99 protein-coding genes, 1 tRNA gene and 12 pseudogenes (1 of these 112 only partly in view) are annotated in these 115,343 nt (G+C 59.3%); 66 read left to right on the forward strand and 46 right to left on the reverse strand.

All coding sequences use genetic code 11. The features are described from left to right. Both JFV26_RS03390 and JFV26_RS03395 read left to right on the forward strand, forming a co-directional pair. A pseudogene (locus tag JFV26_RS03390) lies at positions 1-1,364 on the forward strand (bifunctional diguanylate cyclase/phosphodiesterase) (it extends 2,381 nt beyond the left edge of the window). Between the two features lie 15 nt (positions 1,365-1,379). After that, positions 1,380-1,456 (forward strand) — tRNA-Ile (locus JFV26_RS03395). Positions 1,457-1,507: 51 nt separating this feature from the next. Here the strand turns inward: JFV26_RS03395 and JFV26_RS03400 are convergent. Together JFV26_RS03400 and JFV26_RS03405 are read right to left on the reverse strand one after the other, a co-directional pair. Beyond that, complete coding sequence (locus tag JFV26_RS03400; RefSeq protein WP_201189728.1) at positions 1,508-2,569, reverse strand: phage integrase; 1,062 nt, start codon at positions 2,567-2,569, stop codon at positions 1,508-1,510. A gap of 3 nt (positions 2,570-2,572) precedes the next feature. Next, complete coding sequence (locus JFV26_RS03405) at positions 2,573-2,809, reverse strand: helix-turn-helix domain-containing protein (protein ID WP_201189730.1); 237 nt, start codon at positions 2,807-2,809, stop codon at positions 2,573-2,575. 56 nt (positions 2,810-2,865) lie between these two features. On the opposite strand from JFV26_RS03405, the gene JFV26_RS03410 reads away from it, so the two are divergent. The 9 genes from JFV26_RS03410 to JFV26_RS03445 all read left to right on the forward strand — a co-directional run bounded on the left by JFV26_RS03410 (position 2,866) and on the right by JFV26_RS03445 (position 8,618). Further along, positions 2,866-3,135: a hypothetical protein gene (locus JFV26_RS03410; protein ID WP_242487729.1), complete on the forward strand. Its 270-nt coding sequence runs from the start codon at positions 2,866-2,868 to the stop codon at positions 3,133-3,135. An 11-nt stretch (positions 3,136-3,146) separates the two neighbouring features. After that, on the forward strand, positions 3,147-4,052 hold the full coding sequence (locus tag JFV26_RS33295) for a toprim domain-containing protein (protein ID WP_242487730.1): 906 nt from the start codon (positions 3,147-3,149) through the stop codon (positions 4,050-4,052). A gap of 19 nt (positions 4,053-4,071) precedes the next feature. Then, a complete protein-coding gene (locus JFV26_RS03415; protein WP_242487731.1) occupies positions 4,072-5,925 on the forward strand; it encodes a hypothetical protein in 1,854 nt (617 codons plus the stop codon). Between the two features lie 367 nt (positions 5,926-6,292). Next, on the forward strand, positions 6,293-6,586 hold the full coding sequence (locus JFV26_RS03420) for a hypothetical protein (protein WP_201189732.1): 294 nt from the start codon (positions 6,293-6,295) through the stop codon (positions 6,584-6,586). Between the two features lie 12 nt (positions 6,587-6,598). Continuing rightward, on the forward strand, positions 6,599-6,850 hold the full coding sequence (locus tag JFV26_RS03425) for a hypothetical protein (protein WP_201189734.1): 252 nt from the start codon (positions 6,599-6,601) through the stop codon (positions 6,848-6,850). A gap of 62 nt (positions 6,851-6,912) precedes the next feature. Then, a complete protein-coding gene (locus JFV26_RS03430) occupies positions 6,913-7,191 on the forward strand; it encodes a hypothetical protein (protein ID WP_201189735.1) in 279 nt (92 codons plus the stop codon). Beyond that, on the forward strand, positions 7,184-7,618 hold the full coding sequence (locus JFV26_RS03435; protein WP_201189737.1) for a DUF2528 family protein: 435 nt from the start codon (positions 7,184-7,186) through the stop codon (positions 7,616-7,618). Before JFV26_RS03430 ends, JFV26_RS03435 begins: the two co-directional genes overlap by 8 nt. Then, on the forward strand, positions 7,611-7,877 hold the full coding sequence (locus tag JFV26_RS03440; RefSeq protein ID WP_201189739.1) for an Arc family DNA-binding protein: 267 nt from the start codon (positions 7,611-7,613) through the stop codon (positions 7,875-7,877). The genes JFV26_RS03435 and JFV26_RS03440 overlap by 8 nt, the downstream gene beginning before the upstream one ends. A gap of 528 nt (positions 7,878-8,405) precedes the next feature. Beyond that, positions 8,406-8,618 carry a hypothetical protein gene (locus tag JFV26_RS03445; protein ID WP_201190688.1) on the forward strand — a complete coding sequence of 71 codons (213 nt, stop codon included), beginning with the start codon at positions 8,406-8,408 and terminating at the stop codon, positions 8,616-8,618. On the opposite strand, the gene JFV26_RS03450 is transcribed toward JFV26_RS03445, so the two are convergent. From JFV26_RS03450 to JFV26_RS03455, 3 genes are all read right to left on the reverse strand, one after another. Continuing rightward, entirely contained in the window at positions 8,591-8,848 is a 258-nt protein-coding gene (locus JFV26_RS03450; protein WP_201189741.1) for an ogr/Delta-like zinc finger family protein, read from the reverse strand. The two genes, JFV26_RS03445 and JFV26_RS03450, sit on opposite strands and share 28 nt — an antisense overlap. Positions 8,849-8,925: 77 nt before the next feature. Then, on the reverse strand, positions 8,926-9,792 hold the full coding sequence (locus JFV26_RS33300) for a phage portal protein (RefSeq protein ID WP_342215426.1): 867 nt from the start codon (positions 9,790-9,792) through the stop codon (positions 8,926-8,928). Next, positions 9,704-11,749 carry a terminase large subunit domain-containing protein gene (locus JFV26_RS03455; RefSeq protein ID WP_201189743.1) on the reverse strand — a complete coding sequence of 682 codons (2,046 nt, stop codon included), beginning with the start codon at positions 11,747-11,749 and terminating at the stop codon, positions 9,704-9,706. Before JFV26_RS03455 ends, JFV26_RS33300 begins: the two co-directional genes overlap by 89 nt. 162 nt (positions 11,750-11,911) lie before the next feature. On the opposite strand from JFV26_RS03455, the gene JFV26_RS03460 reads away from it, so the two are divergent. From JFV26_RS03460 to JFV26_RS03570, 25 genes and pseudogenes are all read left to right on the forward strand, one after another. Beyond that, entirely contained in the window at positions 11,912-12,838 is a 927-nt protein-coding gene (locus tag JFV26_RS03460; protein WP_201189745.1) for a GPO family capsid scaffolding protein, read from the forward strand. Further along, complete coding sequence (locus JFV26_RS03465) at positions 12,839-13,858, forward strand: phage major capsid protein, P2 family (protein ID WP_201189747.1); 1,020 nt, start codon at positions 12,839-12,841, stop codon at positions 13,856-13,858. Continuing rightward, positions 13,858-14,574: a phage terminase small subunit gene (gpM, locus tag JFV26_RS03470; protein ID WP_201189749.1), complete on the forward strand. Its 717-nt coding sequence runs from the start codon at positions 13,858-13,860 to the stop codon at positions 14,572-14,574. Before JFV26_RS03465 ends, gpM begins: the two co-directional genes overlap by 1 nt. Before the next feature lie 96 nt (positions 14,575-14,670). Beyond that, entirely contained in the window at positions 14,671-15,132 is a 462-nt protein-coding gene (locus JFV26_RS03475) for a head completion/stabilization protein (protein WP_201189751.1), read from the forward strand. After that, positions 15,129-15,611 carry a hypothetical protein gene (locus JFV26_RS03480; RefSeq protein ID WP_201189753.1) on the forward strand — a complete coding sequence of 161 codons (483 nt, stop codon included), beginning with the start codon at positions 15,129-15,131 and terminating at the stop codon, positions 15,609-15,611. The genes JFV26_RS03475 and JFV26_RS03480 overlap by 4 nt, the downstream gene beginning before the upstream one ends. Beyond that, a complete protein-coding gene (locus JFV26_RS03485; protein WP_201189755.1) occupies positions 15,608-16,051 on the forward strand; it encodes a phage tail protein in 444 nt (147 codons plus the stop codon). The genes JFV26_RS03480 and JFV26_RS03485 overlap by 4 nt, the downstream gene beginning before the upstream one ends. Next, positions 16,041-16,721: a phage virion morphogenesis protein gene (locus JFV26_RS03490; protein ID WP_201189757.1), complete on the forward strand. Its 681-nt coding sequence runs from the start codon at positions 16,041-16,043 to the stop codon at positions 16,719-16,721. Before JFV26_RS03485 ends, JFV26_RS03490 begins: the two co-directional genes overlap by 11 nt. 11 nt (positions 16,722-16,732) lie before the next feature. Then, positions 16,733-17,859: pseudogene (locus JFV26_RS03495) on the forward strand (DUF2586 domain-containing protein). A gap of 6 nt (positions 17,860-17,865) precedes the next feature. Further along, positions 17,866-18,315, forward strand: coding sequence for a phage protein (locus tag JFV26_RS03500; RefSeq protein ID WP_179447828.1), 450 nt, complete (start codon positions 17,866-17,868; stop codon positions 18,313-18,315). 208 nt (positions 18,316-18,523) lie between these two features. After that, positions 18,524-18,853 (forward strand): hypothetical protein, encoded by a 330-nt coding sequence (locus tag JFV26_RS03505; protein WP_242487733.1) that lies wholly within the window; start codon positions 18,524-18,526, stop codon positions 18,851-18,853. Next, on the forward strand, positions 18,850-19,317 hold the full coding sequence (locus JFV26_RS03510) for a lysozyme (protein WP_201189759.1): 468 nt from the start codon (positions 18,850-18,852) through the stop codon (positions 19,315-19,317). The genes JFV26_RS03505 and JFV26_RS03510 overlap by 4 nt, the downstream gene beginning before the upstream one ends. After that, complete coding sequence (locus JFV26_RS03515; RefSeq protein WP_201189761.1) at positions 19,317-19,772, forward strand: lysis system i-spanin subunit Rz; 456 nt, start codon at positions 19,317-19,319, stop codon at positions 19,770-19,772. The genes JFV26_RS03510 and JFV26_RS03515 overlap by 1 nt, the downstream gene beginning before the upstream one ends. Before the next feature lie 38 nt (positions 19,773-19,810). After that, on the forward strand, positions 19,811-20,098 hold the full coding sequence (locus JFV26_RS03520) for a putative phage tail assembly chaperone (RefSeq protein ID WP_201189763.1): 288 nt from the start codon (positions 19,811-19,813) through the stop codon (positions 20,096-20,098). A 20-nt stretch (positions 20,099-20,118) separates the two neighbouring features. Further along, on the forward strand, positions 20,119-20,262 hold the full coding sequence (locus tag JFV26_RS34675) for a DUF6890 family protein (RefSeq protein WP_446739899.1): 144 nt from the start codon (positions 20,119-20,121) through the stop codon (positions 20,260-20,262). Positions 20,263-20,268: 6 nt separating this feature from the next. Then, positions 20,269-22,536 (forward strand): phage tail tape measure protein, encoded by a 2,268-nt coding sequence (locus JFV26_RS03525; RefSeq protein WP_242487734.1) that lies wholly within the window; start codon positions 20,269-20,271, stop codon positions 22,534-22,536. After that, positions 22,533-22,664, forward strand: a complete 132-nt coding sequence (locus JFV26_RS34080; RefSeq protein ID WP_274610321.1) for a hypothetical protein — start codon at positions 22,533-22,535, stop codon at positions 22,662-22,664. Before JFV26_RS03525 ends, JFV26_RS34080 begins: the two co-directional genes overlap by 4 nt. Further along, positions 22,661-22,978 (forward strand): DUF2590 family protein, encoded by a 318-nt coding sequence (locus JFV26_RS03530; RefSeq protein ID WP_201189765.1) that lies wholly within the window; start codon positions 22,661-22,663, stop codon positions 22,976-22,978. Before JFV26_RS34080 ends, JFV26_RS03530 begins: the two co-directional genes overlap by 4 nt. Further along, positions 22,975-24,146, forward strand: a pseudogene (locus tag JFV26_RS03535) (baseplate J/gp47 family protein). The gene JFV26_RS03530 and the pseudogene JFV26_RS03535 overlap by 4 nt, the downstream one beginning before the upstream one ends. Beyond that, a complete protein-coding gene (locus tag JFV26_RS03540; RefSeq protein WP_201189767.1) occupies positions 24,143-24,667 on the forward strand; it encodes a phage tail protein in 525 nt (174 codons plus the stop codon). Before JFV26_RS03535 ends, JFV26_RS03540 begins: the two are co-directional and overlap by 4 nt. Positions 24,668-24,675: 8 nt before the next feature. Further along, positions 24,676-27,018, forward strand: a complete 2,343-nt coding sequence (locus JFV26_RS03545) for a phage tail-collar fiber domain-containing protein (protein WP_201189768.1) — start codon at positions 24,676-24,678, stop codon at positions 27,016-27,018. Next, positions 27,015-27,524, forward strand: a complete 510-nt coding sequence (locus JFV26_RS03550; RefSeq protein WP_207203837.1) for a hypothetical protein — start codon at positions 27,015-27,017, stop codon at positions 27,522-27,524. Before JFV26_RS03545 ends, JFV26_RS03550 begins: the two co-directional genes overlap by 4 nt. Beyond that, positions 27,514-28,442 (forward strand): annotated as a pseudogene (locus JFV26_RS03555) (hypothetical protein). Before JFV26_RS03550 ends, JFV26_RS03555 begins: the two are co-directional and overlap by 11 nt. After that, positions 28,439-28,984, forward strand: coding sequence for a baseplate complex protein (locus JFV26_RS03560; protein WP_201189770.1), 546 nt, complete (start codon positions 28,439-28,441; stop codon positions 28,982-28,984). Before JFV26_RS03555 ends, JFV26_RS03560 begins: the two are co-directional and overlap by 4 nt. After that, positions 28,981-29,685 carry a hypothetical protein gene (locus tag JFV26_RS03565; protein ID WP_201189772.1) on the forward strand — a complete coding sequence of 235 codons (705 nt, stop codon included), beginning with the start codon at positions 28,981-28,983 and terminating at the stop codon, positions 29,683-29,685. Before JFV26_RS03560 ends, JFV26_RS03565 begins: the two co-directional genes overlap by 4 nt. Further along, positions 29,658-30,629, forward strand: a complete 972-nt coding sequence (locus tag JFV26_RS03570) for a hypothetical protein (protein WP_201189774.1) — start codon at positions 29,658-29,660, stop codon at positions 30,627-30,629. Before JFV26_RS03565 ends, JFV26_RS03570 begins: the two co-directional genes overlap by 28 nt. 7 nt (positions 30,630-30,636) lie before the next feature. On the opposite strand, the gene JFV26_RS03575 is transcribed toward JFV26_RS03570, so the two are convergent. From JFV26_RS03575 to JFV26_RS03585, 3 genes are all read right to left on the reverse strand, one after another. Next, on the reverse strand, positions 30,637-31,659 hold the full coding sequence (locus JFV26_RS03575) for an acyltransferase family protein (RefSeq protein ID WP_342215424.1): 1,023 nt from the start codon (positions 31,657-31,659) through the stop codon (positions 30,637-30,639). Positions 31,660-31,785: 126 nt separating this feature from the next. After that, positions 31,786-32,043: a helix-turn-helix domain-containing protein gene (locus JFV26_RS03580; protein ID WP_201189776.1), complete on the reverse strand. Its 258-nt coding sequence runs from the start codon at positions 32,041-32,043 to the stop codon at positions 31,786-31,788. 34 nt (positions 32,044-32,077) lie between these two features. Next, entirely contained in the window at positions 32,078-32,392 is a 315-nt protein-coding gene (locus JFV26_RS03585) for a hypothetical protein (protein ID WP_201189778.1), read from the reverse strand. Here JFV26_RS03585 and JFV26_RS03590 point away from each other — a divergent pair. Then, complete coding sequence (locus JFV26_RS03590; RefSeq protein WP_201189780.1) at positions 32,382-32,723, forward strand: hypothetical protein; 342 nt, start codon at positions 32,382-32,384, stop codon at positions 32,721-32,723. The two genes, JFV26_RS03585 and JFV26_RS03590, sit on opposite strands and share 11 nt — an antisense overlap. Before the next feature lie 299 nt (positions 32,724-33,022). After that, complete coding sequence (locus JFV26_RS03595) at positions 33,023-33,691, forward strand: hypothetical protein (RefSeq protein ID WP_201189782.1); 669 nt, start codon at positions 33,023-33,025, stop codon at positions 33,689-33,691. 68 nt (positions 33,692-33,759) lie between these two features. Here JFV26_RS03595 and JFV26_RS03600 read toward each other — a convergent pair whose 3' ends face one another. Next, positions 33,760-36,114, reverse strand: coding sequence for a glucose/quinate/shikimate family membrane-bound PQQ-dependent dehydrogenase (locus JFV26_RS03600; protein WP_201189783.1), 2,355 nt, complete (start codon positions 36,112-36,114; stop codon positions 33,760-33,762). A gap of 183 nt (positions 36,115-36,297) precedes the next feature. On the opposite strand from JFV26_RS03600, the gene JFV26_RS03605 reads away from it, so the two are divergent. The 10 genes and pseudogenes from JFV26_RS03605 (at position 36,298) to JFV26_RS03650 (ending at position 47,279) form a co-directional block, all read left to right on the forward strand. Beyond that, the gene (locus tag JFV26_RS03605; protein WP_008067391.1) at positions 36,298-36,759 is read left to right on the forward strand and encodes an Lrp/AsnC family transcriptional regulator; all 462 of its coding nucleotides are present in this window, start codon (positions 36,298-36,300) and stop codon (positions 36,757-36,759) included. A gap of 222 nt (positions 36,760-36,981) precedes the next feature. Next, a complete protein-coding gene (locus JFV26_RS03610) occupies positions 36,982-38,664 on the forward strand; it encodes a flavin monoamine oxidase family protein (protein ID WP_201189785.1) in 1,683 nt (560 codons plus the stop codon). Between the two features lie 12 nt (positions 38,665-38,676). Continuing rightward, a complete protein-coding gene (locus JFV26_RS03615; protein ID WP_201189787.1) occupies positions 38,677-39,471 on the forward strand; it encodes a carbon-nitrogen hydrolase family protein in 795 nt (264 codons plus the stop codon). 48 nt (positions 39,472-39,519) lie between these two features. Beyond that, positions 39,520-41,952, forward strand: a complete 2,433-nt coding sequence (gene pqqF, locus JFV26_RS03620) for a pyrroloquinoline quinone biosynthesis protein PqqF (RefSeq protein ID WP_201189789.1) — start codon at positions 39,520-39,522, stop codon at positions 41,950-41,952. 157 nt (positions 41,953-42,109) lie between these two features. Continuing rightward, entirely contained in the window at positions 42,110-42,184 is a 75-nt protein-coding gene (pqqA, locus tag JFV26_RS03625; RefSeq protein ID WP_009045898.1) for a pyrroloquinoline quinone precursor peptide PqqA, read from the forward strand. 280 nt (positions 42,185-42,464) lie between these two features. Next, positions 42,465-43,168: pseudogene (gene pqqB, locus JFV26_RS03630) on the forward strand (pyrroloquinoline quinone biosynthesis protein PqqB). A 142-nt stretch (positions 43,169-43,310) separates the two neighbouring features. After that, positions 43,311-44,063 (forward strand): pyrroloquinoline-quinone synthase PqqC, encoded by a 753-nt coding sequence (gene pqqC / locus JFV26_RS03635; protein ID WP_201189791.1) that lies wholly within the window; start codon positions 43,311-43,313, stop codon positions 44,061-44,063. Beyond that, positions 44,060-44,335 carry a pyrroloquinoline quinone biosynthesis peptide chaperone PqqD gene (pqqD, locus tag JFV26_RS03640; RefSeq protein WP_201189793.1) on the forward strand — a complete coding sequence of 92 codons (276 nt, stop codon included), beginning with the start codon at positions 44,060-44,062 and terminating at the stop codon, positions 44,333-44,335. Before pqqC ends, pqqD begins: the two co-directional genes overlap by 4 nt. Positions 44,336-44,339: 4 nt before the next feature. Further along, a pseudogene (gene pqqE, locus JFV26_RS03645) lies at positions 44,340-45,481 on the forward strand (pyrroloquinoline quinone biosynthesis protein PqqE). Further along, positions 45,447-47,279, forward strand: a complete 1,833-nt coding sequence (locus JFV26_RS03650; protein ID WP_201189795.1) for a S9 family peptidase — start codon at positions 45,447-45,449, stop codon at positions 47,277-47,279. Before pqqE ends, JFV26_RS03650 begins: the two are co-directional and overlap by 35 nt. A gap of 119 nt (positions 47,280-47,398) precedes the next feature. Here the strand turns inward: JFV26_RS03650 and JFV26_RS03655 are convergent, their stop codons facing one another. Both JFV26_RS03655 and JFV26_RS03660 read right to left on the reverse strand, forming a co-directional pair. Beyond that, positions 47,399-47,557, reverse strand: a complete 159-nt coding sequence (locus tag JFV26_RS03655) for a YqaE/Pmp3 family membrane protein (protein ID WP_007904205.1) — start codon at positions 47,555-47,557, stop codon at positions 47,399-47,401. Positions 47,558-47,764: 207 nt separating this feature from the next. Continuing rightward, a complete protein-coding gene (locus tag JFV26_RS03660; RefSeq protein ID WP_201189797.1) occupies positions 47,765-49,048 on the reverse strand; it encodes an aspartate aminotransferase family protein in 1,284 nt (427 codons plus the stop codon). A gap of 169 nt (positions 49,049-49,217) precedes the next feature. Between JFV26_RS03660 and JFV26_RS03665 the strand changes: the two genes are divergently transcribed. Beyond that, the gene (locus JFV26_RS03665) at positions 49,218-50,147 is read left to right on the forward strand and encodes a LysR family transcriptional regulator (RefSeq protein WP_201189799.1); all 930 of its coding nucleotides are present in this window, start codon (positions 49,218-49,220) and stop codon (positions 50,145-50,147) included. A gap of 227 nt (positions 50,148-50,374) precedes the next feature. Here JFV26_RS03665 and JFV26_RS03670 read toward each other — a convergent pair whose 3' ends face one another. The 10 genes and pseudogenes from JFV26_RS03670 to bioB form a co-directional block, all read right to left on the reverse strand. Then, on the reverse strand, positions 50,375-52,153 hold the full coding sequence (locus JFV26_RS03670) for an acyl-CoA dehydrogenase C-terminal domain-containing protein (RefSeq protein ID WP_201189801.1): 1,779 nt from the start codon (positions 52,151-52,153) through the stop codon (positions 50,375-50,377). 254 nt (positions 52,154-52,407) lie between these two features. Then, positions 52,408-52,575, reverse strand: a pseudogene (locus tag JFV26_RS03675) (acyl-CoA dehydrogenase C-terminal domain-containing protein); the annotation flags it as partial. Between the two features lie 31 nt (positions 52,576-52,606). After that, positions 52,607-53,896 (reverse strand): GGDEF domain-containing protein, encoded by a 1,290-nt coding sequence (locus JFV26_RS03680; RefSeq protein ID WP_201189808.1) that lies wholly within the window; start codon positions 53,894-53,896, stop codon positions 52,607-52,609. Positions 53,897-54,160: 264 nt separating this feature from the next. Continuing rightward, positions 54,161-55,966, reverse strand: coding sequence for a phenylacyl-CoA dehydrogenase (locus tag JFV26_RS03685; RefSeq protein ID WP_201189810.1), 1,806 nt, complete (start codon positions 55,964-55,966; stop codon positions 54,161-54,163). Positions 55,967-56,243: 277 nt separating this feature from the next. Beyond that, the gene (locus JFV26_RS03690) at positions 56,244-56,540 is read right to left on the reverse strand and encodes a pyrroloquinoline quinone biosynthesis protein PqqE (RefSeq protein ID WP_201189811.1); all 297 of its coding nucleotides are present in this window, start codon (positions 56,538-56,540) and stop codon (positions 56,244-56,246) included. A 109-nt stretch (positions 56,541-56,649) separates the two neighbouring features. Beyond that, complete coding sequence (gene bioD / locus JFV26_RS03695; RefSeq protein ID WP_201189813.1) at positions 56,650-57,330, reverse strand: dethiobiotin synthase; 681 nt, start codon at positions 57,328-57,330, stop codon at positions 56,650-56,652. Next, positions 57,327-58,139, reverse strand: a complete 813-nt coding sequence (bioC, locus tag JFV26_RS03700) for a malonyl-ACP O-methyltransferase BioC (protein WP_201189815.1) — start codon at positions 58,137-58,139, stop codon at positions 57,327-57,329. Before bioC ends, bioD begins: the two co-directional genes overlap by 4 nt. Continuing rightward, a complete protein-coding gene (locus JFV26_RS03705; protein WP_201189816.1) occupies positions 58,132-58,863 on the reverse strand; it encodes an alpha/beta fold hydrolase in 732 nt (243 codons plus the stop codon). Before JFV26_RS03705 ends, bioC begins: the two co-directional genes overlap by 8 nt. Beyond that, complete coding sequence (bioF, locus tag JFV26_RS03710) at positions 58,856-60,034, reverse strand: 8-amino-7-oxononanoate synthase (protein WP_201189818.1); 1,179 nt, start codon at positions 60,032-60,034, stop codon at positions 58,856-58,858. The genes JFV26_RS03705 and bioF overlap by 8 nt, the downstream gene beginning before the upstream one ends. A 126-nt stretch (positions 60,035-60,160) precedes the next feature. Beyond that, positions 60,161-61,216: a biotin synthase BioB gene (gene bioB, locus JFV26_RS03715; RefSeq protein ID WP_201189820.1), complete on the reverse strand. Its 1,056-nt coding sequence runs from the start codon at positions 61,214-61,216 to the stop codon at positions 60,161-60,163. 92 nt (positions 61,217-61,308) lie between these two features. Here bioB and JFV26_RS03720 point away from each other — a divergent pair, with 92 nt between their 5' ends. From JFV26_RS03720 to rarD, 5 genes and pseudogenes are all read left to right on the forward strand, one after another. After that, positions 61,309-62,049: a ComF family protein gene (locus JFV26_RS03720; protein WP_201189821.1), complete on the forward strand. Its 741-nt coding sequence runs from the start codon at positions 61,309-61,311 to the stop codon at positions 62,047-62,049. A gap of 184 nt (positions 62,050-62,233) precedes the next feature. Continuing rightward, the gene (locus tag JFV26_RS03725) at positions 62,234-62,998 is read left to right on the forward strand and encodes a TOBE domain-containing protein (protein ID WP_201190665.1); all 765 of its coding nucleotides are present in this window, start codon (positions 62,234-62,236) and stop codon (positions 62,996-62,998) included. Between the two features lie 58 nt (positions 62,999-63,056). Next, positions 63,057-64,956 (forward strand): annotated as a pseudogene (locus tag JFV26_RS03730) (PhoX family protein). A 181-nt stretch (positions 64,957-65,137) separates the two neighbouring features. After that, positions 65,138-66,111 (forward strand): annotated as a pseudogene (locus JFV26_RS03735) (serine/threonine protein kinase). A 163-nt stretch (positions 66,112-66,274) separates the two neighbouring features. Beyond that, positions 66,275-67,162: an EamA family transporter RarD gene (gene rarD, locus JFV26_RS03740; protein ID WP_201189823.1), complete on the forward strand. Its 888-nt coding sequence runs from the start codon at positions 66,275-66,277 to the stop codon at positions 67,160-67,162. A gap of 214 nt (positions 67,163-67,376) precedes the next feature. On the opposite strand, the gene JFV26_RS03745 is transcribed toward rarD, so the two are convergent. Then, a complete protein-coding gene (locus tag JFV26_RS03745) occupies positions 67,377-67,895 on the reverse strand; it encodes a glycine cleavage system protein R (protein ID WP_201189825.1) in 519 nt (172 codons plus the stop codon). Between the two features lie 571 nt (positions 67,896-68,466). Between JFV26_RS03745 and JFV26_RS03750 the strand changes: the two genes are divergently transcribed. Continuing rightward, positions 68,467-70,656 carry a malate synthase G gene (locus JFV26_RS03750; protein WP_201189827.1) on the forward strand — a complete coding sequence of 730 codons (2,190 nt, stop codon included), beginning with the start codon at positions 68,467-68,469 and terminating at the stop codon, positions 70,654-70,656. A 152-nt stretch (positions 70,657-70,808) separates the two neighbouring features. On the opposite strand, the gene JFV26_RS03755 is transcribed toward JFV26_RS03750, so the two are convergent. Next, entirely contained in the window at positions 70,809-71,255 is a 447-nt protein-coding gene (locus tag JFV26_RS03755) for a response regulator (protein ID WP_201189829.1), read from the reverse strand. Positions 71,256-71,515: 260 nt separating this feature from the next. Between JFV26_RS03755 and JFV26_RS03760 the strand changes: the two are divergent. The 3 genes and pseudogenes from JFV26_RS03760 to JFV26_RS03770 all read left to right on the forward strand — a co-directional run bounded on the left by JFV26_RS03760 (position 71,516) and on the right by JFV26_RS03770 (position 75,021). Continuing rightward, positions 71,516-73,447: pseudogene (locus JFV26_RS03760) on the forward strand (putative nucleotidyltransferase substrate binding domain-containing protein). Next, positions 73,444-74,151 carry a 3'-5' exonuclease gene (locus tag JFV26_RS03765; RefSeq protein WP_201189831.1) on the forward strand — a complete coding sequence of 236 codons (708 nt, stop codon included), beginning with the start codon at positions 73,444-73,446 and terminating at the stop codon, positions 74,149-74,151. The pseudogene JFV26_RS03760 and the gene JFV26_RS03765 overlap by 4 nt, the downstream one beginning before the upstream one ends. A gap of 240 nt (positions 74,152-74,391) precedes the next feature. Continuing rightward, positions 74,392-75,021, forward strand: coding sequence for a glutathione S-transferase (locus tag JFV26_RS03770; RefSeq protein WP_201189832.1), 630 nt, complete (start codon positions 74,392-74,394; stop codon positions 75,019-75,021). Positions 75,022-75,210: 189 nt separating this feature from the next. On the opposite strand, the gene creD is transcribed toward JFV26_RS03770, so the two are convergent. After that, positions 75,211-76,581 carry a cell envelope integrity protein CreD gene (gene creD, locus JFV26_RS03775; RefSeq protein ID WP_201189839.1) on the reverse strand — a complete coding sequence of 457 codons (1,371 nt, stop codon included), beginning with the start codon at positions 76,579-76,581 and terminating at the stop codon, positions 75,211-75,213. A 235-nt stretch (positions 76,582-76,816) separates the two neighbouring features. Between creD and JFV26_RS03780 the strand changes: the two genes are divergently transcribed. After that, positions 76,817-77,827 carry an acyltransferase family protein gene (locus JFV26_RS03780; protein WP_201189841.1) on the forward strand — a complete coding sequence of 337 codons (1,011 nt, stop codon included), beginning with the start codon at positions 76,817-76,819 and terminating at the stop codon, positions 77,825-77,827. Positions 77,828-77,840: 13 nt separating this feature from the next. Here JFV26_RS03780 and creC read toward each other — a convergent pair whose 3' ends face one another. Genes creC through rloA2 form a run of 3 tightly spaced genes read right to left on the reverse strand, consistent with a single transcriptional unit; the run spans position 77,841 to position 80,505 of the window. Next, positions 77,841-79,259 carry a two-component system sensor histidine kinase CreC gene (gene creC, locus JFV26_RS03785; RefSeq protein WP_201189843.1) on the reverse strand — a complete coding sequence of 473 codons (1,419 nt, stop codon included), beginning with the start codon at positions 79,257-79,259 and terminating at the stop codon, positions 77,841-77,843. After that, positions 79,259-79,939 (reverse strand): two-component system response regulator CreB, encoded by a 681-nt coding sequence (gene creB / locus JFV26_RS03790; RefSeq protein ID WP_201189845.1) that lies wholly within the window; start codon positions 79,937-79,939, stop codon positions 79,259-79,261. The genes creC and creB overlap by 1 nt, the downstream gene beginning before the upstream one ends. A gap of 59 nt (positions 79,940-79,998) precedes the next feature. Beyond that, positions 79,999-80,505 (reverse strand): retropepsin-like aspartic peptidase RloA2, encoded by a 507-nt coding sequence (rloA2, locus tag JFV26_RS03795; RefSeq protein WP_201189851.1) that lies wholly within the window; start codon positions 80,503-80,505, stop codon positions 79,999-80,001. A 259-nt stretch (positions 80,506-80,764) separates the two neighbouring features. Here rloA2 and JFV26_RS03800 point away from each other — a divergent pair, with 259 nt between their 5' ends. Next, positions 80,765-81,652, forward strand: coding sequence for an acyltransferase (locus JFV26_RS03800; RefSeq protein WP_201189853.1), 888 nt, complete (start codon positions 80,765-80,767; stop codon positions 81,650-81,652). 1 nt (position 81,653) lies between these two features. Here the strand turns inward: JFV26_RS03800 and JFV26_RS03805 are convergent, their stop codons facing one another. Continuing rightward, entirely contained in the window at positions 81,654-82,205 is a 552-nt protein-coding gene (locus JFV26_RS03805; RefSeq protein ID WP_201189855.1) for a DUF2780 domain-containing protein, read from the reverse strand. A gap of 309 nt (positions 82,206-82,514) precedes the next feature. Here JFV26_RS03805 and JFV26_RS03810 point away from each other — a divergent pair, with 309 nt between their 5' ends. From JFV26_RS03810 to JFV26_RS03820, 3 genes are read left to right on the forward strand one after another with little or no spacing between them, the layout of a single operon-like run. Beyond that, positions 82,515-83,108, forward strand: coding sequence for a fasciclin domain-containing protein (locus tag JFV26_RS03810; protein ID WP_201189857.1), 594 nt, complete (start codon positions 82,515-82,517; stop codon positions 83,106-83,108). A gap of 55 nt (positions 83,109-83,163) precedes the next feature. Next, positions 83,164-83,808: a sigma-70 family RNA polymerase sigma factor gene (locus JFV26_RS03815; RefSeq protein ID WP_201189859.1), complete on the forward strand. Its 645-nt coding sequence runs from the start codon at positions 83,164-83,166 to the stop codon at positions 83,806-83,808. Beyond that, a complete protein-coding gene (locus JFV26_RS03820) occupies positions 83,805-84,479 on the forward strand; it encodes an anti-sigma factor (RefSeq protein ID WP_201189861.1) in 675 nt (224 codons plus the stop codon). Before JFV26_RS03815 ends, JFV26_RS03820 begins: the two co-directional genes overlap by 4 nt. Positions 84,480-84,620: 141 nt before the next feature. Here the strand turns inward: JFV26_RS03820 and fdhA are convergent. From fdhA to JFV26_RS03860, 8 genes and pseudogenes are all read right to left on the reverse strand, one after another. Beyond that, a pseudogene (fdhA, locus tag JFV26_RS03825) lies at positions 84,621-85,819 on the reverse strand (formaldehyde dehydrogenase, glutathione-independent). Between the two features lie 207 nt (positions 85,820-86,026). Next, on the reverse strand, positions 86,027-86,884 hold the full coding sequence (gene purU / locus JFV26_RS03830) for a formyltetrahydrofolate deformylase (RefSeq protein ID WP_201189863.1): 858 nt from the start codon (positions 86,882-86,884) through the stop codon (positions 86,027-86,029). 168 nt (positions 86,885-87,052) lie between these two features. After that, entirely contained in the window at positions 87,053-87,685 is a 633-nt protein-coding gene (locus JFV26_RS03835) for a sarcosine oxidase subunit gamma (RefSeq protein ID WP_201189865.1), read from the reverse strand. A gap of 168 nt (positions 87,686-87,853) precedes the next feature. Next, a complete protein-coding gene (locus JFV26_RS03840; protein WP_201189867.1) occupies positions 87,854-90,871 on the reverse strand; it encodes a sarcosine oxidase subunit alpha in 3,018 nt (1,005 codons plus the stop codon). After that, positions 90,868-91,197, reverse strand: coding sequence for a sarcosine oxidase subunit delta (locus JFV26_RS03845; protein ID WP_054044205.1), 330 nt, complete (start codon positions 91,195-91,197; stop codon positions 90,868-90,870). The genes JFV26_RS03840 and JFV26_RS03845 overlap by 4 nt, the downstream gene beginning before the upstream one ends. A gap of 14 nt (positions 91,198-91,211) precedes the next feature. Beyond that, the gene (locus tag JFV26_RS03850; protein ID WP_201190667.1) at positions 91,212-92,462 is read right to left on the reverse strand and encodes a sarcosine oxidase subunit beta; all 1,251 of its coding nucleotides are present in this window, start codon (positions 92,460-92,462) and stop codon (positions 91,212-91,214) included. A gap of 23 nt (positions 92,463-92,485) precedes the next feature. Then, on the reverse strand, positions 92,486-93,739 hold the full coding sequence (gene glyA / locus JFV26_RS03855; RefSeq protein WP_201189869.1) for a serine hydroxymethyltransferase: 1,254 nt from the start codon (positions 93,737-93,739) through the stop codon (positions 92,486-92,488). Between the two features lie 383 nt (positions 93,740-94,122). Further along, entirely contained in the window at positions 94,123-94,839 is a 717-nt protein-coding gene (locus JFV26_RS03860) for a TraX family protein (protein ID WP_201189871.1), read from the reverse strand. A 131-nt stretch (positions 94,840-94,970) separates the two neighbouring features. On the opposite strand from JFV26_RS03860, the gene JFV26_RS03865 reads away from it, so the two are divergent. Then, positions 94,971-96,011 (forward strand): threonine aldolase family protein, encoded by a 1,041-nt coding sequence (locus tag JFV26_RS03865; RefSeq protein ID WP_201189873.1) that lies wholly within the window; start codon positions 94,971-94,973, stop codon positions 96,009-96,011. A gap of 197 nt (positions 96,012-96,208) precedes the next feature. Next, positions 96,209-97,033, forward strand: coding sequence for an SDR family oxidoreductase (locus JFV26_RS03870; protein WP_201189875.1), 825 nt, complete (start codon positions 96,209-96,211; stop codon positions 97,031-97,033). Between the two features lie 142 nt (positions 97,034-97,175). On the opposite strand, the gene gbcB is transcribed toward JFV26_RS03870, so the two are convergent. After that, positions 97,176-98,276, reverse strand: a complete 1,101-nt coding sequence (gbcB, locus tag JFV26_RS03875; protein WP_201189876.1) for a glycine-betaine demethylase subunit GbcB — start codon at positions 98,274-98,276, stop codon at positions 97,176-97,178. Between the two features lie 284 nt (positions 98,277-98,560). Here gbcB and gbcA point away from each other — a divergent pair, with 284 nt between their 5' ends. After that, positions 98,561-99,856, forward strand: a complete 1,296-nt coding sequence (gene gbcA, locus JFV26_RS03880; RefSeq protein WP_201189877.1) for a glycine-betaine demethylase subunit GbcA — start codon at positions 98,561-98,563, stop codon at positions 99,854-99,856. A gap of 125 nt (positions 99,857-99,981) precedes the next feature. Here the strand turns inward: gbcA and JFV26_RS03885 are convergent, their stop codons facing one another. The 9 genes and pseudogenes from JFV26_RS03885 to JFV26_RS03925 form a co-directional block, all read right to left on the reverse strand. After that, on the reverse strand, positions 99,982-101,232 hold the full coding sequence (locus JFV26_RS03885) for a metallophosphoesterase family protein (RefSeq protein WP_201189878.1): 1,251 nt from the start codon (positions 101,230-101,232) through the stop codon (positions 99,982-99,984). 27 nt (positions 101,233-101,259) lie between these two features. Next, positions 101,260-103,118: pseudogene (locus tag JFV26_RS03890) on the reverse strand (c-type cytochrome). A gap of 141 nt (positions 103,119-103,259) precedes the next feature. Beyond that, positions 103,260-106,712 carry a GMC family oxidoreductase N-terminal domain-containing protein gene (locus JFV26_RS03895; RefSeq protein ID WP_201189880.1) on the reverse strand — a complete coding sequence of 1,151 codons (3,453 nt, stop codon included), beginning with the start codon at positions 106,710-106,712 and terminating at the stop codon, positions 103,260-103,262. Between the two features lie 1,141 nt (positions 106,713-107,853). Then, on the reverse strand, positions 107,854-108,420 hold the full coding sequence (locus JFV26_RS03900) for a GNAT family N-acetyltransferase (protein ID WP_201189882.1): 567 nt from the start codon (positions 108,418-108,420) through the stop codon (positions 107,854-107,856). 167 nt (positions 108,421-108,587) lie between these two features. After that, positions 108,588-109,358 carry an electron transfer flavoprotein subunit beta gene (etfB, locus tag JFV26_RS03905; RefSeq protein WP_201189884.1) on the reverse strand — a complete coding sequence of 257 codons (771 nt, stop codon included), beginning with the start codon at positions 109,356-109,358 and terminating at the stop codon, positions 108,588-108,590. Between the two features lie 15 nt (positions 109,359-109,373). Beyond that, positions 109,374-110,594, reverse strand: coding sequence for an electron transfer flavoprotein subunit alpha (gene etfA / locus JFV26_RS03910; protein WP_201189886.1), 1,221 nt, complete (start codon positions 110,592-110,594; stop codon positions 109,374-109,376). After that, positions 110,594-112,543 carry a dimethylglycine demethylation protein DgcB gene (gene dgcB, locus JFV26_RS03915; RefSeq protein WP_201189888.1) on the reverse strand — a complete coding sequence of 650 codons (1,950 nt, stop codon included), beginning with the start codon at positions 112,541-112,543 and terminating at the stop codon, positions 110,594-110,596. Before dgcB ends, etfA begins: the two co-directional genes overlap by 1 nt. A gap of 139 nt (positions 112,544-112,682) precedes the next feature. Beyond that, entirely contained in the window at positions 112,683-114,743 is a 2,061-nt protein-coding gene (dgcA, locus tag JFV26_RS03920; protein WP_201189890.1) for a dimethylglycine demethylation protein DgcA, read from the reverse strand. A 15-nt stretch (positions 114,744-114,758) separates the two neighbouring features. Further along, a complete protein-coding gene (locus tag JFV26_RS03925; RefSeq protein WP_201189892.1) occupies positions 114,759-115,289 on the reverse strand; it encodes a DUF5943 domain-containing protein in 531 nt (176 codons plus the stop codon). Between the last annotated feature and the right edge of the window lie 54 nt (positions 115,290-115,343).

Below are 115,343 nucleotides of genomic sequence, written 5' to 3' on the forward strand. Positions count from 1 at the left end.
CCAGCCTCAAGCACGCCCAGGCCAAACTCGATTACCAGGCCCACCACGATCCGCTCACCGGCCTGCCAAACCGCACGCTGTTCGAAAGCCGATTGCTGACGGCGCTCAACAACCAGCAGGAAAACGGCGGACAGGGTGCTGTGTTGTTCCTCGACCTGGACCGCTTCAAGCACATCAATGACAGCCTCGGCCACCCGGTCGGCGACCTGCTGCTCAAAGGCATCGCCGTGCGTCTCAAGGAGCAACTCAGGGACATCGACACCGTGGCGCGCCTCGGCGGTGACGAGTTCATCATCCTGCTGCCCGGCCTGCAGCAAGCCAGCGACGCCGACCACATCGCCACCAAACTGCTCAACTGCTTCGCCGCACCGTTCCAGGCCGGCGAGCACGAGTTCTTCATCAGCGCCAGCATCGGCACCAGCCTGTACCCCAAGGACGGTTGCGACGTCGCCACGCTGGTGAAGAACGCCGACGCAGCGATGTATCGCTCCAAGGCCAAGGGCCGCAACCGGGTCGAAAGCTACACCCGCGACCTCACTGCCCAGGCCAGCGAACGGGTTGCGCTGGAACACGAATTGCGCCGCGCCATCGAGCGCAATGAGCTGCACCTCTACTACCAACCGAAGATCAGCCTCGACGACCATCGACTGGTCGGCGCCGAAGCGCTCATTCGCTGGCGTCACCCAACCTTCGGCGACGTACCTCCCGAGCACTTCATTCCCCTGGCCGAAGAAAACGGCATGATCCTGCAGATCGGCGATTGGGTCCTCGAAACAGCGTGCCGACAGATGTTCGAGTGGAGTCAACTCTACGAAAGCCCAGGCCCGCTGTCGGTCAACCTCGCCGGCGCGCAACTGCGCCAGCCAAATTTGCTCGGGCGCATCGAGCAACTGCTCAAGGACAACCGGCTCAAACCCGGTTTTCTGCAACTGGAAATTACCGAAAACTTCATCATGAGCCAGGCCGAAGAGGCGTTGTCGGTGCTGCACCAACTCAAACGCCTGGGTGTCCAACTGGCGATCGACGACTTCGGCACCGGCTATTCATCCCTGAGCTACCTCAAGCGCTTGCCGCTGGACATCCTCAAGATCGACCAGTCCTTTGTCCGCGGCCTGCCTGACGATCCCCACGATGCGGCGATTGTGCGCGCCATCATCGCGCTCGGCCGCAGCATGCAATTCACCATCATCGCCGAGGGTGTCGAAACCCAGGCACAGCAAGAATTCCTCGCCTTTGAGGGCTGCGAACAGATCCAGGGCTACATCGTCAGCCTGCCATTACCGCCGGAAGAATTCGCTGCAACGTTTCTTCGAGTTACCGTATCGGATTTTTCGGATAGCACAGCCGAGAAACCGTCGCTATAATCCGCGGCCTACTGAGGGCCTATAGCTCAGTTGGTTAGAGCAGGGGACTCATAATCCCTTGGTCGTAGGTTCGAGTCCTACTGGGCCCACCATACTCAAAGCCGCGCACTGCGCGGCTTTCGTACATCTGGCGGTTATGAATTTTAGGGCTCGGAGACTTTCAAAACAGAGGAAGTGTCCAATAAGTGTCCAACCCGCTTTGCCAAAGGGTTCAGATTGACCACCTCGGCCAGGTGCCCAGGACTGAAGTGGGCGTACTTCTGAGTCATAGCCAGGGAGGAATGACCTAACACTTTTTGCAAGGTGATGATGTCTCCCCCGTTCATCATGTAATGACTTGCGAAGGTGTGACGTAACACGTGAGTGAGCTGCCCTGCCGGCAGATCCAACGCCGCTGCATCCACAGCACGCCTGAATGTTTCGTAGCAGGGCGTAAATGGGAGTGCCTTTTGCAGGCGCTTTTCCAGCTCCTTGGAGATCGGAACAGTTCGGTTCTTGCTCGACTTGGTTTTGCTGTAGTGAATACGCTGTTGTCGCACCTGGCGTAACTGTAAGCCCTCCGCCTCACCCCATCGCGCCCCGGTTGATAAACAAACCTCAGCGACCAGTAGCGCGTCGTCGTCCAAGGCCCGCAGGCAATCCAGCAGTAGATCCATCTGGTCATTGACCAAGTAGGCCATTTCCGTTTCGTCAAACCGCAGCCCACGAACATTGGCGAGCGGATTAGGCTCGCGCCACTCCTCTAGCCGCTCCAGCTCGTTGAACACAGCCCGTAGATAGGCCAGCTCATGATTGAGCATATTCGCGCTTGTAGGCTTACCTGGCTTGCCTTCCTTCGTATAACGGGAGTGCTTACCCTCGGCACGCTCGGCACGATACTGGGCAAAGTGAGAGGCGTTGAAGTGGGATGCTTTCGGGTTCCCCATCCGTTCAGCCATTGACAGCAGAAGGTCTTTGCGTTGTTCACCAGTTTTGAGGGTCTGGCCATGCAATGTGTGCCAGCGCTCGATCAGATCGGAAAGCCTGCGTGAATCCGCCTTAACCTTCTTTTCGAACTCCCCTTTCACCCCCTCACCCAGGATTCGACGCTCGAAATAAAGCGCCTCTCCCTTTGTGCGGAAAACCTTACGAATACGCCCACCCTCACTGCCCTCCGGACGGCAGTCGACCTTGTAGCGGCCATCCGCTAACAGTTTGATAGACATGGGTTATTCCGGGCTAATCTGACCAGACTCCGGCGCTACGTCACCGGTGACCAACCATAGGGCGTATTTCTTGAAACGTGGGTGATTAGCAATTTTCAAAAGTGCTGGGGCTCCGACCTCAATAAATCCTGCCTCGTATTTCCTGAATGTACTTTCACTGAAGCCCAGGGCCGCGCAGAACTCTTTCTGCGTCAATCGCTCAGCTTTTCGAATCAATTTGAATTTCGCGGCAAAGTCCATCAAACCCTCTTGACTTGTTCCTTACAAGGAATGAATATGTTCCCCGCAAGGAACATATGTCCCATATTTCCCATAGGGTATCCATCGAGGGTAGCAGAATGAAGATCTGTATAGACACGCCATACGTAACCGTCGCCGAGTTTGTTCGGCGCTCCGGACAGTCCGACTCAGCAATTCGAAAAGCAGTAGATCAGGGAATCTACCTTGCTCTCCCGCCGCCGCCAGGTTCGAAAGCAATCATGATCAATATGGTGCACCTCGCCATGGAGGCTGCTGAGCAAGCTGAACGAGTTCGTGGTGGAAAAACCGAAGCCGGTGACGAGTAAGGGGCCGGCATATGCAATTCGAAGACATCTACCGTCTGGAAGTGATCGACGCCCTGGAAAAGGATCTCGATCTAGACTTCAAAGACATCAAAGGCCCCAAGTACCTGCAGCAAGGTATTTGCCCGGGATGCGGCGAGCGAACGCTGTACATCGCTCGTAAGCAGCCGTATCAGCTCAAGTGCAACCGCCTCAATCAATGCCAGTTCGAAGAGAAAACCCGCGAACGCTACAGCTACCTGTTCGAAAACCTCAGTGAGCGATTCCCCAAGACCGAGCTAAATCCAAACGCCACGGCCGATGCCTACCTGCAGCGCAACCGAGGCTTTGATATCAGCAAGATGAAAGGCTGGTACGAACAGGGCCGCCGCAAAATGGACGATGGTCAATGGGCCGATACCGTCCGTTTTCCGCTCTGTGATGGCTACTGGGAACGGATCATCGACGCAACCATGGTCGCAGCCAACAAGGGCGACAAGGCTGGCATCAAGTACAAAATGAGCTACAAGTCCGGCGGCTGGATGCCACCCGCTATGGCTATCGAAGCAGGCGATAGCGTGTACATCGTCGAGGGTATCTTTCACGCCGTTGCTTTGTACCTGGCTGGCTACAAGGTGATTGCATCTATCTCGGCCAACAACTTCCCTTGGGATGTGATCGAAGCCAACAAGGGCAAGAAGGTGCGCTGGATCATCGCCTTGGACGATGACAAAGCTGGCCACCTGATGATTCCCAAGTATCGCCGCCAGTTACACACCATGGATGAGGTCGCTTGGGTAGCCCTGTCTGGACCCGATCGTGATTGGGACGACGTGTACCGCGACGGCCAACTGGACGACGCGTTCATGCAGGAAGCCAGCCACCTGGGCCGACTGTTCGTTGCCCCTAACCCGGCCAAAAAGCCTTCTTGCTTCATTTGAAAAGACCCCTGAGTTTTTCTTGCTGGAGTTTGGCAACCGCTTATTTACCGCAAAGGTGAACTCCGATGAGTTGAACAAGGAGGCCAACAAGGACAAGGACCAGGAAGGTGGAGGCGTACCGAAAACCCGGGAAGAACTGTTCGACAAGTATTGCGATATACGGCAGGTGGCCAACTGTGTCCCGCACTTCGAATACATCCAACGTGATGCGCTCAGTGGCGATCAGCAGTTTTTCTTCCAGTTCAACTTCCCGAACCCGGCTCAGAACTGCAAAGAGCCACTGGCACCCAACTCCATCGGTGACCCCCGCAGCTTTTCAAAATCCCTTCTGGAGCGCACGCCGGGTGGCAACTTCGAAGGGGGAGAAAAGGTGTTGGCCATGTTACGCAGCAAGTGGCTGGAAAACGCCCTGACGGTTCGCGCTCTGCCGTTTGTGGGTTATGACGCGACCAGCAAGACCTATTGCTATCAAACGTTCGGTTATCACAAAGGCCGCGAGTACATGGCCAACAGTCACGGCTATTTGGAAGTCGGGAAAACCGGGCTGAAAACATCACTCAGCAGCCTGGCCCTGACACGCGGGCCGGACTTTGATCCTCACTGGTTTTCAGACTTCGTTGAAGTCAACAGCCTGAATGGCTTGGCGGCCCTGTCATGGTGGACGGCGACCCTGTTCACCCAACAGATCCGTAGCAAACAAGAGTCGTGGCTTTTTTTAGAGCTGACAGGGGATGCCGGTGCTGGCAAGTCCAGTTTGCTGCGATTCCTCTGGCGCCTGTTCGGCCGGGCCAATTACGAGGGTATGAAACCTAACGCCACCGGGGCCAGCGCCATCGGTTTGACCCGGGCCTTGTCGCAGGTCAGCAACCTCCCGGTAGTTCTGATCGAGTCAGACAGCACAATTGTCGACGCCCAAGGCCGTGAGACCACCAGTCAATACAACTGGGAAGACTGGAAAATGCTCTATGACCATAACGCCAACATCCGCACCGTGGGCGTCAAGTCATCGAGCAATGACACCGACAGCCTGATCTTTCTTGCCGCCCTTTGCATATCTCAAAACGCCAGCGTGAAAGGCTCTGAGGCCATCCTGACGCGAATTGCCCACATGCATTGCACACGTGCAGGGCATACACCGGCTCGCAAGGTCATAGCCACTCGTTTGAACGCCCTCCCGGTCGAAGAACTTGCAGGCTATTTGCGCCGGTGCCTGGAGCAAGAAGCGAGCTGGCTGGAACATTACTTTGCAGCCTTCGCCGAGTACGAGGCAAAGCTACAAATGAACCAAGCCATTCAGCATCAGCGGATCGTGCAATGCCATGCGCAACTGATGGCGGCCGCCAAGGCCACTCAGGCGCTGTTCCCCGAATGGAGTGACCAACTCCTGGATCAACTCTTTAAGCACGTAGAGAACCGCGCCATTGATCGGCAGCAACGTGTCAGCAGCGAGGACCCAACGGCCGCCAGGTTCTGGCAGATCTATCACTACCTGAATGAAAAGGTGATCACGATCACTGACCAGGACGGGGTTCGGGAGGTCACTCAGGAGACGCTGAATCACAGCTCCGATCGCACCCTGATTGCAATCAACATCGAGCACTTCCACAACGCTTGTCGGCTCGCTGGCCAGGAAGTCATCCACGCCACCCAACTTCAACGTGCACTGCCGAAAAGCAGCTCACACACCTACGTTGAGACTCGCAAAGTTCGGTCGGTGATTGAGAAGCGCCCGCTCAACTGCTGGATCTTCCGCAAGGGGGGAAAGAGTGATGAACGTCGGAGAGATGAAAGTCCGTGTGAAGGCCGGTACAGGGCGTTTTGCTGGAATGCGCGTGTTGCCAACAATATGCCGGAACATCCGGAACATTATTAATATCTATAAAAATATCTATATAAAACATATAGATAAACAACATACCACCATCACTACTAGCCGGAACACGCTGGAACACACCGGAACATTCTTTACGGCTCTGTTCCAGAAATGTTCCGGCAACCCAGTTTTCCGGAACATCGCTACAGGCCTTGTAATTCAAGGTCTCCAGTCAATCAGAGAAAAAAGCTGTTCCGGTATGTTCCGGCTCCAGGGACACAACCGTAGAACCGCCAAAACCCAAGCCGGCCGGGGCTTACAGCCAGCCTCATTTTTATTGTTCCGGATGTTCCGGCGAACTCGTGGGCACACACATCTTTTTAGCGCAGACGCCTGACCGTCATTCCCACCAAGAAGGAGAAACACCATGCAAGTACAAATCATCAGCGGCGAGCGCTGCACAGGCAAAACTACCAAATTGAAGGCCATCCAAACCGACTTAAAAAACCACGGCATACAGGTGCCAATTTTCGTAGGTGAGAGCTGCACCACGCCGTTCTTTCTTAACCAGATCGCCAGCCAGGCCATGGCAGGCGCCAAGCACTTCCTGGCCGACGACTGCACCCAGTTTCAGATCAAGGCAGTCATGGAACTGAGGGCTCAGGGCTTGCACTCCGGCATTCCCTCTGACTTCGTCCTGCACCTGGTACGCCAAGCCTGAGAGGGGACACCCATGATCATTCGCTACAGCTCTAACGCCCTAGCCGGCCAACTGCTATTGCCAGGCAGTTACGTAGACATGTGTACACCCGAAGACTTGGCCGAATTGGCAGCCTCCGCACACTGGCAGGACCACCCCGAAGACACACCAACCCTCATCACCGTTGTGCATATGCAGGACGTTGACGGTCAGGACTTGGGGTTATTTGAAGTGCGCTGTGAACAGCGCCCGGTGTTCACGGCCAGTCAGTTGCGACAGGCCTGAAAGAGACGGTGTCGAGGAGTTCGCACCTCCCCGACACCAACCACTACAAGAGGAGCAACACCATGCAAGCACAGCACCCAAGCAGCAGCAAACACAAGGCTATCACACCACCAGGACAAGTCAGCAGCACCTTTAAACCCTCTCGCCGGTTGCTGGCCACTGCCGTGATCGGCGCAGCCCTGATCAGTTACCTGGTGCACAAAACACCAGACGCTCGCCAGCGTCTTGAAACCCTGGCCGACATTGCCCAAATCCTGGGCGATTTGTCCGAGCCCGATGCCGCTGTGGTCGCCCAGTTACTCGCGAAGCCCGCAACCTTTACGGAGTCCCAACATGTCTGAACAAGCCAATGTAAAACGCTACAAGGTCAAAGAGGTTTGGAAAGACTACGAAGTAACTCTTGAAGTCGATCACAACATACTGACTGTTGAGCGGGCCACCATGATCAACGGGTTTTGGTCTGACTATAAATACCGGATGTCTTCTGAGAATGGTGACGTAGTAAGGGCCGTGGTTCGATACTTCGGCCAAACCATGATCAATATGATGCTTAGTGAAGGTGGATCTTCTTTCAGTGAGAACACTGGAAAGCGGAGCCTTTTCGACTGCCCCGCCCCGATTTGGACCAAGGATTTGCACGACGAAGAAGGCTGGGGAGGAAGCGTTGAAGGTAGCCCATATGGATGGTGCGGTATTTGCGTAATAGCAGCAGATGTCGAGTGCCCTGCTTTTGATGATGTCGAGCTAGCGGAGGTGACCAATGGCTAACTCTCATCATCAGGATAAGTTTGTAATTCGGTTGCCAGATGGATTACGTCCATCTATTAGCGCCCAAGCAAAAACCAATCACCGAAGTATGAACAATGAAATCGTTCATAGACTTGAACGCTCGCTAGACCTTGAAATCCTTTATGACAACCAAGTTAAGTTAAATGCGCTTTTGCTACGACACATCGAAAAACTTCAAAATCCACTCATAACTGTCGGACCAATAGAAATCAGACAATCACTTGAAGAGGGACAATAATGTTTATCGACGGCAGAATGATCGCTATCAGCGATGAAGAGTATGAGAGCACACGTCTACAATTAGACTTACCCTCTGATTTTGTCCTGATAGAAGCAACGAGTTTCCTCCACCACGACACCGGGAACGGCCACGTAACAATCCCGCTCCCCAAGGATTATATTGTAGCCGCATTTGAAGGTCGAAACGGTCGCAGACTCTACGGAGTGGTTTTAATTAAAGACCTGAGCAGAGTACAAGCTTCGGCTTAGCTGCCAGAAAAACAATCTTACAATAAATACTCGGGGCGCGCAGGCGCCCTTTTTTATTCCCCCCACCTACCAGTGCCTTGCAGTTCACTCAATTAAAAAATGCAATAGGATATTTCCGTAATTTATTCATGGATCGTCTAAAGCGATAAAAACAGAACAAAAAAATATGTTTCACTGTTTTGAATGTACTTGACAACCCCCTAAAAAATAACTTGACCCGACAATTTTAAAACCAATAAGCTCTGCCAAGTCGAGCCAAAAAAACATGGAGTTGCAAATGAAAAGCACCGAAGCCCTTACCGAACTAATCGATGATATAGAGAAACTCGGCCACAAATTTTTTCTTATGATAAATATAGCAACATCGGAGCAGATTTTATCCGAACGGGCTCGCAGGGGTTTTTTAGAGTACGGGATAGAAACAATTCAGAACTTCAATGACATTGAAGTGAGACTCAAAAGCTATCGCAAAAACTGTGCGCCGAGTTGATCAAACAGATCCCGTTGTTCGGCCCTCGGCATTTCTCGCAGTCGGTCGAACAATAGGCGATCAACCATTTTTGCCGAAGGGCTTAGTGTGTGGTCAAAGGCTAAAGTGGCGACCCAAGTGTGGCCACAACTCACATCTAAACACTGGCAGTATAGCGTTACAAAGTCGGGCGAATGTGCCTTGCTGTCACGAACCCGCCCCTTATGCCCGCATTTACATGTAACCCGCATATCTCCCTCCCCAGGGTTCCTTATGAGGCACTATTCTGCCACAAGATGTAGTGCCTTTGCCCGTCATGGTCACCACATCATGTGGTTATCACCACCTTTTCCGGCTCTCGCCATGCAAACCGCCGATCCTCTCGCAACGTGTCGTTGAGCTGGTTAAACAGCTGACAGATCGGATGTATCTCGTTGCTGGTGTAGACCCGGTCGATCTTTTCAATATCGCCAAAACCGGCGCTGTTCTCCGGGATGATTCCCGCCAGCGCGGGGTTCATGCGCCAGGCCGCAATCACGTCGTTACGGGTGATGTTCTTCACTTTCTCCAGCTCGTCCTTGGCTTGAAAGTCTCCCACGGGAATGATCTGAATCGCCTTCTCGCTGCCGTTCGGGATGTTGACGAACATCGAGCGGAAGTTACCCACCCCCTTACTGGCACTTATTTGGGTGCGCAGTTCGTCTTCGTCTTCCTCGGTCAAGTTCGCGTCATTGGTATAGAAGATGTACCCCGCGTGGGCACCGTTGCTGTAGTAACGCCGGCGGAACAGGGTCGCGGCCTCGTTGAGCAATAGCGCCTGCAGGCCGCCCAGGTAGTCGGGGACGCCATAGATGTTTTGTTCCACGTCGTAGTTCAATACGTGCTCAATCTCGTCCTCGTCGAACTCCACTTCCTTTCCGTCCTGCAGCAGCATCACAAACCCGCCGTCTACCTTTACCCGCATGTTGATTGAGGGAAGGTGTTCCATCTCCAGGATCTGCCCGAACAGGTTCGGTTTGCGAAAGAAATACGCCTCACCAAACACCATGAAGTCCAGGGCTGCACGGCTCATGGTCGCGGTGGTGCAGCCTACTGATGGTATGAGCTCACGCAACAGCAGGTTGCGTTTGAAGCCTGGAATGGCGCCGTGATGAGCGTTGGCGCGCAGCAGCTTGGCCAGGCCCTGACGGGACACCGGCGGCGTGTAGATCCGGCCGTCGTGGCTGGCAAACACGCCCAGGTACTGCCCGATATTTTCCGTCAGCACTTGCTCCGGCGCCCCGAAGGAAAACGCCCTCATGGCTTGCCGCTCGGGTTGTTTGGGTTGCTGCTTTCTTTTTCGCTGTGGCATGGCTACCTGATCCGCTGAGGGTGTAACGGCTGCGCCGCTGTTTGTTGGTGTTGAGGGGTTCGTTGGTCAGCGCGTGCATGACCGCCCAGGCAACGTCGGCGTGACCTGTGGCGTCGGTACGGGACGCGCTGTAGGTGATCTGGCCGCTGGCCGTAGCGCCGCGCTTGATCGTCAGGAACGCCTGGGCGATATCGTTCCAACCGGCGTCCCATTCGATGCGGCTACCCTGGATCGTGTCCTGGGCCTTGAGTACCAGGGCGTTTTTCGTTTCCAGGCTGTAGTGGATCGAGGTCGCCCGTGGATAGAAGTCGCGCACCAGATCGAACACGCCATAGCCCACACCGGTGGTATCAATACCGATGTGTTGCACGTTGAAGCGCTCAGTCAGCTTTTTGACCTGGGCGGCCTGGTAGGTGAACGAGTGCCCGCGCCAGCTGTGCTTTTCCAGAATCCGGAACTTGGCGCCAGGCTCCAGCGGCGGCGCGACCACCACACAGGTGGCGTCGTCGCGTGTCCGGCTTGGGTCATAGCCTAACCACACCGGGCTGTTGCCATAGGGCCTGTCGTCGTCAGGGTTGAAGTCAGTCCACAGATCCAGGTCGGAATAGCAGCGCTCCAGGTCCGCCAGGCTGAACACGCTTTGCGTACTGTCGATGAACTTGCAATGGAACAGCTGCTGGAACTTGTCTTCGTCGTACTCCAGCTGCAGCTGTTCCAGGTCGAACAAATCACAGCCACCGGCAATGGCATCGGTGATGGTGATCACCTTGCGCCACTGGCCGTCCGGACAGAGCGCACCGGCCGCGATCTGCTTCTCACTGGGCCATGGAGCCTTCGCGGCCTTGCGCTTGCTGTTGCGGAACGTCTCGCCGGTCCAGAACGGATAGGCCTGGTGGGTGACAGCACTGGGCGTTGAAAAGTAGGTCTTGCGCCACTTTTTGTGGGTGCCCATGGCGCTGGCAACGGTGCTCAGTTTTTCGAAGTCACGTATCCAGAAATATTCGTCGATATAGACGTGACCATGGTGCCCCTGGGCCGTGCTGCTGTTGGTACTGAGAAAGCGCAGCTCGGCGCCGTTGCTCAGGACGATAGGGTTGCCTGTCAGCTCAAGGCCAAACCACTGCTGGGCAAACTGGATGATGTAGCTGCGGAAAATCTCGGACTGCGATCGGCTGGCAGATAGGAACATCTGGTTGTCACCGGTCAGCACAGCATCCATGAAGGCTTCGCCGGCGAAGTAGTACGTCAGCCCCACCTGGCGACTTTTGAGGATGTTCCGGATGCGACGGGTCAGCGGGTTCTGTTTGGCCTCAAACAACTCCTTTTGATAGCCGTACATCTTGCTGATGAACTTATCCAGGAAGTCGACTTCGGTCAGGCCTGAAACGTCGTTCTTGACCTTCTTTTCCCGTTTCTTACCGCCTTTGTCGCCTCGGTTGCGGCGCTCTCCACGTTGGTCCTGGCGCGGTTCCTGGTGGTCCGTTGGCATATCCGCCGCCGGCGCCGGCACCGGTTTAACCGACTGTTTCAACAGCCGATCGCGGACAGTGGTTAGGCGGTCGAGTTCGTCCAGGTCGCCCTTGGACAGCGTGGTGGTTTTCTCCAGGATCAGGGTGATCCGCCGGCTGACTGCCGTCAGCGGTTCTTCATCCGACAGCATCTCGTCCCAGCCGCCTTTGGCGATCCAGTAATAGATGATGCGGATGTTGGGCAGCTTGAGGTGTGCCTGTATTTCACGCGGCTTGCAGCGGCGCAAATAGAGGCGTTTGGCAGTTTCGCGGAGTTCGGGGGCGTATGGCATGGCCGCAGTCTATGCGGCGAAAACACCCGAAACGCGGGGTTAAAATCGGCGTTCGGCGTAGAACGTAAATCTACGAACAGAGCGGAAGCAAAGCGTTTGTTTGAGGGGCATACGCTCCCTATCGTGGCGACTCAAATCACCGATTGAGCGCAGTTAACGCCCATGCCCCGTTCCCTTGTTTCGTTCTGGAAACGTGTCGCCACCAGCGGCATGACCGCCGATGGTCGCGAGATCCTGGCCCAGGACCTGCGCGATATCGCGGAGACCTACAAAGCGTCTTTCTATACCGCGGTTATCTGGTGTGACCACGAACGCTGGCCGGGCTCACACGGCACCGTATATGCCGTGCGCTTGGTCGAGGAAGGCGACGATCTGCAGCCTGGCGAATTGGCCCTGGAAGCCCAACTGAAGCCCAACGACCAGTTGCTGTACCTGAATGATCGCGGCCAGAAGCTGTTTTCCAGCATCGAAATCACCCCGAACTTTCGGGGCACCGGTAAAGCGTATCTGACCGGACTGGGCGTCACCGACGAACCCGCTAGCGTCGGCACCCAGGAACTGTACTTTTCGAACCGCTCCAACAAGACCGCCTATTACGCCGCCTCGGTAGCTATCGGCTCGTTCCGTGACACCCAGTCCCAGGGTGATATCGGCCGGCTCGCTGCCATGTTTGCGGGCTTGTTCAAGCGCTTCGGTCTCGAAGACTCCCCAGCAACCCCGCAAACCCCAACAGAGAGCAAACCCCCAATGGATGAAGCTACAGCCAAAGCGCTGGCGGCACTGGTCGAACAGTTGTTGCTCGTCACAGCCGGCATTCAAACCCTGATCGAGCCAGCGACTACCGACGTTGAGCTGGAGCAGGAACCCATCGACAACGTAGAGGATTCCGTTCAGGACATTCTCGACACAGCTGAGAAAGAAGGTGCGTTTTCCCGTCGCCGCAAGACCGGGTCCAGCACCACCACGGCGCTGGAAAAAGCGGTGGCGGCCCTGGACAAGAAATTCTCTGCACTGCTGGACGCACCAAAGGGCCGGGTGATTCCGCGCACCACTGGCGCGAGTCACAGCCAAAAGCGGAGAGTCGTGTAAATGGGCTCTCTTAGCAGTCACGCTCAGGAACAGTTCGCCCTCCTGCAGGACGACATGGCCGAGTCGTACAACGTCCAGGATGCATCTCGCCAGTTCGCTGTCGAGCCGAGCATTGCCCAGGAACTGAACGACAAAATCACCGAGAAATCCGACTTTCTCAGTCGCATCAACGTGGTGCCGGTCAGCGAAATCAAAGGCCAAAAGGTGATGATCGGCGTAACTGGCCCCGTGTCCAGCCGCACCAACACCAAGACCACCGATCGCGAAGCCAAAGACTTTAGCGACCTGACCGGTCTGGACTATGAGCTGTTCCACACCGAATCCGACGTGGGCCTGTCGTTCGCCAAAATCGACAGCTGGGCCAAGTTCCCAGACTTTGCCGATCGCTACAGCGCGGCGGTGCAACGTCAGATCGCTCTGGATCGCATCATGATCGGCTGGCATGGCACCCACGCGGCACCACAGACCGACATCACCGCAAACCCAATGCTGCAGGACGTGAACAAGGGCTGGTTGCAAATTGCCCGTGATCAGATCCCGGCGCAGGTTCTCAAGGAAGGCAAAACCGCCGGCAAGATCACCCTCGGCGCCGGCGGCGACTACGCCAACCTTGACGCCCTGGTGCACGACGTCAAGCAGATGATTGATCCGGTGTTTCGTGATGCCGGCGACCTGATCGCCATCATCGGTAGCGACCTGCTGGCCAGCGACAAGGGCAAGCTGTACGCCAAGCAAGGCGACACCCCGACCGAGAAAGAGCGCATCGAAGGTGCCCAGGTGATCGCAACTTATGGCGGCCTGCCGTCCTTCGTGATCCCGCACTTTCCAGCCACCGGCGTGGTGGTCACCAGTTGGGACAACCTGTCGCTGTACTTCCAGGACAGCAGCTGGCGCCGTCACCTGATCGAGAACCCGAAGCGCTCCCGCGTCGAGGATTACAACGGCCGCAATGAAGGCTACGTGATCGAGCAACTGGAGAAATTCGCGGCAATCGAAGCCGGCAACCTGGAGCTGATCTGATGAGCATCGCCTTAGCCCACAAGCGGCGTGTTCTCGCACAAGGCCCAACGGCTGAGGCGACAGTCACGCACTACAGCTCCACCACCGCCCTGTCCAGCCCTGCGAATGCCCAAAAGCATTTGAAGCTGATGGAAGCCGCACTGGCCCAGGACCTGGAACGCCTGAGCGGTATCAAGAGCCTGGACACCCGTCAGCAGCTCAAGCGGGACGAGCTGCTGCCCAAGTACATGGACTATGTAGAGCGCTACCGCGATTCAGGACTGAACCACCCGAACCCGGTGTTAACCCAGGTCGTGGTCTGGCTGTTCGATACCGTCCAGTTCGAACTTGGCCTGGAAGTGGCGCAATTCGCCATGGCTCAAGACCAGCAGATGCCGCCGCGCTTCAAACGGCGCGACGTGCAGACCTTCGTCGCAGACGCGGTGATCGACTGGGCCGAAGCTGAATACAAAGCCAAGCGCAGCCCCGAGCCCTACGTCAGTGACCTGCTGCCCTTCGTGGATGGCGAGTGGGACCTGTTCGAAGGCATCACAGCGCGCTACCACAAGATGATTGGGCTTCAGGCCATCGACGTCCAGGACTGGGCCAAGGCCATCAATCACTTTGAACGCGCCGTGGAGCTGTACCCGGAAATCGGCGTAGGGACGCGCCTGAACAGTGCCCGCAAGGCCCTGGAAAAACAGCAAAAAGAACAGGCCGATCAGGCCACCGAATAACCGACTACTCCCCTGCGGGGAACTGTGGAAGTGAGTCGACCATTTATGGCCCGCCCCACTGCAAACAGTCTCCCCGCCCTATTCGAGTGCCCAGCAATGAGCTTTTCAGGTCGCCCCACCACCTTTGTGGAACGCCAGATTGAGAACGACGGCTTTTGGCCGGACCTCTCTCTGTCTGAATTCCAGAAGGAATATCGCCTGCCGGCGGAGTACCTGGTGGAGTTGCTGAGCGCTGACATAACCCTGGCCATGATTGAGGTCAATCGTGATCTGGCCAAGTGCAAAGCCAAGTGGCAGGCCGCTGGCATCACCAACGTAGAGAACGCAGATTCGACGCTGCTGCCTGAGCGTGCCTTCAAGGTGACGCTGTACAAACGCGCCGTGTATGGCCGCACCAAGGCCAATTCGCTGCCCCAGTTCGCCACCGTCACCCGCAGGGAAAGTGCTGAAAACACCGGCAAGGAAGCCCCAGAGCGCCGCGAAACCTTTCTGGAGTTCAGCCAGCAAGCCGTCCGCGCCTTGCAAGGCCGTGGCCGCATTACGGCGGTGTTGCTATGAGCAAGCCCGTGAAAATCGCGTACCTAGAAATCTCTCCACGGATGACGGGGAAAACCACTCGCCTTTGCGCGCTAGCCAATGACCTTTCCGCCAATGGGCAGACCGTCATTTACGTCTGTATCCCCAACCTGGCACCGGGCCTACGCAAAAACATGCCCAGAGTCACCGTTTTGGAGGACGGCCAACCGGTGCCTGACGGTGTCGACGTGGCAAAAGCCATCTGGCTTTACGACGAGTTCGACCGCCTGACCTCAACGGTCATTCGTGAAGGCGCCCATTACGCAACGACCGCCGCTCGTCTTCGGCAAGCAGGGGCGCCGGCTCCCGGTGACATCCTCATGGCCTTGATAAAGGCTAATGGCAATCGCCATGAACGTCACTTACTGCCCGCTTTCCTGTGGGAGTTCATCTGCGATCACCGCCCAACCATGTCTGCCGAACAATTCCGCATGAACATGCTTGGGGAGTTCCTGTCGTGATCAAGCTCCGCGCCCTCACCACGTACCTGGTCGAACGCCGCCTGGTCGAATCTGAGCAGCTCGACAGCTGGACCAACCAAGTCAATCTGCAACTGATCTGGAAACCCGATGTCGGCGGCTTGCGCATGGGTGATATGCGCTACAGCGCCACGATCGCCCTGGAGCGTTTCGCCGATCACCCGGGGCGCCTCATGGCGCTGGTGGGTAGCTGGCTTGAAACCAATGACCAGGACCGCGACGAACTCCCGGCACCGCAATTCGATATCGCCATGCTCGACAACGATCTGGCCGACGTAGATATCACCCTGGAATTCAACGAGCCGCAGTACCTGGCCGAAGATCCAGACGGTGAGATCGAGGCGTTCGGCAAGACCTGGGCGTTCGTGCCGTTCGATCTGTGGACCGCTGAACATGGCGAGGTGACCAGCAGTGGCCGCTAGTCCGCTCGACCTCGATGTCAGGGGACTGCTCAACGTCGACGCCCAACTGGCGTTGCTTGAACTTTCGCCCCAGTTACGCCGGCGACTGCTGAATAACGTCACCAAGCGCGTTCGGACCATGAGCCGCAAGCGGGTGCGCGAGCAGACAAACGTCGACGGCTCGCCATTCGCCCCGCGTAAGACACCGGTCAAGGGCAAAAAGAAGATGGAAGCCGGCCTGGCCAAGCTGCTGCAGGTCACCCGCGTCAGTTCGGATGAAGCGGAGCTGGGCTGGAAAAACGCCCTGACCCGCTGGGTTGCCTCCCAACAGCACAACGGCGTCAGCGAGCGGCGTACCGCTGCACAGATGAGGCGCTGGAACAAAGTCCCGCCGGGTATCGCCTGCACCGACAAACAAGCCAAGCGCCTGCGCCGGCTGGGATTCCGCACCCGGCAGAAGGGCAAAAAGAGTCTGACCAGGCCGTCAGTCGCGTGGATTCAAGAACACGTGAACTACGCCAAAGCCGGTTTGCTGATCCGTATTTTGAACGACGAACGAATCGAGTCCGCAGGCGCGCAAAGCTGGGACATCCCCCTGCCAAAACGTCAGTTCCTCGGCGTAGAGACCGGTAACGAAACCCGCGAGCTGGTTAACCAGGTCTTTCAACAAATCCTTAATTCACCCCGCTAACGAGGCACAACATGGCACTTGGCAAAGTCAGCGTTAACAATCTCAATCTGGGCCAAGGCGCCGTCACTGAGATCGAACGCTATTTCCTGTTCATTGGTCCTGGTCCGAAAACCAGCCCAAAAAACATCGGCAAACTGATCCCGCTCAACACTGACAGCGATCTGGATGCCGCCCTGGGCGTTGGTGCCAGTGACCTGAAAACCCAGATCACTGCAGCACGCTTGAACGGCGGTGACCGGTGGGCGTGTCTGGCGGCGCCGATCCTCGCCGATAGTGACTGGCGCACGGCGCTGGAGGCCTGCCAGCAACAGGGCTTCTCCGTCGAGGCGGCAGTTATCACCCAGCCCGTGACCAAAGGCGACGAGCTGGCCGCCATGCACGACGCGGCCATTTCGGTAAACAACGTCTACGGGCGCCGCATCTTCGTCACGGCCGCAACCGCTGGCATTACGCAGCTGCAATCCTGGTCGGAATATCTGGTGGAGCAGAAGGCAATCACCGACGGCCTGGCCGCTCCCCGAGTGCTGGTGGTTCCGCAGCTCCACGGCAATGACCTGGGCGTGTTGGCCGGTCGCCTGGCAAACGCTGCCGTGAGCATCGCAGACAGCCCCATGCGTGTGGCCACCGGTGCCGTCCTGGGCCTGGGCAGCGTGCCGGTGGACAAGGACAGTATCCCGCTGCCGTCCTCGATCCGCGCCGAACTGGATAAAGCGCGCTTTTCCGTCTCGCAGACCTACCCCGACTACCGGGCGTGTACTGGGGCGACGGCAACATGCTGGACACCCCCGCGAGCGACTACCAGGTAATCGAATACCTGCGCCTGGCGGACAAAGCTGCACGCCTGGTACGTCCCCTGCTGATCCGCCGTGTGGCCGATCGCCGCTTGAACAGCACCCCCAACAGCATGGCCGTGAACGTCAACGCGCTGATGGCCCCGCTGCGTCAGATGGCCAAGTCGGTGAAGTTCGCCGGCCAGGTGTTCCCGGGCGAGATCGAATCGCCGAAAGACGGCGACATCGTGCTGACCTGGAAGAGCAAAACCGCCGTCGAGGCGTACATAAAGCTCAAGCCCCACAACTGCCCGAAAGACCTCACGGCGAACATCGCCCTGGACCTTTCCAACGACGATTCGGAGTAACCCCCCATGTCACGTATTGGCGGCAAGAACTTTGACGTGAACCTGGGTGATCTGCAGGTACACGTTGAAAACTGCACCCTGGACATCACCGACAACAGCAAAACCGCACAGACCCGGGGCGTACCTGACGGCTACGTCGACGGCGACGTGGCGGCCGCTGGCGACCTGGAGCTGGACTCCACCAACTTCAATCTGTTGATCGAAGCGGCCCGCAGCGCCGGCAGCTTTCGCAAGCTGGAAGCCTTCGACGTTGTGTTCTTTGCCAAGGCTGGCGACGAGGAACTGCGCATTGAGGCCTTCGGCTGCAAATTGAAGGTCTCCAGCCTTCTGGCCATCGACCCCAAGGGCGGCGAGAAGACCAAGCACAAGGTGCCGTTTGAAGTCACCAGTCCGGACTTTATCCGTATCAACGGCGTGCCGTACCTGGATGCCTCTGAGATTGAGGGCATTAGCTGATGGGCGATTGGCTTGACGACGCCAAGGCGATCGAAGAGCAGGAGCGCGAGCGGTCGATTCAGGCCCTGCGCGCCCGCCCACGCCCCTCGGGGCCGAGCCGCAGCCATTGCCTTGACTGTGATAGCGCGATCCCAGCAATGCGACAGGCCCACGGCGGGATTGTCCGCTGTACACCGTGCGAGACCACTTTCGAGAAAGGAAACCGCCGATGACCAACAGTCTACGGCCAAACCGCAGTGACGCACGTTCAGAGTCCGGCCGTCTGGCCGGCTTGGAGCAAAGCATGGCAGTCATACAACACCGCCTGACCCACATGGAAAACCGGCATGAGTCGGTGCCGATCCGGGTCACCAAACTGGAACAACAGTTTGAACACATGTCTGGCCAGCTGTCGGAACTCAACAAGGGCCAACAGAAGCTGACCAGTGTGGTATCCGGCATAGGCAACAAGATCACCTGGGCGCTTGCCGTCGCCAGCACGCTGTGGGCCATTTTGCAGATGTTCGGCCCGGTGCTATTGCGGGTGCTGCTGCCATGAATCTGCGCCAGAAGATCGCCATCGGCGCACTGACTGGCAGCCTGGGCATGACCGGCGCCCTGGTGACCTGGTTTGAAGGTCGCTCCCTGGTCGCCTACGCGGACCCGGTGGGCATCCCGACCATCTGCGACGGCATCACCCTGGGCGTGTCCCTGGGCAACGTGGCCACGCCTGCCCAGTGCGACAAGTTGCTGGAACGGGAACTGAGTATCGCCCTGGCGGCGGTGGATCGACAGGTACGCGTCCCGTTACCCGAAACCCGCCGCGCCGCCCTTGGTTCCTTTGTTTACAACATCGGGGAAAGCCAGTTCGCCCGCTCCACGCTGCTGCGCAAGTTGAATGCCGGCAACGCCCTGGGCGCCTGTGCCGAGCTGAGCCGCTGGATCTATGCCGGCGGCAAACGCCTGGCCGGTCTGGTCAAGCGCCGAGCGGCCGAGCGCGAATTATGCGAGGTGGGTTTGTGATGCTGCGTGACGCCTTGTTTCCGGTGTTGGTGTGTCTGGTTGCCTGGATCGGTTTCGACATCCTGGTTGGCCAACGCGACATCGCCCGTGCAGAGCGCGACAGCGCCCAGCTTGAAGTGAACGGCCTACGTGAAGCGGCCCGCATCAGCGGCCAGATGTTGGCCGACCGTGACGCTATCGACCTTCAACGCACCCAGGAACTGAACCATGACCTCACCAAAAACCGTGGCTTGCGCCGCGATGTTGACGACGGCGTTAAGCGGTTGCCAGTCAAAGCCACCTGCAGCGCCCCCACCTCCGTCAAGGCCAGCGCCGGCGGCCTGGCTGATGCTGGACCCGCCGAACTCGCAGCAGACGCTCGATCGGATTATTTCACCCTCAGAGATCAGCTTGCCCTCAGTAAGCAAATGATCCTGGGCCTTCAAGACCATGTGCGCCGGATTTGCCTGCGCTGAATCACCCCACTTTCAACCCATGAACGGAGCAACACCCCATGACCGATAAACGCGATATCACCCTGGAAGTAGGCGAAAAGGAATTCACCTTTGAGCTGACCCCGCAGGACGTCACCAAGTACTTCAACGCCGTGAACCAGAACAACAAAGTGGCGCCGGCGAACAACCTGTTGGTGAGCACCGTTAAGCAAGAAGAGCGCGCCACCCTCAAGTCTTTGTTGGGCAATCCGGTGTTGGTCATGCAACTGGCCGGTGCACTCCTGGAAGAGTACGGCCCGGACGTTGAAATCACCGTAAAAAAGCCCTCGACCACGCCGAACGACTGACGGAAAACGGACTTGGCCAACTGGTAGCCCTGGCCAATCGCTGGCTACCAGGTGCAGAGCCCACCTCCGAGGTGATGGGCACGGCCAAGTGGCTGGAGGACGAACACTGGCGACGGATGGAAATCGCCATTGCTAACGGCATCGCCCACGCACTGAACGGATAAACACCCATGGCAGACCGCAGCGCCCGCCTGGCCTTCATTTTGAGCCTGACCGATAAGGTCACCGCCCCGTTGGGCAAGGTGAAAATGGGCTTTTCTGACCTGGCTGAACAGAGCCAGAAGAACATCACCCAGATGGGCATCGGCCTGGGCGGGTTGGTGGGCGCTGGTATGGCCATTTCCGGCGCCCTGGAACCCGCGCTGGAGATGAATCGCGCCCTGGGCGAAGTCCGTTCGTTGAACGTGGCAGAAGATGCGTTGAACGCGCTGAATCGCAAGTCCCTGGCGTTCTCGGTTGCTTACGGCGAGAACGCCAGGGACTTTGTGGCCTCGGCGTATCACATTGAAGGGGCTATAAAGGGGCTGGTTGGCAATCAGCTGGCTACCTTCACCAATGCCAGTAACCTCTTGGCCAAGGCCACCAAGTCCGATGCGGACACCATGGGCACCTACGTCGGCACGATGTACAACCTGTTCAAAGGCCAGGCCGACGCCATGGGGAAAGGCCAATGGGTGGAAACCTTGGCGGGCCAGACAGCCACGGCCGTCCAGCTGTTTCGCACCAGTGGCGAGCAGATCGGGGAAGCCTTCAAGGCCGCCGGCGGCCTGGCCAGCACTGCAGGTGTGAGCCTGGCGGAACAAATGGCTGTCCTGGGCACACTGGGCAGCACCATGGACGGCGGCGAGGCTGGCGGCCTGTACAAGTCGTTTTTCGAGAACGTCAGCGGGGCATCAGAAAAACTCGGTATGTCCTTTGTCGACCAGCAGGGCAAGTTGTTGCCCATGATGGCCATCCTGGACAAGCTCAAGGGCAAGTTTGGCGATCTGTCGATTGAGGCCAACGGCAAGCAGCTGCGCGATGCCTTCGGCGGTGAAGCGGCGCGGCTGATCACCACTTTGCTGGGCGATACCGATCGCTTGAAGAACGGCATGGACCAGTTGGGTAACGTGCGCGGACTGGAAAACGCCAAGAAGATGGCCATGGACATGGTTGACCCGTGGCAACAGTTCGCCTCCGCTGTGCAGGCGCTGCGCATCGCGTTTGGTCAATCCCTAATGCCGATCCTGCAACCACTCATGGCCAAGCTGACGGGCGTGGCCACCACCTTGACGCGCTGGTCCCAGCTATTCCCGAACATCACCCGCGTGATCAGCATCACCATGTTGACGGTGTTCGGCATTGTGGCGGCGCTGTCGTTGCTCACACTGACGGTGGGCGTGTCGAAAATGGTCTGGCTGGGCCTGGTCACCGTGTGGAAAGTTCTAACAATGGTCGGCCTTCGCAGTATCGCCATGTTCCTTTACCACACGGTGATGACCGTGGCGTTTGTCGCGGGCCTGGTGCTGATGGTCGCGTGGATGGGGCTCGTTAAAGGCGCGATGCTGCTGTGGCAAGGGGCGATCTGGCTGGTCAACACGGCCTTACTGGCCAACCCGGTGACCTGGATCGTCCTGGGTATTGTCGCCTTGGTCGCGGTCGTGGCGGCAGCGATCGTCTACTGGGACGAGTGGACCAGCGCCCTGATGAACACCGAGGCGTTCAAGTGGGTCAGTGCCCAACTGACAGCACTGTCTGACTGGTTTGGTTCGATGGGCGGCTGGTCAGGCATGGCAAGCGCCGCATGGGACGCCATCGTCACCATCTTTAAACAGGCCATCAATGGCTTGATCGAGATGCTGAACAAGATCCCCGGTGTGCAAATCGACGCGGCTTTTGGCGACATGCCGGCAGCGCCAGACTTGCCCACCATCACCGCCCCGAGTGTCGAGGCACCGTTGCTGCCGCAACTGGTCAGCGGCCCCCAGCAGCCGATCCAGGCGCCGCCCCTGGTACTGGCTGCTACGTCCAAGGCACCAGCACCGGCTATGCCAACGCTCAATACCTTGCAACCACCAGCCCAAGCCCCGGCCCTGGTGTTGGCCGCAGCGCCGAAGGTTCCGGCGCCGGTCATGCCAACGCCTGCAGCTTTGCAGCCCCCAGCCCAACCGCCGGCCCTGGTAACTGCTCCGGTACCGAAAGCACCAAAGCCGATCGCTCAGCCCATGACGTTCCCGGAACTGCCGCGCAGGGTGCCGGCACTGGTGGCAATGCCAGCAGTGAAAACGCCGGCGCCGATCGGGCCGCAGCTCACCGTCTCGCAACCCATGCAACTGCCACGCCTGGTAACGGCCCCGGACCCGACCGAAAAGGCCGAGCAAAGCCAGCAACGCATCAATGGATCTGTGGCCAGCCTGTCACCTAAACGGCCCGACGCTGTGCCCGGGGCGGCCTGTTGAGCAGCATCCAGAACAACAACCAAACCCAGAACAAGGGCACGCACGTGGAGAACATCAACATTCAAACCAGCAAACCGATGAACCCGCTGGAACTGGAAAGCATGATGGCCATGGCGGTGGGCGGATGAGCGAGTACATCGACCTGCTGATCATCGACAACGACCTGGTACTGGACCCCTCCCGTCAGCCGTTGCTGATCGAGGACCGGGCCAGCATCGCCCAGGACATTGCGCACATGATCCGTGAAAGCGGCTTGCTGGTGACGCTGGTAGCCGAACGCAGCAAGTTGCGTCAACGCGACTGCATCCAGCAACTGGAACTGCTGGTAGAGGCCGACGAACGCCTGGTACCCGGCACTGCACTGATTAACCAGGTGCAATCCGGCCAGTACCTGGTCACGGCTAAAACTCTGAAGTTCGGTGACATCGAGGTGACGTTGTGAGCGACGTGGATTTTAAACAGGCGCTTGCAGACGCCGGCATTCCGACCACCGAGGACGGCTTGCGCAAGGCCTGGGAAAAGGAAGTAGCCGACCAGGGCAGCAAGCTAAGCAACACCAGCGCCTATTCGCCGTTCTGGCGGTTGATCACCGCCCTGGTGACCAAGCCTGTGTTGTGGCTGATCAGCTTTATCAGTGACACAGTGCTGCCCAACTTCTTTGTGAAAACCGCTCGTGACAAGTGGCTGGACATGCTGGCCTGGGCGGTCAACACCGGGCGTAAAGGTGCGACCAAGGCCAAGGGCGTCTTGCTGTTTACGCGGAATGTCGCTGGCGGCGTGCTGGACCTACCCGCCGGCGTCCTGGTGCAATCTGCAGCGATCAACGGCCGTATCTATCAGTTGGTCACTACCCAGGCGGTCACCTTTGCTGACGGTCTGATGCAGTTGGAAGTCCCGGTAGAGGCGCAGGAAGTCGGCAGCGGCTACAACCTGGCCCCGGGTTACTACGCGATTCTCCCGGTCCCGATTGCCGGCATTGCCCAGGTGGTGAACCCTGATGGCTGGCTGATCGCACCAGGTGCAGATCCTGAGCCAGACGATCAGCTGCGTTTGCGAGTGCGTAACCAGTTCTCGGCGGTCAACCAATGGCATACCGACGCGGTATACCGCGCCATGATTTCCGCCTTCCCTGGCGTGCGTCCGGACGGCGTGTATTTCCTGCACGGCGCGCCCGGGGCCCAGGCAGTGCCAATGCCTATGTGCTGTTTGACGCAGACGTGCCGGCGGCGACTTACCTGGAGCAAATCAACAGTCATATCCGTGACCAGGGCAACCATGGCCACGGTGATGATCTGTTGGTGATGGTGATGCCGGAAACCCAGCACACGGTGAGTCTGACCCTGTGGCCACGTCCGCTGTTGACCGCAGATCAGCGGGCCAAGCTGCAGGCGGAAGTAGCTCTGTTCATTCGTGCAGCCTTCCGCGAAAGCGGCACCGGCGACTATCAGCCGACGCTGACTTATCCACAGTCGCGATTCTCGTTTAGCCGCCTGGGGGAAGAACTACACCAGCAGTTCGCCGGCATCGAATCGCTGCACTTCAATAACGTCGACATCGTGTCAGAGCTGAACATTCCCAGGATTAAAAGCCTGCAGGTGGTGTTGTCATGATCAAGCTCAAATTGCCGTTCTGGTTGGATGGGGTCGAACTGACCAAGCTCAAAGCTGCCAGCCAAAGGTGGTGGGAGACAGTCGAGGGTTGGTTGCAATGGCCATTGCTGCAGATGGATGCGGACACCTGCCACCTGACCATCCTCGATCTGCTGGCCTGGCAGCGGGACATCACCCGCTTCAAGGACGAGCCTGAAAGTCTGTACCGCTTGCGGGTCAAGTTCGCCTTTATCAACGCGGTCGACGCGGGCAGCGTGTCAGGGCTCAAACGCATCCTGGAGCGCCTGGGCGTGGGGTACGTCGAGATAAACGAGCGCTTGCCCGATCGTGACTGGGACGTGGTGCTGTTGCGCCTCTCCGACTCCCAGCTGTCGCAAAACCCGGAGCTGATGCGCGTGCTGATTCAGCAGTACGGCCGCACCTGTCGGCGTTACGACTTCGTGACCATCACCCCCGTATCACTGCGCATCGTCGCGGTGGACTTTAACGACGATCAGCAAACGCTGGTCGCCAGCCTGTAGGAGCCCCCATGGGAGCCAGCATTACCCTTGCAGGTGAAAGCCTGATCGCGCAGAAACTTGGCGCACAACAGTCACTGATCGTCACCCGCTTTGTCCTGGCCAACGTGCCCGGGCTTGACCCCAACAAAGCGGTGGACCGGGCAACGGGCAAGCCGGCGATCGCGCAAATCGTTGGCACCTTTGACGTGACCCAGAAGGGCTTCGTGAACCCGAACCAGGTGGTTTACAGCCTGATGATCGGTAGCGATATCGGGGACTTCGACTTTAACTGGATCGGTCTCGAAACCAGCGAAAACGTGCTGCTGGCCGTGGCTTACCTGCCGGTGCAGCAAAAGCGCCGGAACATTCCGCCCCTGCAGCTGGGCAACAACGTCACTCGCAACTTCCTGGTGGTGTTCGACGGCGCCCAGGCGCTGACCGGGATCAAGATCGATGCCAGCACCTGGCAGCATGACTTCACTGTGCGCCTGGCTGGCATCGATGAGCGCGAACGCCTGAGCAACCGCGATGTTTACGGGCGGGCCTGCTTCCAAGGCAGTGCGTTGGAGCTGGAGAAAGTAGGCAGCGCGTATCAGCTGAAACCAGGGATCGCTTATGTGGAAGGGATTCGCCTGGAGCGCAAAAGCGCGCAGCCGGTCGCAGTCCCATCAATCCCGAACAAGGCCTGGCTGGATGTCGTCCTGCAACGTGAACTGAGCGACGTTATCGGGGCGTTCCAGGTGGTGTTCGGTGACGGAAAAGTGGACTACACCGACAGTGCTGGGGCCAGGCATTACCTGGTGCCGCTTGCGGACTTGCCCAGCACAAGCGTAATCACCGACCTGCGTGCCGTGGAGCCGATCGCCAGTGAGCTGATCAAGCACCTGGCAGCTCGCACCGGTGACTATCCGAATTTGCGTGCCCGGGGAACAAAAAAGGAAGACGTTGGCCTCGATCAGATCCCCAACGCGATTAGCGATGATGCCAACAGCAACAAAAGCGACGTGCTGGCCACCACCAAAATGGTCAATGCGGTCCGCACGCTGCTGAACAGTGCAATCAAGGCGATCGTGGATGGCACCACGGCCGCCGGCAAGGCCACGCAGTTGGTAACCGCTCGCACCTTTAGGTTTCGCGGCGCGGCAACCGGTAACGCCACCTTCGACGGCACTGCAGATCCGGACATCGTGCTGACCCTGGCTGACAGCGGTGTCGCCGCTGGGGGGTATACGAAAGTCACCGTCAACGTGAAAGGTTTGGTAACGGCAGGCAGCAACCCCACCACGCTGGGCGGCTACGGCATTACTGATGCGTACACAAGAACGGATGCCTACAACGCTTTTGTGAAACAAGGCGGTGGGATCGGCCAGTCCAGCAATAGGGTCTATATCGGCTGGTCTCCTGCCGGTCTAAAGGCTACTGTTGACGAATTAGACTTGGGACGGATCTGGAGTGAAAACAACTACAACCCTGACAGTAAAGCAGATAAAGCAACCACGCTTAGGGGTTATGGCATAACTGATGCGTACACCATTGATCAAACTAACCAACAGATCAATTACAGGGTAATTCGCGACGGGATCACGTACGCAGGTTTCGCAAGCAATGACGTGACCCTCCCTTACTTTCGACGAGAGTCAGATGGGCAAGTTCATTACCTTCAGACAAGATTGGGTTTCACACCCATACAACAAGGCACTGGGATCGGTCAATTAGCAAACACAGTCAAGATAGGTTGGGCAGGCAACGGCGGACTTAAGTTAACCGTGGACTCATCTGACCTGGGAAATTTTTGGTATTCAGGCAACTTTGACCCCGACAAAAAAGCTAATTGGGGTAACTCACTAGCGGCATATGGTATTACCAATGCCTACACCATGGATCAAACCAACCAACAACTATTGCTCAGGGTAGTGGGAGATCGTGTTTCTGACGTTGGGTTTGCCAGTGGCAACCCTACTGCCCCTTACTTTCGTCATAAAGATAATGGGCAAGTTTACTACCTACAGCCGCAGCTTGGGTTTACCCCTGTTGAGCAAGGTGGAGGTAGCAACCAATCAACAAATAAAATTCGATACGGCTGGGACGCACAAGGGAGGGGGATGCGTATTCAGGTCGACTCAACTGATATGGGCATTCAGTGGGGCGAACAAACATTTTACCGGCCCGACAGTAATAATTTTATGCCGGTCGGAGTAACCGGCACAACAGTGCAACTTCCAGCTGGCGGTTCTTGGTGCTATTCGCTTATGCACTACTTTGCTGATGGTAGGGGTGTGACAGGAAGGAGTGGGCACGCACCAGGTGGCACTGTAATTTCATTCGGCGGCGGAACCACGATATATGGCTTCGCATGGAGATACGCACCGTGACCAAAGAACCTGATACTGAAAAATCTACACAAGAGACACCAACACCACCAAGCGAACCGTCAAGTCCGGCGACCGCTAACGTAATAGTGAGCTTCAGTGACGTAGCCGTAAAAAAAGACGGAACGTATGTTGTTACTGTCGCGGGCAATCGTTGTCATGTGACCAAAGGTTACAACGCGCCGCTTTATAAGGCTGTTCGGGTTTACTTGAAGGCGGGTGGTGATTTTACGGAGTATGCAGAAGACATCATTGTCGAGTCAGATCCTTTAATGCTCGCCCGGCTGTGGGTTGAAATGAACTTACAAAAATCTGAAAGCATCGTCTCTCAGTACCGAGACGCACGCGACCTGGGCGAAGATCCTCCCATTACGCCCGACCAGTTCACCGCCTTACTGATGTGGCGCAAAGCGGTTCGCGAGTGGCCGAAGGAAAAAGATTATCCAGCAGAGTCTGGCCAGCCAAGTGTCCCTGACTGGCTAAAACCGGTGCTACAAAATGACGACTAGCTGGCCACCGGTGGCGATGCGTTGGCCTGAGCAGGCCACCCAATGGATGGAACAACTGTCTGCCGCCCACACTCTGGCCAGCAGCGAACAGGCCAGCACCGCCAAGCGCCTGGCCGACCTCAACGGCAAAACCTCCACCAACCCGGGTCCAGTAGGAGGTGCTGCCCAGGGCGCGATCACCGCCGGCCGTGCCGCGCTTGCCAATCAGATGGGCGAGGCGCCGGCATGCCTGGTGGTGACACCGTTCCAAAGCGGTATTGGCCAGGGCCGTGGCTACCAGCGTTTCCTGTCCGCACCCAACTTGCTGCAGCAGCTCGCCGGCAAACTGGTGGACGTGAGCGACACCGGCCGGCCTGACGGTCCCCAGTTCGCCCTATGCCTGATGTTCCTGGCCACTCGGTTCGATCAGTTGGCCGAGAGCCTGGCGCGCTTCAATGCTTTGTTGCCGATGCCCGACCTGGTACGAGCAGAGCGCCGAGCGCGGCACCTGTCAAAGCTGGAAACGGAAAAGTGGGAGATTCCCAACGCCGGCGCCTTGCCTCGGTGGCAATTGCTGCCCCTGGAGCGTTGTACGGTGGTCAAGGCAGCCCAACAATCCATGGCCGGCCAGCTTTCCGTCCTGGAGAGCTACGCCGCCGATAGCTCGCCCATGGCGGATCTGTCAGCCATGGCCACGCGTAAAGCTGCTCAACAAAAGAGCCGCGACCAGGTGCTGGCCGACCTGAAAGCGTCACTTGCCGGCGGAAGTCCAGATAGCAGCATGCGCGCGCGCCTGATCGGCCCCGGCAACGCTACCGAGCTGCGCCGTGCGCTGTTGGAAGGTGACGCCCCGGGCATGAGTGGGTTTTGTGTGCCGGCGCGCTGCTGGTGGGATCTGAACAAGGTCTGAGCTTTGTACGCGAGCTGGTGGGCCTATGACGCTGTTACTCGATGGGCAAGAGGTACGCGGTAAGAACCTCAAGGTCACCGGCAATCTGCGCATTGAAAGTGACGATTTGTCAGGCCAAACCAGCAACACCGACAAGGGCCACAAGGGCTTTAAGCCCAAGACCCTGACCGTCACCCTGATGATTCCTTTTGTTGACCAGGTGCAACTACGCGACCTGATGCGCCTGGTGGAAGCGACCGCCGGCGGTGGCCAGCTCAAGACATATCGGATCGTCAACGACACGGCGGCGGCCTTCGGTATTCGCCAGGTGACGTTCACCGAAGGCGTGAGCGCCCGGGAAGACGACAACCTGCGCGGCTGGCTGATCCAGTTCACGCTGTCTGAAAAACTATCTAACCCTGAAAAAGTGGAAGGGCGGCGATCGGGTAACGCAGTGAAAGCGCAATCTGGCCCCGGTGGGGCAGTCGGCGGTACCGGTGGCGACTCCACCGACGCGCCGGAGGAACTGACCGGGTTTGAAGCTACGCTGAAAAAAGTCGATACCTGGCTGGGTGGGGAGGCCAAACCATGAAACTACACAAGGTATTGACCATTAACGGCGCCCCCTACGTCCTGGTGAAAAACGAAGTCCGACTGGATACGAAAAGCCCCGGCCGGGCCTCATTCACCATTCAGGCCAAGGCCCCGGTGAAAGGCCTGGTGACGCTCGATATCGGCTACAACGACAGCACGCTGCAGCGTCACTTTATCGGCTACGTTGAACGCTGCAGTACGTCCAGCAGCGTCCAGCAGGTCGTGTTCTGCCGCGAGCTGGCCGCGATCCTGGCCAACCCGTTGCCGCTGAACCTGCGTCACGTCGACCTGCGTGCCGTCCTGGTCGAGATCGGGCAGCACACCGGGTTGCGCTTCCGTGTGCCGGAGCAAGCCTATGCCGGTGTGAAGGCGCCATTTTTCTACAGCCTGGCTGCCGGCTATCAAGCCATGGACAGCCTAGCCCGGGTTTTCAACATCCCCGACTTCATCTGGCAACAACAGGGTGACGGCGAAGTGTTCGTGGGCAGTTGGGCCGATAGCTTCTTTGGCGTCCGCTCGCCGCTGCAACTGCCGGTCGAGCTGTTCGACGACTACCAGGGCAACCAAAGCGCGATGATTGCAGCCCTTCCCGGGTTGCGACCAGGTGCAACGATCAACCACGGCGAGCGCATCACCAGTGTGGCCCTCGTCGACAACCAGATGGCCATCCGATGGACGACGCAATACGCCGCAGCGTAGAACGACAATTTCCCGAACTCACTGGCGGATACCACCTGCCGCGCTTTGCCCGAGTTATCGCTGTGGCCGATGCCCCGGCCGGCGCCGGGATCTGCGACGACTTCCGCCCGCGCTATGCGGTCGACATCGAGATCATGGGACCGGACGGCGAGCCAGATCCGAAACTGCCAGTCCTTGCCGGCGTGCCGTTGCCGCTGCCCACCGGTGGCGAGGAAATGGGCATTTACGCTTTCCCCGAGGAAGGCACCCAAGTTGTGGTGTGTTTTGCCTATGGCCTGCCACACAAGCCCTATATCCAAACGATCCTGCCCCACGGCCTGAGCATGCCCAGCGTGCCGAAAGGTGACCAGGTGTGGCAACACAGCGAAGCCTGCCAACAACGTGTCGACGCCGACGGTAACTGGCTACGCCAGACTGACGGCAAGATTCTGGACAAGGCTATCGAACGGGAAGTGGAAGCCATGGGTAACACTGAGCGCTTCCAGAACCACACCAGAAGCGTCGACGATCATTCAACCGAGTCAGTGGGTGGAATCAAGAAGATCGAGGCGCTGGGCGCGCTCAAGCTGTTGTCGGGTGGATCAGCGAGCCTAGCGGCGGTGGACGATCTGCACCTGGCCACCGGACGGGACTTGAACCTTGTAGTGGGGCAAAAGTACAACGCCACGGTGGGGGGAGACATGCAGGAAATGATTCAAGGGCTACGTAAGAGCGTGGCGGCAGTCAGTCAGCGGCTGACTGCTCCCAAGACCTGGTTGGGCTCGGAAGGTGTCAACGTGCTGCAGGTGTTGTGCGACTTGATCGACCTGGTGGACCTGATGAATGCCCAAATTGCTGTACATGCTCACGTACCAGGCCAACCACCCAGTAATGCGGCGGTATTCACTCAAGCCTCCGCAACTGCCAAGCAACAAGCCGTGAAGTTGAAACCCATCACGGCCTGATGCTGGGTTACGCAACAGTCGCGGCACTGACCCGGCTACGGGTCTTTCGATGCACGTAATTCAACGCGGGTTTTTCAATCAATAGCCACGATATCGTGGCTAGAACAACGACAACTGCAATGGTTGCCAGCATTGAGGCGTAGAAGCCCAGGCTGGTGGTGTTGATCATGAGCTGCTGAACCGGGAAGGCGTAGAGATACATTCCATAGGACACATCAAATCGAGATTGAATAATCCGGTCCTTACAGAGCGTCCCGACTGACAGGACCAAGAGGCTGACGCCGATGGTCGCAAGCACCATAACGAACGGGGTATTAAGCGAAACCAGCACAAGCGCCGCCGACAGTACCCCGGCCAGTAGTTTTGCTTTCGCACTGCTGAATGCACTCCGATAAAAATACAACGAAGCCCCCACGAAGAAAGCGATTCCAACCGTTGAGTACACTAAAAACTTCGGTGCCATTGGGTGTACCGACTTGGTGCAGAGGTAGGCCGTTACACAAAAGGCAAGCGTCATGAGCAAAGGCATAGCCGCTTTACGTAGGACCATCAGCGCCAGTGCAAGCGCGACGTAGAAACCGAACTCAATCTTTAACGTCCACAAACTGCCGTTAAACGAATCCTTGAAAATAAAGTCGCTAGTGATGTCCCCTATGTCTGCGCGACCAAAAGCTGACACCTTCAAAAAGTCGGTTAACGCCTCTAGGCTGAATGCAAAACCGAAGCCGCCTTGCTTGCTGAACGCAGTGCCGAGGATGTAAACCATCACGAATGCACATGCGATCAACGCAGGGAAAATTCTCGCTATTCGCTTCGCCATATAATTGGAAAAGCTCGGAGTGTTTAAAAAGCTCTGAGTAATCAGGAAACCAGAAATGGCGAAGAAGGCCAGTACAGCAATCGCCCCTAATGAGTTGTAGCCTTGCAGCACAGGTTCTTGTTGGCCGGAAAGAGCGTAATGGTGGCTGACCAATACAGCCAATGCCGCTATGTGCCTTATCAGGTCGAATGAGTTGTCGCGATTAATCACGCACGGCTCCGTTTGTCATAAGCATCCATTAGAAATCTGTGCATGGTGGCTCGCCGCTTGGCGGGCCTATAACGTCCCCAGCGGCTACCTCAGCCGTCGACAACCTTGGCGGCTGTGGTTTTTACCCTAGCGCTGCTCAAGAGCCGCCAACACATGCCCTGGGTCATTGTGTATGGCACGCAGCAGTGCCCGTGCAGGGCCTTCTGGCTCCCGTCGACCTTGCTCCCAGTTCTGTAGCGTTCCCACAGCAACATCAATCGCTTTGGCAAAGCGCGCCTGAGAAAGCCCTGTGGCCTTGCGGATCATTTTGACCTTCACCGCGTCCACATGGAACTCACGGGATGGCGGACGTTCACCACGGTCAATTTCGTCCATCTGGGTCATGCTTTCGACCAGACGGTTGAATAGATTTTTTCCATCATTTCCACCCTCTGTTTAATTCTGCCAGTACTTTCTTTTCCGCTAGGGACAGATCGTCTTTGATCCCTTTACGGTAGATCAGGATCAACCGGATCTGGTAAGCCGCTGATAGGTGGAAATAGATCACCCGAACCCCACCGCTCTTACCTTTCCCGTTAGCGCTCCAGCGGACTTTCCTCAGTCCATTGGTGCCTTGGATCACATCACCAGCCGTTGGGTTTTCGGCTAGATATTCTTGAAATTCGCGATAGCTTTCATCGCTCAGAAGCTCGCCCAGGTCTTCCGTGAATATGGGGGACTCAATGAATATCATCTCTATGCGCTATCCGTCATTGGCGTATATTCAGATTAATCGCTCGGCTCCTGCCGCGCAACATCCAGACGATCTATTTTTTCAACCCTTGAAAGCGGCAAAAACCTCGGCCGACAAAAAAATCTTCATGAAAAAGCACTTATCCCCCTCCCGCCGACGGGCTTTGCGTTCCTTTTTTGTGCAAACCCACAGGGTGGTGCAATCAGGGCGCCAGGCCACGCCGGCCCTGGGGCTTCACGGGGTAACGGTGATTGCACGATGTGAAAGGTTTTGCAAAGAAGTGCAACGGCCGAGTCAGAAAGTGTCCAAAAAGTGTCCAAAACTTTTATGACCCCGTGGGAAATATGGGGCCACAGACCAATAAAAATGGCAGTTTCTAGAGTTTTCCTAATAGACATTGGTACTTTTTTTGGGCTCATAATCCCTTGGTCGTAGGTTCGAGTCCTACTGGGCCCACCAAACAAAAAGCCGCGTATATACGCGGCTTTTTCGTGCCTGGGGTTCTGGTTTTGTTTTGCGCACCACATTACGCAGCCGTCACTACTGGCCAACCCCTATCAACTTTGGGTATGGTCGCGCTTCGTCGTCGAAGGACCTGTTCGACGTAACTAAGACAAAAGGAATTTGCAGATGAAGAGCGCCATTTTCACTAGCCTGCTTACCGCGCTGGTTACCGCAGGCATTCCTGCAATGGCCCAGGCAAAGGCGAGCGTCGCTGAGGTTTTCAACGGGGACATGCTTGGCACTGATTTGCGTTACTTCGAATCCGTCGCCGGTATTGCGCGGGAAACCGCAGGTGACCAGCACACCTACAAGGTCGAAGGGTGTGAGATCACGGCGACAGCGGGCGGCGGCACGATCAGCGCTTTACGCATGGAACTTTCGCCTAAATGCCCGGCCGACTTGAAATCATTCATCGGTGACTCGTTCGCGCCCCCGGCGAGCAAACCGCTGACCTTTGGTAACTTTCAGGAAGCCGCCGGTGATATCAGTTTCTACGCCGACTGCCTGACCATGTGTGGCAATGCGGCCGACCCTTCGGTTTATGCCTTGTGGGATGGACCGCACGCGGCGAACTTCCGTCAGGTACTGCTGGAAGTTGTACTGGTCAGCGATCAAGCACTGGAAGCGTCCAATCAATGGCAAGCCAGCATGACCAAGGTCAAAGGCGAAGACTTCGTTACAGAGACCCGCTTCAACTGCGAGCGAACATTTGATGAGCCCGCGCAGAAAAGCTTTCAAGCGGTGCAGGTCACAGCCATCACTATCGGCTCGGAACTGACTAAACCTGGCTGCTGATTCGGCTTGGCCACGCTGACGAAAAAGCCGCGCAATCGCGCGGCTTTTTCATACCTGCCATTCAGTCCTTACTGAGGCAAAGCATACGCAATCACATAGTCCCCCCGATCCGGCGACTGCCGCGCACCGCCCACCGTCAGCAGGATGTACTGCTTACCGGTCTTGGGCGAAACGTAGGTCATCGGCCCGGACTGACTGCCCACCGGCAACCGTGACTTCCAGATCTCATTACCGTTGCCGGTATCAAAGGCACGCAGATAGAAATCCTGAGTCCCGGCGAAGAACAGCAGCCCCGACTGAGTCGCCAGCGAAGCGCCGAGCGTCGGCATGCCGATCGGGATCTGCAAGTGCATGCGGATGCCCAGCGGGCCGGTGTCCTGTACGGTGCCGACCGGGACTTGCCAGATCAGTTTGTGGGTCTTGAGGTCGATGGCGGACATGGTGCCAAACGGTGGTTTCTGGCATGGAATGCCGGCCGCCGAGAGGAAGCGCTCGCGCATGGCGCCGAACGGGGTGCCTTCTTGCGGGACGACGCCCATTTCAATACCGCTGGCCCCGGCGGCGATTTTGTTGCGCGGGATCATGTAGTTGGCCAGGCCCAAGCGCATGTCGTTGACGAACATGTAATTCGTGTTCGGATCGACCGAGACGCTGCCCCAGTTCATGCCGCCCAGGGAACCCGGGAATTGCAACGCACGATCAAGCCCCGGCGGCGTATAGACGCCTTCGTGGCGCATGCCTTTGAACTGGATGCGGCACATCAACTGGTCGAACGGCGTAGCGCCCCACATATCGGATTCGGTCAGGGTCTGGTTGCCGATTGACGGCATGTCCACCGAGAACGGCTGGGTCGGCGAGTAGCGTTCGCCTGGCACGTTGCCTTGCGGGACCTTGCGCTCTTCGACGCGGGCGATCGGCACGCCGGTCTCACGGTTGAGCAGGAAGATCTCGCCTTGCTTGGTGACTTGTGCCAAGGCTGGCTGGGTGCCGCCCTTGTCGTCCGGCACGTCGTAGAGGAGTGGTTGTGCCGGCAGATCGAAGTCCCAGAGGTCGTGGTGAGTGGTCTGGAAGTGCCAGCGTACCTGACCGGTTTTCACGTCGAGGGCGACGATGGACGAATTCCACTTGTCATCGAGTGCCGTACGTTGGCCGCCAAAGAAATCCGGGGTGGCGTTGCCGGTCGGCAAGTAGACCAGACCCAGTTTGGCGTCGTAGGACATGGCCGACCAGACGTTCGGTGTGCCACGGGTATACGTCTCACCGGCCGGCGGGCGTTTGGTGGTGTTCGGATTGCCCGGATCCCACGCCCAGGCCAGCTCACCGCTGCGCACATCGTAGGCACGGACCACGCCTGGCGGTTCGCCGGTGGAGTAATTATCGGCCACGCGGCCACCGACGATCACCACATTGCCGGCAACCAACGGCGTTGAAGTCTGCTGGTAGTAACCCGGTTTGACTTCGCCCATGTCGGTTTTCAGATCGACGGTGCCTTTGTCGCCAAAGTCTTCGCACGGCTTGCCGGTTTCGGCATTGATGGCGATCAAGCGGGCATCGCCGGTCGGCAGGAACAGACGTTTCGCACAGACGGTTGGTGTGTTGTCCGCAGACGCAGGCGTTTCTGAGTAACCCAGGCCACGGCAACGCTGCCAGTTTGGCGCGGTGCCTTGCGGGTCGAACTTCCAGCGCTGAGTGCCGGTGTCGGCGTCCAGGGCGAAGACTTTGCCGTAAGCGGTGCAGGTGTAGACCGTGTCACCGATTTGCAGCGGGGTATTCTGGTCTTCGGCGCCAGCGCCAGTGCTGACCGGGATGTCGCCCGTATGGAAGGTCCAGGCGACCTGCAATTTGTCGATGTTGCCTTTGTTAATCTGGTCCAGCGCGGCGAAGCGGTTACCGGCGGTGGTGTTGCCCCAGTGGGCCCAGTCTTTCTGTTCGGTGCCCGGAGTGACCGGTGTTACTGCAGGTTCGGTGGTGGCTTTGACCACATGCGTCGGCACGAACATGTAGGCCAGGGTGACGACGACGCCTACACCCAGGAGGCCGGCCAGACCATACGCGCCGCGACCCGCTGTCGCGCCAGATGCGCGCACCAGCGTCGGATAGATCAGCGCGACGACCAACCCAATCACGGCGAAAGTCAGTACGCGGGAAACCAGCGGCCAATAGTCGAAACCGCTGTCCCAAACGGCCCAGATCGCTGTGAGAATCAGCGCCACGCCATACAGCCACGCACCTTGCGGCTTACGCCGGGCAACCATCAACCCGGACACCAGCATCGCCAGGCCCATCAGCAGGAAGTACCAACTCCCGCCCAAAGTCGCCAGGTAACCGCCGCCACCGGCCAGGCCGAACCCGATCAAGGCGATCAGGACACCCAGCCCACGCAGCAACCACTTGCTGCCGGTGGCAGCCCCAGAATTATTCATGTCGGAAGATTTCCCCATTTGTGACAAGAGCGAAATTATGTACCACCTAGTTACTTATGACAATTTGTCGCAGGCAAAAATGTTCTGAACGGTACAAAGCACTGCTGAAATAACCGCTACGAGCGCTGCGTGGGATGTGTCTGTAACATGCTGCCCATCGATGTTTGCCGCTGGAGACGACCCTTGCCTGACACCCGCCCGCCCGTTCTTGACGAAATCGACCGCCAGTTGATCGCTGCCTTGCAGATCAATGCCCGTGAAAGCGTGGCCATGCTCGCCCGGCAACTGGGCATCGCCCGGACCACGGTCACGTCACGATTGGCGCGGCTGGAAAAGGCCAGGGTGATTACCGGTTACGGCGTGCGCCTTGGGCAGCGTGTGGTGGATGGTGGGTTGCAGGCGTATGTCGGGATTACCGTGCAGCCGCGTTCTGGCAAGGAAGTGCTGCGCCGGCTGAGTGCGATGGCTCAAGTGCAGCAGTTGTGTGCGGTGAGTGGCGAATTTGATTATGTGGCGTGGCTGCGGACCGACTCGCCGGAGCAGCTGGATCAGTTGCTGGATCAGATTGGCAGTGTGGATGGGGTGGAGAAGACAACCACTTCGATCATTTTGAGTAGCAAGATTGATCGAGGGCAGCCGGTTTGAGTTTCGGGCCGGTATTTTTGTGGTGATGGTTAGGCCTCCTTCGCGGGCAAGCCTCGCTCCTACCTGGGCAGTGTGCAGCTTTAGATCGTCATATTGATCAAGTAACTGGCATAACGACGACACATTGCGTCTTATTAACGTGTTCTACGCGCTCTAGAATGGCTGCCATCTTTTCCTATACTCAGACGCGCATCCCGCGTCGGGGCGCCAGCAAGGTCAGCCATGAACAAGAATAATCGCCATCCTGCAGACGGTAAAAAACCAGTCACCATTTTCGGCCCGGACTTTCCGTTCGCCTTCGACGACTGGATCGAGCACCCCGCCGGCCTGGGCAGTATTCCTGAGCACAACCATGGCGCCGAAGTGGCGATCGTCGGTGGCGGCATCGCCGGTTTGGTCGCGGCTTACGAGCTGATGAAACTGGGTTTGAAACCCGTCGTCTACGAAGCCTCGAAAATGGGCGGTCGTCTGCGCTCCCAGGCGTTCAACGGCGCCGAAGGCATCATCGCCGAGCTCGGCGGCATGCGTTTCCCGGTGTCGTCCACCGCGTTTTATCACTACGTCGACAAGCTCGGCCTGGAAACCAAACCGTTCCCGAACCCGCTGACGCCTGCGTCCGGCAGCACGGTGATCGACCTGGAAGGCCAGACCCATTACGCACAAAAATTGGCGGATCTTCCTGCGCTGTTCCAGGAAGTGGCTGACGCTTGGGCGGACGCGCTGGAAGACGGCTCGCGCTTCAAAGAGATCCAGCAAGCGATCCGCGACCGCGACGTGCCTCGCCTCAAAGAGCTGTGGAACACCCTGGTTCCGCTGTGGGACGACCGCACCTTCTACGACTTTGTCGCCACCTCCAAAGCCTTCGCCAAGCTGTCGTTCCATCACCGCGAAGTATTTGGCCAGGTCGGTTTCGGCACTGGCGGCTGGGACTCTGACTTCCCGAACTCGATGCTGGAAATCTTCCGCGTAGTAATGACCAACTGCGACGATCACCAGCATCTGGTAGTCGGCGGCGTCGAGCAAGTGCCACTGGGCATCTGGCGCCACGTGCCGGAACGTTGCGTGCACTGGCCGGAAGGTACCAGCCTCAGTTCCTTGCACAGCGGTGCCCCGCGCACTGGCGTGAAGAAAATTGCCCACGCGGCAGACGGTCGTTTTGCCGTCACCGACAACTGGGGCGACACCCGCGAATACGCCGCCGTACTGACCACCTGCCAGAGCTGGCTGCTGACCACCCAGATCGAATGCGACGAAACCCTGTTCTCGCAAAAGATGTGGATGGCTCTCGACCGCACTCGCTACATGCAATCGTCGAAAACCTTCGTGATGGTCGACCGTCCATTCTGGAAGGACAAGGATCCGGAAACCGGTCGCGACCTGATGAGCATGACCCTCACCGATCGCCTGACCCGTGGCACTTATCTGTTCGACAACGGCGACGACAAGCCGGGCGTGATTTGCCTGTCGTACTCGTGGATGAGCGACGCGTTGAAAATGCTTCCACAGCCGGTGGAAAAACGCGTGAAGCTGGCACTGGATGCGTTGAAGAAGATCTACCCGAAAGTCGACATTGCCGCGCGGATCATCGGTGACCCGATCACCGTGTCCTGGGAAGCCGACCCGCATTTCCTTGGCGCCTTCAAAGGCGCCCTGCCCGGCCACTACCGCTACAACCAGCGCATGTACGCGCACTTTATGCAGGACGACATGCCAGCCGAGCAACGTGGGATTTTTATCGCTGGTGACGACGTTTCGTGGACGCCGGCCTGGGTTGAAGGCGCGGTGCAGACCTCGCTCAACGCGGTGTGGGGCATCATGAAACACTTCGGCGGTGCAACTCACGCCGAGAACCCGGGTCCAGGAGATGTGTTTAACGAGATCGGTCCGATCGCCCTACCCGAGTAAGAGGAATCCGAAATGCGCGTAGCCCTTTACCAATGTCCACCGCTGCCCCTGGACGTCGCCGGCAATCTGCAACGTCTGCATCAATTGGCGCTGGAGGCCAAAGGTGCCGACTTGCTGGTGCTGCCGGAGATGTTCCTGACCGGTTACAACATCGGCGTCGATGCGGTGAACGTCCTCGCGGAGGTGCACAACGGTGAGTCGGCGCAGCAGGTCGCGCGCATTGCCAAAACGGCGGGGATCGCCATTTTGTATGGCTATCCCGAACGCACCGAAGACGGCCAGATCTACAACTCGGTGCAGTTGATCGACGCCCATGGCGAACGCCTGTGCAATTACCGCAAGACGCACCTGTTCGGCGACCTTGATCACTCGATGTTCAGCGCCGGCGGGGATGATTTCCCGCTGGTTGAACTCAATGGCTGGAAGCTTGGCTTCCTGATTTGCTACGACATGGAATTCCCGGAAAACGCCCGGCGTCTGGCCCTGGCCGGCGCCGAGCTGATTCTGGTGCCGACGGCGAACATGATTCCCTTCGATTTCGTCGCTGACGTCACCGTCCGCGCCCGAGCCTTCGAAAACCAGTGTTATGTGGCTTATGCCAACTACTGCGGCCACGAAGGCGAGATCCACTATTGCGGCCAAAGCAGCATCGCCGCGCCGGATGGCAGCCGTATCGCCCAAGCCGGACTGGATGAAGCGTTGATTGTTGGCGAGTTGGACCGGCAGTTGATGGTCGATTCCCGCGCCGCCAATCGCTACCTGCTTGATCGCCGCCCCGAGCTGTATGGCGAGCTGAACAAGCGCTGAGTGACCGTTATCCGCTAGCATTAGCGCTTCTCTGTTCTGGAAGTGCTCATGCCTGCGCCGAATCCCCTTCGCCCCCACACTGAAACCCTGGCCAACGGCCTGCGGGTAACGCTGCGTCATGCCCCGAACTTGAAGCGCAGTGCGGCGGCGTTGCGGGTGGCTGCCGGCAGTCATGACGTGCCTCTGGCCTGGCCCGGATTGGCGCATTTTGTTGAGCATCTGCTGTTTCTGGGGACCGAGCGCTTTCCTACCGGGCAAGGGCTGATGGCTTACGTCCAGGGCCATGGCGGCCAAATGAATGCGCGCACCAGTGAACGCGCCACGGACTTCTTTTTCGAGTTATCGCCACAGGCATTTAGCGGTGGACTGGAGCGTCTGTCAGACATGCTCGCCCACCCGCGTATGAATTTGGAAGACCAGTCGCGGGAACGGGAAGTGTTGCAGGCAGAGTTTGTTGCCTGGTCCGAGGATGCGACGGCGCAGCAGCAACTGGCGCTGTTCGATGGGCTATCCAAGGCTCACCCGCTAACGGGATTCCACGCGGGTAACCGAGACAGTCTGCCGGTGCCGCAGCCTGAATTTCAGCAGGCGTTGAAAGACTTCTATCAGCGGTTTTATCAAACCGGGCAGATGACGTTGAGCCTGGCTGGCCCGCAGAGTCTTGATGATCTGAAGGCAATGGCAGAGGCGTTCGGCGCAGTGATTGCTCAGGGTGAAAAAGCCCTACAGCAACCGCCTACTCTTCTGATGGACTCTTCGGACAATAGTTATCAACAGGTCGGTGAACGTCGGCTGGATCTGCTGTTCACTTTCGAAGCGCTGCCTGAGTCGTCAGCCGAGACGTTGGCATTCCTGTGTCATTGGTTGAACGCCGCAAAGCCCGGTGGCCTGCTCGCCAAGCTGCAAAGCAGCGGTTTGGCCGACAGCCTGAAAGCCGCGCCGTTATACGAGTTCGCCGGACAGGCCATACTGCATATCGAGTTCAAATTACTCGCCAATGCAACGCCTGCGGCGATCCGTGAACAACTGATGGATTGGCTGGGATACTTTGCCGCTCAACAAGACCGGAACGAGTTACGCGAAGAGTACGCGACCCTGCTGCTACGCCAGCAGCAAGTCAGCAGCGCGTTGCAACTGGCCAAGCGTGACAGCGAACAGCTTGAAATCGGTTTATCCGAACAAGGCGTTGCAGCCCTCAAGGAAGCCCTGAAGCAAATCGGCGCTGTGGATAACTTCAGCGGCCAATGGCAACTGCCGGCACCCAACCCGTTTTTGCGTTCCGAGGCACCCGCCGCCAACGCCGGGCTGATCCGTGGCCAGACCAGCGCCCACCGAGGTTTGCGCACCTTTGCCCAGGATCGCTCACGGGGTCGTCGCGAACGTTCGCCGATGCAGTTCAGTCAGGCGTTGCCGGGGAATACTGATGAGGGCGCCATTTACCTGCGCTGGCGTCTGGACTCGGTGCCGGACAGCCACCTGCAATCGAGCCAGGAACACAGCCTTAAGCCTCTGCGCGAGGACGCCCGTCAGGCAGGTGTCGACGTGTCCTTCAGCGCCACGGGTAATGAATGGCTGCTGAAAATGACGGGGCTGCAAGAGCCGATGCCGACAGTCCTCGAACATGCGCTGAGTGCGCTGGCAAAACTTGATGCCGATTTCCCACAAGGAGAACCGGCAAGCCCTGCGTTGATGCCAATCAGGCAGTTGCTCAAAGCACTGCCCGAGCATTGCGTTCAACACACCGCCAACTCGGCCGACCTGCAACAACTGTGGTCAAGCGCACGTTGGGATGGCCTGGCAGTCGGTCTGTCAGCACAGACACAAGCGGCCATGGGCGTTACCTTGAATCGTATCCCCGGCACTGCAGACAATCAAATGTCACCTGCGCCATCGATAAACTCACAGCATCTGTGGCACACCATCGAAACCGGGTCCAGCGAACACGCGCTGCTGCTCTTCTGTCCGACAGCCACTCAGGACATTTCTGACGAAGCTTGCTGGCGGCTGCTCGCCCATCTGCTCCAGACACCGTTCTACCAACGCCTGCGGGTCGAGCTGCAACTGGGTTACGCCGTGTTCAGCGGACTGCGCCAGATAAACGGCCAGACCGGTTTGCTGTTTGGTGTGCAATCACCCAATGTCACTGCTGCTGATTTGCTGGAACACATCGAACACTTCCTGCGCGGACTGGCCGAGCACATCCAAAGCACCGATGACGCGACTTACCTTGCGCAACGCCAGGCCCTTGCCGATCAATTCGACAGCGCCACCCTGCCCTGCGCCCAGGGCGCCGAATTGCTATGGCAGGGCAAACTGGCCGGCCACTCGTCGGATTACCTGCCGCAACTGTCCGAGGCGATTCTGGGGACCGACCGAAGCGAGCTGCTCGCCGCCGCCCAACACCTGAATAACGCCGAAGGTGGCTGGCGCTGCCTGGCCAGCGAGGCTTGTCCGGGCGCACCTTGGCAAGTGGCAAAATGATCATTACCGACGCTGCAATTAGCTTTCTCAAAGTTTCACGGGCAACGGCTCGGTAATTTTGAGTAACATAGCCACCTAACTATCTGAACATCTCCGGCAGGAGATGGACTATATGTATAGGTCTCAACTGTCCCATCCACCTGAAAGGAGCATTCCCATGTCCTGGTCCAAACCTGCTTACACCGACCTGCGTATCGGCTTTGAAGTCACCATGTACTTCGCAAGCCGCTAAGTTTGTATTGTTGTGCAACGCCTCGGTCTGCCGAGGCGTTTTTATTTTCAGTGTTCAAAATGATGGAGCGGCCATGTTTGTCCAGATTCTAGGTTCCGCCGCCGGCGGTGGTTTCCCGCAGTGGAATTGCAACTGCGTGAACTGCGCAGGTTTTCGCGACGGCAGCCTGAATGCCAAGGCGCGGACCCAATCGTCCATCGCGATTTCCGATGACGGCGTGAACTGGGTGTTGTGCAATGCCTCGCCGGACATCCGCGCCCAGCTCCAGGGCTTCGCCCCGATGCAGCCGGGCCGCGCCCTGCGTGATACCGGGATCAGCGCGATCATCCTGATGGACAGCCAGATCGACCACACCACCGGCTTGCTGAGCCTGCGCGAAGGTTGCCCGCATCAAGTCTGGTGCACCGACATGGTCCACGAAGACCTGAGCAGCGGTTTTCCGCTGTTCACCATGCTGACCCACTGGAACGGCGGGCTGGACTGGAACCGCATCGAACTCGACCAGAGCTTCACCGTCCCGGCCTGCCCGAACCTGCGCTTCACCCCGCTGCCACTGCGCAGCGCCGCACCGCCCTACTCGCCGCACCGCTTCGACCCGCACCGGGCGACAACATCGGTCTGATCGTCGAAGACATCAGCACCGGCGGCAAACTGTTCTACGCACCGGGCCTGGGCAAAGTCGACGCGCCGCTGCTGGACATCATGGCCGGCAGCGATTGCCTGCTGGTGGACGGTACGATGTGGGATGACGATGAAATGCAGCGCCGTGGCGTCGGCACCCGCACCGGTCGGGAAATGGGTCACCTGGCGCAGAACGGCCCTGGCGGCATGCTGGAAGTGCTGGAACAACTGCCCAAACAGCGCAAAGTGCTTATCCACATCAACAACACCAACCCGATTCTTGATGAGGATTCGCCGGAGCGGGCGGAGTTGGCGCGGCGTGAGGTTGAAGTGGCGTATGACGGCATGAGTATTGTGTTGTAGCTGATGGCCCCTTCGCGGGCAAGTCGGAACGCCGCCCGCTCGCTCCTACAGGGTTAGGCAATCCCCTGTAGGAGCGAGGCTTGCCCGCGAAGGCGTCCGACCAGACACCAAAGAATCCACCGGTCCGACCCGGAGAACCGAAATGACTGACACCGCAATGTCCCCTACCGAATTCGAAGCCGCCCTGCGTGCAAAGGGCGCCTACTACCACATCTACCACCCCTATCACGTGGCGATGTACGAAGGCCGGGCGACCCGCGAGCAAATCCAGGGCTGGGTGGCCAACCGTTTCTACTACCAGGTGAACATTCCGCTCAAGGACGCCGCGATCCTCGCCAACTGCCCGGACCGCGAAATTCGTCGCGAATGGATTCAGCGCCTGCTCGACCACGACGGCGCCCCCGGCGAAGACGGCGGCATCGAAGCCTGGCTGCGTTTGGGCCAAGCCGTTGGCCTCGACCCGGATCAATTACGCTCCCAAGAGCTGGTGCTACCCGGCGTGCGTTTTGCCGTGGACGCCTACGTCAATTTCGCCCGTCGGGCCAGTTGGCAGGAAGCCGCCAGCAGTTCGCTGACCGAGCTGTTCGCGCCGCAGATCCACCAGTCGCGCCTGGACAGTTGGCCGCAGCATTACCCGTGGATCGACCCGACCGGTTACGAGTATTTCCGTACTCGCCTGGGCCAGGCCCGTCGCGATGTCGAGCACGGTCTGGCGATCACCTTGCAGCACTACACCACCCGGGAAGGCCAGGAGCGCATGCTGGAAATTCTCCAGTTCAAACTGGACATTCTTTGGAGCATGCTCGATGCCATGACCATGGCCTACGAGCTGAATCGCCCGCCGTATCACAGCGTGACCGAGCAGCGGGTCTGGCATAAAGGAATCATCTTATGAGTTTCGACCGCAGCAAAACCCCGACCTGGCGTACCGGCTACCGTTACCAGTACGAACCGGCGCAGAAAGGCCATGTGCTGCTGTACCCGGAAGGCATGATCAAACTCAATGAAAGCGCCGCGTTGATCGGCGGTTTGATCGACGGCCAGCGTGATGTGGCCGCGATCATTGCCGCACTGGACGCGCAGTTCCCCGGCGTGCCTGAACTCGGTGAAGACATCGAGCAATTCATGGAGGTCGCCCGTGCTCAGCACTGGATCGAACTTGCCTGATTCTGTGTCGGACAAGTTACCGCCCAAACCGGAAATCGGCCTGCCGCTATGGCTGTTGGCCGAGCTGACCTATCGCTGCCCGCTGCAATGCCCGTACTGCTCCAATCCACTGGATTTCGCCGAACAGGGCAAAGAGCTCAGCACCGAGCAGTGGATCAAGGTCTTTCGCGAAGCGCGGGAGATGGGTGCAGCTCAGTTGGGTTTCTCCGGCGGTGAACCGCTGGTGCGCCAGGACCTCGCCGAGTTGATCGCCGAGGCGCGCAAGCTGGGTTTCTACACCAACCTGATCACCTCTGGCATAGGCCTGACCGAGCAGAAAATCAGCGACTTCAAAAAGGCTGGCCTGGACCATATCCAGATCAGCTTTCAGGCCAGTGACGAGCAGGTCAACAACCTGTTGGCCGGCTCGAAAAAGCCTTCGCGCAAAAACTCGAAATGGCCCGCGCGGTAAAGGCCCACGGCTATCCGATGGTGCTGAACTTCGTCACCCATCGGCACAACATCGACAAGATCGACCGGATCATCGAGCTGTGCATAGCCCTTGAGGCGGACTTCGTCGAGCTTGCGACTTGCCAGTTCTACGGTTGGGCGCAGCTCAATCGGGTCGGCCTGCTGCCGACCAAGGAACAACTGGTCCGCGCTGAACGCATCACCAACGAATACCGCGCCAAACTGGAAGCCGAAGGGCATCCATGCAAACTGATTTTCGTCACCCCGGACTACTACGAAGAACGCCCGAAAGCCTGTATGAATGGCTGGGGCAGTATTTTTCTGACCGTCACACCGGACGGAACCGCCCTGCCCTGTCATGGCGCCCGACAGATGCCGGTGCAATTTCCGAACGTGCGCGACCACAGCATGCAGCACATCTGGTACGACTCGTTCGGCTTCAACCGCTTTCGCGGTTACGACTGGATGCCCGAGCCGTGCCGCTCCTGCGATGAGAAAGAAAAGGACTTCGGTGGCTGTCGCTGTCAGGCCTTCATGCTCACCGGTGACGCGAGCAATGCCGACCCGGTGTGCAGCAAGTCGGAACATCACGGCGTGATTCTCAAGGCCCGCGAAGAAGCCGAGCACGCAACCCAGACCATCGAACAACTGGCCTTTCGCAATGAACGAAACTCACGCCTCATCGCTAAAGGCTGAGCCTTTCAGCGCCACCAAAGCCGTCACGGCCGGTATCGACTTCGCCGAATTACAACTGGGCGCGCGGGGCCTGTTCTGGAACGAATACCGTCCCCAGGATGCGGCCTGCCGGATCTGGCACTGGCGCGACGGTCAGGCGCAATGTCTGACGCCGCCGGGGTTCAGTGTGCGCAGTCGGGTGTACGAATATGGCGGCGGAGCGTTTTGTCTGACCGATGACGGGATTGTTTTCGTCAACGAGGCGGACCAGCAGTTGTATCGGCAATCGCTGAAGGGCGAGACGCCTGAAGTGATGACATCGGGCGAGTGCCGTTATGGCGATCTGCAGTTCGCCAATGGGCAAATTCTGGCGGTTGAAGAACATCGCGATCAGCATCGGCTCGTGGCCATCGACCTGGTGGACGGCATACGTCATTTGCTGGCTGAAGGCGCGGATTTTTACGCCGCGCCGACCCTGAGTGCGGATGCTCGACGTCTGGCCTGGATCGAGTGGAGCCGGCCGGATCAGCCATGGACAGCGACTCGCTTGATGGTTGCAGAGCGTCAGAACGAGGGTGGTTTTGGTCAGCCGCGTTGCGTGGCTGGCGACGGGACTCAAGAATCGCTGCAACAACCTCGGTTCGACGCCAATGGCCGTCTGTTTTGTCTGACCGATCGCGGCGGCTATTGGCAACCGTGGGTGGAGTCCACCGAAGGCCTGAAGCCGTTGCCAGGCGCCGCGGCCGATCATGGCCCCGCACCTTGGCAATTGGGCGGCTGCACCTGGTTACCGTTGAACGACGACAGGTATCTGGCCAGTTGGACCGAAGATGGATTTGGCCGTTTGGGCCTTTGCGGCGAAGCGCCTGAGGATTTCACCGGGGATTACAGCCGTTTCCGAAGTCTCGCATTCGATGAACAATTCATTTACTGCATCGCAGCATCGCCGGTCACGGCTTCGGCAGTTATTGCCATCGACCGCCACACCCGGCAGGTCAATGTACTGGCCGGCGGCATCGCGCCGCTGCCCGCCGAAAAGATCAGCCGTCCGCAAACCCTGCGCTACCCGAGCGGTTCGGGCGAGGCTCATGGTTTCTTCTACCCGGCGATGACCGGTGAGGCAACGCCGCCGCTGGTGGTGTTCATCCACGGCGGCCCGACCTCGGCCTGTTACCCGATGCTCGACCCGCGCATCCAGTACTGGGCTCAACGCGGTTTTGCCGTGGCCGATCTCAACTATCGCGGCAGCAGCGGTTATGGCCGGGATTATCGCCAGGCGCTGCATTTGAGTTGGGGTGATGTGGATGTCGAGGATGCCTGCGCCGTAGTCGCTTATCTCGCCGAGCGCGGGCTGATCGACGGCGACAAAGCGTTCATTCGCGGCGGCAGTGCCGGCGGTTACACCACGCTGTGCGCGCTCGCCTTTCACAAAGTTTTCCGCGCCGGTGCCAGCCTGTATGGCGTCAGCGATCCCGTTGCACTGGGCAAAGCGACCCACAAGTTCGAGGGCGACTATCTGGATTGGTTGATCGGCGATCCTGCGCAAGATGCCGAGCGCTATGCCGCCCGAACGCCGTTGTTGCACGCGAGCAACATCGCCGTGCCAGTGATTTTCTTTCAGGGTGAACTGGATGCCGTGGTTGTGCCACAGCAAACCCGCGATATGGTCACGGCGCTTGAAGACAACGGCATTCTGGTTGAAGCGCATTACTACGCGGACGAACGTCATGGGTTTCGCAAGGCAGGTAATCAGGCGCATGCGCTGGAGCAGGAGTGGTTGTTTTATCGCCGGGTGATGGCGTTGGCGGACATTGCATGAATGGCGGCGCGCCCTTCGCGAGCAGGCTCGTTCCCACATTTGATCGCATTCCCCTGTAGGAACCGGTCAATGTCGGAGCGAGCCTGCTCGCGAAGGAGATCTATCTGACACCGCGAAACTCAACGCTTGGCGATGATATACACCGCATGCACGATCCCTGGAATATACCCGCACAACGTCAGCAGAATATTCAGCCAGAATGCCCCGGCAAAACCGACTTGGAGAAACACACCCAGGGGCGGCAACAGAATGGCGATGATGATTCGAATAAAATCCATGGAGCAGCTCCTGACTTGAAGTTGGCTCGCACGAGCCACACAACCAATCGACCTGCGCCGTTCGTCAGGGTTCAGTGCGAATTTTGGCCGAATGCCAGTACGCCAATAAATTCGCAGGCAAAAAAACGCCCCACACCGAAAGAATCAGGCGTGGGGCGATGCGTTATACCGCGAGACGGTTCGGTAATTCGTGCAGGGCGGGTCTGATCAGACGGCAATCCCTTTGCGGCACCGCAGTTGCGCGGTGCGTACCCGGGAAAACGCGCGGGCCAGGCGCAAGAGCATTTCGTCGATGTTGGCTTTGCTGACGGTGAGGGCCGGGGTAAAGCGCAGGCAATCGGGTTGCGGGGCGTTGAGCAGCAAGCCTTCGTAAAGCGCTGCTTTGACGACCGCGTCGGCTGAATCGTCCGACAACGTCAGTCCCCAAAGCAGCCCTTGCCCGCGCAGTTCGCCGTGGCCGTAGCGATGAGCCAGGCGCCCAAGACCTTCGCCAAGGTATTGACCAGTTTTCTGCACATGCTCGAGAAAGCCTTTGTCCTGCATGCTATCAAGAACGGCCAGGCCGGCAGCGCTCATCAGTGCGTTGCCGTGATGGGTGCCGGTCATTTCGCCGATGTCGAAACAACAGGCCTTGCCCCGGGCCAGTAATGCCGCCAACGGAACGCCACCGCCCAGGCCTTTGCCGAGCACCACGATATCCGCCCGCACGCCGTAGGATTGCTCCGTGAGCAAGGTGCCGCAACGGCCGATCCCGGTTTGGACTTCGTCGAGGATCAGCAGGATGCCCAGTTCACGGCACAACAGTTCAACACCCTTGAGGTAATGCTCGACGGCCGGAATCACCCCGGCTTCACTCTGGATCGGCTCGAGCATGATTGCCACGGTCCGCGCGTCGACGGCTGCATGCAACGCTGCAAGGTCATTGAACGGGACGTGGCTGAAGCCCGGTAGCTGCGGCTCAAATCGGTTGGTCAGGTTAGAACTGTCCGACGCCGAAATCGTCCCGAGACTACGGCCATGGCAACCCTTGTTGGCAACGATGATCCGCGACGCCCCACTGCGATGCAGTTGACCCCACTTGCGAGCCAGTTTGATCGCCGCGTCGCAGGCTTCGCTGCCACTGTTGAGCAGGTAGGCCTGGTCGCTGCCGGTATTGGCGCAGAGGCGCTCGGCGAGGTTGAGCATACCGCGGTTGTGCAGGCCGAAACCGGGATTGATCAGCGCCCGGGCCTGATCCGAGATTGCGCTGACCAGCACTGTCGGACTGTGCCCCAGGCTGTTGGCCCCACCACCTTGCGTGAAATCCAGATAAGCGCGGTCATCGCTGTCCCACAACCATGAGCCTTGGCCTCGCACAAAAATCTGTTGCGGCCGCTCGACGCTGGGCATCAGGCATTCACTGGACAGGTTGTCACGGTGCGGTGGCAGCGCGGTATCCATGGCCAGGTCATCCAGACTGGGGGAATTACGCCGCAAATTGAACAGATTCATCTCAGAAAACCTCGTTTGAGGTTTTTTGTCTTTCCTATGTAAACACCATCGATGCAAACGGTATTCATCGTGCGTTCCGGCCCTTTAAGCCTTGTGAATGCGGTTAGACTAGGCTCAGGCACGGCACTGAGCCATTTCGATTTCACAGCATTTTCGATAAGTATTACTTATGGATTTCAAGCAACTGCGTTATTTCGTCGCGGTCTACGAAGAAGGCCATGTGGGCCGGGCTGCGGAGCGACTTTCGATCTCGCAACCGGCGCTGTCGCAACAGATCCGTCACCTGGAACAGAACCTCGATGTGAGCCTGTTCGAGCGCAGCAGCAAACGCTTACTGCCGACGCTGGCGGCACATACGTTGTACAACCACGCATTGCCTTTGCTCGATGGCCTGCAACGTGCGCGGGAAGCGCTGGGCAATTTCAAGGGGCAGGCGTTGCGCACCTTGGCCATTGGCGTATTGCAGACCGTCCACTCCAGCCTGGTGCCGCAAATGCTCGAACGGGTGCGCAAGGCGCAACCGCATCTGGTGGTGCAGATCTATGAGCTGACGGGGCTTGAGATCGAACGGCGATTGCTCAACGGTTCCCTGGACATCGGCATCAGCTACCTGCCGCCTCGCCAGCCAGGATTGCACGGCGTGATGCTGTACGAAGATGAACTGACCCTTGTCATCCCGGCGGATCATCCGTTGCGCGAATTCAAGAAGGTCTCCATGAGTCAGGCCGCGGAGTTGCCGATGTTGCTGCTGGGCGAGGAGTTTCAGCTACGGCAGATCTGGCAGGCGCAATTGGCCAGCCTTGGCCGACGCCCGCAGGTACAAGCCGAGCTGAACAACATGGCGGGAATTCTCGACAGTTTGCCTCACACGCGGCTGGCGACTGTTCTGCCCGGGCGCTCACAAAAGGCCCTCGGCAATAATGAACTGCTGTGGAAACCGCTGACCGAGCCGCGAGTGTCGCTGAAAGTCGGATTAGTGTGTCGGGATGTTCAACGGCAACAAGCCTCGCTGGCGTTGCTGCGGACAGTGCTGGAGGAAGTGCTGAATGGACCCGACGACCGCTTGAGCGGCCCGGCGACACGGGACGGTCTGAGCTGAATACTTTTCTGCAGGCAAAAGAAAACCCCGCCGAAGCGGGGCTTTGCAGACTGTTTCCCTGACATCCATTTCACTCCGCCGTCCTGGCAGAATCCTACGTGTCCCTGTTATTGCTTTGCGCTTCCTGCGCGACGTCCATGTGAAGTAGATTAGCTCTGGATCCAATCGGCGCCTATGGGAAAACAGCAGCACGTTATGTAAGAGAATGCTTACATGACGTTACAGGGTCAGAACTGCGACGCGTCCAGCAGGAACAGCGACTCGCTACCGGCCTTCACCGACGCGCTCAACGAGTGAATCCGCGGCAGCAGACGGGCGAAATAGAAGCGCGCCGTGCCGAGTTTGCTCGCGTAGAAATCGTCCTGCGCTTCTTTGCCGAAAGCGGCCTTGGCCATCAATGCCCACATGTAGGCATAAGCGACGTATCCAAATGCTTGCAGATATTCGACCGACGCCGCGCCGATTTCGTTCGGGTTGTTTTTCGCCCGGTCCAGCACCCACGAAGTCAGCTCATCAAGGGTGGTCACCGCGTCGTTCAACGGCTTGGTGAATTCCGCCAGGTCAGCACTGGCAGTCGCGGTGAAGTGACGAATCTCGTCAGCAAACAGGTTGTAGAACGCCCCGCCAGTGCCGACGATCTTGCGACCTACAAGGTCCAGCGCCTGAATGCCGTTGGTGCCTTCGTAGATCTGGGTGATGCGTACGTCGCGAACCAGTTGTTCCTGGCCCCACTCGCGGATATAACCGTGGCCGCCGAAAACCTGCTGGCCATGCACGGTGGTTTCCAGGCCCAGATCAGTCAGGAATGCCTTGGCTACCGGCGTCAGCAACGCCACCAGGTCTTCCGCACGTTTGCGGGTCGCAGGGTCTTCGCTGAACTTGGCGGTGTCCAGTTGCATGGCCACGTACGTCGAGAAGGCACGGCCGCCTTCGTTCGAGGCTTTCATGGTCAGCAGCATGCGACGCACGTCCGGGTGAACGATGATCGGGTCAGCCACTTTGTCTTTATTCTGTGCGCCACTCGGCGAACGGCTTTGCAGGCGATCACGGGCATACTCAACCGCGTTCTGGTAAGAGCGCTCGCCGGTGGCCAGGCCCTGGATGCCGACGCCCAGACGCTCGTAGTTCATCATGGTGAACATCGCCGCCAGGCCTTTGTTCGGCTCGCCGACCAGGTAACCCACGGCTTCGTCGAAGTTCATCACGCAGGTCGCGGACGCCTGGATGCCCATCTTGTGTTCAATCGAGCCGCAGTTTGCCGGGTTACGTGCGCCCAGGCTGCCATCGGCATTGACCATGAACTTCGGCACCAGGAACAGCGAAATACCTTTCGGACCCGCCGGTGCATCCGGCAGTTTGGCCAGCACCAGGTGAATGATGTTCTCGGTGAGGTCGTGTTCGCCGCCGGTGATGAAGATCTTGGTGCCGCTGACTTTGTAGGAACCGTCGGCCTGAGGCTCGGCCTTGGTGCGGATGATCCCCAGGTCCGTACCGGCGTGCGGTTCGGTCAGGCACATCGAACCGGCCCAGACGCCGGCATACATGTTCGGCAGGTAGGCGGCTTTCAGCTCGTCGCTGGCGTGGGCGTTGATCGACAGGCAGGCGCCGGCCGTCAGCATCGGGTACAAGCCAAACGACAGGCTGGCGGAGTTGACCATTTCTTCGACCTGGGCCGAGACAGCCTTGGGCATGCCCATGCCGCCGTAGGCCGGATCGCCACCGACGCCAACCCAACCGCCTTCGGCATAAGTCTGATAAGACTGAGGGAAACCTGCCGGCGTGGTGACGGCACCGTCCGCCCAATGGCAACCTTCTTCGTCAGCCGCACGGCTCAGGGGTGCGATGCTTTTGCTGGTGACCTTGCCAGCTTCTTCGAGAATGGCTTCGACGGTTTCAGCATCGACGGTATCCGCCAGCGCCGGCAGCTCGGCCCAGAGTTTGGCGACCTCGAAAACTTCATTGAGGACGAAGCGCATATCGCGCAGGGGCGCTTTGTAGTCAGCCATGGCAAACCTCGCAAGATCTAAACAGGTAATTCGTAGGAAGGGTGCTTTCGTTGGGTCCGAGTGTAACCCAACAACTTTTACGACACATAGGGTCAACTCATGACCGATTTGTAATTTTTAGTCATTGGCGTGCATCTGGTAAAACGCAATCGCGGGCAAGCCTTGCTCCTACAGGTCCACGGCGTACGCAGACTTCGCGAACGACACTGAACATGTAGGAGCAAGGCTTGCCCGCGATGCTTTAAACGGGCGCCTCAGAGCGCAAACAACTCCGCCGGCAGCTTCATCAGGCAATCACTTCCCGACTCGATCGCCGCCCGATGAGCGGCAGTGCGTGGCAACAGACGCTTGAAGTAGAACTCGCAGGTCGCCAGTTTGCCCTGGCAATAATCGGCATCACCGCTGCCAGCAGCCAATTGCGCACAGTCCAGACGCTGAATGCGCCAATATCACTCAACCCGCAGCGGCATCCATACGCACCGCGCCACGGCGGCTTTGACCGAACGCCACCACGCAGTTTCGCCCAGCGCCCTTGGCGCTGTAGAGCGCCTCGTCAGCCGACTTGAGCACTTGTTCGGGCGTGCGCTGCTCCAAACGTTCGGCGACGCCAATACTGACCGTGACCGACACACTCGACGCGCCGGAACCGGCTCGGCGCTGGCGTCCTTGATGGTCATCCTGAGGCCGGCTGTCGGGATTGCGCAGTTGAATGTTGTAGGTCGCAATGGACTCACGGATGACTTCCAGATGCGGCATGCACTCTTCAAGCGTCTTGCCCGCGAACACCAAGGCGAATTCTTCGCCCCCGTAGCGATACGCCCTACCGCCTCCGCTGATCTTGGACAGTTTACTGGCAACCAATCGCAGCACCTGATCGCCGACATCGTGGCCGTGGGTGTCGTTGAATTTCTTGAAGTGATCAACGTCGCTCATGGCCAGCACGTAATTGCGCCCAAGCCGCTGCATGCGCTCATTCAACGCGCGGCGCCCCGGCAGGCCGGTGAGTTCGTCGCGGAAGGCCATTTGATAGGCCTCGTGGGCGACGGCCGCCGCAATCATCAGCATGACCTGGCTGCACATGATGTTCAGGGTGAACGGCAGGATGAAGGTTTTCGGCAACATCCAGAACAGCCCCAGCAAGCCCACGAGTTGCGCGGCGTGCAAGGGCCTCGGGTTGCGCCAGTATTGCCAGGCCAGTAGTAAAAACGTGGCGAAGAACACCGGGTAGGACAACTGGATCAGGCTCATCCAGGCACCGTGCAAGACAGGCCAGCGGATTTCCGAGAGCCACATCAGCAGCGACTGTGGGTAACTTTGCTCCAGGCCCAGAGCAACGCTGCCGAACGCCAACAAAACGGCGAAACGCGCCACCATGTCCTGAAACAGATGCGTACGTTCCTGCCACGCCGCGAACAGGCCGAACAGCAACGGCAATAGCAGGCAACAGAGATGAAAGACCACCGCTGCGTCTTCTCGAACCTTGCCGTTGTCGCGGTAATAGTCGGTCTGGGTGTCGAGCAGGAAGTAAGCGATGTACACCGTGACCATCAGAAACAGTTCACGCTGGCGTCGGTAAACCGCGCAATAAGCACCGCCGAGCAACAGCACCAGAGTTGGCAGCACGTTGAACAGCGAAGTGAAGAAAACGTTGAGATCCTTTATGTACGCAGCCGAAAGCCCAGCAAGCAACAGCAGTAGTGAGGGCAAAAAATGACTGAAGCGCACAGCGGAAGAACGCGGCAAGGGTAAAGCTCCGACCCAACTGAAAGGTGGCATTGTGCCTGCACTTGGAGCAGTTAAGCACATGAGACGTGATCCATGTCACATCGCCAGCCTCTATAACGGCAGGAATCGGGGATTTCTTAGCAATTTAGTAGGGAATATTTATCGGGGGGAACGCCAACAACCCATCGTATGCGGGCTGTCTTGCCCAGTGGATTTTCACCAGGAACAAAAAAGCCGCTGCTCTCGAAAGAACAGCGGCTTTGTGAAGGAACCACGCGGAGCTTAGTAGCCCAGCGCGAAGTCTTCTTCTTTCATGTCCATCAGGTTGTTGGCGCCCGACAGCATGGTCACTACGTGAGTGCGGGTACGCGGCAGGATGCGCTGGAAGTAGAAGCGCGCCGTCTGCAGCTTGGCGGTGTAGAACGCGGTTTCGGTGGTGCCGGCAGCCAGTTTCTCGGCAGCCAGGCGCGCCATGTCAGCCCAGAAGTAGGCCAGGCAGGCGTAACCGGAGTACATCAGGTAGTCCACCGACGCGGCGCCGACTTCTTCACGGTCTTTCATGGCTGCCATACCGACCTTCATGGTCAGCTCGCCCCATTCTTTGTTCAGCGCAGCCAATGGCTCGACGAACTCTTTGACCGCTTCGTTGCCTTCGTTGGTCTGGCAGAACTTGTGGACGATCTTGGTGAAGCCTTTCAGAGCCTCGCCTTGAGTCATCAGCACTTTACGGCCCAACAGGTCGAGAGCCTGAATACCGGTGGTGCCTTCGTACAGCATCGAAATGCGGCTGTCGCGAACGTTCTGCTCCATGCCCCACTCAGCGATGAAGCCGTGGCCGCCGTAGATTTGCACGCCGTGGTTGGCGGATTCGAAACCGACTTCAGTCATGAAGGCTTTGGCGATTGGCGTCATGAACGCCAGCAGTGCGTCGGCCTTCTTCTTCTCTTCTTCGTCCACGCCGTATTTGACGATGTCGACTTGCTTGGCGGTGAAGTAAACCATCGCGCGGTTGCCTTCGGCGAACGCCTTCATGGTCAACAGCATGCGACGCACGTCTGGGTGCACGATGATCGGGTCAGCGGCTTTTTCCGGCGCTTTCGGGCCAGTCAGGGAGCGCATTTGCAGGCGATCTCGAGCGTATTTCAGGCCGCCCTGGAAGCCGATCTCTGCGTGGGCCAGGCCTTGTAGCGCGGTACCCAGGCGAGCGGTGTTCATAAAGGTGAACATGCAGTTCAGGCCTTTGTTCGCCGGGCCGATCAGGAAACCGGTGGCCGCGTCGAAGTTCATCACGCAGGTCGCGTTACCGTGGATGCCCATTTTGTGTTCCAGGGAACCACAGGTCACCGCGTTGCGCTCGCCGATCGAACCGTCTGCGTTCGGCATGAACTTCGGAACGATAAACAGCGAAATACCTTTGGTGCCGGCCGGTGCATCCGGCAGACGTGCCAGCACGATGTGGACGATGTTGTCGGCCATGTCGTGTTCACCGGCCGAGATGAAGATCTTGGTGCCGGAGACTTTGTAGGAGCCGTCGGCCTGAGGTTCGGCCTTGGTGCGCAGCATGCCCAGGTCGGTGCCGCAGTGCGGTTCGGTCAGGCACATGGTGCCGGTCCATTCACCGGAAACCAGTTTGGTCAGGTAAGCGTCTTGCTGCTCAGGCGTACCGTGCTCGGAAATGGTGTTCATTGCGCCATGCGACAGGCCTGGGTACATGCCCCACGACCAGTTGGCTTCGCCAACCATTTCGCTCACGGCCAGACCCAGAGACTCTGGCAAGCCTTGGCCGCCGTGCTCTACGTCGTGGGCCAGGCTTGGCCAGCCGCCTTCAACGAATTGTTTGTAGGCTTCTTTAAAGCCAGTCGGGGTTTTAACGCCGGACTCGCTCCAGGTGCAGCCTTCGGTATCACCCACGCGGTTCAGCGGAGCCAGCACCTGCTCACAAAACTTGGCGCCTTCTTCGAGAATGGCGTCAACCATGTCCGGAGTTGCGTCTGCGCAAGCCGGAAGGCTCTGATAGTGCGCTTCGTAGCCGAGCAATTCGTCACGAACGAAGCGAATATCACGCAAGGGGGCCTTGTAGTCAGGCATAGCGATAAACCTCTGCTGATGTAACCGGGAATGAACGACCGTGTTGATTTGTTGTGACGGTCAAACAGTTGTTTGAAACATACGTTTACGCCCAAATCTTGTCAAGCTCCGATCTTTTGCCGCTCGTCATCACGCCCTGTACACAACGGCCACGCAGCTGCGCGCCGCCGTCGACAAACCGACAAGCCATGCAGGAAAGATTAGTTGAGGGAGAAGGACTTACGCAGAAAAACGCCGCGAAGATTCGCGGCGTTGGAGTAGCAGGTTCAGCGAGCGATCAAGCGTAGGTATCAATCAACGTCCCAAGCATTTCATCGGAAGCCTTGGCGACTTTCGCGCCGAGCTCAACCTGAAACTTGCCTTGTGACATCTCGATCATATTGCTGGCCAGGTCCGATTGCTGACTGCGGTCTACCGAACGTAGACGACCAACCTGGGCTTCGGAGGACTGGCTTTTCTCCGAGCGATCAATCGTGGTGTTGGCGATCTGGCCGGCGGCCTGATCGACACGGTTCTGCCCTGTCTGAATTGTGCTCAGACCGGCATAAAAAGCGGTGCTTCCTGAGATTTCCATGGGAGAACTCGTCCTTGCAAAGGATCAACAGTGGCCATTGAAGCAGACACCTGGACAAAACACCCGACAAAAACACTAATGGCACAGTGCCTTGTCATAGCCAAAAACATTAATCGAGCAGATCCAGCTGAAGATGCTCAGCCACCGCCTCCGCCGTCACTGACTTGAGTTTCGGCACCCGCCCCAGGCACGGCGCGGGTATCCGCTCGGCCAATGTAGCGAGGTTTTCCTCCAGGCGCGAAGTCTTCGGTTCAATGATATTGGCGACCCATCCCGCCAATTGCAGCCCGTCATTGGCAATCGCTTCCGCCGTCAGCAGCGCATGATTGATGCAGCCCAACCGCACGCCGACCACCAGAATCACCGGCAGATTCAGCGCCATCGCCAGATCCGAGAGATTGTCCTGATCCGCCAACGGTACACGCCAGCCACCAGCGCCTTCGATCAGTGTGAAGTCTGCGTTGAGATCGAGGATTTCGCGCATCGGCGTCAGCAAGGATTGCACCGTCAACGCAACGCCCGCCTCCCGCGCCGCCAGATGCGGGGCGATCGCCGGTTCGAACGCCACCGGGTTGACCTGTGCATAAGTCAGCGGCACCGAACACTCCGCCAACAACGCCAACGCATCGGCGTTGCGCAATCCTTTGGCGGTCACCTCACAACCAGAGGCCACCGGCTTGCCCGCCGCCGTACTCAACCCCGCCAATCGCGCGGCATGCAGCAAACCCGCAGCAACGGTGGTCTTGCCGACATCAGTGTCGGTGCCCGTGATGAAATAGGCTGCGCTCATAAGGGTTTCTCCAACACGGCATAAACCACTTGATAAGTCGCCGGCAGTCCCTGTGCCTGACGAAACTGTTCATAGGCCTCGATCAAGCCGAGGATTCGCGCCCGGCCGGTCAAACCGCCCGGCCGGCCAGGGTTCAGGTTGTGCGCGCCCAGCGCCTTGAGCTCGTGGGTCAAGCTGCGCACATCCGGGTAATGCAACAGATGTGGACAGGTTTGCAGGCTGACTACCTTCAAGCCACTGGCCGCGCACAGCTGTTGATAAGTACCGAACTCGCGGAAACGGTTGACGTGCACCATGCCATCGACCTGACGCCAACTGTCACGCAATTCGTACAACGTTCCGACACAAAGACTAGCAAACGCGAAAACACCGCCCGGTTTCAATGCCCGATACGCCTCACTGAGCACCGAAGCAAAATCCGAACACCACTGCACCGCGAGGCTGGAGAAGATCAGGTCACAGGTCGAATCCCGCAACGGCAGCCGTTCGGCATCGCCGGCAATGAAGTGCGTTGCACCGCCCAATGGCCGAGCGTGATTGAGCATGCCCTCGGCGATATCCAGCGCAACACCCTGCCCCCGCGGAAAACGCTCACCCAGCGCACGACTGAAATACCCGGTGCCGCAGCCCAGGTCCAGCCAACGCTCAGGCGAAAACCCTTGCGGTAAACGGCTCAACAATTGACTGCCCACGTCGCGTTGCAACTCAGCCACGCTGTCGTAGCTGGCCGCCGCGCGGGAAAAGGACGCGGCCACCTGACGTTTGTCGGGCAAACCACCGGGCAGGTTGTGAAGGGATAAATCAGTCATCACCGCACTCATGCAAAAAAGCCTGGATCGCCCCCGCCACGCCGTGGGGGTCTTCCAGAAGGAACGCGTGGCTGGCCTGTTCGATCAGGCCGATTTCGACATCCGGCAGCAACGCCAGCAGGTCACCGGCCGCTTCGGCCGGGACCAACCCGTCGAGGCCGGCGAACAGATGCAGCTGCGGGCCACGAAACGCCTGCAACGCCTGACGGGTATCCAGTTGCGCGAGCACCTCCAGACCACTCATCAACACCGCCGCCGACGTACTCGGCGCACCGCCAAGCAACAGTCGTGACAGCCCGCGCGGGTCTTCAGCACCTTGGGCACAGAGCAGCGAGAAACGTTTCAAGGTCGTGCGCGGATCAGCGCTGCAACCGGCCAGAAATGCGTCGAACGTCTCGCCAGGCATCGCGCTCAGCCATTGCTCATGGGCGACAAACGAAGGATTACTGGAAAGCGTCAGCAAGCCGCAGCAGCGATCACCGCGCCGCGCCGCCAACTCGCAGGCGAGCATGCCGCCCAGCGACCAACCACCGAGCCAGGCATCCTGAGGCAAGGTCGAATCGAGTTCATCCAGCCATTCTTCCAGATCGCCCGATTCCAGCTCCGGCAACGGCTCGATCTCGACGCGAAGATGTTCATCCAGCCCTTGCAAGGCTGCCGCCAATGGCTCCAGCGGCGAAACGCCGAGGCCCCAACCGGGCAGCAGAATCAGACGATCACGCATGGCTTGGCTCCGGTCCCAGTTGTGCAAAACAATCGGCCAGTCCATTTAACAATAGCTGCACCTGCGCCTCGCTGTGGGCGGCGGTCAGGGTCACCCGCAGGCGCGCGCTGCCGGCCGGCACGGTGGGCGGACGGATTGCGGTCACCATCAGGCCGCGCTCGCGCAACATCTGCGACAAGCGGACCGCGTGGCCGGCATCGCCGATCATGATCGGCTGGATCGGTGTGAAGCTGTCCATGAGTTCCAGGCCGATCTGCTCGGCACCGCGACGGAACTGGCTGATCAGCGTCTTCAAATGCTCACGCCGCCAGTGTTCTGTGCGCAGCAGTTCGAGGCTTTTCAGCGTCGCGCAAGCCAGGGCCGGCGGTTGGCTGGTGGTGTAGATGTAGGGACGGGCGAACTGGATCAGGCTTTCGATCAGCTCTTCGCTGCCCGCCACAAACGCACCGGCCGTACCGAACGCTTTGCCTAGAGTGCCGACTAACACCGGCACATCCTCCTGGCTCAAACCAAAATGCTCGACGATCCCGCCACCGTTGGCGCCCAGCGGACCAAAACCGTGGGCGTCATCGACCATCAACCACGCGCCTTTGGCCCTGGCTTCCCGGGCCAGCGCCGGCAGATCGGCGATGTCGCCGTCCATGCTGAACACGCCGTCGGTAACCACCAGCGTATTACCGGTGGCTTTCTCCAGGCGCTTGGCCAGGCTCTCAGCGTCGTTGTGCAGATAACGATTGAAGCGCGCACCGGACAACAAACCGGCGTCCAGCAAAGAAGCGTGATTGAGCCGGTCTTCCAGTACCGTATCGCCCTGCCCGATCAACGCGGTGACTGCGCCGAGGTTGGCCATGTAACCGGTAGTGAACAGCAGCGCACGCGGGCGCCCGGTGAGATCGGCCAACGCCTCTTCCAACGCGTGATGCGGGGTGCTGTGGCCGATGACCAAATGCGAAGCCCCACCGCCGACGCCCCAACGGGCGGCACCGGCGCGCCAGGCTTCGATCACTTGCGGGTGATTGGCCAGGCCCAGGTAGTCGTTGTTACAGAACGCCAGCAACGGCTGACCATCGACCACGACTTCAGGGCCTTGAGGGCTTTCGAGCAGTGGGCGTTGGCGATAGAGATTTTCGGCACGACGGGCAGCAAGGCGCGCGCTGAGATCGAAAGACATGCAGACCTCGCGAGTAGGAAAGGATCACGAACCTCTGTAGGAGCTGCCGTAGGCTGCGATCTTTTGATGTTGCTTTTAAGGGCAAGATCAAAAGATCGCAGCCTTCGGCAGCTCCTACAAAAGCGGTCAGACCGCAGCGTTATAGAACTGCTCGCTGCTCTTCTGCTCGACCAGCGCCTGCTCGATAGCCGCCTGATGCACTTCGTCGGCGTGCTCTTCACGCGCTTCCGGCAGGATGCCCAGGCGCGAGAACAGTTGCATGTCCTTGTCAGCCTGCGGGTTGGCGGTGGTCAGCAGTTTGTCGCCGTAGAAAATCGAGTTGGCACCGGCGAAGAACGCCAGGGCTTGCATCTGCTCGTTCATCGCTTCGCGGCCGGCAGACAGGCGCACGTGGGATTGCGGCATCAGGATGCGGGCGACAGCGAGCATGCGGATGAAGTCGAACGGGTCGATGTCGTCAGCATTTTCCAGCGGCGTACCAGCAACTTTCACCAGCATGTTGATTGGAACCGACTCCGGATGCTCCGGCAGGTTGGCCAACTGGATCAGCAGGTTGGCGCGATCATCGAGGGACTCGCCCATGCCGAGGATGCCACCGGAGCAGATCTTCATCCCCGAATCACGCACATAAGCCAGGGTTTGCAAACGCTCACCATAGGTACGGGTGGTGATGATGCTGGCGTAGAACTCCGGCGAGGTATCGAGGTTGTGGTTGTAGTAGTCGAGGCCAGCGTCGGCCAGCGCAACGGTCTGGTCCTGATCGAGACGACCGAGGGTCATGCAGGTTTCCAGGCCCATGGCTTTCACGCCTTTGACCATCTCCAGCACATACGGCATATCTTTGGCCGACGGGTGTTTCCAGGCAGCGCCCATGCAGAAACGGGTCGAACCGATGGCCTTGGCGCGAGCGGCCTCTTCGAGGACCTTCTGCACTTCCATCAGCTTTTCTTTTTCCAGGCCGGTGTTGTAGTGACCGGACTGCGGACAATATTTGCAATCTTCCGGGCAGGCGCCGGTCTTGATCGACAGCAGCGTCGAAACCTGGACCCGGTTAGCATCGAAATGCGCGCGGTGCACCGTCTGCGCCTGGAACAGCAGGTCGTTGAATGGCTGAACGAAGAGTGCTTTGACTTCGGCCAAAGACCAGTCATGACGCAGGGTTGCAGAGGTGCTGGCGCTCATGGGCGTTTCCTTGATTTATGCTTGGCAGGCGGCCGGGGGAATGGAATACCCACAGGCGCGACACGGATGTTTGGCATATTTAAGGAAGAGCGATGCGCTGTCAACCACGATACGAAGGACCGGTTTACATCTGGTTAAAAAACAAACAATCATGTTTGCTCTGCTCAGAGCCCGCCGATGACACCACGCCGATCTGCACAGCCTGCGAAACCGAACTGCCCTGGCTCGGCGATCACTGCCAGACCTGCGCCCTGCCACTGCCCGCGTCCGGCCTGACGTGCGGCCAATGCCTGCAACAACCGCCGGCCTTCGAGCGAGTAGCGGCGCCGTGGAGTTACAGCTTTCCGGTGGACACGTTGATTACCCGCTTCAAGCACAACGCAAAGTGGCCGTTTGGCCGCTTGCTCGGCGAACTTCTTGCGCAATTCCTGCAACATCGCTTCGATGAAGATCTGGATCGACCCGATGCGCTGGTCCCGGTGCCACTGGCCACGAAACGCTTGCGCCAGCGCGGCTTCAATCAAGCAGCGATGCTCGCGAAGTGGCTGAGTGAAAGCCTGGAAATCCCGTGCGATGAAACGCTATTGTCGAGGATTCAGGACACCAGCGCGCAACAGGAACTGAATGCCCAGGCGCGTAGACGAAACCTGCGCAACGCCTTCGCCCTGGCACCCGGCGCGTGCGTCACGGGCCGTCATCTGGCCCTGATCGATGACGTGCTCACTACCGGTGCCACCACGCAAAGCCTCGCCCGCTTGCTGATGGACGCCGGCGCCGCCCGAGTCGACGTCTATTGTCTGGCCCGCACACCCAAACCCGGCGACACAATTTAACTGAACACCACAAAACCCTGTGGGAGCGGGCTTGCTCGCGAAAGCGGACCGGTATTCAACGCAGATGTCGACTGAACTGACGCTTTCGCGAGCAAGCCCGCTCCCACAGGGATTACCGTCTGACTTGACTCCCGCAGCCCAAGCCGCCAACGTCCTCTCATTGCCACAACCCAAAGCCCCTGCCATGTCCTTGCCTTCGTTGTTGTCCCAGCACATTGTCCGCCGTCCGCAGCGCATCGCCCTGCTGCAACACATCGCCGAACAAGGCTCGATCACCCGCGCGGCGAAAGCCGCGGGCCTGAGCTACAAAGCGGCGTGGGACGCCATCGACGAGTTGAACAATCTTGCGCAAAAACCGCTGGTGGAACGCAGCGTCGGCGGCAAGGGCGGTGGTGGCGCCAAGTTGTCCAGCGAGGGCGAGCGCGTCTTGCGGCTGTATCAAAAGCTGCAAGTGTTGCAGGCCCAGGTGCTGGAAGCAGCCGAAGACGCCAGCGATCTGGACTTGCTCGGCCGGCTGATGTTACGCACCAGCGCGCGCAATCAATTGCACGGCAGAGTGATAGCGATTGAATCCCAGGGTCGCAACGACCGCATCCGCCTGGAACTGGCCGAAGGCTTGAGCATCGACGCACAGATCACCCACGACAGTACCCTGCGCCTGGAGCTGCAAATCGGCACCGAGGTCGTCGCATTGATCAAGGCCGGCTGGCTGGAGTTATTGGCCATCGACCAGCCTGCAACACCTGGCAACAATTGCCTGAAAGGCATTATCGAGCAAATTCTCGACGCCGAAGACGGCCCCAGCGAAGTACGCATCGGCCTGCCCAACGGCCAGACACTCTGCGCCCTGGCCGAGCCGCTGCATTTAAGAACCTCCGGCCTCGCCATCGACCAGCCGGTGCTCGTGCAATTTGCGCCGTCCAACGTCCTGCTGGGTACTCCACTCTGAAACAAAACCTTCATTGATGCTCACTAAGGTGACTGCAAAAACCAGCAGGGAGCCTGATGTGAGCCTATTAGAAGAGAACCAACCCACCGACCTGGAAAAAATGGTCGGCCTCAGCCGTCGTGGTTTCATCAGCGCCGGCGCCCTCTGCGGTGCGGCGATGTTCCTCGGTGGCAACCTGCTGAGTCGCAGCGCTCTGGCCGCCAGTGTCAGCGCCGGCTCGAGCAAATTGCTGGGCTTCAACAGCATCGCCGCCGCTACGACTGACGTCATCACCCTGCCGCCGGGCTACAAATCCTCGGTATTGATCAGTTGGGGCCAGCCTCTGCAAAAGAATGGCCCGGTCTTCGACCCGAGCGGCAACGGCACCGCCCAGGCCCAGGAAGTCCAGTTCGGCGACAACAACGATGGGATGAGCCTGTTCGGCTTCCCCGGCGACCACGACCGGGCGCTGATGGCAATCAACAACGAATACACCAACTATCGCTACCTCTTCCCCCATGGTGGCATGCCGCAATCGGCGCAAGACGTGCGCAAGGCCCTGGCCTGCGAAGGCGTGTCGGTGATCGAAGTACAACGTCGCCGTGGCCAGTGGGAATTCGTTCAAGGCTCGCGCTACAACCGCCGCATCCACGGCAACTCGCCGCTACGCTTGAGCGGTCCGGCGGCCGGTCACGAATGGCTCAAGACCAGCGCCGACAAGCACGGCAAGAAAGTCCTCGGCACCTTCCAGAACTGCGCCAACGGCAAGACGCCTTGGGGCACTTACCTGACGTGCGAAGAGAACTTCACCGATTGCTTCGGCAGCAGCAACGCCGAGCAAAAATTCGATGCCGCGCAAAAACGCTACGGCGCCGTGGCCGCCAGCAAGGAAATCAACTGGCACCCACACGACCCGCGTTTCGACCTGGCGAAGAATCCTAACGAACTCAACCGCCACGGCTGGGTGGTGGAAATCGACCCGTTCGACCCGCAATCGACCCCGGTCAAACGCACCGCCCTGGGCCGTTTCAAGCATGAAAACGCCGCGCTGGCTGAAACCAATGACGGTCGCGCCGTGGTCTACATGGGCGACGACGAGCGCGGTGAGTTCATCTACAAATTCGTCAGCCGCGACAAGATCGACCACCGCAACCCCAAGGCCAACCACGACCTGCTGGACCACGGCACCTTATATGTCGCGCGTTTCGACGCCGGCGACGGCAACGCCGATCACCCGAAAGGCCAGGGCCAGTGGATCGAACTGACTCACGGCAAAAACGGCATCAATGCCAACAGCGGTTTTGCCGATCAGGCCGAGGTGCTGATTCACACGCGCCTCGCGGCCAGCGTCGTCAGCGCCACGCGCATGGACCGTCCGGAATGGATCGTCGTCAGCCCCAAGGATGGCCAGGTTTATTGCACCCTGACCAACAACGCCAAGCGCGGCGAAGACGGCCAACCCGTGGGCGGGCCGAACCCAAGGGAGAAAAACGTTTATGGGCAGATCCTGCGCTGGCGCACCGACCGTGATGATCACGGCTCGGAAAGCTTTGCCTGGGACTTGTTCGTGGTCGCCGGCAATCCGGGGTTCACGCCGGCACGCCGAAGGGCGGCTCGTCGAACATCACGCAGCAGAACATGTTCAACAGCCCGGATGGCTTGGGTTTCGACGAGGCCGGGCGCTTGTGGATTCTGACTGATGGCGATTCGAGCAATACCGGGGACTTCACGGGTATGGGCAATAACCAGATGCTTTGCGCAGATCCAGTGACCGGGGAAATTCGCCGGTTCATGGTCGGGCCGATTGGTTGCGAGGTGACGGGGATCAGCTTCTCGCCGGATCAGAAAACCCTGTTTGTCGGGATTCAGCATCCCGGGAGAACGGCGGTTCGACCTTCCCGGAGCACCTGCCGAATGGCAAGCCGCGGTCTTCGGTGATGGCCATTACCCGTGAAGATGGCGGGGTCGTCGGCGCCTGATCGGGCTCCTCGCGGGCAAGCCTCGCTCCTACAAGGATCTGCATAAATCCTATAGGAGCGAGGCTTGCCCGCGAAGGCGGCTGCCCAAACACCACTCATCTCAAGCCCAGGCCCTAAAGAAGCCCCGTCTGCGCTACCATGCTTGGCCGGACGCGGCAGCCTGCTGCGCGCAGGAGTCAGCATGGCCCACCCGTTTGCAACCCTCACCCCAGACCTCGTGCTCGATGCCGTCGAAAGCATCGGCTTTTCAGCGACGCGCGCATTCTGGCGCTCAACAGCTACGAAAACCGCGTCTACCAGGTCGGCATCGAAGACTCCGAGCCGCTGATCGCCAAGTTCTATCGCCCCCAGCGCTGGACCAACGAAGCGATTCTCGAAGAACACCAGTTCACCTTCGAACTCGCCGAATGCGATGTGCCGGTGGTCGCGCCGATGATTCACAACGGTGCCAGCCTGCATGAACACGCCGGGTTCCGCTTCACCCTGTTCCCCCGCCGTGGCGGCCGGGCGCCGGAGCCGGGCAATCTTGATCAGCTGTATCGCCTGGGCCAATTGCTCGGACGCTTGCACGCCGTCGGGGCAACCAAACCGTTCGAGCACCGTGAAGCACTGGGCGTGAAGAACTTCGGTCACGATTCGCTGAATACCTTGCTTGAAGGCAATTTCGTCCCGAAAAGCCTGCTGCCGGCCTACGAGTCGGTGGCCCGCGACCTGCTCAAACGGGTGGAAGAGGTCTACAAGGCCACGCCGCACCAGAACATCCGCATGCACGGCGATTGCCACCCCGGCAACATGATGTGCCGCGATGAGATGTTCCACATCGTCGACCTCGACGACTGCCGCATGGGCCCGGCGGTGCAAGACATCTGGATGATGCTCGCCGGGGATCGTCAGGAATGTCTCGGACAGTTGTCGGAATTGATGGACGGCTACAACGAGTTCCACGACTTCGACCCGCGGGAATTGGCGCTGATCGAACCGCTGCGGGCGTTGCGCCTGATGCACTACAGCGCCTGGCTCGCCCGCCGCTGGGATGACCCGGCGTTCCCCCACAGTTTTCCGTGGTTCGGGAGCGAGCGGTATTGGGGTGATCAGGTGTTGGCGTTGCGTGAGCAGTTGTCAGCGCTTAATGAAGAACCTTTGAAACTTTTTTAATTTCAAGATCAAAAGATCGCAGCCTTCGGCAGCGCCTACTGGTGTACACCGTTCCCCTGTAGGAGCTGCCGAAGGCTGCGATCTTTTCGCTTTTCAGAAGCGACATGTCTATACAACCGCCTTACAATCCCCACTTTGTTAGCTGCCTAAGCAAGGATTCTGCATGCAAGCTGCCAACCCGCGTCGCGGGTACATCCTGGGCCTGAGTGCCTATATCATCTGGGGACTTTTCCCCATCTACTTCAAAGCCATCGCCTCGGTGCCGGCTGTAGAAATCATCATCCACCGGGTGCTCTGGTCCGCGCTGTTCGGCGCCTTGTTGCTGATGGTCTGGAAACATCCGGGCTGGTGGCGCGAGTTGCGCGACAACCCGAAACGGCTGGCAATCCTGGCCCTGAGCGGCACACTGATCGCGGCCAACTGGCTGACCTACGTCTGGTCGGTGAACAACGGACGGATGCTCGAAGCCAGCCTCGGTTACTACATCAATCCGCTGGTGAACGTGTTGCTGGGGATGTTGATCCTTGGCGAACGGCTGCGGCGCATGCAATGGCTGGCGGTGGGTCTGGCGGCAGTTGGCGTGGCGCAACAGGTATGGCAGGTTGGCAGTCTGCCGTGGGTTTCGCTGGTGCTGGCGCTGACCTTCGGTTTCTACGGGCTGATCCGCAAACAGGCGCCAGTCAAGGCATTACCGGGGCTGGTAGTGGAAACCTGGATGCTCGTACCGATTGCAACGGCCTGGCTGCTGTTCAACCCGGCAGCGGGCAGCGCGCAGGCCGAGTTCTGGACCACATCCGAAGCCTGGTGGCTGGTGGCCGCCGGCCCGGTGACACTGGTGCCTCTCGTCTGTTTCAACGCGGCCGCTCGGCATTTGCCCTACACCACGCTCGGATTTCTCCAGTACCTGGCACCGACATTGGTTCTACTGCAAGCCGTTCTGCTGTTTGGTGAACATCTGTCGTCCAGCACCCTGGTGGCGTTCATCTTTATCTGGGCCGGCCTGGCGGTTTACAGCGTCGACGCGGTGATCAGTATGCGTCGCCGCCGCTGATCAGAAAACGTACAAATCTCTACAGGCCACGTCTTCCGTGGTCTGCATCAATCCTTCCCAAGGTTATCCACAGCGTGATCCCCGCCGTTTGTGCGCAACTTGTTGAAACTGCTGGTTTTTTGATCAGCCCCTGAAGAACCCCGGCCGGCGTGGCCTGGCGGGGTGTCTCTACAGGTTATCCACAGGCAGGTGCACGTATAACTTGGATAACCTGTCAGGGATCACTGCGCAGCACCAACTCAACCATCAAGTCATCGGCCAGGGTTTCCAGCCGTGATTGCAGCACGTCCAGGGACAGGGTCAGCGGCACCGCGAGAATCGCTTCGGCGTGGAACAGCGGCTCGCTGCTCATCGGCGCCGGGCGTACTTCGGTGACCAGACGCTCCAGGTTCACACCCTGCTCGCTCAGCAAACGCGTGATGTCGCGCACGATTCCCGGCCGGTCATTGCCCACCAGTTCCATGGCAATCGGCTTCCAGGTGCAGGATTGCTCGATGCCACTTTCAGCGATCAGCACCCGAATGCCCTGGGCGGACAACGCTTGCAGGGCATCGACCAATTCGTCGTAGGCTTCTGCCGGTACGCCCACCCGAAGAATCCCGGCGAACTGTCCGGCCATGCGTGACATGCGGCTTTCCAGCCAGTTGCCGCCATGCTCGGCGATGCATTGGGCAATGCGCTCGACCTGCCCTGCCTTGTCCAGCGCGAATACGGTGAGTACGAGGTGGTCCATGGCGCAGCCCTCTTGTCATGACTTTTGTTATAGAAGAGCAAGTATAGGCAAGGGCTGATTCTGCGCTGAATCGTCTGACGCCATCGCGGGCAAGCCTTGCTCCTACAGTTTTACATCGTTCTCAAATTCTGACTCGCCCCAACCCCGTAGGAGCAAGGCTTGCCCGCGATGGACACACCGCCGACACCCCTGCAGAAACACAAATCGTGTACAAGTTTTTATATTTAACTGGAACAATCCAATAGTTTTTTGAGAACATCCTGTTCCCCAGCGTGACCGCAATGCGTCACGGGGTCGCAGAACGACGTAATTAGTCTGATTTTCACAAGCGCAATTCATCATGTAGTATGCCGCAGCGCGCACTACATAACGTTGGATCGATGTCTGCCACCGGCACACTCGCAACCCTGAAAGCCCCGTCAGCAAGGCCTCCAAGCCGTTGATTGGACCGAACCCAGCCGTCCGCAAGGGCATGTACTGGCGGACGGGTTTGTGGTTTAAATGACCAGAGGCTTCATTGTCAAAATTGAAGAGCTGAAAAGCGAAATAGCTGAGCAGAGTGAGGCAAGCAATGACTGAACACGTTCAAGTCGGTGGCCTGCAGGTCGCCAAAGTCCTGTTCGACTTCGTGAACAACGAAGCCATTCCCGGTACCGGCCTCACCGCCGATAAGTTCTGGGCCGGTGCCGACAAGGTCATTCATGACCTGGCGCCGAAGAACAAAGCCCTACTCGCCAAACGCGATGATTTCCAGGCTCGTATCGACGGCTGGCACCAATCCCGTAGAGCTCCTGGGAAAGCCCAGGTGCATGACGCCCTGGCCTATAAAGCCTTCTTGCAAGACATCGGTTATCTGCTGCCAGAAGCGGCTGATTTCCAGGCAACGACGCAAAACGTCGATGACGAAATCGCCCGCATGGCCGGCCCGCAACTCGTGGTGCCGGTGATGAACGCGCGTTTCGCGCTCAATGCCTCGAACGCCCGCTGGGGTTCGCTGTATGACGCGCTCTACGGCACTGACGCCATCAGCGAGGCTGACGGCGCGGAAAAAGGCAAAGGCTACAACAAGATTCGCGGCGACAAGGTGATTGCCTTCGCCCGTGCCTTCCTCGACGAAGCCGCGCCATTGGCCGCTGGTACTCACGTCGACTCCACCCGCTACACGATCGTTGACGGCAAACTGGTGGTCGCCCTCAAAGGTGGCAGCAACACCGGGCTGCGCAACGACGCGCAATTGATCGGTTTCCACGGCGATGCTGCGGCACCGACGGCGATCCTGCTGAAAAACAACGGCCTGCATTTCGAAATCCAGGTCGATGCCAGCACCCCGGTCGGCCAGACCGACGCTGCCGGCGTCAAAGACATCCTGATGGAAGCCGCGCTGACCACCATCATGGACTGCGAAGACTCCGTCGCCGCCGTCGATGCCGACGACAAAGTGGTGATCTACCGCAACTGGCTCGGCCTGATGAAAGGCGATCTGTCAGAAGAGGTCTCCAAGGGCGGCAAGACCTTTACCCGCACGATGAACGCCGACCGCACCTACACCGGCGTCGATGGCCAGGAACTGAACCTGCACGGTCGTTCGCTGTTGTTCGTGCGTAACGTCGGTCACCTGATGACTATCGACGCGATCCTCGATAGTCAAGGCAACGAAGTGCCGGAAGGCATCCTCGACGGTCTGGTGACGTGCCTCGCGGCGATCCACAGCCTCAACGGCCACAACTCGCGCAAGAACAGCCGTACCGGCTCGGTCTACATCGTGAAGCCGAAGATGCACGGCCCGGAAGAAGCGGCGTTCACCAACGAGCTGTTCGGGCGCATCGAAGACGTGCTCGACCTGCCGCGCAACACGCTGAAAGTCGGGATCATGGACGAGGAGCGCCGCACCACGGTCAACCTAAAGGCCTGTATCAAAGCGGCCAGCGAGCGCGTGGTGTTCATCAACACCGGGTTCCTCGACCGCACCGGCGACGAAATCCACACCTCCATGGAAGCCGGGCCGATGGTGCGCAAGGCCGACATGAAGGCCGAGAAGTGGATCGGCGCCTACGAGAACTGGAACGTCGATATCGGCTTGAGCACCGGCCTGCAAGGTCGTGCCCAGATCGGTAAAGGCATGTGGGCCATGCCGGACCTGATGGCCGCGATGCTCGAACAGAAAATCGCTCACCCGCTGGCCGGCGCCAACACCGCGTGGGTGCCATCGCCGACTGCTGCTGCGCTGCACGCGCTGCACTACCACAAGGTTGACGTGTTCGCCCGTCAGGCCGAACTGGCCAAACGTGCGCGCGCTTCGGTGGACGACATCCTGACCATCCCGCTGGCCGTCAATCCGGACTGGACGCCAGAACAGATCAAGAACGAACTGGACAACAACGCCCAGGGCATTCTTGGCTACGTGGTGCGCTGGATCGATCAGGGCGTGGGTTGCTCGAAAGTGCCGGACATCAACGACATCGGCCTGATGGAAGACCGTGCGACGCTGCGTATTTCCAGCCAGCACATCGCCAACTGGCTGCGTCATGGCATCGTCACTGAAGCTCAAGTGATGGAAAGCCTCAAGCGCATGGCGCCGGTGGTTGACCGTCAGAATGCCAACGACGCGCTTTACCGTCCGCTGGCACCTGACTTCGACAACAACATCGCCTTCCAGGCGGCGGTCGAACTGGTGATCGAAGGTACAAAACAACCGAACGGTTATACCGAGCCGGTTCTGCACCGTCGTCGTCGCGAGTTCAAGGCTGCCAATGGCTTGTAACTGAACGCTGACGCCAGACATGAAAAAGCCCTGATCTTTCGATCAGGGCTTTTTTGTTTGAGGCAAAGTCAAAAGATCGCAGCCTTCGGCAACTCGTACAGGTCAGCGCAATCCCATGTAGGAGCTGCCGAAGGCTGCGATCTTTTAGCGTTTCACAAATCCATCCCCAACTCATGTTTGACCAACGCCAGCAACTTGTCGGTATCAATCGGCTTCAGCAGAAAATCCACGACGCTCAAATGCATCGCAGCGATGGCGTCTTTCACGTCGGCATCGCCGGAAACGATGATGATCGGCATGGCCGCACGGACCGACTCGCGCACTTCGCGGATCAAGTCCAGGCCATCGACATGCCCCATCCGCAGATCGGTAATCACCAGGCCAATCGAAGGCGTTGTGTCCAACAGTTTGAGCGCAGTCTCACCACTGGCGGCGGTCATGCAACGTACGCCATCCAGCGCAAGGATCTCCGACAGCAGTTCTCGAGCGTCTTTGTCGTCGTCAACGATCAACACCCGCTGCGGCGGAAGATCGGGTTCCAGCATGATCGCACTGAGCGCCTCGCGCTCGGCGTCACTCAAAATATCGTGGTCGGACATGGCTTACTCTACGTTTTCAATTCAATCCCCTAGCACAGTGGTCAGACATCGCTAAGCAGAGCTTCAATGTGCACTTCGTCGGATATTTTTCCTAGAGGCAAATTGAGACGTTTTTCGCACAGAATATGTAGGACGTCTCTGAAATATCGACGTATCCACCGACTACCTAGACTTACGTCCAATGGGCACCCTGTGCGCAGGGGCCGACCATGGCTGAACGATCCGACAACAACAATTCAAAAAAGACTGCGGTAATAGTTATGAGTAAAGCGGATGCCTTCACCCAGGCAGGGAAAACCGCGGTATTGCAGAACATTCAGGGCACTTTGCAATTCCTCCAGCGCTTCCCGCCCTTCAATCAGATGGAGCATGCCCACCTGGCCTATCTGGTGGAGCAATGTCAGCTGCGTTTCTACGGTCCCGGCGAGAGCATCATCAAGCCCGCCGACGGCCCGGTTGAGCATTTTTATATCGTCAAACAGGGCCGAGTGGTTGGCGAACGCCCGCACACGGCCAAGGGTGGCACCGAAACCACCTTCGAAATCACCACGGGGGAATGCTTCCCCCTCGCCGCGTTGCTGGGGGAGCGGGCGACTCGTACCGAACATTTGGCGGCTGAAGATACCTTCTGCCTGCAACTGAACAAACTGGCCTTCATCAAGCTGTTCGCCCTCTCCAATACGTTTCGCGACTTTGCCCTGCGCGGGGTCAGCAGCCTGCTGGATCAGGTCAACCAGCAAGTCCAGCAAAAAGCCGTGGAAACCCTTGGTACCCAGTACTCGCTGAACACGCGGCTGGGCGAGCTGGCCATGCGTCACCCGGTGACGTGCAGCCCGGCCACGCCGCTGCGTGAAGCCGTGACCCTGATGCATGAGCAGCAGGTCGGCAGCATCGTGATCGTCAACGAGCAGAAAGCACCCCTGGGGATTTTTACCCTGCGCGACTTGCGCCAGGTTGTCGCCGACGGGACCAGCGACTTCAGTGAAGACATCGAGCGGCACATGACCCAGGCGCCGTTTTTCCTGACGCCGGACCACAGTGCTTTCGATGCGGCAATTGCCATGACCGAACGGCACATCGCCCACGTCTGCCTGGTCAAGGACCAGCGCCTGTGCGGCGTGGTGTCCGAGCGCGATCTGTTTTCCCTGCAACGGGTCGATCTGGTACACCTCGCGCGGACCATCCGCAGCGCCCAGCGGGTGGAAAATCTCGTGGCGTTGCGCGGCGAGATCGGCCAATTGGTGGAGCGCATGCTGGCCCACGGTGCCTCTTCGACCCAAATCACTCACATCATTACCCTGCTCAACGACCACACCGTGTGCCGGGTAATCGAACTGACCCTCGCCGAGAAAGGCGACCCGGTATAGCGTTCAGTTGGCTGTGCTTTGGCAGCGAAGGCCGGCGCGAGCAGACGCTGCACACCGATCAGGACAACGGCATTCTGTTCGAAGCCCGGACGCGGCGCATGCCGCCGAGATTCGCGGCAAGTTGCTACCCATCGCCCAGCAGATCAACCAGAGCCTGGCGCTCTGCGGTTTCACTCTGTGCAAGGGCAACATCATGGCCGGCAACCCCGAGCTGTGTTTGTCCCGGGCCGAGTGGGCCCGGCGGTTCGCGGCGTTTATCCGTGAGGCGACGCCGGAGAACCTGCTGGGTTCGAGCATTTATTTCGACTTGCGGGTGGTTTGGGGTGATGAACAAGGCTGCGAACAACTGCGTCGAGGGATTCTCGATCAGGTGGCGGATAACCGGTTGTTCCAGCGGATGATGGCCGACAACGCTTTGCGCAACCGTCCGCCCGTAGGACGATTCCGTGAGTTCGTACTGGCGCGCAAGAATGGTGAGAAAGCCACGCTGGACCTGAAAGTCCAAGGGCTCACGCCTTTTGTGGATGGCGCCCGTCTGCTGGCCCTGGCCAATGGCATCGAAACCAACAACACCCTGGAGCGCTTCCGCCAACTGGTGGCCAAAGAAGTCATCGAACGTCTGGACGGCGCGGCGTATGAAGAGGCGTATCACTTCATCCAGCAGACTCGCATGCAACAACATCAGTTACAGACCCGGAGAACTTGCCCTACTCCAACCGCGTCGATCCCGACAGCCTCAATCATCTGGACCGACGCATCCTGCGTGAATCCCTGCGCCAGGCCCAACGCCTGCAAAGCAGCCTGAGCCTGCGGTATCAGCTATGAGTCTGTTTTCATGGCTACGCCCCGCCGCCCCGCTGCTGCCCGAGGATCTGCAACAACGCCTGGAACGCTTGCCGGTCGGCGCCGAGTTGAGTGAATGCAGCCTGCGCGAGCAGCGCTGGGTGGTGCTGGATCTGGAAACCACCGGGCTGAACCTGAACAAGGATCGGGTGCTGTCCATCGGTGCAGTGGTGATCGAAGACGCAGCGATCGATTTCAGCCAGCAATTCGAACGCACGCTGCAATGTGCCGGTATGAAGTTGGCGCCGAGTGTGTTGATCCATGGTCTGGGCCCCAGCGCGATCGCCGCCGGCAGCGACCCTGCCCAGGCGCTGATCGAGTTCATGGAGTTTGTGGGCGACAGCCCGGTACTGGCGTTTCACGCGCCGTTCGATCAGCACATGCTCGGGCGCGCGCTGAAAGATCATCTGGGCTACAAGCTGCAGCATCCGTTTTTGGATGTGGCGGACATTGCACCTTTGGTCTGTCCACAGGCAAACATCCGCGAGGCCGGGCTGGATGAGTGGATTGAGTGGTTCAAGCTCAAAGTGTTTGAACGTCATAACGCCAGTGCCGATGCGTTGGCCACGGCGGAATTGGCGTTGATATTGTTCAGCCGCGCGCGGCAGCAGCAGATTCATAGCCCGTTGAATCTGCAGCAGCGGTTGAGTCAGTGGAAACGGCGGCAGCGGGCGCCTTCGTTTTAAAGTTGCGGTGTATTCACGGACGTCTTCGCGGGCAAGCCTCGCTCCTACATTGGAAATGCATTCCCCTGTAGGAGCAAAGCTTGCTCGCGAAGGCGGTGTGTCAGTCGACATCGATGTTGCCTGACATACCGCCTTCGCGAGCAAGCTTTGCTCCTACAGGTTTCGAGCCGCATTCCTGATCTTGAGCTATCGAGTCAACGCGCTATGCTGCCCGGCACTGCCATTGATCGAGACTCTGCCATGTCCGCCCCGAGCATGACCCTGTTCCACAACCCCGCATCGCCCTTCGTTCGCAAAGTCATGGTGCTGCTGCACGAGACCGGTCAGACCGATCGCGTTGCCCTGCAACTCAGCCAGCTCACGCCGGTCAGTCCGGACCTGGCGCTCTGCGAAGACAACCCGCTGGGCAAAATCCCGGCCCTGCGCCTGGCCGATGGCAACGTTATCCATGACAGCCGGGTGATTCTCGATTACCTCGATCACCAGCATGTCGGCAATCCACTGATCCCTCGCGAGGGCCCGGCCCGCTGGCGCCGCTTGACCCTGGCCTCCCTGGCCGACGGGATCATGGACGCTGCGGTGATGATTCGTTACGAGCAAGCGTTGCGCGCCCCGGAGAAACAATGGGAGCAGTGGCTCGATGCCCAGCGCGAGAAGATTCGCCGTGCCTTGGCGTTACTGGAAGCGGATGCGATTGCCGAGCTGAGCAGCCATTTCGATGTGGCGGCGATCAGTGTCGCCTGCGCCTTGGGTTACCTGGATTTGCGCCATCCCGATCTGGAATGGCGCGAGGCGAATCCGCAGTTGGCCGAGTGGTTTTTTGAGGTGAGTCAGCGGCCCTCGATGTTGGCGACGATGCCGAAGGTTTGATCTCAAGTTTCAGGGTCGGCCATTTCGGCCTCAAAAGATCGCAGCCTGCGGCAGCTCCTACAGGGATATACGTTCGGCGTAGGAGCTGCCGAAGGCTGCGATCTTTTGATCTTTCGGGAAACAACCCGAAAATCAGCGTCGCCAACACCTCCCCTTCCCGCTGCTCCTCACGCAACCCTAACGACCGGCTCATTCCACCGCTCCAATATCAAACGCCAACGGCTTGGCCGACTTCTGCCCAATCCCGTACCAGTCCAGTTTCCGGGTCAACACCATGAACACACCGAGCAGCCCGAACAGCAACAGAGAGCCCATCAGCAGCGCGTAATCCTCGGCACTCAACACGCCATAAAGCAAAGCGTACAACGCCGCCAATCCCGCCGAAAAACCCAGACCGTGGCGCACGCTGCGCAGCACGTGGCAGACATAGAACCCGATCAACAACACACACCCGCTCGCCGACAATACATACGCCAAGGCAAAACCAATGTGCTCGGACAGCGACAGCAACAACAGGTAGAAAAACGCCAGTGCCACGCCCACCAGCGCATATTGCACCGGGTGCACCGCCAGGCTTTTCAGCACTTCGAACAGGAAGAAACCGGCAAAAGTCAGGACGATGAACAACAACGCATATTTGATCGCCCGATCACTTTTGAGGTATTGGTCAACCGGGTCGATGAAGCTCACGCCAAAGCTGCGGCCGTTGAACGCGTCACAACCAGCGCCGGAGACACAACTGTTCAAGGCTTCCTGCAGGTTGGTGGAGAAAAACGAGGTCTGCCAATGGGCGGTAAACCCCTGATCGGTGACTTCACGCTGGGCCGGCAGGTAGTTGCCGATAAAGCTGGGGTGCGGCCAGTTGGCAGCCAACGCTACTTTGCTGGTCTTGCCCACCGGCAGTACTTGCAACTGGCCGGTGCCTTGCAAGCGCAGGTCGAAACCGAAGGCCAGTTGCGTGGCTTGTTTCGAATTCAACGCCGGCAGTGTCACGTGCACGCCCTCCCCCAGGAAGCCGACCTGGCTGCCCGGAACGAAGTCCAGGCGCTGACCATCGAGTTCCAGTTTCAGAGCGTTCTCGATGCCGCGGATGTCGCTGATACCGACCGCCAGAAACGGCTGGTCGAACTGATAGTCGGCGAAGTCTTCCTTGATGCCCAGTTGTTCAGGGATGGTGAAATGGCCGCTGATGCGGTTGTCGGCATGGAACAGCCGCGCTTCATAAATGCCCCGGGAACGCAGCTCGGTCTGGACCTGGCCATCCAGTTCGAAGTGTTCCGGGAGGAAGTACAGACGACCGCGTTCTTCACCGACTTCCTGGTAACGCTCGTTGGTCTTTTCGTTGAGCTTCCAGGTGCGCACCACTTTGCGATACGGCACCACCATCAGCGGCCCGGTCAATTGCTGGCTGTAGCTGGAGCTGCGAGCGATGTCTTCGAGCACGCCGTCACGCAGTTGCTGACGTTCCTGGATCACGCCATTGATCATCAGCAACGGGATCAGCAATAACAGAATCAGAAGGGCAATCGCCCCGAGTTTGATGGTCAGGTTGCGGTTCATGGGGTCTCTCCCTGTTCGAATGAGGGAGAGTCTGGGGCGGGTGTGTGGGGGGATTGTGGGGGCGATGTGGGGATTGTGTGGAAACTCCTGTAAAAGCCGATTGCACCTTGGCACACTGCGGCCCCTCAAGGCCATCTCCGGGTATTTACCCCCTGCGGAGTATTTTCCGGTCAAGTACATCTGAGGATTTTGGCCGTCGGTTTGCACCAAAGCAGACCAGGCAAGGAGCGTTCCATTGCGAAACAACTCGTTTGACCTGATCAGGCACCTTGCCGCCCTTATGGTCCTGGTAAGTCATCACTATGTGTTGGCGGGTATGAACGAGCCCGTCATTCAAGGTTACAACTCGCTGGGTGGTGTGGCGGTATTTTGTTTTTTTGCCATTTCCGGGTTGTTGATTACCCTCAGCTATTTGAATGCCGCCAGCCTTCAGGACTATCTGGTGAAACGCGTCGCCCGGATTTTTCCTGCGCTCATCGTTTGCTCATTCGTAATGACTTATGTAGCCGGGGCTTTTTTTGCAAGCGACTATGTCTCGGGGAAAGAAGCCCTCATCGACTTTCTGCGAATTGCAGCATTCGGGCGGGCAACTGTTGATGAGATAACCAGCGATTTCGTATTCCGAGAATCCTTCAACGGCAGCCTGTGGACATTAAAAATCGAGTTCGCTTTTTATATTCTGCTCGCGCTAGTGCTGACCCTGTACCGCAAAGCCATGATGCCTTGGACGCTGCTATTGCTGTTTTGCATAGCGACTTATGTGCTGGGCAACTACCCGATGAATGCCCTGGCGCAGAAGCTTCTGGTCTACTGCGCCGCCGGCATCGCGTTTTTTGCCGGGTCATTGATAGCCTTTTATAAAGACCACTTCAGTGGCGTGCGCACAAGGGCAATAACCCTGGTGGCTTGCTGTCTTCTGGTATTCGCATCACTGGGCACTTCGATGGCCTGGGTTCTGGCAACTCTGGGGATCAGCGTGGCAACCCTCAGTCTGGGTTTGCTGTACGTTGATAAAACCATCAGAGGGCGGTTCGATATCTCCTATGGCATGTACCTGTATGCCTTTCCCGTACAGCAATTGGTCATCAATAAAACACAACTGGCCTTCTTCCCGTCCATGGCCGTTTCAACCGTCATAGTCATTAGCCTGGCAACGCTTTCATGGTTGCTCATTGAACGACCGGTACTTGCCTGGGCCCATCGAAACAAGCCTCGTAGATCAGTACCTGATTCGGTGGTGCCTTGAGTCACCCAGGACCTCAAGGCAAGCGAACCCGAGCCTCGACGCCACCGCCCACATTGCCAACCCATAGTTGCCCTCCATGCAACTTAACCACCTCTTCAACGAAATTAAGCCCCAATCCTGTGCTTTTACGCCCACTGTCCGGCCGCGGCAGCGAGTAAAACCGCTCGTTCAAGCGTGGCAACGCATAGTCGGGAATCGCCTCAGCCTGGTTGAACAGCTTGAACTCAACCTGCTCACCAACCCGCTCGGCACTGAATCGCAAAACACCCTGAACCGGCGTGAAATCCAGGGCATTTTCCAGCAAATTGCCCAACGCCTGACGCAACAGGAACGGCTCACCGACCCACACCAGGTCCGAGGTAATCGCCTGTTCAACGCGCAACTGTTTGCTTTCAGTCCGCGCAGCCTGAGCGTCCAGCAATTCATCCACCAACGCGGCTAACGGCACTTCAACTCGTTCGTCCAGGCCTTGACGCTGCTCGACTTGGGCCAGGTTCAACAACCGCTCGATCAACTGCTGCATCCGCGCACTTTCGCTGTCGATGTTGCTGACGAAGCGCTGCTGCTGGGCCAACGGCATCTCGCCCTGCAGCAACTCCGCCGCGCCACGAATCGCCGCCAACGGGCTTTTCAATTCATGGGTCAGGGTATGTACGTAGCGCTCGACGTAGGCCTTGCCTTCAAGTTGCGTGCGCATCTGCTCGACCGCGGTCGCCAGTTGTTCCAATTCGCCGCCGCGATAATGCGGCACCTCGACCCGCCGGCCCTCGCTGACTGCCTGGGCATAACCGGTCAATCGCCGCAGCGCTGCGCTCAGCCACCAGGACAGCAACGCGCCGAACAGCAAACCGAGGCTGATCAAGCCCGCGCCGTAAGCGAACAAGCGTCGCTCGGTGCGATCGACATACGGTTGCAGCGAGCTATTGGGCTTGGCCACGGTGACCACGCCGATGATCTGACCGTTGTCGCGGATCGGCGCACCCACGTGCATCACCGAAGTGCTCGCATCGTTCGGATCGCTGCGGGTCGAGCGGGCGCCGTATTCGCCGCGCAGGGTCAGGTAAACGTCGTTCCAGCGCGAGTAATCCTCGCCCACTGCCGCGCCGCTGGAGTCCAGCACCACGATGCCTTTGGCATCGGTGACGTAGATGCGGTGGCTGACCTGATTCTTCGGCAAGCCCCAGATGGTCGCCTTCGGCTGCCGCTCGCCGTAGGCCTTGAGCAGTTGTGGCCAATGATTCTGGTTGAGAGTGCCGGCCTTGAAGTCATCGCGCAGGATCTCGGCCATCAGGTTGGCCGTGTCCACCAGGGTTTCTTCGGTGGACTGGCGCACACCCGGACGGATTTCCTGCATCACGGTGTTGAGCACGAAATAACCCGTCAGGCCGATAAACAGCACATAGACCAGGAAGATCCGGATTCCCAACGCCATCAGCTGTGCCCCGGGCTGTAGCTGTAGCCGAGGCCGCGATGGGTCTGGATCGGTTCGGCGTCGGCCCGCACCAGCCGCAGCTTCGCGCGCACGCTCTTGATATGGCTGTCGATGCTGCGCTCGTACCCGGCATCGGCCGGCACACCCAAGGCGTCGAGCAATTGCTCACGGCTGAAGACCCGTTCGGGTTGCTCCAGCAGGCATTGCAGCAGACGGAATTCGTGGCGGGTCAGGCTCAGGGGCTGGCCGCGATAGCTGATCTGCACCCGTTCACTGTCGACGCGAAACAGAACCGATGAAACGTCGGCCACGGTGCGGGGTGCCATGCGTTTGAGAATCGCCCGGACTCGCGCCGCCACTTCTCGCGGGCTGAACGGCTTGACCACGTAGTCGTCGGCGCCAATCTCCAGCCCTACCACCCGGTCGATTTCGCCGTCGCGAGCGCTGAGGAAGATCACCGGCACCTCGCTGAAACGGCGCAACTGCTTGCAAGTCTCGAAGCCGCTGATGTCCGGCAGGCCAATGTCGAGAATGATCAGGTCGGCCGGGGTCTGGCGTTGATGCTCAAGCGCGGCCTCGCCGAGGCTCACCCAGGTCGTGGTAAAGCCTTCGCCCTGCAACGCAAAAATCAACGTGTCGGCAATGGCCGCTTCGTCTTCGACAATCAGGATATGAGGCATGGCGTCCGAGCCCGGCAGTTAAGTTGCGCAACGGTGGCCCAAGCCTCACATCCCGTCAATCAGCAGTCAGGTTTATCCGCGGTAAAGCGCCGTGCCGGGTTCACCGCAGCGCCAAATTCGCGCAAGGCCTTGGCGCCGATCAGCAGCGGATAGTTGAAGCTGCTGCGGTCGGTGAGGTTAACCTCGACCGTGCGCTTGACGTTGCCCAGGCACAACTCCAGATCAACCACCGGACGCTTGGTCGGGGCGCTGACGTCCTTGTCGTCTTCGTCTTCTTCGGAGCGGGTCTTGATCTTGCTGATCCGCGCGATCTTGTGTTCGTAGACCTTGTTGCTCGCGTCCTTGGTGCCGAGACGGAAGCGCACCCAATCTTCGCCATCACGGCTGAAGGTTTCGATGTCCTTGGCCGACAGCGATGCGGTCAGGGCGCCGGTGTCCATTTTGGCCTTGAGGACTTCACCGCCAATTTCCGGTAGCGCGATGTATTCGTAACGCCCGTACAGGGTCGGCTCGGCGGCCATGACCGGCAGGGCCACGAGGGTCAGCAGTGCAAGGAGGGATTTCACGTAATGGGCTTCCTGGAAGAGTGGACAGCGGAATTTTAGACCGTTGCCTTTGAATTCGTTCGGCGTCTGCAAAACCGTAAGATCAAAAGATCGCAGCCTTCGGCAGCTCCTACGCGCCTTAGGGCGCTGCCGAAGGCTGCGATCTTTTCAGCCGACCTTCAGCATAACGCCGTAAAGGTGAAACATTCGTCACCACCGATTTGGCCTGCCGCCCGAAGCTGCTTATCATGGCGCGCCCAAATGCTTCCAAGAGTTACTTATGCGCCGCCTGCTCACCGGCTGTTTCGTTATCCTGCTGCTGTTGCTCAACACCCTGGTCCTGTTCGGGCCGCTGATGGTGTTTGCCCTGCTCAAACTGGTCCTTCCCGGCCGCTATCGCGATTACGCCTCATGGTCGGTGATGTGGATCGCCGAGACCTGGGCCGAAATCGACAAGCTGGTCTTCCGGCTGTGCATCCCCACCCAATGGGACATTCGCGGCGGCGATGACCTGCGGGTTGATACGTCGTATCTGGTGATCAGCAACCACCAATCCTGGGTCGACATTCCAGCACTGATCCAGACGCTGAACCGGCGCACGCCGTTCTTCAAATTCTTCCTCAAGAGAGAATTGATCTGGGTGCCGTTCCTGGGCCTGGCCTGGTGGGCACTGGATTACCCGTTCATGAAACGCTACACCAAGGCGTTCCTGGCGAAGAATCCTGAACTGGCCGGCAAGGATCTGGAGATCACCAAAGCCGCGTGCGAGCTGTATAAGCGTCAGCCGGTGACGGTGGTGAATTATCTGGAAGGCACACGGTTTACCGCAGTGAAAAGCGCTCAGCAGTCATCACCGTTCACGCATCTGCTCAAGCCCAAGGCTGGCGGTGTCGCGTTTGTGCTGGCAGCGATGGGCGAACAGCTGGACGCCATTCTCGATGTGACGATGGTGTATCCGCAGCAGCGGATTCCGGGGTTCTGGGATTTGATCTGCGGCAACGTGCCGAAAGTCATCATCGATATCCAGACCCGCGAACTGGACCCGGCGTTGTGGCAGGAGGATTACGAGAACGATCCGGTGTTTCGCGAAACGATCCAGAACTGGGTCAACCAGCTCTGGATCGAAAAGGACCGACGCATCGACGCATTGCGCGCCGAGAGCCGTTGAATCAGCTGCCAGCGCCCCAAATCCCGCCCAGGCTTTTCAGCAGTGGACCGCCGACGCCTTGGCCACCGAGGTACTGGAGGATCACCGGGGCAAATTGACCGACCATCCCGCTGTCCATGCCCAGAGCACCGAACGCACCGTTCAGGTCGCTGGTGCTCTTCACGTTGCCCATGGCATTTTCCAGGCCTGCCGACTTACCGGACGAGCCGAGCATCCCGCTCAGGGCGCCCATTTGACCGCCGCCAGACAGTTTGTCCAGCCCCGGCACGCTTTTGGCCAGTTGCGAGTAGTCGGTGGAGCTCAGTTGATTCTTCGCCAGCCCCAGCATTGCCCCGGTGCCGCCGACAGCTTGTTGCGGGGTGACGTTCAGTTGCGAAGTCAGCGCACCGAGCAGGCCCGCTGTTTGCGAGGTCGGCGCGGCATTAGTGGCCGCATCGCCGCCCTGCATGCTCGAAGCCGCTTTGGTCACATCGTCCAGGCTGAACCCGGCGAAGACCGGGCTGGCGGCCAGGGTCATGAGCGAAGCCAGTGCAAAACCGCGTGAAATCTTCATCGAGACAACCTCTTTAGGCATAAAAACCGCCCACCCATGGACGGCGAAAAACTGTGCGTTCGACTGGCATCCCCGGGATTGTTCCCGGACCTGAGAGTCTGTCGAGTTTTATGTAGGAGCTGCCGCAGGCTGCGATCTTTTGATCTTCAGCACATTCAGTTCCGCCAACAATCAAGATCAAAAGATCGCAGGCTTCGCCAGCTCCTACAGGGTTCGGTGTTTTTGCGCTGCATCCAGTCTAGCCCTCCCTGCGTATATCAAGCACGGACAGACACTCCTGGCCGATTCTCCCCCACAAGGATCACCCCAATGAAACGCACTTCAATCAAAACCCCGTTGATTGCCAGCCTGCTGACCCTGGCCCTTGGCAGCGGATTCGCCCTGAACAGCGTGCAAGCAGCGAGCATGAGTCATGACAGCGTGATGGTTGGCGGCCAGCCCATGATGCCCGGCAAAGACATCATTGATAACGCCGTGAACTCCGCCGACCACACCACCCTGGTGGCCGCAGTCAAAGCCGCCGGCCTGGTCGACACCCTCAAAGGCAAAGGCCCGTTCACCGTGTTCGCCCCGGTCAACTCGGCGTTTACCGCCCTGCCCGCCGGCACTGTCGACACCCTGCTCAAACCGGCCAACAAAGCGACCCTGACCCACATCCTTACCTATCACGTGGTCGCCGGTAAGCTCGACATGATGACTCTGGCCGAGAAGATCAAGGCCGGTGGCGGCACCGCCGAACTCACCACCGTTGCCGGCGGCAAGCTGTGGGCGATGATGAATGGCCCGCACAACATCGTGATCAAGGATGAAAAAGGCGACGTCGCCGACATCACCACCTATGACGTGAACCAGTCCAACGGGGTGATTCAGGTCATCGACAAAGTGCTGATGCCCAAAGGTTGAGCAGTGCTCGCCGGCCCTGCGCATCGGGGTCGGCGTTTTCCTGAGGTATCCGCCCGTGAATGGAACAACTGCGCGCCGTGAACTAACCTCTGCCTGCAACCGGCACCGCACGCAGCCCACCGTCGCTACCTCGATTGCCTGGAGAACCGTTATTTCCATCGCCGACACCGATCAGCTCAGGCAGCTTCTGGCCCAGTGTTCACTGGGTGACCGCCGCGCGTTCGAGACGCTTTACCACAGCGTCGGCCCGCGCTTGCACGGTGTCGCCCTGCGTTTCATGGGTCGGCATGACCTGGCCGAAGAGGTGCTGCAGGAAAGCTTCGTACGGATCTGGAACAACGCCTCGCGCTATGAATCGCATCTGTCGGCACCGCTGACCTGGATGATCAACATCACCCGCAATCAAGCCATCGATCAATTGCGCAAACACCGCGACCGACCGCTGACCGATCTTGAAGAACAGGCGCTGGAGGATGAAAGCCCTTCGGCCCATGAATTGTTAAGCAGCGCCCGCGAAGCCATGGCCCTGAACCAGTGCCTGGAAAGCCTCGAAGGCATGCAGCGCCAATCGATCACCGTCGCCTACTTTCAGGGGCTGTCCTGCGCTGAACTGGCCGAACACCTGGCCGCGCCGCTGGGCTCGGTCAAATCCTGGATCCGCCGCGGTATGGAGCGCCTGCGCAGGTGCCTGGAATCATGAACTATCAAACCCCGACCCTGCGCCGCGCCCTTGCCGCCGATTACGCCATCGGTTTGATGCCTGCTGCGGCTCGCCGGCGTTTTGAACAGTTGTTGCTGGAGGACGCCGCTCTGCGTGCAGAACTGGCGCACTGGCAGGACAGCCTGGTCAGCCTGACTGAAGCATTGCCCGAACAAGCGGTGCCGGATCGTGTGTGGCAAGGCATCACCGCGCGGATCGACCCGCAGGAACTGCATGTGCCAGAGAAGCGTTCGTTCTGGAACTGGATGCGGGTGACCGCAGCCATGTGTTCGCTAGCGGTCATCGTATTCCTGAGTGTGCTCTACAACCGTGATGAGGCGCGTTACAGCGCGACCCTGCTGACGGCCGACGCGCAACCGGCGCTCAAGGTACAAGCGCACGAGAACTACCTGCAAGTTGAGCCGTTGACGTTGGCGGCGGTTGATCCGGAGCGCAGCCTGGAACTGTGGGCGATACCGGCGAACGGCAAGCCCATTTCCCTGGGGGTGATTCCGGTGGGCGGCAAGGGCAAGGTTGAGCTGAGCGAGGCGCAGAAAGTGCTGATCGGCAAGCCGATTGCGTTGGCGGTGAGCCTGGAGCCGAAGGGTGGTTCGCCGACCGGGCAACCGACGGGGCCGGTGTTGTATCAGGGGGCGTTGGCGGCGCGTTGAGGAAACAGCAAGATCAAAAGATCGCAGCCTTCGGCAGCTCCTACAGGGAAATGTGTTCGGCGTAGGAGCTGCCGAAGGCTGCGATCTTTTGATCTACAAAAACGGCGACCCGAAGGTCGCCGTTTTGCGTTGCGTGAAGCCTTACGCCGCGCTAAACATCTTGTGCGGGTCGATCACAAACTTCTTCGGCACGCCGGCATCGAATTCGCCATAACCCCGTGGCGCATCATCGAGGCTGATAACTTCCACGCCAACGATGTCAGCGATGTGGATACGGTCCCACATGATCGCCTGCATCAGTTGGCGGTTGTACTTCATCACCGGCGTCTGGCCGGTGTGGAAGCTGTGGGATTTGGCCCAGCCCAGACCGAAGCGAATGCTCAGGCTGCCCATTTTCGCGGCAGCATCCACAGCACCCGGATCTTCAGTCACGTACAGGCCCGGAATACCGATTTTGCCCGCCACACGGACCACGCCCATCAGCGAGTTGAGCACGGTAGCCGGAGCCTCGTGTTTCACGCCGTCATGGCCATGACCGCGGGCTTCGAAGCCGACGGCGTCGACGGCGCAATCCACTTCTGGCTCGCCCAGCAGCGCAGCGATTTGTTCGTGCAACGGGGTGTCGAGGGACAGGTCAGCGATTTCGAAACCCTGCGCCTTGGCATGCGCCAGGCGAACGGTGTTGACGTCACCGATGATCACCACCGCCGCGCCCAGCAGGCGAGCCGAAGCGGCAGCCGCCAGACCGACCGGACCGGCACCGGCGATGTACACCGTGCTGCCCGGCCAACGCCGGCCGTCACTGCGCCGTGGTAACCGGTCGGCAGGATGTCGGAGAGGCAGGTCAGGTCGCGGATTTTTTCCATCGCGCGATCGCGGTCCGGGAGTTTCAGCAGGTTGAAGTCGGCGTACGGCACCATCGCGTACTCAGCCTGGCCGCCGGTCCAGTCGCCCATGTCGACATAACCGTACGCACCGCCAGGACGGGCCGGGTTAACGCTCAGGCAAACGCCGGTGTGCATCTCTTTGCAGGAACGGCAGCGCCCGCAAGCAACGTTGAACGGTACGGACACCAGGTCGCCGATTTGCAGGTTTTCGACGTCGCTGCCCTTCTCGATCACTTCACCGGTGATTTCGTGACCCAGCACCAGGCCGGTTTGAGCCGTGGTACGACCGCGCACCATGTGCTGATCGGAACCACAGATGTTGGTGGATACCACGCGCAGGATAACGGCGTGTTCAATCTTCCTGCCGCGCGGGTCCTGCATTTTTGGATAGTCGATTTTCTGTATTTCGACCTTGCCGTTGCCGAGATACACGACACCACGATTACCAGACATGCTTTCACCTCGCTGTTGTTTTTATGTAGCGGTCGCGTCGCCATGGATCGACGGCGCGTTGATTGCTCGGGTTAGTGCTTGTGTCTTTTGTTGTTTGTTATGGCCTCTTCGCGAGCAAGCCCGCTCCCACATTGGTTTTGCGGTGTACCCGAGATTTGTGGGCAGACACAAATCCCCTGTGGGAGCGGGCTTGCTCGCGAAGGCGTCCTAAAGAACGACCGTGCGATTGGCGTTCAAAAACACTCGTCGTTCAATGTGATAACCCACCGCCCGAGCCAAGGTCAGCCCCTCGATATCCCGCCCCTTGGCGATCAAATCTTCCGGGTAATGACTGTGGTCCACCGCTTCCACGCCCTGGGCGATGATCGGGCCTTCGTCCAGGTCGTTGTTGATGTAGTGCGCCGTGGCGCCGACCAGTTTCACGCCCTTGTTGTAGGCCTGGTGATACGGCTTGGCACCTTTGAAACCCGGCAGCAGGGAGTGGTGAATGTTGATCGCCTTGCCGTCGAGTTTGCGGCACAGCTCCGGCGACAGGACTTGCATGTAACGGGCAAGGATCACCAGCTCGGCGCCGGACTCTTCTATCACCTGCCACACCTGGCGCTCTTGCGACGGCTTGTCGTTAGGGTCGAGGGGGAAGTGGTAGTACGGAATCTGGTGCCAGTCGGCCAACGGTTTGAGGTCCGGGTGGTTGGAAACCACGGCGGCCACGTCCATCGACAATTGGCCGATGCGCTGGCGGTAGAGCAAGTCATTGAGACAGTGATCGGCCTTGGAGACCATGATCACCACTTTTGGCCGGTAGTTCGGTGCGGTGAGTTCGAAGATCATGCCGAAGGCCTGGCCACGCTCTGCCAGACCGGCGCGAAAGGCTAGCTCGTCGAAGCCGTCGGGCTGACGGAATTCCACACGAATGAAGAAACGACCCGAGAGCCGGTCATCGAAGGAATGGTGCTCGGTGACGTAGCAGCCCTGCTCGAACAGAAAGCGGGTCACCGCATCCACGGTGCCGAGGACGCTTGGGCAGTCGGCGGTCAGAATCCATGTGTCTGGGGCGCGGCTCATAGTGCGGTGACTCCTCTTGTGTAGCAGCTGCCGAAGGCTGCGTTCGGCGACGAAGTCGTCGTAAAACCTGAACCCCCGGATACCGAATAGAATCCGGGGTGCCTGATTGGCGACGACTTCGTCGCCGAACGCAGCCTTCGGCAGCTGCTACAGGGAGTTCAGCATTCTTCAGGCCTGAACGCTTAACCCGTACTCAGCAGCAGCATCCTGCAACCACAACCACCAGTAATCCGAGAAGCTGCGACGAATCAGCAGTTCCCAGGTGTCTTCAGCGGTATGACGGATCACCAGTTGCGACTTGGCGAACACGGTCCCTACAGCCTTGCCCACCGGAAAACTATTCGGGTGCACGTCGTAGCTGGTGGATTTCATCAGCAGCTGGCGCACGTTCGGGCCGCTCAGTTCGAGGATCTGCTGGCCGCCGCTGACGTTGACGATCTGGATGTGCAGGTCGCCCAGCGCTTCTCGGAGTTTTTGCTCGGCGGCGAATTCTTCACCGCTCGGCACGATCAGCAGCCATTCATCCGGCCCCATCCATTGCAGGCTGGTTTCGCCTTTGACGATGACGGTCAGGGCGCCGGGTAATTCGATGCCCAACGCCTTGTGCACGCCAGCACTGAATGCCGCATCGTGGCCATCGCCACGAATGGTCAGGTGGCCGAGGAGTTTTTTCTCACGCACGATCACGCCGGCGCTCTTACGGCCCTTGCCCACCAGGCTGGCGAGGTCGGCATGATGCAGCGACGACTCGGCCTTGGCCCCGGCGGTTGGGCGTTGTTGGTAAACATTGGCTGTGGTCATAAAGCACCTTTATCAATTCTGTTGGTTCCGGCCCCTGTGGTGGCTGGACTGACGCCTTCGCGAGCAAGCCCGCTCCCACATTTGACCGCGTTCCCCTGTGGGAGCGGGCTTGCTCGCGAATCGCTCAGACGACTCGGTGCAACCGCCCGCCCACAGGGCTCGAGGCCATTAGATGTTCTGGCGATCACCCTTCGGATCAAAGAACACCGAAGAAACGATTTCCGCCTCGATCACGCTACCGTCGGCCAGCGGTGCGAACACCCGCTCACCGATACGCTTCAAGCCGCCCTTCACCACACCCATGGCAAACGAATAGCCGAGGGAGTTGTGCGCGTAGCTGGAGGTCACGTGGCCAACCATGGTCATCGGGATGGTTTGCTTGGTGTTGAACACCAACTGCGCCCCTTCCGGCAGCCATTTGGTTGGATCGATCGGCTTCAGGCCCACCAATTGTTTACGTTGATCACGCACGCAGTCTTCACGGTTCATGCCACGCTGGCCGATCCACGAGAACGGTTTGGTGCGACCGACACACCAGCCCATGTTCAGGTCGTCCGGGGTCATCGAGCCGTCAGTGTCCTGGCCGACGATGATGAAGCCCTTCTCGGCCCGCAGAACGTGCATGGTTTCAGTGCCGTACGGGGTCAGGTTGTACTGCTTGCCGGCCGCGACGATTTTCTCGAGTACGCCCATGGCGTAGTCGGCTTGCACGTTGACTTCGTACGACAGCTCACCGGTAAACGAAATCCGGAACACCCGCGCCGGGACACCGCCGACCAGGCCTTCTTTCCAGGTCATGAACGGGAAGGCTTCGTTGCTCAGATCAATATCGGTGACTTCGCTGAGCAGCTTGCGGCTGTTCGGCCCGGACAGGGTCATGGTTGCCCAGTGATCCGTCACGGAAGTGAAGTACACCTTCAGGTCTGGCCATTCGGTCTGTTGGTAGATTTCCAGCCATTGCAGCACGCGTGCAGCGCCGCCGGTGGTGGTGGTCATCACGAAGTGGTTGTCAGCGAGGCATGCGGTTACGCCGTCGTCAAACACCATGCCGTCTTCTTTACACATCAGGCCGTAGCGGGCCTTGCCCACATCGAGCTTGGTCCAGGCGTTGGTGTAGATGCGGTTCAGGAACTCACGGGCATCCGGGCCTTGAATGTCGATCTTGCCGAGGGTCGAAGCGTCCAGCAGGCCGACGCTGTCGCGCACGGCTTTGCATTCGCGCTTGATCGCGGCGTGCAGGTCTTCGCCGTTTTTCGGGAAGTACCACGGACGTTTCCACTGACCGACGTCTTCGAATTCAGCACCGTTTTTCACGTGCCAGTGATGCAGCGCGGTGAAACGAACCGGTTCAAAGATGTGCCCACAGTGACGGCCGGCCACAGCGCCGAAGGTGACCGGTGTGTAGTTCGGACGAAACATGGTGGTGCCCATCTGCGGGATGGTCACGTTCAGCGAACGGGCGGCAATCGCCAGACCGTTGACGTTGCCGAGCTTGCCCTGATCGGTGCCGAAGCCCAGCGCGGTGTAGCGTTTGACGTGCTCGACCGACTCGAAACCTTCGCGGGTAGCCAGTTCGATGGCGGCGGCGGTGACGTCGTTTTGCAGGTCGACGAATTGCTTCGGTGCCCGTGCGGTATTTTTCTCGTGCGGCACCTGGAACAGTGCCAGAGTCGGCTCTTCATGACGGCTCAGGGCTTTGGGCAGTACACCTTCGACCACACTGAAACCGGCTTCGCTGGCGGCGCGAGCGCCACCTTCAAAACCATCGGCCAGGGAGTCGCCGAGGCCGTAAACGCCGTTGATGCCACCGACGCATACGCGTTTTTGCGGTGCTTCGCCCGGTACGAAACCGAGGATGTCTTCACGCCAGGTCGGCTTGCCGCCCAAGTGCGAAGCCAGGTGAACCACCGGGCTGTAACCACCGGAGGTCGCAACCAGGTCGCAATCAAGCCATTCGCCAGGGCTGGTCACGGCGTGGGCTTTGACATCAATCGCGGCAACGCGAGCAGCGGTAACGTGCTTGCTGCCACGGGCTTCGATCACCGCGCTGCCGGTGAGGATGCGAATGCCTTTGGCGCGTGCTTCTTCAACCAAAGCACCACGCGGGTTGCTGCGGGCGTCGGCGATAGCCACCACTTGCAGACTGGCATCGAGCCAATCCAGGGCAACACGGTAGGCGTGGTCGTTGTTGACACCCAGCACAAGCTTCTTGCCCGGTGCCACGCCGTAACGACGAACGTAAGTCGACACAGCGCCAGCGAGCATGTTGCCCGGCACGTCGTTGTTGCCGTAGACCAGCGGACGCTCGCACGCGCCGGTCGCCAGCACGACACGTTTAGCGCGAACCCGGTGGATGCGCTGACGCACCTGGCCAATCGGAGCGCGGTCGCCGAGGTGATCGGTCAGGCGTTCGTGAATGGTCAGGAAGTTGTGGTCGTGGTAACCGTTGACCGTGGCGCGCGGCAACAGCAGCACATCCGGGGTGTCTTTCAGTTCAGCGATGACGCTGGCAACCCATTCGGTGGCCGGTTTGCCGTCGAGGCTTTCGCGGGAATCGAGCAGGCTGCCGCCGAACTCTTCCTGCTCATCGGCCAGGATCACCCGAGCACCGCTGCGCGCAGCCGCCAATGCAGCGGCCAGGCCAGCAGGGCCGGCGCCGACGATCAGCACGTCGCAGTGCTGGTTCATGTAGTCGTAGGTGTCCGGATCGTTCTCGGTCGGCGAGCGGCCCAAACCGGCAGCCTTACGAATGTACTTCTCGTAGGTCATCCAGAACGATTGCGGGTACATGAAGGTTTTGTAGTAGAAGCCCGGCGGCATCAGCTTGCCGCCGACCTTGCCGAGAATCCCCATCATGTCGTTGTTCACGCTCGGCCAGCCGTTGGTGCTGGTGGCGACCAGGCCTTGGTACAGCGCTTGTTGCGTGGCGCGTACGTTCGGGATCTGCGTGGCTTCGGTGGCGCCGATCTGCAGCACCGCGTTCGGCTCTTCGGCACCGGCGGCGAAGATGCCGCGTGGCCGGGAATACTTGAAGCTGCGACCGATGATGTCGACGCCGTTGGCCAGCAAGGCTGCAGCCAGCGAATCGCCCTCAAAGCCTTTGTAGACCTGGCCGTTGAAGGTGAAGCTCAGCACTTTGTTGCGGTCGATCCGTCCGCCGTTGGACAGGCGATTGATCTGGCTCATACCTTCTCTCCCAGAGCCGTCGTAGCCGCTTTCGAGCTATCGGTCTTGTCGGTAAATTGTGGCTTGGTGCCGATCTTGTAGGTTTCGAGAATCTCGTAGGTCACGGTGTCGCGGGTCGCATTGAAGTACTGACGGCAACCGGCGGCGTGAATCCACAGTTCGTGGTGCAGACCGCGAGGGTTATCGCGGAAGAACATGTAGTCGCCCCACTCCTCGTCGGTGCAACTGGTCGGATCCAGTGGACGCGGGATGTGCGCCTGGCCGGATGCATGGAATTCCTCTTCGGAGCGCAGCTCGCCGCAGTGAGGACAGAAGATATGCAACATGGGGATTTCTCCTGTTAGTGGGCAACCGCAGCAGCGCCGTGTTCATCGATCAACGCACCGTTGTGGAAACGGTCGATGGAGAAAGGTGCGGCCAATGGGTGCATTTCACCCTTGGCCAGGCTCGCGGCAAATACGTTGCCCGAGCCAGGTGTTGCCTTGAAGCCTCCGGTGCCCCAACCGCAGTTGAAGAACATGTTCGGCACCGGGGTTTTCGAGATGATCGGGCAGGCATCCGGGGTGGTGTCGACGATGCCGCCCCACTGACGGTTCATGCGTACGCGCGACAGCACCGGGAACATCTCGACGATGGCCTGGATGGTGTGCTCGATCACCGGGTACGAACCGCGCTGGCCGTAGCCGTTGTAGCCGTCAATACCGGCGCCGATCACCAGGTCGCCCTTGTCGGACTGGCTGATGTAACCGTGCACGGCGTTGGACATGATCACGCTGTCGATAATCGGCTTGATCGGCTCGGACACCAGTGCTTGCAGCGGGTGGGATTCGATCGGCAGGCGGAAACCGGCGAGTTTGGCCATGTGCCCGGAGTTACCGGCGGTCACTACGCCGACGCGCTTGGCGCCGATGAAGCCCTTGTTGGTTTCAACACCGATGCACACGCCGTTTTCCTTGCGGAAACCGATCACTTCGGTCTGCTGGATCAGGTCCACGCCCAAGGCGTCGGCGGCACGGGCAAAGCCCCAGGCCACGGCATCGTGACGAGCCACACCGCCGCGACGCTGAACGGTTGCGCCCAGCACCGGGTAGCGGGTGTTCCTGGAGCAGTCGAGGTACGGAATCTCGTCGGCCACTTGCTTGGCATCGAGCAGTTCGCCGTCCACACCGTTGAGGCGGTTGGCGCTGACCCGACGCTCGGAATCACGTATGTCTTGCAGGGTGTGGCACAGGTTGTAAACGCCACGCTGGGAGAACATCACGTTGTAGTTCAGGTCCTGGGACAGGCCTTCCCACAATTTCATTGCGTGTTCGTACAGGTGCGCCGACTCGTCCCACAGGTAGTTGGAGCGAACGATGGTGGTGTTGCGCGCGGTGTTACCGCCGCCCAGCCAGCCTTTCTCGACCACGGCCACGTTGGTGATGCCGTGTTCCTTGGCCAGGTAGTAGGCGGTCGCCAGACCATGCCCGCCACCGCCGACAATGACCACGTCATAGACCTTTTTAGGGGTCGGCGTGCGCCACATTTTCTGCCAGTTTTCGTGATGGCTGAGGGAGTGCTTGAAGAGGCCGAAGCCCGAATAGCGTTGCATAGTCATTTACTCCAAAACCGCGCTCAGCGATAAACCGGGAAGTCCGCGCACAGGGCTGCCACTTGCTGCGCGACATTGGCCTCGACATCGGCATCGCCGAGGTTGTCGAGGATGTCGCAGATCCAGCCGGCCAGCGTCACGCACTGGGTAACCTTGAAGCCGCGAGTGGTCACCGCCGGGGTGCCGATGCGCAGGCCCGAGGTTACGAACGGCGACTGTGGATCGTTCGGCACAGCGTTCTTGTTCACGGTGATGTGGGCACGGCCAAGGGCGGCGTCCGCCTCTTTACCGGTAAGGCCCTGACGGATCAGGCTGACCAGGAACAGGTGATTGTCGGTGCCGCCGGACACTACATCGTAGCCGCGTTTGATAAACACGCCGGCCATGGCCTGGGCGTTGTCGATCACTTGTTGTTGGTAGGCCTTGAAACCGGGCTCCAAAGCTTCCTTGAAGCACACCGCCTTACCGGCGATCACGTGCATCAGCGGGCCGCCCTGGCCACCGGGGAACACCGCGGAGTTGAATTTCTTTTCCAGTTCTTCGTTGGCCTTGGCCAGGATCAAGCCACCACGAGGACCGCGCAGGGTTTTGTGGGTGGTGGTGGTGACCACGTCAGCGTACGGCAGCGGGTTCGGGTACAGGCCCGCAGCGACCAGACCGGCGACGTGAGCCATGTCGACGAAGAAGTAGGCGCCAACCTTGTCAGCGATCTGACGGAAACGCGGGAAGTCCAGGGTCTTGGAGTAAGCCGAGAACCCGGCGATGATCATTTTTGGCTTGTGCTCAACCGCCAGGCGCTCGACTTCGTCGTAATCGATCAGGCCGGTTTTAGTGTCGATGCCGTACTGCACGGCGTTGTAGAGCTTGCCGGAGAAGCTGACTTTGGCGCCGTGGGTCAGGTGACCGCCGTGGGCCAGGCTCATGCCCAGCACGGTGTCGCCTGCATTCAACAGGGCCAGATAAACCGCGGCGTTCGCCTGGCTGCCGGAGTGCGGCTGGACGTTGGCGTAATCGGCGCCGAACAGTTGCTTGGCGCGTTCGATGGCCAGGGCTTCAACCTTGTCGACGTGCTCGCAGCCACCGTAGTAGCGCTTGCCCGGATAGCCTTCGGCGTATTTGTTGGTCAGGCCACTGCCTTGCGCTTCCATGACGCGTTTGCTGGTGTAGTTCTCTGACGCGATCAGCTCGATGTGATCTTCCTGGCGTTGCTCCTCGGCATTCATCGCCGCCAGCAGTGCATCGTCGTAGCCCTTGATCTGGTCTTGCTTGCTGAACATCGCGTCTCTCCCAGCGGCGGCTTGTGCGCCTTTCGTCTCGGTGAGGCACGTACCTTTCGGCAGTGCCCAATGGACACGATGGTATGACCGGCGCAGACAGGTCAAATGCCTATGGACGCCACGCAAAGGTGCGTTTACGACATGGGCTGAAATGGCGGGTCAGACGCCATCCTCGAACCACCGGGGATTCCCCGTGGGAGCGAGCCTGCTCGCGATGAGGCCGTCACAGCCAGCCTTGATGTTGCCTGACCCACCGCTATCGCGAGCAGGCTCGCTCCCACAAGGTGCGCGCGCCTGTGCGTAGGAGCTGCCGAAGGCTGCGATCTTTTGACTTTGCTCTTTAGAAGATCAAAAGATCGCAGCCTTCGGCAGCTCCTACAGGGTTATGCGACGAACTCGCGGACGAGTAACAGCAGCAGGAAGTGCGCGGGATAGAGCGCGTACGCCCAGCGGCGCATTGGCGGTGGCCTTACGCTTTGGGCATGTCGCAAAAACAACACCCCCAGCAATGGCGCGATCAGACACGCGGCAATCCCGAAAATCGCCGCACTGTTGCCCTCCCGCGCCGCGTCATACAACACCGCCCACTGATTTGCCGCCAGGCACACCACCCCCGGCAAAAGGCTGAAATACCAGGCCCGGCGGATCACCAGCAGCATCGCCAGCGGCAACAGCACGCCGAAGAAACCGAACATCAGTCGCTCCGGGAACAACACCGCGAGCAATACAGCAGCGACCGCCAGCAGTCGCGATTGAAGCACCAGCTGCTGCCATCCACGCGCCACCAGCAGACCGAGGACCAAAGTAGGCATCACGTTTAACGTGTCGGGATCAGGAATGTAGACCCGGTAGGGGATTTCACTGACAACGCTAAACACCATCAACCACCCCAGATAGCGCCACTGACCATCAGTCGCTGCCGCACGGGTGCGCACCAGATTCGCCGCCATCGCCAGACAGAACCAGGGAAACGCCAGCCTGCCCGGCACATACAGAAAATCGAGGGAGTAACCGACATATCGCAGGTGATCGAGCACCATGCTCAACAGCGCCAGCCACTTGAGCAGATCCAGCGCGCCGTCCCGCTGCGTCATGTGCATAATTGCCCATCGACTGTGTATTTTTCTGACAGCATCATCGCGTGTGCTCCCCGGACGATCTTCGGTAAAGTGCGCACCATCATTGACCACAAAACCCTTCACCATAGGGGTTTTGAACACGGAATCAGGCCATGACCGATAAGAGCCAACAATTTGCCAGCGACAACTATTCCGGTATCTGCCCTGAAGCCTGGGCCGCCATGGAACAGGCCAACCACGGCCACCAACGCGCTTATGGCGACGACGAATGGACCGCTCGCGCGTCCGACGATTTCCGCAAACTGTTTGAAACCGACTGCGAAGTGTTCTTCGCCTTCAACGGCACCGCGGCCAACTCGCTGGCCCTGTCGTCGCTGTGCCAGAGTTACCATAGCGTGATCTGCTCGGAAACCGCCCACGTCGAAACCGACGAATGCGGCGCGCCGGAATTCTTTTCCAACGGTTCCAAACTGCTGGTCGCGCGCACCGAAAACGGCAAGCTGACCCCGGAATCGATCCGCGAAGTCGCGCTCAAGCGCCAGGACATCCACTACCCGAAACCCCGCGTCGTGACCCTGACCCAGGCCACCGAGGTCGGCAGCGTCTACACCCCGGAAGAAATCCGCGCCATCAGCGCCACCTGCAAAGAGCTCGGCCTGAACCTGCACATGGACGGCGCGCGGTTCTCCAACGCTTGCGCGTTCCTCGGCTGCTCCCCGGCCGACCTGACCTGGAAGGCCGGCGTCGACGTGCTGTGCTTTGGCGGCACGAAAAACGGCATGGCGGTGGGTGAGGCGATTCTGTTCTTCAACCATAAACTGGCTGAAGACTTCGACTACCGCTGCAAGCAGGCCGGGCAATTGGCCTCGAAGATGCGCTTCCTGTCCGCCCCCTGGGTCGGGATCCTGGAAAACAACGCCTGGCTCAAATACGCCAAACACGCCAACCATTGCGCGCAGCTGCTGGCGGAACTGGTCAGCGACATTGCCGGCGTGGAACTGATGTTCCCGGTACAGGCCAACGGCGTGTTCCTGCAACTCTCGGAACCGGCCATCGCCGCATTGACCGCCAAGGGCTGGCGCTTCTACACCTTCATCGGCAACGGCGGCGCCCGCTTCATGTGCTCGTGGGACACCGAAGAAGAGCGCGTGCGGGAATTGGCGGCGGATATCCGCGAGGTCATGAGCGCCTAAGCCTGCCCCTGTAGGAGCTGCCGAGTGAAACGAGGCTGCGATCTTTTGATCTTGTTTTTAAGATCAAGATCAAAAGATCGCAGCCTCGTTTCACTCGGCAGCTCCTACAGGACTCGCGTCGCCCCTGAAAGTCTTGGTCTACATTGTCTGGCGAGCCGTTTCGATTCGCTCAGAGAATAATAATCAGGAGCGCACGCATGTCCTTACAAGGCAAAACCCTGTTCATCACCGGCGCCAGCCGTGGCATTGGTCGCGAGATCGCACTGCGGGCTGCCCGCGACGGGGCCAATATTGTGATTGCGGCCAAGAGCGCCGAACCACATCCCAAGTTGCCGGGCACAATTTTCAGCGTGGCCAGGGAAGTCGAGGCGGCGGGTGGCAAGGCGTTGGCATTACAGGTGGATGTGCGCGATGAAGTCGCGGTACGTGAGGCACTGGCCCAGGCCAATGAGCACTTCGGCGGGATTGATGCGCTGATCAACAATGCCGGCGCGATCAAGTTGACCGGTGTTCAGCACGTCGAGCTCAAGCGTTTCGACCTGATGCATCAAATCAATACCCGCGCCGTGTTGCTGTGCAGCCAGGCGGCCCTGCCCTACTTGAAGAAACGCGGCGGCCACATCCTCAGCATTTCGCCACCGCTGAACCTGGCGACGAAATGGTTCGCGCAATACAGCCCTTACACCGTAACCAAGTACGGCATGAGCATGCTGACCCTGGGCATGAGTGAGGAATTTGCGGGTTACGGCATCAGCGTCAACTCGTTGTGGCCGCAGACCATGATCGCCACCGCCGCCATCGAGTTTCAACTCGGCTCGCGGGAATCCTTCAAACACGCACGAACGCCGGCGATCATGGCGGATGCCGCCCATGTCATTCTGGACAGCACAGGGCGCAGCATTACCGGGCGGTTGCTGATTGATGAAGAGATTCTGGGAGAAAACGCAGTGACGGATTTTGAGGGGTATCGGTTTGAGCCGGACTCCACCGACAAACTGATGCCGGACTTGTTTGTCGACTGAAACACGCCCCCTGTAGGAGCTGCCGAGTGAAACGAGGCTGCGATCTTTTGATGTTGTTTTTTAAGAGCAAGATCAAAAGATCGCAGCCTCGTTTCACTCGACAGCTCCTACCAGCTCCTACAGGGTTTTTGTGCAGACGGTTTTAGAACTCGATCCGCACATCACCCTTCGGCACGCTGCAGCACGACAAAATAAACCCTTCGGCCTCGTCTTCCTCGGTAATCCCGCCGTTGTGGTCCATTTCGACCTCGCCACCCAGCTTCATCACTTTGCACGTGCCGCAAATCCCCATCCCGCACGCCTTCGGAATCAGCAGGCCGAGCTTGGCCGCCGCCGCATGTACGGTTTCCCCCGGCGCCACACGAATGCTCTTGCCGGACGCGGTGAACTCCACTTGATGCAGGTCCGCCACGTCGATGTCCGGCGCGTCGGCGGCGATTTCGGCTTGTTCCACCGCATCGGCACGGGCTTCCGGCGGCGTCGCACCGAAGGATTCTTCGTGATAACGACTCATGTCGAAGCCGACCGCTTCGAGCATGCGCTTGACCGCGTTCATGTAGGGCGTCGGACCACAGCAGAAGACTTCGCGCTCCAGGAAGTCCGGTGCCATCAGTTCCAGCATCTTGTGGTTCAGGTAACCGCGATAACCGGCCCAGGGTTCGCCCAGACCATGCTTCTCGCAAATCAGGTGCAGGCTGAAGTTGTCGATCCGCGAGGCCATATGTTCCAGCTCGCGGTGGTAAATGATGTCTTTCGGTGAGCGGGCGCTGTGGATAAACACCATGTCGACGTTGCCGTTGGTGTCGTAGAACCAGCGCGCCATCGACATGACTGGCGTAATACCCACGCCGCCGCTGAGGTACAACACCTTGGGCGCGGTGAAGTCCATGGCGTTGAACAGCCCGACCGGCCCGTGCACCGCCAGCTCCTGGCCTTCATGCAGGGTGTCGTGCAGCCAGTTGGAAACCTTGCCGCCCGGCACACGCTTGATCGTCACCGAAAAGCTGTACGGCACCGATGGCGAACTGGAAATGGTGTAGGAGCGCATGATCGGCACGCCGTCGATTTCCAGCTCCAGGGTGACAAACTGCCCGGGCTTGAAGAAGAACAGGATTGGCTGATCGGCCATAAAACAGAAGGTGCGCACGTCCCAGGTTTCCTGGATGACTTTAACGCAACGGACGATGTGTCGACCATTGGCCCAGGTCTGGGTGGTTACCGGATTCAGGAAGCTGTTGGACATGCTGTTCTCCGTAGCCGTGTGTCGGCCTTATGTTGGCGATTCTGCGTATAGCGCGAGCCACCCATTTACCTATCTGCGACATTCACATACTTATCGCGACCAGCCCCCAACTACCGGGGGTTGCGCGTCGGGAACAGATTGGGCCATGTCGCCCATGGATAAGGTTCTGGGCAGCGCCGGGCCCACACTCGCTCCACACAAAGACAGTTTCTTTACGCCTTGCGATGTAACCGTATCAGCCACTATTTCGCCGGCCTCACAGAAAGGCCATGAGGATCAAATCGATGGACGTCACCGCAAAAATCAGCCTGGGCGATCCGCTGGAACCCGCACGCAAGGCAACCGCGCAGATGCTGCAAGAACGCGAGCGTACTTTCTCGCTGCCGCAGCCGTTTTACTCTGACGAGCGGCTGTTTGATATCGACATGCAGGAGATCTTCCAGAAAGAGTGGCTGATCGCCGGCATGACCTGCGAAATCCCGACCAAGGGCAACTACCTGACCCTGCAGGTCGGCAAGAACCCGATCATCGTGATTCGTGGCGCCGAAGGCGTGGTGCATGCGTTCCACAACGTCTGCCGCCACCGTGGCTCGCGCCTGTGCACCAGTGAAAAAGGCAAAGTCGCCAAGCTGGTCTGCCATTACCACCAGTGGACGTACGAGCTGGACGGTCGCCTGTTGTTCGCCGGCACTGAGATGGGCGCCGACTTCGACATGAAGCAATACGGCTTGAAACCGGTGAACGTGAAAACCGCTGGCGGCTATATCTTCATCAGCCTGTCGGAAAACCCGCCGGCCATCGATGACTTCCTGTCGACGCTCAGCCATTACATGGAACCGTACGACATGGAGAACACCAAGGTGGCCATTACCACCACCTTGATGGAAAAGGCCAACTGGAAACTGGTGCTGGAAAACAACCGCGAGTGCTACCACTGCAACGCGTCGCACCCGGAACTGCTGAAAACCCTGCTGGAATGGGACGACGTCACCGACCCACGCGCAGACCAGGGCTTCAAGGACCACGTTGCCGCGTCCGCCGCGGCCTGGGAAGCCGAGAAGATCCCTTATGCCCACGCCAGCTTCGGCCTGCGCAACCGTATCGTGCGCATGCCGCTGCTCAAGGGCACCGTGTCGATGACCATGGACGGCAAGCAGGGCTGCGCCAAACTGATGGGCCGGATCAAAAACCCGGACCTCGGTTCGATGCGCATCCTGCACCTGCCGCACTCGTGGAACCACTGCATGGGCGACCACATCATCGTGTTCACCGTGTGGCCGATCAGCGCCCAGGAAACCATGGTCACCACCAAGTGGGTCGTGCACAAGGACGCGGTTGAAGGCGTGGACTACGACGTGGAGCGCATGCGCCAGGTCTGGGATGCGACCAACGACCAGGACCGTCGCCTGGCCGAAGAGAACCAGCGCGGAATCAACTCCACCGCTTACCAGCCTGGGCCTTACTCCAAGACCTATGAGTTTGGCGTGGTGAATTTCGTGGATTGGTACAGCGAGCGTCTGCTGAACAACCTTGGGGCCGAGCCTGCGCCGTACCTCAAAGGTGTGCCGGTTCAGGGCTAAGCAAGATCAAAAGATCGCAGCCTTCGGCAGCTCCTACAGGGGTGAGGTGTATCCGTGAAATCACGGGTAGACGCCATCTCTGTAGGAGCTGCCGCAGGCTGCGATCTTTTAGCATCACCCCATCATTACTGTAGTGCCGAAGACCACCGCACCGACCCATCCTCACCGATAAACGTCTCCTCGATGTTCTCCCCCAGCAACCGCACCTTCACGTAACCGTTCAGCACCCGCAGCGGGTACGCCTCGTCCTGCGCACTCTGTGTTTCCGACCACAACACCCGCGAATGTCCGTCCAGTTCGCGGGCATTGCCATACGGAATCGCCCCGTGCCCGGCACAGCGCGCGTGCAACCCGCCCTGGGTCGCGTAGCAAATGCCGTTGTGCAAATGCCCCCAATACCAGTAGTCCGGTTCCCGCCCCAGCGCATCACACACCGGTTGATACAGCGCGGTCTTGTTGTGCCCGGAGATATCGAAACCCTGGTGATGGCTGAGCACCATGATCTTTTTGCGCTGCGGCAAACCTTTCATCCAGTCGATCTGCTGCTGGTTCAGCGTGCCCTCCATGTACAGGTTCATCGCATCCGAGGCATACGCACTGTCGAGGCCCACCACCAGCCAATCGTCGTTGTACAACGCGAAATAACTGGTGCCCTGCTGCTGGGGAAAACGCTTGGCCAGTTCCTTGAAGTAGCCGTGGGCGCCGCTGTACATCTCATGGTTGGAGTTTAGCGTGAACGAGCCCTGCCGCCCCTGCGGCCAACCGACCATGTCGACGTCTTCCTGGGAGTTGGTGCCGGCGTAATACACATCGCCCAGGTGAATGGTGAAGTCCGGCGCGCCGAGTTGCATTTGCAGGGCCACCGCCACCGCTGGGGCATGGCTGTCGAACGGCCCGGTGCCCCAGTCGCCGGCAATCGCCAGGGTCACGTCGCTGTCCATTTTCATCAGCGCCGGGGTGGTGGCGAACGGCGCGTGATGGCGCAGGTTTTCAATCCACTTCAGCAGCGCCTCGCTCCACAGCAAGTCGAGCAGCTCCCATTTGTGACACCCGAGCAAACTGCCGTCCTTGAGCACGCGGGTTTGCAGTTCGTCCTCTGATTGCGGCAACGGCGTGGCGTTGCCGATGTGCAGGATCGACAAGCCGTGGGACAACTCCCACGGCACGCTCGGTTCATCGTCCGGCAACTCACCGTTCTTGAGCACGTATTGCGCCTGATCGTGACCGCGTTGCAGCAGCGTGACGATGGCCTCGAACTCCTCGGGCTCGATGTCGCTGATGAGTTTTTTCCAGGCCATGTCCAGCCGCGTATAGATCCCGTGCAGGCGGACTTTGACCTTGTCGTACTCATGTTCCCAATGACTGACTAATGACATGTTGGCATTCCTCCATCCGTAGTGGGATCACAGGGTTTTCATGAATTCGATGAGCGCCCGTTTATCGACCTCCGACAGCTGCGTGCCATACAGGTGGCCGCTGTTGTGATTACCTTCGAGTCGAGTGTCGTATTTGAAACCGCCCGGTGTTTGGCCAGTGGTGACGAAACCAACCTTCTGCTGGTCGTAGACGTCGGAACCGGTGAAGAACACCTGCGGCCGCTGTTCCGGCGGTTGCAGCAAATCCCACAGCGTTGGCACCGAGCCGTTGTGCAGGTAAGGCGCGCGCATCCAGATGCCGTCGGTCGGCGTGTTGCTGTAGCTCTGGGTCTTGCGGTAGGCGTTGAAGTCGAACGGCGGCTTTTTGAAACCATGGAAAGCGTCCACCAGACCGGTGGTGAACGAGTCCAGCCGATGGGGATCGGTGCCCAGTTCGTCGATGTTGGTGGTGACTTGCCCGGTGTCGGTGCGGCCGAATTCATGGCAACCGGCGCAGTTTTTGTCCCAGATCGGTTTGCCTTGGGCGACCTTTGCCTGATCCAGCGCCCACGGCCACACCGGCGGCTTGGTGCCGAGCAACCAGTTGGTCACGCGGTTGAAGCTTTCGGGCAGCACCGATTCCGGCGTCGCGCCCACGGCCATGGCTGCTGCGTAGTTACGCTCGTGGATGTCGTTGTTGTTGCCGTCCCAGTGCAGGTACAGCGACTCCGGGGTTTCTGGTTCCAGACTTGCGGCAGGTCGACGGTGCCGATGGTCGAGTCATCCGGGAAGCCGAACACCACCATTTTGGTCGGGTTGAAAGTGTCGGTACGCCCCGGCCCCTGGGGTGGGCGCAGTTTCTGCCAGGCGTAGGCCTGTTTCTGTTTGAGCAACGCGCTCTTGGCCATCGGGATGATCAGGTAGCGGTTGTATATCCGCTCGAAAAACCCGAGCTGGAATTTGCTGTTGATCGCCGTCATCACTGCGTCGGTGGTGAATGTCGGGTCGCTGGCGCAATCGTAGGCGAACCACTGGAACGCTTGCAGTTGCAGGGTGTTGGCCGGTGCGGTGGCCACGGTTGTGGCGACGTCGCTGGCATTCGCCCGGTAGGAACCGGTGTGGCACAGGGCGCAGTTTGGCTCGACCGTCGGGTAGCCGATCTGCCGCTTGGCCATGCCGATGGGCAGGTCCTTGCCGTTTTCGTAGAGGAAACCGAAGACTTCGTAGCCGCCGGGTTTCGGCAATTTCTCCGGGCACATCTGCGGCAGCACGGCGAACAGGTAATACGGAATCCGCGCTTCGATGCCGAGGCCGATGGCGGCGTATTTGTAGTGGTCTTCGTCGGAGGCGTATTTCTGCGCCGGCACGATCCGCAGCATCTGGTACCAGGTTTCGTAACCGATAAACCCGAGCACCAACACCACGATCAGCGTGCCGACCTTGAAGCTGTGGCTTTGCCAGCGTAGCGCCCAGCCCGCGCGCCATTCCCGCCAGCCGCCGCAGAGCAGTGCCAACGGTCGATTGGCCGGCGTGCTGCCCAGGTACAGCAAAACCCCGAGGATCAGGAACATGCTCAGGTCGCCCAGCAGCATCGGCACAAACACCGTGGCCTGGTTGCTGGTGTTGATCAGGTAAATCCAGAACGCCACGGCGATCAGTCGCGTCAGCACGCACAACCAGGAATGCACCACGAAACGCGGCGCGTTGAAGCCCGACGGCATGTAGAACACGCTGATGCCGACCAGCAACATGCCAGCGTTTTCCAGCCAGGGATCGGAGAGTTGCGGCGCCAGGCCGAGCATCGACGTCAGCAGCGCCGGGGCGAACAGGGCCGGCAGCGCGAAGAACATATTCATCACGATGCCTAGCCAGATGAAGCGCTGGAACCAGCGGATGTAAGTGTCCATATCATCCATTTCCTTGTTGTTCATTTCGAACGCGACACCGCCCTGTAGGAGCTGCCGCAGGCTGCGATCTTTTGATCTTGCTTTTAAAAATCAAAGTCAAAAGATCGCAGCCTGCGGCAGCTCCTACAGGGGAGAGTTGTTTCAACCTTGGGCGGTCTTCTCCAGGTGTTGCAGGATGATCGGGTACACATCGACCACCGCGTCCTTGCCGAACATGCAGTCGATATGGCCATAACCCGGCACCACCTGCCGGCTATAGCGTTCCGGCCCGTGGACTTTGCACACCCGCTCATAGGTCTTGAGCGTGCTCTCCGGCAGGTAGCACTGGTTGTCCGCACCGCTGATAAAGCAGATCGGCATGCTCAACCGGTCGAAGTGCGACATGTAGACGTCTTCACCCTTGAAGTTCACCAGATGACCTTTGCGCACGATCAGCGCCAGGTGTTCGAAGGTCTGCATGTTCGACTCGCCAAATAGCTCGTGCAGGTTGTCGTGCAAGGTTTCATTGAGGGTGTCGTGGCGGTACAACGACGCGTACATGAACGTGATGCGGTGGCACACCGGGTTGGTGCAGTAACCCTGGGCCTCGATCCGGGCGTAGCCGTTGAGGGCTTTGTCGTAGAGTTTGTTGAACCAGTTCTCCTTGTTGTCGGCGTAGGCGGTAAGGGATTTGACCCCGATGGCATCGAGCATGCCCGGCAAATGCAAACCGGCCTTTAGCCCGGTAGCCGTGGCCACGACGGTATCGGCGGCAATCTGCGAACAAACCACCGAACGCACGCCTTGCAACCCGGCCAGCAGCGACATGAAGAAGGTCGTCGCACCGTAGCAATGCACCACGCACTGCACGTCGGCGGCCTTGGTCGCCTGCTGAATCTGGCCGATGGCAGCCTTGAAGTCGTACTCGGCGATCTGGTCGCCATTCCATTCCTTCTTGCTCGCCGGCAGCAGGATGCTCACCCGTAAATCCAGCAGCCAGACGTCGTACTCGTGCTTGCACAGGTACTCCAACAGGTTGGTCTGGATGGTGTCGGTGGAGAAAATATTCGAGCCCACGCCCAGCCCATGCACCAGCATCACCGGGCCTTTGGTGCCGCCCTGATAACGGGTCAGGCGCAGTTCGACGTTGTCCTCGGTCGGGAAGAAATGCACGCTCGGGGTTGGTGCATCCAGCGGTCGTTTCAGCCGCGGTGGCGCGTCGGGGTTGAAGTAGATGTCGCCGGCAAACACGCCGCCGTAACTCTCCCAGAGAATCCCGGCGAAGAACTTGCCGAAGCGTGCCAGGCCTTCGATGCGCTCACGCTCGTTGCGGGCGTTGAGCACTTTCATGGTGGTCATTTGCTTGGCGAAGTCGGTCGGGTGGATGTGCATCACCCCGGAGCCGATCACCGCACCGCTCTTGTCCGGCCCGCGATACAGCGTGACGTACAGGGTGCTGGTGTCGTGCCAGATGTTCAGCACGCCGTTGTCTTCAGGCACGGTTTTGAAGGCGCTGAAGAAATAGTCCTGGCCATCCTCGGCGGTCAGTTTCATGTCGTACTTCATGTGGCGCACGCCGACCTGTTCTTCGTACTGCTCGAACAGGTTGAACACGCCGTTGCTGGCGGTCAGTGGCTGCGGCGACAGGCCCGGTGCATTCAGCGTGCCGACCAGGGTGGCGGCGTGTTCAGGTTCCTTGATCATCCGGTTGAGGTCGTTGGCGGTGATGGTCAGGGTGAACTCGATGGGCGAGTTTTCCGACTCGCCGCGAGTGGCTGCTGCTTCATACAACGGGAGGTCTGTGCCCTGAGGCTGGGTGAAAGCCTTGGAGAAGTAGCCCTTCATGGTTTCGGTGAACTGCACGCCGAGGGTCGGCGGCGCGACCTGTTTGCGCGGTGCCGACGGCAACGTGTAATCGATTTGCCAACCGCGATCAGCCGCCAGCAGGCCCATGTTGCGCTCGCTCACCGCCGAGATCGTCAGCAGCGGATTGACCGCCAGGGACGTCGGGATCACCGCGCCGTCGGTCACGTACAAACCGGCATACACGTCAGTGCCGCTGACACCGCTAAACACTTGGCCCTTGTGGTTGACCACGCCCTGCCCCGCGTCCTCGCCCATCACGCAACCGCCCAGCGGGTGGACCGAAACGATGCTGTGCTTGAGCAGTTTGGTCCAGATCGGATTCTCGACCCAGATCCCACCCAGTGCCTTGGTGCTCAGGTGCAGGCGTTCATTGCCGAGCTTGACGTTTTCCTGCTCGCCAACCCCGGGCCAATCGATGCGCAGCTGATCCTTGCTGTCGAGCAGCATCCGGCCCTTGCCGTCGTCGTGGCTCATGATCAGGTAGGTCTGCATGTTGTGCAGCGCGCCATAGTAAGGCCCACGCAGGAAGCTTTCGGCTTCGCGTTCCTTGTATTTGATCTTGCTGGTAGCGCTGTCGTCGGTCGCCACGCCAATCAGCTCGGCGAACCCGGCCATGCTCGGCACCATCGGCCGGCCGAGAGCGCCGGGGATCGAGCCCTCTTCGATGACCATGCGGCTACGCCAGTCGCCTTCGGTGCGCAGGTCGATCACCGAGGTGATGCACGGGCCAACCGGCTGCAGTTCCTTGGCCGGATGCGCGCCGAAACCGATGCCGTTGATCGGCTGTTCACAGTTATGACCGAAGCCGAGGATGTCGCCGTTGCCGCTCATGTTTTCGCCGAGCTGGTTGGAGGTCGACAGCCCCTTGTCCCTGGAGCGCAGAAGGATCTCAGTGGATCCCAAGGTCCCTGCGGACACCACCACGATGTCGGCTTTGACGAACAACGTTGGCGCCGAGAACTTCTCGCGGCCGCTGTCCAGGTACTGGAAGTGCACGATCCAGCCATCGCCGTCGCGCTCCAGGTGCCGCACTTCGGCCTGGCAGAAGATCTCGGCGCCGTGGTTCCAGGCGTCCGGCAGGTAGTTCATCAGCGTGGTGTTCTTGGCCTTGTTGTTGCAGCCCGAAACGCAGTCGCCGCAGTGGTTGCAAGGCAACTGCTCGACGCCGACGTGGTTGAGGTTGTTCGGCAGTTTGTCGAAGGTCACGTTGATCGGCGGACGGTAAAAGTGCGCGCCTTGCTTGAGGTAATCCGCTGATTTTTTGTTGGCTTCGAGTTTGGGCAATACCGGCGAGGTGCCTGGATATGGCATGGGCTTGAGCATCTCCCCGGCCCGGGCGTAACCGTCCTTGAGCAAGGTGTCGCGATGTTCGCGCACCGCCAGCGGCCAGCGCGGATCGTCGAACACACCGGGTTCCGGTTCCAGCGCAACATTGGCGTTGATCAGCGACGTACCGCCCAGCCCGCAACCGACCACCACGTTTTGCTGGGCGTTGACGTGCAGGTCGAACAACCCGGTGCGCGAGCCGATGTGGCCGTCCGGGTCATGCACCTGCAATTGCTCGGTGGCCGCGATCATGGTGTTGGGGTACTCGCCAGGCTGCATCTCCCGACCGCGCTCCAGCAGGCACACCCGCTTGCCGGCCCGGGACAGGCGCGAAGCCGCAATCGCGCCGCCATAGCCGGAGCCGATGACGATCACGTCGTAGTGTTCCTTGATGTCGCTGATGGGCGTTGCGATCCGTGTCATGGGTCTTTTCCTCTCTCAGGCGGATGGGGCAACTCTGCGGTTGCCTGCTATCAATGGGCGAACGAACACCTGGCCACCGAGCGAACTCAGCGACAGCAAAGCTGTGGCATTGGAAGGGTCAGGTGCTATAGACGGGCACGCTGATTGGCGGCTCGGCGATGGATGCGCTTACGCAGCGAAGTCGCCGGCGCCGGGACGCAGGTTTTGCAGGGAATGGGGTGCGAGCGGTGTGGCTGGCTATCCATCACGCGTTCTCCCTGAACCAGATGTGGATAAGTGACGTTGTCCTTGGTAACTGGTGAGTGAAGACAGGCGACAGATTGAAGTCAAGGCAGTGGCTTAGACCTGTATGAAATCTGATCTATTACGTTCGGGCCTATGCCGGGCGTGGCTTGCAGGGTTTAGCAAACAAGTTATCCACACCTTCGCCCACAGCAATTGGGGACAAGTTAGGGTTTGTTAGGAATTATCTTGGAAATTAATGAAGAAAAACCGTGACTTATCCAGAAGCAGGGTTCTGAGCGGCCATTGGTTGTTTTTTGATCTAAAGCTTGTAAGCCACGATTTACATGGGCTGTAGAGGATGGCGAACACCTTATCCACAGAAGCGCCAACAGACTTTGGGGGCAACTTTGGCGGATCTGTGGAAAACCTGCGCAAGGCTTGATAAATCGGGGTTTACGGAAGGTTTATCGGCTTAAAACAGTGATTTGGTTGTTTTTTAGCCAGCTGCCTGACAAGCCCGGTTTGTAGGGGCTGTAGCGGAGAGCGAACATCTTATCCACAGAAGCGCCAACAGAGATTGGGGGCAAGTATTGGTGCGCGGACAAACTTATCCTCGGGAAAAAGCTCGAAAAAACCGCAAGTTAGGCTGGTTGTTTTTTGTACTAAGGGTTGCAGGGCTTGATTGGCGCGGGGTGTGGCGAGGGGTGAACATGTTATCCACAGAAGGACTAACAGGGATTGTGGGTAAATCCAAAAATTCCAGGGGATTGGGGCTGTGCCCATACTCTGTGATCCACATCGAACCACTGTGGGAGCGGGCTTGCTCGCGAAGGCGGTGGATCAGGCGACATTGATGTTGGATGTGACGGCCTCTTCGCGAGCAAGCCCGCTCCCACAGGGATTGGGTTCACATGCCTTATGGGCGATACATCAGATAGGCCTCACCCGTCACCCGAATCATCGGGTGGGGGGTGATCTGGCAGGTGTCGACGATACGGAAGCCATGCCGTTGATAGAACCGACAGGCGCCGGTGTTGGCTGCATAGTCGATCAGGCTCAAACCGTTGAGGCCCAACTGGTTGGCGCGGTCGTACGCATAGGCGAGGAATTGTTGGCCCAAACCCTGATTACGCCAACCCTCATGTAATGCCAGGCTCGAAATATAAAGGGTGTCGGGGATTTCCATCGTGGCGTATGGCGCCAGGACCGGATCGGTGACGGGAGCGGCCAGTGGGTCGTAACGCATCACGTAGCTGTGCAGCATACCGATGACGTTCCCCTCAGCCTGCGCGATCAGGCAGTTCTGCCAGGAGAAGTCGACGTCATCACGGGCGTAGCGACTGGCACCGACATCCAGCAAGTCCTGGCCGGGCTGCGCCAGTTGGCTCCAGATGTAATCCGCGGCACCTTCTGATGAAATCTGAAACAAGCGAGCAATCTCCCGCGCATCCGCGCGCAGGGCCGAACGAAATTCAACTGCCATTATTTTTCCCTTGTGGGCGGGCTTGCTCGCGAAGGCGGACTGACAGACTATCCCGCCCAAATGTAGGAGCTGCCGAAGGCTCGGGCCGCGTTTGGACAATCTTTTGATCTGGATCTTAAAAAACAAAGTCAAAAGATCGCAGCCTTCGGCAGCTCCTACAAAAAGCGTTAGCGAACCACGCCTTCTTCGATCAACAACTTCAGAATTGCTTCGGCCCCGGCTTGTGCGGTTACCCCTTTAAGGACTTGCCCACCCCCACCGCTGGCCTTGGCTGTCGCGGCTTTCATCCGGTCGGCGGCGCTTTTGGCTTTGATCACTTTCAGGCGTTTTGGCCGCGGCTTGGCCGGTTGCAGAGTGGCAACCGCCAGCAGCTCATCATCAATCACTTCGACGTCATCGGCCTGCAACACGCCGCGTCGGGCCGGGCCGTAGGCGCTTTGCCGAGGCTTCGGCGCAGCGTTATCCACAGTCGCCAGAAACGGCAGCCGTACTTTCAAGCGACGACGCTGACCACGGGGCAAGGCTTGCAGCACCAGGGCCGAATTACCGTCGATGGATTCAACCTGAGCCAGCCCCACCACCAGCGGCCAGCCGAGGCTTTCCGCCAGCAGGAACGGCAACATGCCCGAGCCTTCGCCGGTCTCAGCCTGGCTGCCGGTCAGCACGACTTGCGCCCCGGCGTCACGCAAATAGGCGGTCAACGCGGGCAGCGCGTCGGCGCCTTCCGGTTGTTCCAGCACGTGCAGTTGTTCCAGCCCCATGCCCAGATAGGCACGCAGAGCGGGTTCCGCGACGTTGCCGGCATGCAGCACTTGCAGGTTATCCCCAGCCAGTTGCAGCCCCAGTTCCACGGCGCGCGCGTCCAGTTCGGCGCGGCGTGGCCGGCCGGAGGTCGGGTGGGCGCCGATGGACACCAGGCTGATGACGTTAGTACTCATAACCCTTTCCTTCCCTTAAGCCGCATCGCGCTTGGCGTCGTTGCGATAAGCCGCTATCGCATCGATCAAGGCTTGAAGAATCCCGGCGCTTTCGCCGATCACCGACAGGTCGGCCCGTTTGATCATGTCGCAGCCAGGATCGAGGTTGATCGCCACCACCTTGTCGCAGGCACCGATGCCTTGCAGGTGCTGGATCGCCCCGGAAATCCCCACGGCCACGTAGACCCGCGCGGTGACCCAGGTACCAGACGCTCCGACCTGACGATCGCGGGCCATGAACCCATCGTCCACCGCCACCCGGGATGCACCTTCGGTAGCGCCCAGCGCTTCGGCCGTCCTGTGGAAAAGTCCCCAGTCCTTGACCCCGTTGCCACCGGAGAAGATGAACTCGGCTTCGGCCATTGGAATCGCTGCCGGGTCCACCGCCACCGCGCCTAAATCTTCGATGCGCGACAGGCTGCGAACCACGGCTGTGGATAACTCCACCGGCAAGGCTTCGTGACGGGTTTCGCTGACCGGTTCGGCGCACTCGACGGCGGCCAGAATCAAGCGCGCAACCGGCCGGGCAAGGTCTTGCAGGCCCGCACCGGCGCGGCCGATGCATTCCTGATCCTTGACCTGCCAGACCCGTGTGGCCGGGCGCTCACCCAGTGCAGCAGCGAAGCGGCGACCGAGTTCGCCACCACCGCTGCGGCTGTCCGGCAGCAACCAGTGACGCGGGTTGAACTGGTTATCCACAGCCCGCAGGCCCTGGACCCGTTGTTCCGGTGCATAACCGCTGAATTGATCGCCTTCAAGCACCAGCAAGCGATCAACGCCTGCAGTGGCAAAGGCGTTTTCTTTGTGTTCGCCGAAAACCACGGCCAACACCGCGCCGTCCTTGCCGGCCAACTGATGAGCGAGGCCGAGCAAGTCGCGGTCGTGGCTGCTCAAGCGCCCGCCGACCATGTCCGGCACGACGCTGATGTAAAACGCCGGTTGCGGCACCTGATGCAGCGGCAATTGCACGTCAACGGCGGCCGAACGCTTGGTCGCCCCGCCCTGCTGCGCGCCACTGCGGTCGATGCGCTTGATGCCGTTAGGCCCGATAAAACCAATGCCATGCAGGTTCTTGCGGATGACGCCGTTAGGCCCCATCCAGCTGTGTTGCGCCGGTTGCATCGCCGCGTGCAGCGGGTGCAGCCGGTTACGGGCAATCCATTCGGCGCGGGGGTCGCGGCGGATAATGTCGCTCATCAGTGGGCCTCCGCAGGTTCACGTTTGGCCGGGGTACCTGGCTTGCTCGGTGCAGCGTCTTCGAGCAGTGCGTCAGCCACCAGTTCGGCGATGTCCTTGATCAGCGGACGCGGTTCAACCACGCCTTCGAGCATCGCGGTGCATTGTGGGCAACCGACGGCCACCAGCTCGGCGCCGGTTTCGCGGATGTCATCCATGCGCATGTCGGGGATCCGTTGCTTGCCCGGTATGTCGGTGATCGGCGCACCACCGCCACCACCGCAGCAGCGCGAGCGGAAACCGGAGCGTTGCATTTCCTTCACTTCAATCCCGAGGGCGCGCAGCACTTCACGCGGCGCCTCGTATTCACCGTTGTAGCGACCGAGGTAGCACGGGTCGTGATAAGTCACGCTGCTGCCTTTGTGCTGGCCGAGGTTCAGGGCGCCAGCGCCGATGATTTCGGCCATGTAGGTGCTGTGGTGCTGCACGAGGTAGTTGCCGTCGAAGGCGCCGTACTCGTTTTTCAGCACGTGGAAGCTGTGCGGGTCGCAGGTGACGATGCGGTTGAAGCTGTATTTGGCCAGGGTCTGGATGTTGCGTCTGGCCAACAGCTGGAAGGTCGCTTCGTCGCCCAGGCGTCGGGCCACGTCACCGCTGTCGCGCTCTTCGAGTCCGAGTACCGCGAAGTCGACCTTGGCCGCCTTCAGCACTTTGACAAAGGCGCGCAAGGTGCGCTGGTTGCGCATGTCGAAGGCACCGTCGCCGACCCAGAACAGCACGTCGACCGACTTCTTCTCGCTGAGCAGATTCAGGTTCAAATCCGCCGCCCAGTTCATCCGCCCGCCCGGGGCGAAGCCGCCAGGGTTGTCGGTGGCGATCAGGTTTTCCAGGACTTCGGCGCCCTTGTTTGGCGTGGCGCCTTTTTCCAGAGTCAGATGGCGGCGCATGTCGACGATGGCGTCAACGTGCTCGATCATCATCGGGCATTCCTCGACGCAGGCGCGGCAGGTGGTGCAGGACCACAGGGTTTCGGCGTCTACCAGACCGTTGACGATCGGTTGATGCGGATTACCGGCGTGTTCACCAATCGCTTTGCCTGGGTACGGGCTGCCAGCGAACTTGGCGTCAGTCCCACCGGCCAGGCCAACCACCATGTCTTGAATCAGTTTTTTCGGGTTCAGCGGCTGGCCGGCGGCGAACGCCGGGCACGCCGCTTCGCACTTGCCGCACTGCACGCAAGCGTCAAAGCCGAGCAGTTGGTTCCAGGTGAAATCCGTGGGTTTTTCCACGCCCAGCGGCGCGGTTCGGTCATTCAGGTCCAGCGGTTTCAAACCAGTGGAACGGCCGCCATTAAAGCGTTCGGCGCGACGGTGCCAGGCCAGGTGCAACGCACCGGCGAAGGCGTGCTTCATCGGCCCGCCCCAGGTCATGCCGAAGAACAATTCCGAGACGCCCCAGAGCACGCCGACACCGAGGATGGCCGCCAACAGCCAACCGCCGAAGTTTTCCGGGAGGATACCCGCCACCGGCAGGGTCACCAGGAAGAACGACGCCGAGAACGCCAGCAAGCTTTTCGGCAAGCGCATCCACGGACCTTTGGACAAACGGGCCGGTGGGTTGCGCCGACGCAGGTAGACAAAGATCGCGCCGACGAACATCACCGCTGTCATCAGCAACAGTGCATAACCGAGGAAGCGGTTATGCAGGCCAAAACCGTGCACCAGAATCGCCAGCACGATGGACGCCACCGCACCACCGGCCGTGGCTACGTGGGTGTTGGCGATGTATTTGTCCCGCGCCACCACGTGGTGCAAGTCAACCATGTAGCGCTTGGGCATGGCCAGCAGGCCGCCGATCAGGTCGACTTTCGAAGCCCGGCCCCGGCGCCACATGGCCACCCGCCGCAACGCGCCCAGGACACCCAGGCCCAGGGCAGCAAACAGCAGGATTGGAAGAAGGGTGTTCAACATGGTGCAGCTCCCGCCAGTACATCTTGGAGAAACGCGGTCGGTGTAGGAGCTGCCGCAGGCTACGATCTTTTGATCTTGATCTTAGAAAACAAAATCAAAAGATCGCAGCCTGCGGCAGCTCCTACGGGGTTAGCCGGGCTTAGAAATCCTTGCACAACCGCAGGGCGTCGTAGATCGCCGCGTGGGTGTTGCGCTGGGCCACGCAGTCGCCGATGCGGAACAGCAAGTAGCCGTCACCCTGTTGGCTCAGCGAAGGCTGCGGCTTGATCGCGAACAGGGCTTCGATGTCCATCTGGCCCTTGTTGCGCGACGCTTCCTTCAGCGCGTAATAGATTTCCTCGTCCGGACGCACGCCGTTTTCGACGACGACCTGGTCCACCACCCGCTCCTCTTTGGCGCCGGTGTATTCGTTTTCCAGCACCGCCACCAACTTGTCGCCTTCGCGGTAGACCTTCTCCAGCATCATGTCGCCGGTCATGATCACTTCTTTCGGGTACATGCTGCGGTAGTACGTCGGGAACGATGTGCCGCCAATCGCTACACCCGGCTTGATGTCGTCGGTGACGATCTCGACCTGGCTGCCCTTGTCGGCGAGGAAGTCCGCGGTGGACATCCCGGTAAATTCGCAAATGGTGTCGTAGACCAGCACGTTTTTGCCCGGCGCAACCTTGCCGTCAAGGATGTCCCAGCTGCTGACCACCAGGCCTTCCGCCGCGCCCCAGTGTTCGTTCTGCTCCAGGAATGGATGACCGCCGACGGCGAGCACAACCACGTCCGGACGCAGATCGAGAATGGTCGCGGCATCAGCCGCGACACCCAGGCGCAGGTCGACTTTCAACCTCGCCAGCTCAAGCTGGAACCAGCGCGTGATACCGGCGATCTGGTCCCGTTGCGGGGCTTTCGAAGCAGTAGTGATCTGCCCGCCGATGAATTCTTTCTTCTCGAACAGGGTCACGTCGTGGCCACGTTCAGCCGACACGCGAGCCGCTTCCATCCCGGCAGGACCGGCACCGACCACCACGACTTTGCGCTTCACACCGGTCGACTTCTCGATAATGTGCGGCACGCCCATGTATTCACGGGAAGTCGCGGCGTTCTGGATGCACAGCACATCCAGGCCCTGGTACTGACGATCGATGCAGTAGTTGGCGCCGACGCATTGTTTGATCTGGTCGACCTGGCCCATTTTGATCTTGGCGATCAGGTGCGGGTCGGCGATGTGGGCGCGGGTCATGCCGACCATGTCGACGTAGCCGCCTTCCAGAATACGGGTCGCCTGGTTCGGGTCCTTGATGTTCTGCGCGTGCAGCACCGGGGCCTTGACCACTTCCTTGATACCGGCCGCCAAATGCAGGAATGGCTCCGGTGGATAACTCATGTTCGGGATAACGTTGGCCAGGGTGTTGTGGGTATCGCAACCCGAACCGACCACGCCGATGAAGTCGATCATGCCGGTGTCGTCGTAGTACTTGGCGATCTGCTTCATGTCTTCGTGGGACAAGCCGTCCGGGTGGAACTCGTCACCGCACAGACGGATGCCGACGCAGAAATCCGGGCCGACTTCCTTGCGCACAGCCTTCAGGACTTCCAGACCGAAACGCATGCGGTTCTCGAAGCTGCCGCCCCATTCATCGGTACGTTTGTTGACGCGCGGGCTCCAGAACTGGTCGATCATGTGCTGGTGCACCGCCGACAGTTCAACGCCGTCCAGGCCGCCGGCCTTGGCGCGGCCAGCCGCTGTGGCGTAGTTACCGATCACCCGCCAGATTTCTTCCGGCTCGATGGTTTTGCAGGTCGCACGGTGCACCGGTTCACGGATGCCCGATGGCGACAGCAGGGTTGGCCAGTGCTCGCCGTCCCAACGCGAGCGTCGGCCCATGTGAGTAATCTGGATCATGATCTTGGCGCCATGCTTGTGCATGGCATCGGCCAGGTTCTGGAAGTGCGGAATGATCCGGTCGTCGGCCAGGTTGACCGATTTCCACCAGCCTTGCGGGCTGTCGATGGCCACGCTGGAAGAACCGCCGCAAATCGCCAGGCCGATCCCGCCCTTGGCTTTCTCTTCGTAATACTTGACGTACCGGTCGGTGGTCATGCCGCCGTCGGTGGCATAAACCTCGGCGTGCGCGGTGCTGAGCACGCGGTTACGGATGGTCAGTTTGCCGATCTGGATCGGCTGGAACATTGCTTCGAAAGCCATGGCGGGGTCCTCGACTTACAACGGCTTGACGGTGAACAAACCGTCGTCGTGGCCTTCTTCGGAGCCACCGTAGACTTGCTCGGCAACGGTGCGGATGCTGCTGCCGCGGGCTTGCAGAATCTGGTCCATGGCACCGGCAAACCAGCCAGTGAACATGTAGTCGACCTTGCGCCCGACCTTGCCGTACACGTAGACGAACGCCGAGTGTTCGAGCTTGACGTTGGCGGTGCCTTTGTCGAGGTCGATGTCCTGGATCTTGAACAGGCCCCAGCCGCGTTGCGACAGGCGCTTCATGTAGTGCTCGAACACCGCGACGCCTTCCAGGCCGTGGCATTCAGCTTCTTTTTCACACCAGTGCCAGGCGGATTTGTAGCCGGCCTTGTAGAGGATTTCAGCGTAGGCCTCGCTGCCCAGCACTTCCTCGATGCCCATGTGGTTGTTGACGAAGAAGTGACGCGGTACGTACAGCATTGGCAGGGCGTCGGAGGTCCAGACACCGGTTTCGCTGTCGACTTCGATTGGCAATTGCGGGGCGATCTTGGCCATGGAAACTTAACTCCGGAAAATTCGTGGTGTGTTTTGCGTAGCAGCTGCCGAGGT

Origin of the sequence: Pseudomonas sp. TH31 (assembly GCF_016650815.1) — a bacterium.
GTDB lineage: Bacteria > Pseudomonadota > Gammaproteobacteria > Pseudomonadales > Pseudomonadaceae > Aquipseudomonas.

Coding starts and splice junctions, on each gene's coding strand:
- JFV26_RS03400 (WP_201189728.1), bottom strand. CDS start 2,569: ATGTCTATCAAACTGTTAGCGGATGGCCGCTACAAGGTCGACTGCCGT.
- JFV26_RS03405 (WP_201189730.1), bottom strand. CDS start 2,809: ATGGACTTTGCCGCGAAATTCAAATTGATTCGAAAAGCTGAGCGATTG.
- JFV26_RS03410 (WP_242487729.1), top strand. CDS start 2,866: ATGTCCCATATTTCCCATAGGGTATCCATCGAGGGTAGCAGAATGAAG.
- JFV26_RS33295 (WP_242487730.1), top strand. CDS start 3,147: ATGCAATTCGAAGACATCTACCGTCTGGAAGTGATCGACGCCCTGGAA.
- JFV26_RS03420 (WP_201189732.1), top strand. CDS start 6,293: ATGCAAGTACAAATCATCAGCGGCGAGCGCTGCACAGGCAAAACTACC.
- JFV26_RS03425 (WP_201189734.1), top strand. CDS start 6,599: ATGATCATTCGCTACAGCTCTAACGCCCTAGCCGGCCAACTGCTATTG.
- JFV26_RS03430 (WP_201189735.1), top strand. CDS start 6,913: ATGCAAGCACAGCACCCAAGCAGCAGCAAACACAAGGCTATCACACCA.
- JFV26_RS03435 (WP_201189737.1), top strand. CDS start 7,184: ATGTCTGAACAAGCCAATGTAAAACGCTACAAGGTCAAAGAGGTTTGG.
- JFV26_RS03440 (WP_201189739.1), top strand. CDS start 7,611: ATGGCTAACTCTCATCATCAGGATAAGTTTGTAATTCGGTTGCCAGAT.
- JFV26_RS03445 (WP_201190688.1), top strand. CDS start 8,406: ATGAAAAGCACCGAAGCCCTTACCGAACTAATCGATGATATAGAGAAA.
- JFV26_RS03450 (WP_201189741.1), bottom strand. CDS start 8,848: ATGCGGGTTACATGTAAATGCGGGCATAAGGGGCGGGTTCGTGACAGC.
- JFV26_RS03455 (WP_201189743.1), bottom strand. CDS start 11,749: ATGCCATACGCCCCCGAACTCCGCGAAACTGCCAAACGCCTCTATTTG.
- JFV26_RS03460 (WP_201189745.1), top strand. CDS start 11,912: ATGCCCCGTTCCCTTGTTTCGTTCTGGAAACGTGTCGCCACCAGCGGC.
- JFV26_RS03465 (WP_201189747.1), top strand. CDS start 12,839: ATGGGCTCTCTTAGCAGTCACGCTCAGGAACAGTTCGCCCTCCTGCAG.
- gpM (WP_201189749.1), top strand. CDS start 13,858: ATGAGCATCGCCTTAGCCCACAAGCGGCGTGTTCTCGCACAAGGCCCA.
- JFV26_RS03475 (WP_201189751.1), top strand. CDS start 14,671: ATGAGCTTTTCAGGTCGCCCCACCACCTTTGTGGAACGCCAGATTGAG.
- JFV26_RS03480 (WP_201189753.1), top strand. CDS start 15,129: ATGAGCAAGCCCGTGAAAATCGCGTACCTAGAAATCTCTCCACGGATG.
- JFV26_RS03500 (WP_179447828.1), top strand. CDS start 17,866: ATGTCACGTATTGGCGGCAAGAACTTTGACGTGAACCTGGGTGATCTG.
- JFV26_RS03505 (WP_242487733.1), top strand. CDS start 18,524: ATGACCAACAGTCTACGGCCAAACCGCAGTGACGCACGTTCAGAGTCC.
- JFV26_RS03510 (WP_201189759.1), top strand. CDS start 18,850: ATGAATCTGCGCCAGAAGATCGCCATCGGCGCACTGACTGGCAGCCTG.
- JFV26_RS03515 (WP_201189761.1), top strand. CDS start 19,317: ATGCTGCGTGACGCCTTGTTTCCGGTGTTGGTGTGTCTGGTTGCCTGG.
- JFV26_RS03520 (WP_201189763.1), top strand. CDS start 19,811: ATGACCGATAAACGCGATATCACCCTGGAAGTAGGCGAAAAGGAATTC.
- JFV26_RS03525 (WP_242487734.1), top strand. CDS start 20,269: ATGGCAGACCGCAGCGCCCGCCTGGCCTTCATTTTGAGCCTGACCGAT.
- JFV26_RS03530 (WP_201189765.1), top strand. CDS start 22,661: ATGAGCGAGTACATCGACCTGCTGATCATCGACAACGACCTGGTACTG.
- JFV26_RS03540 (WP_201189767.1), top strand. CDS start 24,143: ATGATCAAGCTCAAATTGCCGTTCTGGTTGGATGGGGTCGAACTGACC.
- JFV26_RS03545 (WP_201189768.1), top strand. CDS start 24,676: ATGGGAGCCAGCATTACCCTTGCAGGTGAAAGCCTGATCGCGCAGAAA.
- JFV26_RS03560 (WP_201189770.1), top strand. CDS start 28,439: ATGACGCTGTTACTCGATGGGCAAGAGGTACGCGGTAAGAACCTCAAG.
- JFV26_RS03565 (WP_201189772.1), top strand. CDS start 28,981: ATGAAACTACACAAGGTATTGACCATTAACGGCGCCCCCTACGTCCTG.
- JFV26_RS03570 (WP_201189774.1), top strand. CDS start 29,658: ATGGACGACGCAATACGCCGCAGCGTAGAACGACAATTTCCCGAACTC.
- JFV26_RS03580 (WP_201189776.1), bottom strand. CDS start 32,043: ATGACCCAGATGGACGAAATTGACCGTGGTGAACGTCCGCCATCCCGT.
- JFV26_RS03590 (WP_201189780.1), top strand. CDS start 32,382: ATGAATATCATCTCTATGCGCTATCCGTCATTGGCGTATATTCAGATT.
- JFV26_RS03585 (WP_201189778.1), bottom strand. CDS start 32,392: ATGATATTCATTGAGTCCCCCATATTCACGGAAGACCTGGGCGAGCTT.
- JFV26_RS03595 (WP_201189782.1), top strand. CDS start 33,023: ATGAAGAGCGCCATTTTCACTAGCCTGCTTACCGCGCTGGTTACCGCA.
- JFV26_RS03600 (WP_201189783.1), bottom strand. CDS start 36,114: ATGAATAATTCTGGGGCTGCCACCGGCAGCAAGTGGTTGCTGCGTGGG.
- JFV26_RS03610 (WP_201189785.1), top strand. CDS start 36,982: ATGAACAAGAATAATCGCCATCCTGCAGACGGTAAAAAACCAGTCACC.
- JFV26_RS03615 (WP_201189787.1), top strand. CDS start 38,677: ATGCGCGTAGCCCTTTACCAATGTCCACCGCTGCCCCTGGACGTCGCC.
- pqqF (WP_201189789.1), top strand. CDS start 39,520: ATGCCTGCGCCGAATCCCCTTCGCCCCCACACTGAAACCCTGGCCAAC.
- pqqC (WP_201189791.1), top strand. CDS start 43,311: ATGACTGACACCGCAATGTCCCCTACCGAATTCGAAGCCGCCCTGCGT.
- pqqD (WP_201189793.1), top strand. CDS start 44,060: ATGAGTTTCGACCGCAGCAAAACCCCGACCTGGCGTACCGGCTACCGT.
- JFV26_RS03650 (WP_201189795.1), top strand. CDS start 45,447: ATGAACGAAACTCACGCCTCATCGCTAAAGGCTGAGCCTTTCAGCGCC.
- JFV26_RS03655 (WP_007904205.1), bottom strand. CDS start 47,557: ATGGATTTTATTCGAATCATCATCGCCATTCTGTTGCCGCCCCTGGGT.
- JFV26_RS03660 (WP_201189797.1), bottom strand. CDS start 49,048: ATGAATCTGTTCAATTTGCGGCGTAATTCCCCCAGTCTGGATGACCTG.
- JFV26_RS03665 (WP_201189799.1), top strand. CDS start 49,218: ATGGATTTCAAGCAACTGCGTTATTTCGTCGCGGTCTACGAAGAAGGC.
- JFV26_RS03670 (WP_201189801.1), bottom strand. CDS start 52,153: ATGGCTGACTACAAAGCGCCCCTGCGCGATATGCGCTTCGTCCTCAAT.
- JFV26_RS03685 (WP_201189810.1), bottom strand. CDS start 55,966: ATGCCTGACTACAAGGCCCCCTTGCGTGATATTCGCTTCGTTCGTGAC.
- JFV26_RS03690 (WP_201189811.1), bottom strand. CDS start 56,540: ATGGAAATCTCAGGAAGCACCGCTTTTTATGCCGGTCTGAGCACAATT.
- bioD (WP_201189813.1), bottom strand. CDS start 57,330: ATGAGCGCAGCCTATTTCATCACGGGCACCGACACTGATGTCGGCAAG.
- bioC (WP_201189815.1), bottom strand. CDS start 58,139: ATGACTGATTTATCCCTTCACAACCTGCCCGGTGGTTTGCCCGACAAA.
- JFV26_RS03705 (WP_201189816.1), bottom strand. CDS start 58,863: ATGCGTGATCGTCTGATTCTGCTGCCCGGTTGGGGCCTCGGCGTTTCG.
- bioF (WP_201189818.1), bottom strand. CDS start 60,034: ATGTCTTTCGATCTCAGCGCGCGCCTTGCTGCCCGTCGTGCCGAAAAT.
- bioB (WP_201189820.1), bottom strand. CDS start 61,216: ATGAGCGCCAGCACCTCTGCAACCCTGCGTCATGACTGGTCTTTGGCC.
- JFV26_RS03720 (WP_201189821.1), top strand. CDS start 61,309: ATGCGCTGTCAACCACGATACGAAGGACCGGTTTACATCTGGTTAAAA.
- JFV26_RS03725 (WP_201190665.1), top strand. CDS start 62,234: ATGTCCTTGCCTTCGTTGTTGTCCCAGCACATTGTCCGCCGTCCGCAG.
- rarD (WP_201189823.1), top strand. CDS start 66,275: ATGCAAGCTGCCAACCCGCGTCGCGGGTACATCCTGGGCCTGAGTGCC.
- JFV26_RS03745 (WP_201189825.1), bottom strand. CDS start 67,895: ATGGACCACCTCGTACTCACCGTATTCGCGCTGGACAAGGCAGGGCAG.
- JFV26_RS03750 (WP_201189827.1), top strand. CDS start 68,467: ATGACTGAACACGTTCAAGTCGGTGGCCTGCAGGTCGCCAAAGTCCTG.
- JFV26_RS03755 (WP_201189829.1), bottom strand. CDS start 71,255: ATGTCCGACCACGATATTTTGAGTGACGCCGAGCGCGAGGCGCTCAGT.
- JFV26_RS03765 (WP_201189831.1), top strand. CDS start 73,444: ATGAGTCTGTTTTCATGGCTACGCCCCGCCGCCCCGCTGCTGCCCGAG.
- JFV26_RS03770 (WP_201189832.1), top strand. CDS start 74,392: ATGTCCGCCCCGAGCATGACCCTGTTCCACAACCCCGCATCGCCCTTC.
- creD (WP_201189839.1), bottom strand. CDS start 76,581: ATGAACCGCAACCTGACCATCAAACTCGGGGCGATTGCCCTTCTGATT.
- creC (WP_201189843.1), bottom strand. CDS start 79,259: ATGGCGTTGGGAATCCGGATCTTCCTGGTCTATGTGCTGTTTATCGGC.
- creB (WP_201189845.1), bottom strand. CDS start 79,939: ATGCCTCATATCCTGATTGTCGAAGACGAAGCGGCCATTGCCGACACG.
- JFV26_RS03800 (WP_201189853.1), top strand. CDS start 80,765: ATGCGCCGCCTGCTCACCGGCTGTTTCGTTATCCTGCTGCTGTTGCTC.
- JFV26_RS03805 (WP_201189855.1), bottom strand. CDS start 82,205: ATGAAGATTTCACGCGGTTTTGCACTGGCTTCGCTCATGACCCTGGCC.
- JFV26_RS03810 (WP_201189857.1), top strand. CDS start 82,515: ATGAAACGCACTTCAATCAAAACCCCGTTGATTGCCAGCCTGCTGACC.
- JFV26_RS03820 (WP_201189861.1), top strand. CDS start 83,805: ATGAACTATCAAACCCCGACCCTGCGCCGCGCCCTTGCCGCCGATTAC.
- purU (WP_201189863.1), bottom strand. CDS start 86,884: ATGAGCCGCGCCCCAGACACATGGATTCTGACCGCCGACTGCCCAAGC.
- JFV26_RS03835 (WP_201189865.1), bottom strand. CDS start 87,685: ATGACCACAGCCAATGTTTACCAACAACGCCCAACCGCCGGGGCCAAG.
- JFV26_RS03840 (WP_201189867.1), bottom strand. CDS start 90,871: ATGAGCCAGATCAATCGCCTGTCCAACGGCGGACGGATCGACCGCAAC.
- JFV26_RS03845 (WP_054044205.1), bottom strand. CDS start 91,197: ATGTTGCATATCTTCTGTCCTCACTGCGGCGAGCTGCGCTCCGAAGAG.
- JFV26_RS03850 (WP_201190667.1), bottom strand. CDS start 92,462: ATGCAACGCTATTCGGGCTTCGGCCTCTTCAAGCACTCCCTCAGCCAT.
- glyA (WP_201189869.1), bottom strand. CDS start 93,739: ATGTTCAGCAAGCAAGACCAGATCAAGGGCTACGACGATGCACTGCTG.
- JFV26_RS03860 (WP_201189871.1), bottom strand. CDS start 94,839: ATGCACATGACGCAGCGGGACGGCGCGCTGGATCTGCTCAAGTGGCTG.
- JFV26_RS03865 (WP_201189873.1), top strand. CDS start 94,971: ATGACCGATAAGAGCCAACAATTTGCCAGCGACAACTATTCCGGTATC.
- JFV26_RS03870 (WP_201189875.1), top strand. CDS start 96,209: ATGTCCTTACAAGGCAAAACCCTGTTCATCACCGGCGCCAGCCGTGGC.
- gbcB (WP_201189876.1), bottom strand. CDS start 98,276: ATGTCCAACAGCTTCCTGAATCCGGTAACCACCCAGACCTGGGCCAAT.
- gbcA (WP_201189877.1), top strand. CDS start 98,561: ATGGACGTCACCGCAAAAATCAGCCTGGGCGATCCGCTGGAACCCGCA.
- JFV26_RS03885 (WP_201189878.1), bottom strand. CDS start 101,232: ATGTCATTAGTCAGTCATTGGGAACATGAGTACGACAAGGTCAAAGTC.
- JFV26_RS03895 (WP_201189880.1), bottom strand. CDS start 106,712: ATGACACGGATCGCAACGCCCATCAGCGACATCAAGGAACACTACGAC.
- JFV26_RS03900 (WP_201189882.1), bottom strand. CDS start 108,420: ATGGCAGTTGAATTTCGTTCGGCCCTGCGCGCGGATGCGCGGGAGATT.
- etfB (WP_201189884.1), bottom strand. CDS start 109,358: ATGAGTACTAACGTCATCAGCCTGGTGTCCATCGGCGCCCACCCGACC.
- etfA (WP_201189886.1), bottom strand. CDS start 110,594: ATGAGCGACATTATCCGCCGCGACCCCCGCGCCGAATGGATTGCCCGT.
- dgcB (WP_201189888.1), bottom strand. CDS start 112,543: ATGTTGAACACCCTTCTTCCAATCCTGCTGTTTGCTGCCCTGGGCCTG.
- dgcA (WP_201189890.1), bottom strand. CDS start 114,743: ATGGCTTTCGAAGCAATGTTCCAGCCGATCCAGATCGGCAAACTGACC.
- JFV26_RS03925 (WP_201189892.1), bottom strand. CDS start 115,289: ATGGCCAAGATCGCCCCGCAATTGCCAATCGAAGTCGACAGCGAAACC.